The following is an 86,705-nucleotide window of genomic DNA, read 5'->3' as shown; positions in this document are numbered from 1 at the left end:
CGGCGGGGGGCGCCTTCCCCCGAGGAGGGCGCCCGCCGGCTGCGCGCCCACGCTCCGGCCCCGCTGCTCGCACCGCGCGGCCGGTACTTTCATCGCCCCGCCTATTGCTGCCGCCCGGCTTCGCGGTTCAGATGAGGGCCGCGACCCCGTCACGCGCAATCAAAGCGACCCCAAGGAGGACCGATGGCATTCTCGTACCAGTTCAACCCGACCTCGCTGCGCGAATATGATATCCGCGGGATCGTCGGCAAAACCCTGGGCCCGGCGGATGGCTTCGCGATCGGCCGCACCTTCGGCAGCATCATCGCCCGCCAGGGCGGCTCGATCGTCGCGGTCGGCTATGACGGGCGCACCCATTCCCCGCAACTGGAGCGCGCGCTCGTCGATGGGCTGAAAGCCTCCGGCATCAATGTGCTGCGGGTCGGCCTCGGCCCGACGCCGATGCTCTACTTCGCAGCCTTCACCCGCGGCACCGATGGCGCGGTGATGGTGACGGGCAGCCACAACCCGCCCGACTACAACGGCTTCAAGATGATGGTCGGCAAGAAGCCCTTCTTCGGCAAGGATATCCAGGAACTCGGCCGGCTCGCCGCCGCGGGCGATGTGGTCGCCGAAGGCGCGGGCCATGAAGAGACGGTCGATCTCTCCGACGATTACGTCGCCCGCCTGGCGCGGGATTGGGATGGCGGAGACCAGAAGCTCAAGATCGTCTGGGATAACGGCAACGGCGCGGCGGGCGAGGTTCTGCGGAAGCTCGTCCACCACATCCCGGGTGAGCACACCATCCTGTTCGGCGATATCGACGGGCACTTCCCGAACCATCACCCCGATCCCACGGTGCCGAAGAACCTCGAAGCCCTGATCGCCGCCGTGAAGGGCTCGGGCGCCGATCTCGGTATCGCCTTCGATGGCGATGCCGACCGTATCGGCGCGGTGGATGGCCGCGGCAATATCTTCTTCGGCGATCAGCTCCTCGTGGTCCTGGCGCGGGACGTGCTGCGCGCCCTGCCGGGCTCGATCATCATCTCCGACGTCAAGGCAAGCCAGGTGCTGTTCGACGAGATCGCCGCCGCCGGTGGCCAGCCGCTGATGTGGAAGACCGGCCATAGCCTGATCAAGGCCAAGATGGCGGAGACCGGCTCCCCGCTCGCCGCCGAAATGTCCGGCCATGTCTTCTTCGCCCATAAGTGGTACGGCTTCGACGACGCGCTCTACGCCGCCGTGCGGCTGATCGGCATCGCCGCCCGCTCGCCGCTCAGCCTGGCCGAGATGCATGATGCGCTGCCGCGCGTGATCAACACGCCGGAACTCCGCTTCGAATGCGATGATGTGCGGAAATTCGCCGTCATCACCGAGGTTGCGGCACGGCTGAAGGAAAGCGGGGCCGAGGTTTCGGAGATCGACGGCGTGCGCGTCAAAACCGCCGACGGCTGGTGGCTGCTGCGCGCCTCCAACACGCAATCCGTGCTGGTCGCGCGCGCCGAGGCGAAATCGGCCGAAGGGCTGGAGCGGCTGAAGGCCGATCTCGTGGCGCAGCTGGAAGCCTCGGGCATCGCCGCGCCCGATTTCGACGCCGCCGCCTCCGGCCATTGATGCGGGGCGGGTGCTGATCTTCCTCTACGGTTCGCTGCGCGATCCGGCCCTCCTCGGCCAGATCGCGGGCGAGCCGGGGTTGGGCCGAAGCCTGCGCCCGGCGGCGCTGCCGGGCTTCACCCGCGTGCACATCGGCGCCTGGAACGGCCGCTACGCCTCCCTCGCCCGGCACCCCGGGCGCCGGGTGGAAGGCTGCGTCACGCGCGTCTCAGCCCAGGCGCGCATGCGGCTGATCGCCTATGAAGGCACCGCCTACCGCTTCACCCGGCTGCGCGCGGTGGTGGATGGCCGTCCGCGCATGGTGGGCGTCTGGGTCGCTCATGCGCTCACCCGCCGCGCCTTCGCCGAGCCCGAGGATCCGCGCCGCGTCAGGCTGGAACGGACGACCACGCGCCATGCTTAGAGCCAGCTGAGACGGCTAGGCTGACCGGGCCGGGCAGCGCCCGCACTCAGCCCTCGCCCTGGGCCTTGGTATAGCCGTCGCGGCCGTCGAAGCGCTGAAGCTTCTCGAGATGCATCCAGTGATGGCGCGCACCGATCGCCGCGACAAGAGCCGCGATCTCCGGCTCGGCCGCCTCGCGCGGCTCGGCCAGCATGAAGCGGCAGCGGTAGAGATCGACGAGGAAGGGCCTGCCGCTCAGCGCCGGCCAGACCTGTACGCCGCGGTTCTCGATCATCTTGAGCGCGAAAGCCGAGCCGGCGGCCGCGGCCTGCAAGCTGGCGGCCAGCTCGCCCGGCGCCGAGCCGCTTTCGATAAAGACATCGAGGCCGGTGAGCAGCCGCTCCCGCGCGGGATGGTGCCAGACCGCATCCGGCCAGGCAGGCAGCGTCAGCGGCCGGTAGGCGCGGGAGGGGAAGCGGCTCGTCCGACCGAGATTAGCGATCACCTGATCGGTGAAGGCGGTGGTGCCGACGCCCTGGCCACGCGGCGCGATATCGCCGGTGAGGTTGCGGCCTTCATCGAGCGTCACCAGAAGCGCCTGCTCCACCTGTTCCGCCGCGGCGAAATCCCCGACATGGCGGAGCAGCATGACGGCGGAGAGCAAAAGCGCCGTCGGGTTGGCGAGATCCTTCCCGGCGATCTGCGGGGCGGAGCCATGGACCGCCTCGAACATCGCCGCATGATCGCCGATATTGGAAGAGGGCGCGACGCCGAGGCCGCCGACCAGCCCGGCCGCAAGGTCGCTGATGATGTCGCCGTTCATGTTGCTCGCCACGACGACATCGAACTGCTCGGGCGCGATCACCATCTGGTGGGCGCAATTGTCGATGATCATGTGGGCGGGTTCGAGGTCCGGATACTCCGGCATGATGCGCTCGAAAACGCGCTTCATCATGCCTTCGGTGAACTTCATGATATTCGCCTTGGTGGCGCAGGTCACGCGCCGCCGCCCCTCGGCCCGCGCAAGGGCGGCGGTGAGCCGCAGGATGCGTTCGGACCCGACCTCGGTAATGAGCTTGAGGCACTGGGCGGCGCCCGCCGTCTCCATATGCTCGATGCCGGTATAGAGATCCTCCACATTCTCGCGCACGATCACCATGTCGATCGCCCGCCCCGAGAAGGGGGTGCGGATCCCCGGCAGTTCCCGCACAGGGCGGATATTGCCGTAAAGCTCGAAGAATTTGCGAAGCGTGACGTTGGCGGATTTCTCGCCGTAGCCGACCGGCGTTTCCAGCGGGCCCTTAAGCACGACGCCGGTGCGGGCGATGGAATCGAGCGTCTCCTGCGGGGCGCCGGAGGCGATGCCGCGCTTGAAGACCGCAGCCCCGGCCTCCGCCTCCTCCCAGGCGATGCGCGCACCGGCTGCAGCCAGGATGCGCTGCACCGCGCGCACGACCTCCGGCCCGATGCCATCCCCCGGGATCACCGTCACCGGGATCGGGGCTGCGGGGTTCACGGAGATGTCGGGGGAAATCTGCGCGGCCATGGCATTCCTCGCCTAGAGCGGCATCCGGCTGGCACCTGCCGTAACCGGATGAAGATGCTCGTCAAAACAATCGGGTAGAGCGTTCCGGCGGCGCCGGGGCGGGGCGGAAGCGGCTCTGTCGCGAAGCGGCTGGAATTTGCGCGCGCCGGCCGCTTGCTGCAAAGGAGGAAGGCGCCGATTCACCTATGCAGGTTTATCATGCACCGCAGCATGGCGGCCGGCTTGTTTCGTCTTGGTAGCGGGGGCCGGGCCCCCTTCATGGGAGACTTGTTTTGGGCGACTCCACTAGCCAGGCCCCGGCCAGCGACTACCCCGACCTCCTCAACCCCGACCTTCTCTTCCGCATTCCGCTGGACGCCGATCACGTCCTCGATGTCGGCTGCCACAAGGGCATGCTGGGGGCTGCCTATCGCAACCTCAATCCCCGCGCCCGCGTCTATGGGGTGGACAACAACCTCGATGCGGTCCGTGTGGCGGCGGAGCGGCTGCACGAGGTCGCCTGCCTCGATATCGAGCGCGATCCGCTGCCCTTCGAAGTTCCCGGTGGCTATGACTGCATCATCTACGGCGATGTGCTGGAGCATCTGCGCGATCCCTGGCGGGTGATGCGCGAGCATGCGCAGCGTCTCAGCCCGCGCGGCGTCATGCTCATCTGCGTGCCCAATATCGCCTATTGGTCGGTCGCGCTGCGGCTCATGAGCGGCAGCTTCGACTATGAGGAACAGGGCGTGCTGGACCGGACGCATCTGCGCTGGTTCACCCTCGGCACCATGGAGAAGGCGCTGGCGGAGACCGGCCTCGCCATCTGCGACGTGACCCCCCGCGTCTTCGACCGCCCGCAGGCGGAGGCGGCGGCCGATCTCCTGAAACCGGCGCTCGACGCGCTCGGCGTCTCGCGCGAGCACTACCTCGCCCGCTGCGCGCCGATGCAGTTCGTCTGGCGCGCGCGGCGCACCCCGGCGACGCCCATCGCCATCCGCTCGACCATGCTCAAGCCCTTCGGCGCGGTGAGCGATGTGCGGGTGATCTACCCGATGCGCGCCGTGATGACGGACCCCTCCGTGAGCGTGCAGATCGGCGACATCGCGAGCTTCCCGACCCCGAGCGAGCACCAACCCGCCATCTGCGTGCTGCACCGCCCGCTGCTCCTCGGCCAGGAAGGCATCCAGTATTTCCGCCTACTGCTGCAGCGGGGCTTCCTCGTCGTCACCGAATTCGACGATTTCCCGAACTTCATGCCGGAACTGCAGGACGAGACGCTGATGAATTTCCGCGCCGCCCATGCCGTGCAAACCTCGACCGACGTGCTGGCCGAAACCCTGCGTGCCCAGAACCCCGAGGTCGCGGTGTTCCGCAACGGCATCGCCGAGTTGCAGCCGCCCGCCAATTTCGCGACACCCGAGCAGCTCACCTTCTTCTTCGGTGCCATCAACCGCACCGCCGACTGGGAGCCCTTTATGCCGGCGATCAACGCCGCCGCCTCCGTGCTCGGTGGGCGGCTGCGCTTCCAGGTCGTGCATGACGACGCCTTCTTCGAGGCGCTCGACACGCCGCATAAGAGCTTCACCCCACTTTGCGACCATCAAACCTATCTCGGCCTCCTCGCCCAGGCCGAGATCAGCTTCATGCCGCTGCGCGACACCCCCTTCAACCGCGCCAAGTCCGACCTCAAATTCATCGAGGCGGCCGCCGCCCGCGCCGTCGCCCTCGCGAGCCCGACGGTTTACGAGCAGTCGATCGAAGATGGGGTGACCGGGCTCATCTTCCGCAGCGAAGCCGATCTCTACGAGAAGCTGATCCGGCTCGTGACCAATCCCGCCCTCGGGGTGGAGATCGGCAATGCGGCCCGCCAGATGGTCGCGCAGGAGCGCATGGTCGCCTATGGCGTGGCGGAGCGCATCCGCTGGTATCGCAGCCTGCTCGACCGCCGCGCGGAACTGACGGAAGCGCTCTACCGCCGCGTGCCCGAACTCGCGCCCTGAGGCGCGCCATCGAAAGGGACCCAGCCGATGGCCGGCCTCATCCTCCGCGAGATCAGCATCTACCCCGTCAAGTCGCTCGGCGGCCTGCGGCGGGAAGCGGCGCGCGTCGAGCCCTGGGGGCTGACCGACGATAGACGCTGGATGGTGGTCTCCCCCGCCGGGCGCTTTCTCTCCCAGCGCGAACTGCCGAGGATGGCGCGGATCCGGGCCGAGCCTTCGGCCACCGGCCTCACCCTCGCCGCCCCGGGGCGAGATGGCATGACGCTCCGTTTCCCCGATGCGCAGAGCGCCCCCTGCCGGGTGGTGACGGTCTGGAGCGACGCGATCCCCGCCCTCGATGCCGGGGAGGCTGCGGCGGCCTGGATTTCCACCGCCCTCGGCCAGCCCTGCCGGCTGGTCTATCTCGATGATATCGGCGCCCGGCCGGTGGATAGCGCCTTCGGCACGGCGGAGGATCGCGTCGCCCTCGCCGATGGCTTTCCGCTGCTTCTCACCCTCGATGCCTCGCTCGCGGCGCTCAACGCCATCCTGCCGGCGCCCGTGCCGATGACCCGCTTCCGCCCCAACCTCGTCATCGAGGGGGGGACAGCCTGGGAGGAAGATCGCTGGCGGCGCATCCGCGTCGGCGCCGTCACGTTCCGCGTGGCCAAGCCCTGTGCCCGCTGCGCGATCACGACCGTCGATCAGGAAAGCGGCGCGCGGCCCGATAAGTCTGAGCCGCTCCGCACGCTGGGGCGCGTCCGCCGCACCAAGGAGGGCGTCATCTTCGGCCAGAACCTCATCCCCGACGGTCCGGGGGAAATTGCCGCGGGCGATGAAGTCGAAATCCTCGAAGAGGGCGGGAGTAGCGTCGTGCTGCTCCCGTCCGCAGCTCAGGGCTGAAGCGCCTCAGCCTTCAGCGGCGGCGCCGATACCGGGGCGCTGCAGCATGTCCAGCAATTCCTTGCGCGTCGCCGGATCGGTGCGGAAGACGCCGAGCATCCGGCTCGTCACCAGGCTGGTGCCGGGGCGATGGACGCCGCGCGTCGTCATGCATTGATGCGTCGCCTCGATGATCACCGCAACGCCAAGCGGCTGCAGCACCTCATCCAGCGTATTGGCGATCTGCGCCGTCATCTTCTCCTGGATCTGCAACCGCCGCGCATAGGCATCGACCACGCGGGCGAGCTTGCTGATGCCGACGACGCGATGCCGCGGCAGATAGGCAACATGAGCGCGGCCGATGATCGGCGCCATGTGGTGTTCGCAGACGCTTTCGAAGCGGATGTCGCGCAGCAGCACGATCTCGTCGTAGCCTTCCGTTTCGGCGAAGGTCCGATTGAGCAGCGCTACCGGATCGATCGTATAACCCGCGAAATATTCCTCATAGGCGCGGGTGACGCGGCCGGGCGTATCGAGCAGCCCCTCCCGCGCCGGGTCGTCCCCCGCCCAGCGGAGCAGCACGCGCACCGCTTCCTCGGCCTCTTCGCGGCTCGGGCGGTCTGGACTGGTCGGGTGGCAGATCTTCGGGGAATTCAAGGCAATCTCCATCTTTCACCCGGGACGGGCACGTCCCGCTTGCGTGCTCGATAACGTTCGGCGAAGCGCGGCGGATGTGCGCCGTGATCAATGCTGTTGCGCAACGGGCAATCCCTTGAAGCCTTGCGCGCTGAAAACCGAGAGGGTCAGCAGCGGATAGCCCGCGAAGCGCAGCGCGATCGGGGGTTCCGGCGTGATGTGCGTGAAAAGCGGGGCGAAGCGCGCGAGAAGGGCCGGCTCCGGGCCGCCGCGCACCAGGATGAGCATCGGGTGGCCGATGAACCGGTTGGCCGGCGCGATAATGCCGAATTCCCGGCTATCGGCTGCCAGCACCACCACCGGATAGCGGCCGTGGAGCGCGTAGGCGACCTTGCCGGCCTCGCTCCACCCTGCCACCGCCACCACGAGGCCGGGACGTTGCAGGAGGCCGCGCGCGGCGAGGCTCGGCTCAAGCCCCGTCCAATCCACCCCGCCCGCGATATCGGAGCCATGCTTGAAGAGATGCGGGCCGAAGAGCGCGGTCAGCCAGTTGAGGCGCATTTCGCTGCCCGCGAGCACAAGGCCCAGCAGCACGAAGGCGATGGTGGCATGGATGGCCCGCCGCAGCCGCCGGGCCCCAGCGGGTGCCGCGCTCTGGGCTGAAAGCCGCCGCGCCACTTCCGCGCCGAGCAGGGGGAAGAGCATCAGCGTTCCGGGCGCGGACCAGTGATAGAGGATATGGCGCGAGGACCAGATGGAGACCAGGGCGAAGAGCAGGATCGGCGTTGCCGCCAGCAGGGCGAGCAGCCAGCCGATGGGCTCGGCCGGGCCACGGCGCAGCGCGCGCAGCCAGAGCAGGATCAGCGGCACCCAGATCCAGGGCAGCACGAAAAGCGCCTCTCCCGCCCATACCACGAAGGGCTGCCAGGGCTGGAAGCGCAGGCCCCCCGCGCGATCCCCCTGGAAGGCGAAGGAGGCCCAGTGGTGCTCGGCATTCCAGAGAATGACCGGCAGGAAGACCAGGAGGGAGAGCAGGCCGGCGAGCCAGGGCTCGGGGCGGGCGAGCCAGCGCCTGCCGTCGCGGCTCGTCGCGAGATAAATCGGCAGGCCGAGCAGCACCAGCGCGCCATTGTATTTGGACAGCATGGCGAGCCCGGCGCAGAGCCCGGCGAGGAACCAGTCAGCCGAGGGGCGGCGGCTCGGCAACAGCCCGACCGCCCGCAGCGAGAACCACAGGAAGCCCATCAGCGCGCAATCGAGGGGCCCGTCCGGCAAGACCCAGCCGCCCGTCGTCACGCCATAGACCGGCGAGAGATTGAGGATGAGCGCCGCCCAGAAGCCCGCGCGCTCACTCTGGAAGAGTGCCGCCGTCACCCGCGCCATCATCCAGGTGGTGAGCGCGAAGAGCAGGATGAAGGGCAGCCGCACGACGACCGGCGCATCCGAGCCGGTCAGCGCCATCGCCGCATGCGTCAGCCACCAGGAGATCGGCGGATGGTCGAAATAGGAGAGGGCGAGGTGGTGGCTCGCCGCGACCATATAGGTCTCGTCGATGCCGAGGCCCAAGGCCCAAGCCATGACGAGGCGGGCCAGCGTGGTCGCGATGATGAGCCAGAAGAGAGGAGACACGGCGCGCGGGGGCCCTTTGCGAAAGGCGCGAGAGCCAAGGCGAGCCTAGCTCACGATGACGGTCGCAGGCTTATACCAGCCCGCCCCATCGACAATAGAGAGGGAGGTGCCGCCGCGCATCCGGCCCCCGCCGCCGCCCGCGCGGGCCTGGCCCGCAGACGCGCGGCATCAGGGCCTCGGCCGATCAGTGGTTGTTGCGCGACTCGCCACGCAGTTCGAGCACGTTGAGGTACTGGGTCGCCGGCTCCAGGCAGGCGCCCGTGCCCATCTGCCCCACCATGGAGCGGTAGATCTCCTCCCAGGGCGTCTTGTTCTCAAGCTTCGGCGGCGTATAGGCGGCGCGGCGCGCGGCCAGCTCCTCGTCCGAGATCAGCACGTCCACCCGCCGCTCATTGAGGTCGATGCGGATGCCATCGCCGGTCCGCAACAGCGCCAGATTGCCGCCGACCGCCGCTTCTGGCGAGATATTGAGGATCGAGGGGCTGCCCGAGGTGCCGGACTGCCGCCCGTCGCCCATCGTCGGCAAGGCGTTGACACCGCGCTTGAGCAACACCGCTGGCGGCTGCATGTTCACCACTTCCGCGCTTCCCGGATAGCCCACCGGCCCGACATTGCGGATGATGAGCACGCTATCCTCGGTCACTCCGAGATCGGGTTCCTCGATCCGCGCATGGTAATCCTCCGGCCCCTCGAAGATGACGGCGCGGCCGATGAAGACGTTGGGATGCGCGGGGTCGCTCAGGAAGCGGCTGCGGAATTCGGCATCGATCACGCTCGTCTTCATCACCGCGCTCTCGAAGATATTGCCGGTCAGCACCACGTAGCCGGCGTTTTCCTTGAGCGGGCTCTCATAGGCGCGGATGACCTCGCGGTCCCCGTCCGGCACGGCGGCGAGGTTCTCGGCGAGCGTGCGGCCGGTGACGGTCATCACCGAACCGTCGATCTTGCCGGCCTTCAACAGCTCCTTCATCACCGCCGGCACGCCGCCCGCGCGGTGAAAGCTTTCGCCGAGGAAGCGGCCGGCCGGCTGCATATCGACGAGCAGGGGGATCTCCGGGCCCAGGCGCTGCCAATCTTCGAGATTATGCTCGACACCCATGTGCCGCGCGATCGCGACCATATGGATCGGGCAGTTGGAGGAGGCGCCGAGCGCCGCGGCGGCGACCACCGCATTCTCGAAGGCGGCCTTGGTCATGATGTCCGACGGGCGGAGGTTTTCATGCACCATCTCGACGATCCGCCGCCCCGTCAGATAGGCGATCTGCCCACGCTCACGATAGGGAGCGGGGATCGCGGCACAGCCCGGCAGCGACATGCCGAGCGCCTCGGCCAGGCCGTTCATCGAACTCGCCGTGCCCATGGTGTTGCAATGACCGATGGAGGGGGCGGAAGCCGAGACCATCTCCATGAATTCCTCGTAGGCGATCTCGCCCTCGGCATAGAGCTTGCGCGCATGCCAGACGACGGTGCCCGAGCCTGCGAGCTTGCCCTTGAACCACCCGTCAAGCATCGGGCCGCCGGACAGCACGATCGCCGGAATATTGACGGTCGCAGCCCCCATCAGCAGCGCCGGCGTCGTCTTGTCGCAGCCTGCCGTCAGCACCACGCCGTCCAGCGGATAGCCGTGCAGCACCTCGACGAGGGAGAGATAGGCGAGGTTGCGGTCAAGCGCCGCGGTCGGCCGCTTGCCGGTTTCCTGAATGGGGTGGCAAGGAAATTCGAGCGGCACGCCGCCCATTTCGCGGATGCCGTCGCGCACGCGGTGCGCGAGATCGATGTGGTGGCGATTGCAGGGCGAAAGATCCGAGCCGGTCTGGGCGATGCCGATGATCGGGCGGCCGGATTGCAGCTCGGCCCGGGTGAGGCCGAAATTCATGTAGCGTTCGAGGTAGAGCGCGGTCATGCCCGGATCGGCAGGGTTGTCGAACCAGCGGCGGCTGCGCAGACGCTTGGCGCCGTTCTCGTCGTTATCGCTCGTCATCCACTCTCGTCCTCATCTCGCCCTGGCGTGCCGGCTCGGGCTGTGCCGCATGGCTTTGCGCCATTTATCCGATCTTCGCCGGCGGGGCGAGGCTGCCTCTCCCTGGCCGGGCGTGTCAACCGAAGCGGGCATGGTAGAAGGTCTTCGAGGATCACAGCCCGAGAAGGATCAGCCCATGGATGCCGAAACCCTGACCTGCCTGATCTTGGAGCGCGAAGAAGGCTACGCCATCATCCGCCTCAACCGGCCGCAGGCGCTCAACGCGCTCAACGGCCAGATGATGGACGAGATGAGCGCGGTGATCCCGGCGCTCGACGCGGACCCCGCCGTGCGCGCCATCATCCTCACCGGATCGGAGAAGGCTTTCGCCGCCGGCGCGGATATCAAGGAAATGGCGGGAAAGACCTTCGCCGAGGCGACGACCGAGGATTTCATCACCCGCAACTGGGAGGCGGTCGCCCGCTGCCGCACGCCCGTCATCGCCGCCGTCGCCGGCTATGCGCTGGGCGGCGGCTGCGAGCTGGCGATGATGTGCGACATCATCCTTGCCGCCGACACCGCCCGCTTCGGCCAGCCGGAGATCACCCTCGGCATTCCGCCCGGGGCGGGCGGCACCCAGCGCCTGCCGCGCGCCATCGGCAAGGCGAAAGCCATGGAGATGATCCTCACCGGGCGGATGATGGATGCGGCCGAGGCGGAGCGCGCCGGGCTCGTCAGCCGCGTCGTCCCCGCCGACAAGCTGATGGAGGAGGCCCGCGCGGTTGCCGCCAAGCTCGCCGCGCTTTCGCCGCTGACCACGGCACTCGCCAAGGAATTGGTCAACACGGCTTATGAGACGCCGCTCGCACAAGGGATTCGGCAGGAGCGGCGGATCTTCCACGCGGCCTTCGGCACCGAAGATCAGAAGGAAGGCATGGCGGCCTTCGTCGAGAAGCGCAAAGCGCGCTTCACCGGCCGGTGATGAGGGCGATGAGCGCCTCCGCCGCCCGGCTGCGATAGCGCTCATTGCGGCAGAGCAGGGAGAAGGGCCGGTCCGGCAGGCGCAGATCCACCGCCTGCAGGAGGCCGGCCTCGATGCTCGGCGCGGCGACGGAGGCGGAAAGCGCCGTCGCCCCGAGCCCCGCCTCCACCGCGCCACGCACCGCCTCGTTGGAGGGTAGTTCGAGCAGGATGGGCAGCGCCCTCGGATCGAGCCCGAAGCCGATCAGCGCCGCCTCGAACACCGATCGCGTGCCAGAGCCCGGCTCCCGCAGCACCCAGTCTCCCGTCATCAGCCGGGCCGGCGCGAAGGGGGCGATCCCCGCCCAGGGGTGATCGGGCGCGACGACGACGACGAGTTGATCCCGCGCGACCGGCTCGGAGACCAGCGCCTCATCCTCGATCGCGCCTTCGATGAAGCCGAGTTCCGCCGCGCCGTCGCGCACCGCCGCCGCCACCTGGGCGGTATTGCCGATGGTGAGACGGATCTCGACGCCGGGATGCGCGCGGCGAAAAGCGGCGAGGTGGCGCGGCAGCCAATAGCTCGCGATCGTCTGGCTCGCCTGCAGGCTGAGGACGCCGCGGCGGAGCGCGCCGAGATCGAAGAGCACCTGCTCCGCCGCCGCTGCCCGCCCGAGCACGGCCTGCGCCTCGCCGAGAAAGACGCGCCCCGCCTCGGTCAGCGCGATGCCGCGGCCGACGCGATGGAAGAGCTTGGTGCCGTATTGCGTCTCGAGCGCGGCGATGGCGGCGCTGACCGCCGATTGAGCGAGGCCGAGCGCTTCAGCCGCGCGCGTCATATGCTCGCGTTCCGCGACGGCGGCGAAGATGCGCAGCTGGTCGAGCGTAAGGGCAGGGCGCACCGGCCGCTATCCCGCTCAGACGCGGGCGTAGGCGAGGCCGCGGGCGAGCCAGCAGCCCAAGGTGGCGCCGACCACCCGGCCGGCGGCATCGCGGCGGATCCGGAACGTCCAATCCCCGGGCGCGCTGTAGTCGAGCGCGCGGGGGCAGGGGATGAGCCAGATATCCTGGGCGAAGGGCAGCAGCGGCTGCATCTCCCCCTGGCCGAGGAAGCCCTGAAAGGCCGCGTGCAGCACGCCGCCTGCCATCATGCAGCGAAGCTCCGCCCCCAACTCGTCCGAGCGATAGAGCCCCTCTATGTCCGCCACCGCTCCGCCTGCCGCGGGCGCCGCCGCCACCGGTTGCAGCAGGCTGCGCAGATTTTCCTGGGGTTTCTCGAGGGTGAGGCCGTCCGGCCCCGCCATCAGCCGGGTGCCGGCGGCCGAGCGATAGCCACCCTCTGCGGCGGGCGCCAGCCGATCCGGCCCATGACCATAGCCGAGGCGAAGCTTGCCCTCGCCCTCGGGCGCGATCTCGACCGCGAGGCCGCTCTCCGGCTCGATATAACGGCCGGCGAAGGCCGCCGGATCGGCCCCCGTCGCCGGCTCCGGCCGTGGCTCGCCCCCCAGCAGCAGGGCCAGGATATCCTCGGCCGGGCCGCGCGGATTGGCCATGTGGTTGAAGAGGGTGACGACGGAGAGACGCGCCTTGGGCAGATAGACGCGAAAGCTGCGGAAGCCGCGCAAGCCGCCCTCGTGGCAGGTGGCGGCATGGCCGTGAAAGCTTGCCCGGGCGAGGCCGAAGCCATAGGCCGCGGGCGCACCGCCCCGAAAGGTCACGGGCGCGGCGAGCCGGCTGTAGAGCGCGGCCGGATCGTCCCGCGTCGCGTCGATCCAGCGCTCCCAGGCGATCATATCCTCAAGCGAGGCGGCGATACCGGCATCGCCGGTCCAGACGATGCGGTTGACGGCCGGGCGGAAGCCCGCGGCGAGGCTGCCCTCGTAGCCCAAGGTGCCGCCCGGCACCGCCGCGGTATCCGCGTTCAGCGCCGCCTGCGGCATGCCCACCCGATCGAAGAGGCGGCGGCGCAGCAGATCGCCGAAGCGCTCGCCCGTCCGCCCCTCGATCAGCTCCGACAGCAGGCGGAAATTCTGGTTGCAGTAGGAATAGCGCGTGCCGGGCGCGAAATGCAGGCTCGACGTCCTGCTGACGATACGCTCGGCATCGGCATCGGTGAACCGCCCTTCGACCGGCGCGCCATGCAGCATCGCGACCGCCCAGTAATCCCGCAGCCCCGACTGATTGTGCATAAGATCGCGAATGCCGGGCTTTTCCCCCTGGAGAAGCGGCAGGCGGCGATCGAGATCGGGTTGCAGCTCCGCCGGATCGGCAAAGAGATCGAGCAGCAGGGCGCAGGTGAACTGCTTGGAGATGGAGCAGATGAGGCTCATCGTCGCCGGGGTGAAGGGAATGCGCCGGGCGGTATCGGCAAACCCCCAGGCGTGGCGGGCGAGGACGGTCCCTTCCCGGAGCACCGCGATCGCCCCGCCCGGCCCGGGATAGCGGCGCGGCAGATCGGCGATGAGCCTGTCGAGATCAGGGTTCGGCATGCGGGTCTCCGGGGGCAGCTGGCGGGTGGCGGATGGCTCGGCGCGATCGGCGAACACTGCACCCGTGCGGCGCCGCTTGGGAAGCGGGCTCCCGCCAGCCGCGGGCTCGCGCTAGGCTCGTCTCCGGGCCGCGCCCGTGCTTCGCGCCCCGGCGCCGGCGCATGCTTGGCAGGATCGGGCGATACTCCTAGAACGGGGCAACAGGTCAGGCCACACCCGTTGAGGTGGATTGCCGCGGCAGGCGCGGCGGGGCGAGAGATCTTGAGGGGGGAAAGATGCGACTGAGCGGCAAACGGGCCTTCATCACCGCGGCGGGCCAGGGCATCGGCCGCGCCACGGCAGAGCTTTTCGCCCGCGAAGGGGCAACCGTCATCGCGACCGATGTCAATGCCGATGCTCTGGCAACGCTCTCGGGATGCACGACCCGCGTTCTCGATGTTCTGTCCACCGAAGCGGTGATGAACGCAGCACGCGAGACCGGAACCGTCGATATCCTGTTCAACTGCGCCGGCACCGTCCAGAATGGCAGCCTGCTCGATTGCGACGAAAAGGCCTGGGCCTTCTCCTTCGATCTCAACGTTACCGCGATGTATCGCACCATTCGCGCCTTCCTGCCCGGCATGCTGGAACAGGGGCGAGGCTCGATCGTCAACATGGCCTCGATCGCCTCCTCCTTGAAGGGCGTGCCCAATCGTGCCGCCTATGGCGCCTCTAAAGCCGCGGTGATTGGCCTGACCAAATCGGTCGCCGCCGATTACGTGACGCGCGGCATCCGCTGCAACTGCATCTGCCCGGGCACCGTGCAATCTCCTTCGCTCGACGAGCGTATCCGCGCGCTCGCCGCGACGAACGGCATCAGCGAGGCGGAGGCGCGGGCCAGCTTCGTCGGACGCCAGCCGATGGGTCGGCTCGGGACGGCGGAGGAGATCGCGGCCCTGGCCCTCTACCTCGCCTCGGACGAGAGCAGCTACACCACCGGCACCGCCCAGGTGATCGACGGCGGCTGGTCCGTCTGAACCGACGCAATAAGAAGCGGGAGCGCGTGCGATGAAAGCCATTCTTTGCGAGGCGCCGGGCGCGCTGCGGCTGATCGAGCGGCCGGAGCCCGCGGCGGGGCCCGGCGAGGCGCTGCTGCGGATCCGCCGTGTCGGCCTCTGCGGCACCGACTATCATATCCTCGCCGGCCGGCAGCCCTATTTCGCCTATCCGCGCATCATCGGCCATGAACTGTCGGGCGAGATCGTCTCCGCGCCGGCCGGATCGGGGCTTACCCCCGGCCAGGCAGCGGTGGTGATGCCTTATCTCAGCTGCGGCAGCTGCCGCGCCTGCCGCCGCGGGCTGACCAATTGCTGCCAGCGGATCAGCGTGCTCGGTGTGCATCAGGACGGCGGCATGGCGGAGTATCTGGCGGTGCCGGTGGGCAATCTCTTCCCCGCCGAGGGGCTTTCGCTCGACGCGGCGGCAATGGTGGAATTCCTCGCGATCGGCGCCCATGGCATCCGCCGCGCGCAGGTAGCGGCGGAAGACCGCGTGCTGGTGGTGGGCGGCGGGCCGATCGGCATTGCCGCCGCGCTCTTCGCCCATCTGCGTGGCGCCGAGGTCACGATGATCGACCTGCGGGCGGATCGGCTGGCTTTCGCCGAGGCGCATCTCGGCGTGACACGCACGCTCGTCGCCGCACCCGAGACGGCCGAGACCCTCGCGCGGCTGACGGGGGGCGATTTCTTCGACGTGGTGGTGGATGCAACCGGGCACGCCCCCTCGATGAATGGCGGGCTCGGCTATGTCGGCCATGGTGGGCGGTACGTCCTGCTCAGCATCGTGCAGGCCGATATCGCCTTCCCCGACCCCGAATTCCATAAGCGGGAGACGACGCTGCTCGCCAGCCGCAACGCGACGGCGGAGGATTTCCACGCTGTGATGGCAGCGATGCGGGCGGGCGCGGTGCCGCTCGCGGCGCTTGCCTCGCATCGCGCGCCGCTGGCCGAAGGGCCGGCCGCTATTCCCGGCTGGGCCCGGCCCGAAGCCGGGGTGATCAAGGCCTTGCTGGAGGTCTGAAGCTGGCCGCCGCCGAAGGGATCAGCCTTCGGCCTCGGGCTTCGGCCGCATCAGCGTCGCGCGATGCGTTACGATACGGTCCATCCCACGCGCGAAAGTCTCGAACCAGCCCTCGGCTTGCAAAAACTGGCGCGCCGCCTGGTTGATGCCGCCCTGCGTCTCATACTCCTCCGGCGGCAGCGGGTCGCCGCGCTGATCCATGTGCCGCCCGAGATCGGAGAGGCCGGCATACAGCGCGCGGACATAGCGGGCCGCGGTGGGCCGCGCGACCCCGCGCTCCTCCATCCAGCCGATGGCCCGGTTCTGCTGCGCGAAATAGGCGGACATCAGGCCCGTGGCGGCGCCGAGAATTTCCATCTCGGCCTCATCGGCCGGCACCACGATATCACCAACCGACCCAAAAATAGTTTGCGCCAGCTGGTTGCCGGGGAGCATGAGGATGGCGCCGCTGCCGATTTCGATACAAGGCAACGGGAGCATGCGGACTACATCTTGCGCTGGATGCACAGCGGAGCCGATTAAGCTTAACGGCACTCCGGCGAGGAAGCTCACCACAGTCTGCTCCGCCCGAAAGGGTAATCCTTTCAGATCGGCAACTTGTTTGGGCAGCAGGCCGAGGCAGAGGATCTCGGCGTGCTTGATAACTTCCTCATTACTGTCGAGCCGGGTGACATTGCCAAATTCGGCCGCGAGCGCGCGGGAGCGCGCCTCGGAGCGCGGCGAGAGGAAAATCTCGTGCGCGCTGGCCGCGCCGCTTCGCTGCAAGCCGCGGATTACCGCTTCCGCCAGGGTGCCGGTGCCGAGGAAACCGAGCTTCGCCATTTTAAACCCACTCCATCCTGCGTTGCGGCCTCTGCGGCGCACTCGCTCGAGGCTCGCGCCTTCGTCTCTGCCCACGCCGCCGCCCTGAGCCATGCGGCCCAGGGGATGACAAGAGCGGGCGCGGGCCATGTTGGTCAAGGTCGCAAGCCGGCCAGCAAGCCTTGCGCCAAACAGACAAGCAAAAAACAAAAAAGCTGCCTTTGCGGCGGAAGCGCGCCCCTCGCAAATATCGAATAGACAGCGACCAAATTACCTATTGCTCAATGGGCGCGATGATTGGGCCAGCACAAGTCTCTGTCGCCTGCCTGGAACTACCTCCAAATGCTGATTAGGCTCCCGACTTAGACCTTGCATCTTGGCGAAGAATTTACAGACAAGGGATGTTGTCTGCCACAGGATAACAAGGCTACAGAAGAGATAGCGGCAGCTTGCACCGGTCTGTCTTGTCATGGTCGCCGGGCTTCGCTGAAATAAAGCTGCATATTTGCGCGCCGAGTACGCCGAAGGCGCCTCGCATGCGAGAGGAGTAGGGCTGGTTGCTCGATAAACTTGAACCGCCGACGGACCTCCGCGCCAACGCCTTCACGACAGAGCTTGACGATGCGCTCGATCGTTTCATCCTCGGCTGCAATTTCTCGGCAGAGACGGCGCATCTTCGCTTCCCGCCTGTGATCGAGCTTTCGCTCCTCAAGCGGAACAACTATTTTGTGGGCTTCCCGCATCTCGCCGGCTGCATCCACAGCTTCGCGGGCTCGGCGGAGGATCATCAATCCCTGCTCTACAACCTGCTCTGCGACGAGCCAATCGACAGCTTCCTGGGGAGCACCGGTCTCGCGCTGACACCGGCCGCCTGCTATCCGGTCTATCCGGCCGTGGCACAGCAGGGGCCGCTACCGGCTGGGGGCCGGGTGATCTCGGTCCATTCCTGGTGCTTCCGGCATGAACCTTCGCGCGATCCGGCGCGCCGGCGGGCCTTCCGCATGCGGGAATTCATCTATCTCGGCAGCGCCGAGGGCGCGCAGGGGTTTCGCGACGACTGGATGAAGCAGGCGAGCCGCATGACCGAGCAGCTTGGCTTGGACGGGCGGCTCGACGCCGCGAACGATCCTTTTTTCGGCGGTGAGGCGACCCCGCTGACCGCCCATCAGCGCGAGCGCAGCCTGAAATTCGAAATGCTGCTGCCGATCACCTCGCGCGATAAGCCGAATGCCTGCATGAGCTTCAACTATCATGAGACGCATTTCGCCGGAACCTGGGATATCCGCCAGGCGGATGGCGCGGTCGCGCATACGGCCTGCGTCGGTTTCGGTATCGAGCGGGTCGTGCTCGCTCTCATTGCCGCTCACGGTGCCGACCGCGCCGGGTGGCCCGTGAAGGTGAAGGACGTGCTATGGCCAGCCTCGTGAACGACGCGTCGCCCGAGAGCGACCGCCACGCCGCGATTTTCGCCACCGTGCAGGCGGTTATGAGCAAGGCGCTCGGCCTGCCTCCGGCGCGAATTACCGAAAGCCTCACCCCCGCAGAGGTCGGCCGCTGGGATTCGCTTGCCATGGTGACGGTCATGATCGGGCTCGAACGGCGGCTCGGCCGCAAGATCCCGCTGGAAATCGGCCTTGCGGCGACCTCCGTTGGCGCGCTCGTCGCGAGCATCGCGGCGCTTAATTGACGGCGATGTCGCAAGCCGCGCACGCAGCCGCGCCTGAGGCGATCGCCGAGGAGGCTCCGGGGGTTGCGGTGGGCGCGGAGGGGTTCCTCTTCCATCGGAGCGAGAACGCGTTCGAGCAGATTTGCGGCGGCACCCTCCCGTCCGACCGGCAGCTCGCGCGCTGGCAGAGCCTCTTCGAAACCCGCTACGCCTGGTGCCAGCAGAGGGACATCGTCTATGCGACGCTGGTGGTCCCGGAACGCCATGTGATCTATGGGGACCGGCTGCCGCCAGGCTACGAGGTCTCGCCCGATCGGGCGATCATGCGCCTCAGCCGCGCAATGGGGGATTTCGCCCCGCTCTGCCTGCTCTATCCGGAAGCCGTGCTCCGCGAAGGCAGAGAGGGCGGCGATGTGTTCTTCCAGACCGATGAGCACATCAACCCGCGCGGCGCCTATCTCTGCTATCGCACGCTCTTCGCTCATGTTCAGGGGGCGCTGCCGCTCCGCCCGCTCGCCGCGGACGCTTATAGCGTCAGCACCTATGATTATACCGGTAATCTCGGCATGCAGCTCGATTCCGAGCCGAGCGAGGAAGCGCAGCTCTGGCTGGTGCCCGAGATGGGCGGCGCCGCTCGCGTGTTCGACAGCGGGCCCGGCCGCGGCCGGGTGGAGGTTTTCCAGCATGCCCGGCCGGATCTCCCCACCGCCATCTTCCTGGGCGATTCCAATCTCTTCTCGCTCTGGCACTTCCTGGTGCCGCATTTCTCCCGGCTGATCTTTCTGCACGATAATGACCGGATGTTCCACGATCTCATCCGGCGGGAGCAGCCGGATCTTGTCGTACACGTCCTTTCCGAAAGCCGCCTCGGCAACAGCACCGAGCCCGGCCTCGCCTATGTGCCGGTCGATACCGATATCATCGACTTCGAAGATGTCTGCCCGACGCCGCTGCCCAAGCGCACGGAATGGCCGCTCCTGCTGCTCGATTTCGGGATGCCGGAATCAGGCGCGGGCTATCTGTTGCAGGGCTGGGCCGACCCGGAACCGGGCCATTGCTGGATGACCGGGCAGGAAAGCCACATCGTCTGCCCACCCCTGACGCTGCCCGAGGGCAAGACCCATCTGCGTATTGAGCTGCAGGTGACGCCGCATCTCCACCCCGAGCACGCATCGCGGCAGCGGCTCGATCTCTTCTGCATCATCCGTGGCGAGCGGCTTCACCTCGGCGGCGTGGCGGTGGAAGAAAGTGGCAGCCTCAGCTGGGACATCGAGGCTTCCGGCCTTATCCACACCGCCTCGCTGGGGCGCTACCTCGTCCTCGGCTTCGAGCATCCGGACGCCTTCGCCCCCAGTGCCGCCGGTTCCAGTGCCGATGATCGCATGCTCTCCTGCTCGGTGCAGCGGCTAGCGATCTGGGCAATCGAGAGCCCGTCGGACTGATACGGAAGCCTTCGCAGTGATGGCGATTCAGGCGGGTTCTGACGCAATCTAGAGACCGCGCCCCGTCAGGCGGAGGTAATCCTCCTCGCAGAGCGGGATGATCGAGGGCGGCTCGGGCCAGTCGGCAACCGCCTCCTCCGCCGCGTCGAGCAGATCGAAAGACAGATCCTTGAGCAGCATGATCTCGGCCGGAGAGTTGAGGTGGAGGGGCAAAGGCAGCTGCGCCTGGGGCACGCGGAGGCGCGCGAGATCCTTGCCGGCGCGGATGAGAAACCCGCCGGTCTCCGAAGCCCGCGCCTCGATCACGCAGTCAAGCCCAGCCATTGCCTGGACCTCCGCCGCAATCGCCGCCGGATCCCCGAGCGGCACAACCCCTGCCACGGCCGCCAGTGAAGCCAGATCGGCCTCCGGCCCCGCCGCCATCAGCGCCGCATGCCAGGCGCAATCCGCAGCGACCCGGGCATTGCCGGGCATCAGGAGGGCGGCGCCTCGCCGCGGCTCTGCCTTCAGCATGGCGTGAAAGCTTGCGCGATCCACCGCCAGCGGCGGGGGCGCTTTGACGGTCGCCGGCGCAGGCGGCTTTTGCAGTACGGCATCATAGCGGAAGCGCGTCATCTCCACCTGGCTCTGCCCCGGCTTCAGCCAGCACGCCACCGCGCCGCCCCGAGCATGGGCGAAGGCTTCGAAGAAGTCCGGATCGACGACGAGTTCCGACTGCGCGGCGAGCCGCCGGGCGATCGCCTCGCGCAACGCCCCGGCCGTCATACCCTCGGGCGCCCTGGCCCGCTCGATCGCGGTGACGAAGACGGGCAGAAGATTCTTCCAGCGCACATCGCCGATGAAGAGGTGGCCGCCCGGTCGCAGAACGTCCCAGGCGGCCTGCAGAACACGGGTGAGATAGGCGCCATCGGGGAAATACTGGATGACGGAATTCAGGATGACGAGATCGACCTGCTCGGCATCGGATCCTGCCGGCCCGGTCGCCAGATGGGCGGGTGCGTGCCGTAGCGCCGTATGGCTGAGCCCGGGCTGAGTTGCGACCCAGCCGGAGAGCCGGCTGACCGCAACCTGCGAGAGATCGCTCGCCCGGTAGCTCCGGCAGTGCGCCGCCACCGCTTGCAGGATGAGGCCGGTGCCGCAGCCGATCTCCATCACATCCTCATGCGGCAAGCTCAGGATGCGGTCGGCGGTCTCGGCAAGCCAAGCCTGCATCTCGGCAATTGGGATCGGCTTGCGGCTGAAACTATCCGTCCAGACGTCGAAATTGGGCCCCTCCTGCGTGGCGGAGCGATCGTAGGAGAGATCGTAGAGTGCCTCCCAGCCGCGCAACACGTCTTCGCTCGCGGCGGCCGCCTGTTCCCGCAGCGCATCGCCCAGCCATGCGCGGTCCGGCAGCACCAGGATGAAGGGCGGCCGATCCACCCCGGCATCCATCACCGCCAGATCGGCGACCTTCGGATGCGCACGAAGCCGCGGGAGCAGCTCGGCCAAGCCTGGAGCCGGAGGATGCATGAGCGGCCCTTACGCGTGCGACGGGGAGGGGGGTTCAGGCGAGGTGGCCGCTGCGGATGCCGCCTTGGCCTTCTGGCGCCTCTGCTCCCAGGCATCCATCAATTGGATGATGGTCGCGGCCGTTTCCTCGATCGAACGCCGGGAAACATCGATCACCGGCCAGCCGCGGCTCGCGCAGAGCCGCTTCGCCCAGAGCAATTCCGCCGTGACCGCCTCGAGATCGGTATAGTCGCCGCGATCGGTATGCGCGCCGGTGCCGGTTCCGAGCATACGCAGGCGATGGCGCCGGATATCGATCAGCGACGTCGGATCCAGGGTGAGGCCAACCACCGGGCAATGCGGATGATCGAGCGCCGCCGGCATGTCGATCCCCGGCACCAGCGGGATGTTGGCCGCCTTGATGCCGCGGTTGGCAAGATAGAAGGAGGTCGGCGTCTTGGATGAGCGGGAGACACCGACGAGGATGACATCGGCTTCCGCAACCCCCGCCTGGGCCTGCCCGTCGTCATGGGCGAGGACGAAGTGGATGGCGTCGATCCGGCGGAAGTAATCGGCATCGAGCGTATATTGCCGGCCAGGCCGGGCGGAAGCTTTCTCGCCCAGATGGTCCTGCAGCATCGTCATCACCTGATCGAGCACATGGACGATCGGCACGCCGAGGCGGGCGCACGCCATATCCAGATCATTCCGCAGCGCCTTTTCGAGCAGGGTGGAAAGCACCGGCCCGGGCTCGGCCTCGATCCCGTCCAGCACGCGGTGGAGCTGGAAGCGAGTGCGGATGAGGCTCCAGCGATGCGGCACGATGTGCAGATGCTCGAACTGCACCGTCGTCGCGCGGACGATCGAATTGAGGGTTTCGCCAGTCGCGTCGGAGACGAGGTGGAGGTTCAGCCGGTGTGGGGACATCTTGTGATCATAACGGGGATAACGGGGAAAAGGCGAGGCGCGCGGGGTCGGCCGTCGGCTCAGGGCGGATAACCGGTCAGACGGGCCGTGCTGTGCAGATGTGTACGGCTCTCTTGCCGATTCGCTGAGGCTTCACGAAGTCTTTAGAAAAAACAGCCATCTATCCGGCTCGGAGGCTGTGGAAAACCTTGGGGACAAAAATTGGGCGGACCGGGTACCCCGACTCTCTCACCCCCATCTCCTACCCCAACCCACTTAAGTTCTTTATCTCTTAGAGGAGCAGATAGCGCTTGTTTGGGGAAAACCGTGAAACGACTTCTGACCGCAGCCCAGGGTGAAATTGCCTGGCCTCCCCCGATCTGGCTCATGCGCCAGGCCGGACGCTATCTCCCGGAATATCGCGCTCTTCGCGCTCAAGTTCCTGATTTTGTTGAGTTTTGTCTCTCGCCCGCGCTTGCTTCGGAAGCGACGCTGCAGCCGATCCGCCGCTTCGGCATGGATGGGGCGATCCTCTTCAGCGATATTCTGATCCTGCCCTGGGCACTCGGCCGCGGTCTGACCTTCAGTGAAGGCCAAGGGCCAAGGCTGCCGCCCATCACCTCTGTGGATGAAGTTCGCGCGCTGGACCATCTCGGCTTCCTCGCCAAGACCGCGCCGGTGCTGGAAACGATCTGGAAAACCCGCGCGGCACTCGCCGAGGCGCATCCCGAGACGGCGTTGATCGGCTTCGTCGGCGCCCCCTTCACGGTCGCCTGCTACATGGTGGAAGGCGGCGGGTCGAAGGAGTTCGCGGCGACGCGGCGGATGGCGGCGGGAATGCCGGAGACCTTCTCGCTGCTGATCGATATCCTCACCGAATGCAGCATCACCTACCTGTCGGCGCAGATCGAGGCAGGGGCCGAGGCGGTGATGCTGTTCGACAGCTGGGCCGGCCTGCTTTCACCGAGCGCCTTCGCCCGCCATGTGATCGCGCCGACGCGGCGGATCGCCGGCGCTTTGCGCGAGCGTCATCCTGGCGTGCCGATCATCGGCTTCCCCCGCCTCGCCGGCACCATGATCGGCGCCTATGCGGCGGAGACGGGGGTGCATACGATTGGGATGGATACTGCCACCGATCCCGCTATCCTGCGCCGCATGGTGGGGGAGGATCGAGGCTTGCAGGGCAATCTCGATCCTTTCGCGCTGGTCGCCGGCGGGGATGCGATGCTGCGGGAAGCCGATGCGATCCTCTCCGCCATGCAAAACCGCCCCTTCATCTTCAACCTCGGCCATGGCGTTCTGCCGCAGACGCCGCCCGAGCATGTGGCGGATCTCGTTCAACGCGTGCGAAAGGGCTGAGGGAATGGACCAGGGCGTTCGGCTGGCAGAGGCGGGAGGCCGCAAGGTCGCCATCGTTCTCTTCAACCTCGGCGGGCCGGACAACCAGGAGGCGGTGCGGCCCTTCCTTCTCAACCTCTTCACCGATCCTGCGATCCTGCGGGTACCTCCCTTCATCCGCCCCTTCCTCGCGCGGCTCATCGCCCATCGGCGGGTGCCGGCGGCGAAGGAGAACTACCGGCTGATGGGCGGCGGCTCGCCGCTGCTGCCGCTGACGACCGCGCAAGCTCAGGCGCTCGAAGCAGCGCTCGGTGGGGAGATGCAGGCCAAATGCTTCATCGCCATGCGCTACTGGCACCCTTTCAGCGATGCGGCGGCCCGCGCGGTGAAAGCCTGGGGGCCGGATGCGGTTCTCCTGCTGCCGCTCTATCCGCACTTCTCGACGACGACGACCGGCAGTTCCCTGAGCGCCTGGCGCGAGGCGGCAGCCCGAGCGGGGCTCGCCGCGCCGACGACGACGCTCTGCTGCTATTTCGATGACGGTGCCCTGGCCGCCAATGCCGCGGCGCTGACCCAGGCCAAGATCGACGAGGCGCGGGCGGCTCTGCCGCCCGATGTTCCGATCCGGGTGCTCTTTTCGGCCCATGGCCTGCCCGAGGTGATCATCGAACGGGGCGACCCCTATCAGTTCCAGATCGAGCGTTATGCCGCGGCCATCCAGAGCCGGCTGCGGGAGCCCGAGATCGACAGTATCGTCTGCTACCAGTCTCGTGCGACGCCGCAAAAATGGCTCGGGCCGAGCACGGACGAGGCGGTGATGCAGGCCGGACGAGACGGCACGGCGGTGGTGGTGGTGCCGGTCGCCTTCGTCTCGGACCATTCGGAAACCCTGGTCGAACTCGATATCGAGTATCGCGAACTGGCCGAGAAGCACGGGGTGCCCGGCTATTTCCGCGTGCCGGTGCAGAATGACGATCCGGGATTCATCGCAGCCCTCGCCGACCTCGCGCGGCGGGCGCTGGCGCGCGGGCCGGGGCTTTGCAGCGCGGCGGGGGGGCCAGCCTGCCCGGCCGCGCATGGCGATTGCCCCTTCGTGCGCGCGGGCAGCACGTCCGCCGGCAGCGGGGCGGCTGGCCAAGCTGCGGTGAAGGGCCTAGAAGCCCCGGCATGCTGACAGCTTCGGATCTTCTTGCCCGGCGGGTGGCGCCGGTCGAACTCGTCATCTTCGATTGCGACGGTGTGCTGATCGACAGTGAGCGGCTGGCGAGCGTCGTGCTCTCTCGCTTCCTGCACGGCCTCGGATGGCAGATCAGCGCGGAGGAATGCGAGGTGCTATTCCTCGGCACCTCCTTGCGGGACATCATCCGCCGCACCGAAGCCGCGACCGGCCGGCCGGTGCCGGAGGATTTCGGCGCCCGCTTCTCAAGCGCGATGGTGGCGGCGCTGGCCGAGGAGGTTGAGGCGATCCCTGGCGCGCCGGAGACGCTCCGTCGGCTGACGGCGGCGGGAATGGCCTGGCGCGTCGCCTCCAATTCCAGCCATGCCGAGATGGCGGTGAAGTTCGGCCGCACGGGTCTGACCGACCTCGTCCACGGGCGCTTGCACAGCGCGGAGGACATGCTGGCGATTGGCCTCAACGGCAAGCCCGATCCGCATCTCTTCCTGGCGGCGGCTGAGGCCGGTGGGGTGCCGCCCGCCCGCTGCCTGGTGATCGAGGATTCGATCCCCGGCACCCAGGCGGCGCGCCTGGCAGGGATGAGTTGCCTCGGCTATAGCCCGCATGCCGATGGCCATGAACTGGCGGCCGAAGGTGCGGGCATCTTCCGGGACATGGCCCTGCTGCCCGGCCTCCTTGGTTTTCGCTGAACGGCGCGGAGAAACGGACGATGCTCGTCACGCTCTATCCCTGGACCTTGGCGCTCCACATCATCAGCCTGATCGCCTGGATGGCAGGGATGTTCTACCTGCCGCGCCTCTACGTCTATCACTGCCAGGTGGCCCCGGGATCGACCGAGAGCGAGCGGTTCAAGATCATGGAACGGCGGCTCTTCAAGCAGATCATCAACCCGGCGATGATCGCAACCTGGGTGTTCGGCATCCTGCTGGTGCTAACCCCTGGCGTCGTGCTCTGGAGCCAGGGCTGGTGGTATGTGAAGCTCCTCTCGGTTCTGCTGCTGAGCGGCTTTCACGGCGCGCTCTCGAAATGGCGGAAGGACTTTCTGAACGACCGCAATCGTCGGCCGGAGCGCTTCTATCGCTTCGCCAATGAAGTGCCGACGGTGCTGATGATCATCATCGTCATCATGGTCGTCGTGAAACCTTTCTGATAGGCCAAGGGGCGATGACGCGCGCGTTATTTTGCCGCGCGGCCTTCGCCCCTTCTGCCGGGGGGTTGACTTCCCCCGCCGGACACGCCAATTCATAGGAAAATCTGGGTGAGTGGATTCCTATATTCGCTCCATGGCGCGCCCTTTCTGGGACTGAGCCAAGCAGATCTCCAGCCCGTGCCGTTTTCCCCCTCCACCCTTTTCCCGTGAATCGATCGTCCGGCCTCTTATAGGCGGGACCAGAGACCACCCCAAAGGCGCACCCATGCACCTCGCCGAACTCAAAGCAAAAAGCCCGACGGATCTGCTCAGCCTCGCCGAGTCGCTCCAGATCGAGAACGCCTCATCGCTGCGCAAGCAGGAGATGATGTTCGCAATTTTGAAGAGCCTGGCGGAAAATGATCAGGCAATTCACGGCGAAGGGACGCTCGAAATCCTGCCCGACGGTTTCGGCTTTCTGCGCAGCCCGCAATCGAACTACCTGCCGGGGCCGGATGATATCTATGTGAGTCCGCATCAGGTGCGGCGCTACGGCCTGCGCACGGGCGATTCCGTGGAAGGCCAGATCCGCGCGCCGAAGGACGGCGAACGCTACTTCGCCATGTACAAGATCAACACGATCAACTACGAGGCGCCGGAAGCGGTTCGCCATCGCACCAATTTCGACAATCTGACCCCGCTCTATCCGAACGAGCGGCTGAAGATGGAAGTCGAGATTCCTCCTCCGGCGATCAAGGGTGCGCAGAAGGACTATACGCCCCGCGTGATCGACCTCATCGCCCCCATCGGCAAGGGCCAGCGCGCGCTGATCGTAGCACCTCCCCGCACCGGCAAGACGGTGATGCTGCAAAGCATCGCGAGTTCCATTTCCGCCAACCACCCCGAGGTCTTTCTCATCGTTCTGCTGATCGACGAGCGGCCCGAGGAAGTGACCGACATGGCGCGCAGCGTGAAGGGCGAGGTCATCAGCTCGACCTTCGACGAGCCGGCCGCCCGCCACGTGCAGGTGACGGAGATGGTCATCGAGAAGGCCAAGCGGCTGGTGGAGCATAAGCGCGACGTCGTCATTCTGCTCGATAGCATCACCCGCCTTGCCCGCGCCTATAACGCCGTGGTGCCGAGCTCCGGCAAGGTGTTGACCGGTGGTGTGGACAGCAACGCGCTGCAGCGCCCGAAGCGCTTCTTCGGTGCTGCGCGCAATATCGAGGAAGGCGGCAGCCTCACCATTATCGCGACCGCGCTGATCGATACCGGCAGCCGCATGGATGAAGTGATCTTCGAAGAGTTCAAGGGCACCGGCAATTCGGAGCTCATCCTCGACCGTAAGATCTCCGACAAGCGGACCTTCCCGGCGATTGACATCACCAAGTCCGGCACCCGTAAGGAAGAGCTTCTGGTGGAGCGCGCGACCCTCTCGAAAATGTGGGTGCTGCGACGCATCCTCAACCCGATGGGCTCGACCGACGGGATGGAATTCCTGCTCGACAAGCTGAAATACAGCAAGACGAACCAGGATTTCTTCGACGCGATGAATACCTGAGAGAGACCGATCGTGCTCTCACCCGCGGGTGCTCCACCCGCGGGCGTGGCGCCTCCGCAGCTCCCACGCCGCCCCCCGCCTCAGGCGGCCGATTCGTCCAGGCTCGTCGCGCGGGCCAGCCGCTCGGCCGCCGCGAAATCGACCTTGCCGGAGCCGAGCAGCGGGATTGAGGCGACGCGCCGGATCTCGGCCGGGATCATCAGATCAGAGGCGCCTTGCGCGCGAGCGAAGAGGATGAAGGCAGCCCTGCTCGCCGCCTCGCTCTCGGTCAGCAGCACGATGCGCTCACCTTTCCGCAGATCAGGCAGATGGGTCGCGACCGAGAGCGCGTCCGGCCAGAGATCGGCGGCCAGCCGGTCGATCGCGGCAAGGGAGACCATCTCCCCGCCGAGCTTGGCGAAGCGCTTGGCGCGGCCGAGGATGCTGAGGAAGCCATCGCCGTCGATCCGCACGATATCGCCCGTATCATGCCAGCCTTCAGGCGGCGGGTGGATCGCGCCGGGCTGCTCCCCCATCAGATAGCCGAGCATGATGTTCGGCCCGCGCACCGAAAGCCGCCCGCCCTCGGCAATCCCGGCCACCGCCTCCAAGCGCGCCTCGATCCCCGGCAGCAGACGCCCGACGCTGCCGAAGCGATTGGCGCGCGGCGTATTCAGGGCGAGCACCGGCCCGGTTTCCGAGACGCCGTAGCCCTCCAGAATCCGCACCCCGAACTTCTCAGTGTAGAGCCGCTGCGTCGCGGATTTCACCGGCTCCGCTCCGGCGACGCAGAAGCGCAGGGTGCGGAAATCCGTGGGCTCGGCATTGCGGGCATAGCCCATGAGGAAGGTATCGGTGCCGAAGAGCACGGTCGCCCCGGTTTTGCGCACGAGTTCCGGAATTGTCTTGTAGTGCAGTGGGGAGGGATAGCTGAAGATCGGCACCCCATGGGCGAGGGGGAGCAGGAACCCCGCGGTAAGGCCGAAGGAATGGAAGAGCGGCAGGACGTTGAAAATCCGGTCCGCCCGGCCGTATTCGATCACCGCCGCAACCTGGGCGATATTGGCCAGCATCGCGCCCTGGCTGATGACGACGCCCTTGGGCCGCCCTTCCGAGCCGGAGGTGAAGACGATCGCGGCCCGGTCGCCAGCGCCGCCACCGCTGAGCAACGGCCGGGTGCCTTGGGCGAGGCCGCGCAGCTTGGCGGTGAGGCCGATCTCCTTCCGCAGATCCTCGAGATAGACGAAGCGCGGCCGTTCGGCCGGGGGCGCCGCCTCGATCCCCTCGATGAGGGCTTCGAGCCCCGCCTTGGCGATAAAGGCGCGCGAGGTAAGGATGGTGCGGATCTGGGCGGCATGGCAGGCATGCAGGGTATTGGCGACGCCGGCCGTGAAGTTCAGCAAGGTCGGCACGCGGCGGGCAGAGGAGAGGCCGAGCAGCAGCGCGAAGGTCGCATTCGCACTCGGCATCAGCACGCCGACCGCCTCGCCCGCCTCGGTGAAAGGCAGGATCGCGCGGCCGAGGACAGCGGCACCGGTGAAGAGGCGGCGATAGGTCAGCTTGCCCGAGAGCGGATCCTCGCAGGCGGTGCGGCTGAGGCCGTGGCGATGGGCAGCCGTGGCGATGGCGGCGAAGAGCGTGCCATCCCGCGGGGCTGCCTGCCACTCCGCCTCGATCATCCGGCGATGCAGGGCCGCGACCGCTGCGGCGCGGAGCGGCCTGCCGCTCAGCCCTTGCGGTAACGCAAGAGGCTCGGCGGCCAGGGCGGTGATGCGCAGCTTCGGGAAGAGCCGGCGGCGAACCTGATGCTGCGGCACGCGGGAGAGGAGCGAGTGCTCCGCCCCGTCGAGATGGAGCGCGAGGACGGGCGCCCCGCTCCGCGCCGCGATGAGCGCGGCCGCTTCGTCCACCTTCATATGCGCGCCGGCGATGCCGAGGCGGCCTTCCGGGAAGATCACGAGGCTACGGCCTTCTCGCAGTGCGCGCAGCAGCCGGCGGGTGGCCATTATTGGCTGGTCGGTGCCGATCCAGATGGTCTCAGCGAAGGGCTGCCCGAAGCGGCGGAGGAAGCGCATCCAGGGCCGGCGGAGGAAGGACCGCTCGACCACGAAGACCGGCGGCGTTTCGAGGATGGCGAGGGTGACCAGCGCATCGAGCCAGCTCGTATGAGCGACCGCGATGATGGCGCCCGCAGCCTGCGGCCGGAGGTGCTCGGCGCCCCGGATCTCCACCCGATGGAGAAGCCGGAGGAGCAGCCAGAGCAGGTCTGGCAGCCGGCGGAGCGGCACCGTGACGAGCATGGCCGCGGCGACGGCCAAGGAGCCGAGGCCGAGCAGGCCGAAGATGAGCGGCACGCCGAGGCCCAAGCCGAGCAGCACGGCGGCGCCGAGGGCGCCGATCGCCATGCCGGCGGCCGAGACGACATTGGCCCCTGCCACCGCGCGGGCGCGATGGTCAGGCCGCGCCCAGGCCTGGATGGCGGCGAAGCTCGGTACCGCGAGCAGCCCGCCGGCGGCCGAGACAAGCACGAGATCGAGGAAGACATGGCGGGTGAGATCGGCCCGGCCATGGGCGCCCGCCGTCGTCAGCCAGAGATCGCAGAGAAAGGCGCCCACCAGGGCGGTGCCGAGCACTGCCGGCAGCAGGCTCACCCGGCGGCCGATGAGCTGCGCGGTCAGCAGCGAGCCGGCGGCGATGCCGACGCAGAAGAGCAGCAGGGCGAAGGTCGCCGTTTCCCGGCTGCCGCCGAGAGACTGCTTGATGAGACCCGGCATCAGGCCGAGCGCGATGGCGCCGACGAGCCAGAACCAGGCATTGGCGAGTGCCGCCCAGAAGATGCGCCGATCGCCACGCAACTCCCCCACCAGCCCGAAGGTGGAGGCGAGGATATTGCGGCGGATGCGGAGATCGGGCGCCGCCTCCCCGGTTTTCGGGATGCGGCGGGCGGCGAGCCAGCTCAGCACCGCGCAGAGCAGCACGGCACTTGCCAGCACGAGCGGGCCGAAGGGCAGGGTGGAGGCGAGGCCGCCCGCCGCCGTGCCGCCGATGATGGCGAGGAAGGTCGCGCCCTCCACCAGCGCATTGGCCGCCGTCAGCGCCTCGCGCGGCAGATGGTCCGGCAGGATCGCGTATTTGACGGGGCCGAAGAGCGCGGAGAGCACCCCGAAGGCAAAGAGGGCGAGGAAGAGAAGCGGGATGCTCTGAAGCAGGAAACCCACGACCGCGAGAATGGCGACGGCCATTTCGACGAGCTTGATACCCTGGGCGAGCCGCGCCTTGTCGTAGCGATCCGCCATCTCGCCGCCGAGGGCGGAGAGCAGGAAGAAGGGTAGGATAAAGACCGCCCCAGCGAGGGTGATCAGCGCATTGGCCGTGTGCGGCGGCTCGCCCGCGCCCACACCTCCCCCGAGCTTGCCCCAGAGGATGAGAAACAGCAGCGCATTCTTCAGGAAATTGTCATTGAAGGCGGCGAAAAATTGACACCAGAACAGCGGCGCGAAGCGGCGCTGCGTCAGCAGCCAGCGGATCATCCTGCTTTCCCATTCTGCTCCGGCGCTCATCTCACCCCAAACGCCCTGTTGTTCCTACGGCCTGCGTCGGCCGACGGAGCCGGCCCGGCACCTGCCATGCGGAATATGGTTTCCCAGAGACCGCCGCCTCGGCTAGATCGGCTGCAAGGATTGAACGGAACCGAGAGCCATGCCCGATACTGCCATCACCTCCCCCGCGGAAGATTTCAAGGTACGTGATTTCAGCCTCGCCGATTGGGGGCGGAAGGAAATCTCGATGGCCGAGGACGAGATGCCCGGCCTGATGGCGCTACGCGCCGAATACGGCGCGACGAAGCCGCTCGCCGGCGCGCGCATCGCCGGCTGCCTGCATATGACGATCCAGACGGCCGTGCTGATCGAAACGCTGGTGGCGCTCGGCGCCACCGTCCGCTGGTCATCCTGCAATATCTTCTCGACCCAGGATCATGCCGCCGCTGGCATCGCCGCTGCGGGCATCCCGGTCTTCGCCTGGAAGGGGATGAATGAGGAGGAATTCTGGTGGTGCATCGAGCAGACGGTGCGCGGGCCGGACGGCTGGACGCCGAACATGATCCTCGACGACGGCGGCGACCTCACCGTTCTCATGCACCAGAAATACCCCGAGATGCTGGCCGATGTGCGCGGCATCTCGGAAGAGACGACGACCGGCGTGCATCGCCTGTGGGAGATGGCGAAGGAGGGCAAGCTCCTGGTGCCGGCCATCAACGTCAACGACAGCGTGACCAAGTCGAAGTTCGACAACCTCTACGGCTGCCGCGAAAGCCTGGTGGACGCCATCCGCCGTGGAACGGACGTGATGCTCGCCGGCAAGGTCGCCGTCGTCGCGGGCTTCGGCGATGTCGGCAAGGGGTCCGCCGCATCCTTGCGCAACGGCGGCTGCCGCGTACTGGTGACGGAAGCCGATCCCATCTGCGCCCTGCAGGCGGCGATGGAAGGCTATGAGGTGGTGACGATGGAAGACGCAGCGCCGCGCGGCGATATCTTCGTGACCGCGACCGGCAATATCGACGTGATCACCATCGAGCATATGCGGGCGATGAAGAACCGCGCCATCGTCTGCAACATCGGCCATTTCGACAGCGAGATCCAGATCGAGGCGCTGCGCAACTACCGGTGGGACAATGTGAAGCCGCAGGTGGATGAGGTGATCTTCCCGGACGGCAAGCGCCTGATTGTGCTGAGCGAGGGGCGGCTGGTGAACCTCGGCAATGCGACCGGGCATCCGAGCTTCGTGATGTCCGCCTCCTTCACCAACCAGGTGCTGGCGCAGATCGAACTCTGGACGGCGAAGCCCGGCACCTATGAGAAGCGCGTCTATACCCTGCCGAAGGTGCTGGACGAGAAGGTGGCGGCGCTGCATCTCGCGAAAGTCGGCGCGGCCTTGACCAAGCTGACGCCGAAGCAGGCCGAGTATATCGGCGCCGCCGGCGTCAACGGCCCCTTCAAGCACGATCTCTATCGCTACTGAGGGAGGGACGACCTCCCTTGGGAGGCCGGCCCGCGGAACAGCGCCGCGGGCCGGTCCCTCAAAGGTTCGGCCGAAGGAAGGCCGCGCGCGGCCGCCCGCCCGGGGCCCACGCGGCCGGGCGGCGAGCCTATCGACCCGATCGGCTCAGCCCACTGGCTGCCCGCTGCCGCAAACCCCCAGGAGCTGCGCCGTCTCGTGCAGAGGCAGGCCGACCACGGCGGAATAGCTGCCGCCGAGATAGCGGATGAAGCGCGCAGCCCGCCCCTGAATGGCATAGCCGCCGGCTTTGCCCCGCCATTCCCCGCTCGCGAGATAGGCGGCGATTTCACGCTCGCTGAGCCGCGCGAAGGTGACGACCGAGGAAACGAGCTTGCGCCTGAGCGGCGGCTGTGGGCGACCATCCGCTAGGCTTGGCAGCGCGAGCACGACGGCGGTATGCACCTGATGGCGCCGGCCGGAGAGGAGGGTCAGGCAGGCGCGGGCCGTGGCCTCATCCTCCGCCTTAGGCAGGATGCGGCGACCTGCGGCGACCACGGTATCGGCGGCGAGGATCGGGCGATCGGGTAGGCGGCTCGCGATGGCCAGCGCCTTGTCGGCGGCGATGCGCTGCGCATAGGGGCGCGGTAGCTCGCGCGGGCGCGGCGTCTCATCGACATCCGGCGCGAGGATCAGCTCCGGCGTCAGTCCGATTTGCGCGAGAAGCTCAAGGCGGCGGGGGCTGGCGGAGGCCAGAACCAGGCCGCGGGGCGGGCGGTCGCTGATTATTTGTACCGGAAGGTGATGCGGCCCTTGGTCAGGTCATAGGGCGTCATCTCGACGTTCACGCGGTCCCCCGCGAGGACACGAATCCGGTTCTTGCGCATCTTGCCGCTGGTATGGGCAAGGATCACATGGTCATTATCGAGTTTGACGCGGAACATGGCGTTGGGCAGAAGCTCCGAAACCATGCCGCTAAACTCGATCATGTCTTCTTTTGACATTGATCGGTCATTATCCTCTGGATGATGGAACGTAGCAGTAAATGGCGCGGCCCACCGCCAGGGTCAAGCATTACGTCGGCTGCGAGGCGAGGCGGCCGCTCAGGGCTGTCACTCTCCCCAAGCAGAGCCCGCCTGCCCCGGCTGAGCCGGAACGCTCCGAAAGCCGCCGCCAAAACGATGGGCGTGAGGGGGCTCAGCGCGGGCTGAGCACCATCACCATCTGGCGGTTTTCCATCTTCGGCATCTGCTCGACCTTGGTCTGCTGATCCATATCCGCGCGGATCCGCTCAAGCACGCGCACGCCGATATCCTGATGCGCCATCTCGCGCCCGCGGAAGCGCAGCGTGACCTTCACCTTGTCGCCCTCCTCGATGAAGGACTTCATGGCGCGCAGCTTCACCTGGTAATCGTTCTCGTCGATATTCGGGCGGACCTTGATTTCCTTGATCTCGATAACCCGTTGGCGCTTGCGCGCTTCGTTCTTCTTCTTTTGCTGCTCGTATTTGAACTTGCCGTAATCGAGGATCTTGACGACGGGCGGTTCGGCGTTCGGGCTGATTTCCAGCAGATCGAGGCCGACCGAGAAGGCGCGCTGCAGCGCATCGCGGGCGGTCATCACGCCGAGCATCTCGCCATCCTGATCGATCAGGCGAACCTGAGGCGAGCGGATTTCCTCGTTGACGCGGGGGCCGTCGCCGCGCGGGGGTGTCGTCGGGGCTTGGGGTGGCCTAGGGATGGAGCTCTCCTGTCATTGTTGAGGCGGTCGGTCCGGATGGTTGGCGGAAGGGTGGCTTTATCGCCACTCTCAACCGAAATCCTTAAAAACCCGAACCTATATCGGGGATCATGCCCCTCATCCGCAAGAGGGACATGATCAAGCCTGCCTTGCCACCCGCTGGGTGGCGGCTTTTTTTTACCCGCGCCGCAGATCGGGCGCGGTCGCTTCCGCGCAGAGCCGCGTTACCACCTCGTCCAGCCCGAGCACCTCCTGCCCTTCCGTGCCGAGGCGGCGGAGGCTGACCTCGCGCCGCTCGGCCTCCCGCCGGCCGACCACCGCGATGACCGGCACGAGCGCGAGGCTATGCTCCCGCACCTTGGCGTTGATCTTCTCGTTGCGCAGATCGGTTGCCACCTGAAGGCCGGCGGCGCGGAGCGATGCGGCCACCTCTTCGGCATAGTCGTTCGCATCCGAGACGATGGGCGCGACGACGACCTGCGTCGGTGCGAGCCACAGCGGGAAGCGGCCGGCATATTGCTCGATCAGGATGCCCAGGAAACGCTCGAAGCTGCCGAGGATGGCGCGGTGGAGCATGACGGGGCGATGGCGGGCGCCGTCCTCGCCGATATAGTCGGCGTCGAGCCGCTCCGGCAGCACGAAATCCACCTGCAGCGTGCCGCACTGCCAATCCCGCCCGATCGCGTCGCGCAGGACGAATTCGAGCTTCGGGCCATAGAAGGCGCCTTCGCCGGGGTTGAGCTCGTACTCCACCCCGGCCTCGGCGCAGGCGCGTTTGAGCGCCGCCTCGGCCTGATCCCAGACCGCATCCGTGCCCGCCCGCATCTCCGGCCGGTCGGAGAATTTCACCCGGAAATCCGCGAAGCCGAGATCCTGGTAGATCGAGGAGAGCAGGGCGACGAAGCGCACCGTCTCGGGCGTGATTTGATCTTCGGTGCAGAAGATATGCGCGTCGTCCTGGGTGAAGGCGCGCACCCGCATGATGCCGTGCAGCGCGCCTGAGGGCTCGTAGCGATGGCAGGAGCCGAATTCCGCCATGCGCCAGGGGAGCTCCCGGTAGGAGCGGAGCCCCTGGTTGAAGATCTGTACATGGCAGGGGCAGTTCATCGGCTTCAGCGCGAGGGTGATGTCCGGCTCCTCCGCCACCGTGGCGATGAACATATTCTGGCGGAACTTCTCCCAATGGCCCGACGCCTCCCAGAGCGCGCGGTCCACGAGCTGCGGCGTCTTCACCTCGTCATAGCCCGCGCCTTCGAGGCGGCGGCGCATGTAGCTTTCGAGGGTGCGGTAGAGGCGCCAGCCCTTCGGGTGCCAGAAGATCGAGCCTTGCGCCTCCGCCTGCATATGAAAGAGATCCATCGCCTTGGCGATGCGCCGATGGTCCCGCCGCTCGGCCTCTTCCAGCATCTGCAGATAGGCGTCCAACTCCTTCTGGTCGCGCCAGGCGGTGCCGTAGATGCGGCTGAGCATGGCGTTGCGGTGATCGCCCCGCCAATAGGCGCCGGCGACCTTCATGAGCTTGAAGGCGGTGCCGACATCGCCGGTATCGCGCATATGCGGGCCCCGGCAGAGGTCGATCCACTCCCCCTGGCGATAGAGGGTGATCGTCTCCGTCACCGGCAGATCCTGGATCAGCTCGGCCTTGTAGCGCTCCCCGCGCTCGCGGAAGAAGGCGATCGCCGCATCCCGCTCCCAAACCTCGCGGGTGAAGGGCCGGCGGGCGGCGACGATCTCGCGCATCTTGGCTTCGATCTTCGGCAGATCTTCGAGGGTGAAGGGCTCGTTGCGGGCAAAGTCGTAGTAAAAGCCGTTCTCGATCGCGGGGCCGATCGTTACCTCCGTGCCGGGGTAGAGCGCCTGCACGGCCTCGGCCAGGACATGGGCGCTGTCATGGCGGATAAGCTCCAGCGCCTCGGGGTCCTTGCGCGTGACGAAGGTGACGGCGGCATCGCTTTCGATGCTGCGGGAGAGATCGACGAGCTTGCCGTCCACCCGCATGGCCAGCGCCGCGCGGGCGAGGCCGGGGCCGATATCGGCCGCCACCGTGGTGCCGGTGACGGGGCCCGCGAAGTGTCGCACGGAGCCGTCAGGCAGGGTGATGGCGGGCATGGCAAATCTCTCGGTTGAAGCCGCGAAGGACGGAAGGGCGCCTATCTAGGGGGCGGGCCGCCCTCGCCGCAAGCCTCAGCCGCTCACCCCTGCCGCTCACCGTCGCGGCCCCCCCCCGGCGCCGCGAGCGCTTTCTCTCAGGCCTGCGGCTCCATCGCGGCTGAGGCGGGCGAAGGGGCGTGCAGCCGTTACGCGATGCCGGAAGCGGCCTCCGCTTCCGGTGCCGTCTTCGTTGTGGCGAGCGGCCCGAGGGCGGCCGCGATGGCGAAGGGCCCGGGCAGCGCATCCCGCGGGAACAGCCGGTTGACATGGCCCATCTTGCGGCCGGGCCGCGCCTCCGCCTTGCCGTAGTGATGCGGGATGAGGCCGGGGGTCGCGAGGATCGCGGGCCAGAGCGCCATCTCCTCCGGCCCCACGAGGTTTTTCATCACCGCATCCGAATGCCGCAGCGCGGGCGGCAGCGGCAGGCCGGCGACCGCGCGGATATGCAGCTCAAACTGGCTCGCGGGGCAGGCATCGAGCGTCCAATGTCCGGAATTATGCGGCCGTGGCGCGATTTCGTTCACCCGCAGCCCGCCCTCCCGATCGACGAACATCTCGACCGCGAGGAGCCCGACGAGATCGAGCGCTTCCGCGACCCGGCGGCCGAGCGCCTGGGCGGCCTCGGCGAGGTCTTGCGGGATGCGGGCCGGGGCGAAGGTGAGATCGAGGATGCCGTCCCGATGCTGGTTCTCGACCGTATCGAAAGCGACGAGCGCGCCATCCGCCCCGCGCGCGACGATGACGCTCACCTCGCAGGCGAAATCGACGAAGCCTTCGAGGATGAGGGGCTTGGGGGCGAGGGCGTGGAAGGCGGCCAGCGCTTGTTCAGGCGAGCTGACCCGCGCCTGGCCGCGCCCATCATAGCCGAGGCGGCTGGTCTTGAGGATGCCGGGCAGGCCGACCGCGGCGATGGCGGTGGCGAGGGAGGCTTCGTCCCGCACCTCGGCCCAGGGTGCGGTCGGCACGCCGGCGGCGGCCAGGAAGGATTTCTCGGCCACCCGATCCTGGCTGATGCCGAGGATGCGCGCCGAGGGACGCACCGGCTTGCGGTCTTCGAGAAGGGCGAGGCCGGCCGCGCTGACATTCTCGAATTCGAAGGTGATAACATCGACGGCATCGGCGAAGCGCCGGAGAGCGGCCTCGTCCTCATAGGCGCCGAGGGTGACGCCGGAGGCGACCTGCGCGGCAGGCCCGGCGGCTTCCTCGGTCAGCACGTGGCTGCGAAAGCCGAGGCGGGCGGCGGCGATCGCCGACATGCGGCCGAGCTGGCCGCCGCCCACGATGCCGATGGTCTGGCCCGGCTCCAGCCTCACGCCGCCGGCTCCTCGGCCGGTTCCTCGGCGACCGCCTCGGTCTGCGCGGCGCGCCAAGTCTCCAGCCGCTCGGCGAGCATCGGATCGGTGAGGGCAAGGATGGCTGCCGCCGTCAGCGCCGCGTTGATGGCGCCGGCGCGGCCGATGGCGAAAGTCGGCACCGGCACGCCGCCCGGCATCTGGACGATCGAGAGCAGGCTATCCAGCCCCTTCAGCGCATGGGTTTCGACCGGCACGCCAAGCACGGGCAGGATGGTCCAGGAGGCGCACATGCCGGGGAGATGCGCAGCACCCCCAGCCCCCGCGATGACGACGCGCAGCCCCCGCCCGCGCGCCGCCTTGGCATAGGCGGAGAGGCGATCCGGCGTGCGATGGGCGGAGACGATGCGGGTCTCGTACGGAATATGCAGGGCGGCCAGGGTTTCGGCCGCGTGCCGCATGGTCGCCCAGTCCGATTGGCTGCCCATGATGACGCCAACCAGGGGCAGGGCGGGTTTTTCACTGGTCATGGCGGTCCGTCAGGCGATGTTGTCAGGGATGAGCCGGCTTTCGAGCTTGGCGATCTCGTCCTTCAGCACGAGCTTGCGCTTCTTGAGCCGCTGCACGCTGAGCTGATCATGGGCGCCAAGCTCGCTCATCCGGATGATGACCGTGTCGAGATCCCGGTGTTCGCTGCGCAGGTCATGCAGTCGTCGCAAAAGCGTATCGCGGTCAGAGAGCATTGCACGGCCTTATCATGGGCGTCGCTTCGCTCATACCCTTCGCATCTGCACCCATGCAATCGCCTTGAGGGGTCGCATTTCCGGTGGAATGTGACAGTCCGGTGGCAGTAGCATCCCCTGCCGGCCGGGCCTCCGAAGGGCGGCCGGCATCGTCAGCACGCTTGTGAGAAGGGAGTTGCCATGAATCTGCAGGCCCGTCTGGAAACGCTGAAAGACCGCCATGCGAGCATTGAGGCGCGCCTCGCCTCCGAGGATCGCCGACCTGCCCCGGACAGCGACACCATCACCTCCCTCAAGCGCGAAAAACTCCGGCTCAAGGAAGAAATGAGCCGGCTTGCCGACGGCACCGGGCATTAAGCGAGAGCCGGGCCGGTAGCCGCGGCGTCAGCCGGACCGGAAAAGAAGAAGGGCAGGCCGTGTGCCTGCCCTTTCGCTTGCGCAAGGCCCTGTTTCATGCGGCTGATCGGGCGCGGCCGATCACTCGGCCCTGGCCGAGCCTTGAACCTCGGGCGGGGAGGCGGCCGGGCCGCGCTCCGTCAGGCGGCGTCGTTTTCCGGCATCGGCGGCGGCGGCACCTGCTTGCCCTCGCGGATCAGCCGGTCATTCGCCTGGGCAACCGCTTCATTGAGGTCACTCTGCTTGCAGAGGCCGAGGATCACCGGGTCGCGCGGCTTGATATTGGCGCTGTTCCAATGGCTCCGCTCCCGCACTTTCTGGATCGTCTCCTTCGTCGTGCCGAGCAGCTTGGAGAGCTGCTGCTCGGACAGCTGCGGGAAGTTGCGCAGCAGGAAGGCGATGGCATCGGGCCGGTCGTTCCGCTTGGCGACGGGGGTGTAGCGGCCACCCTTGGTCTTCTTGGTGCTCGGCACAGCGGAGGCGAGGATGCGCAGCCGCGCGCCCGGATCCTGCTCGCAGCGGGCGATATCCTCGGCCGCGACCTGGTTGTTGGCTACCGGATCGTAGCCGATGATGCCCTGTGCCACTTCGCCATCGGCGATCGCCTGCACTTCCAGCGGATGCATGCCGCAGAAATCAGCGATCTGCTCGAAGGTCAGGCCGGTCTTGTCGATCAGCCATACGGCGGTTGCCTTGGGCATCAGAGGAAGGGTCATTGTCGAAACACCTGAAATCACCCGCGTGGACGCGGATGTGAGGTAAGCGGTTCATGTCCGGATCGGAACCGGATATGGACGCCGCTCCCCGATCCGGTCAAGTCGCGTAAGCCTGTTATGATGGCGGGGCAGGGAATACGGGCGGCGGCAGACCGGGCGGCCGGTGGCTGACGAAGACCTGCATGCGAAAGCCGTCCCGCTCGAAGGCGCTGGCGGGCTCCTCGCTCATGCCGATGCTGGTGAGCAGCATGAGGGAGGCGGCGTTGTTCCCCCGCGCGACCGCGATGATGCGGGTGAGGCCGCGCCGTTCATGCCCGAAATGCAAGGCGGCGATCGCCGCTTCCCGCGCAAGGCCGTGGCCGCGCGCTTCCGGCCAGAAGGCGAAGCGGAGCGCCATGCCCCGCCCATCCGCCCGCGGCACGATGCCGGCGACGCCGTAGAAGGCCTCCGTCTTGCGATCACGCGCGGCCCAGAGGCCGATGCCGAGCGCCCCCCAGGCGCGCACTTCATCCGCCAGTTCCGCCGCTGCCTGCCAGGGCGCGCGCACCCCGCCAAGCATCATGGCATAGGCCCGCGGGTCCGCCTTCAGGGCCATCAGATCGGCGGCATCGGTGCCGGAAACCGGCCGCATGACGAGACGACCAGTGCGCACCACCCAGGCGGGGTTCCACCCGCCCTCATGCGCCGCATGCGGGTTGCTGGCATTCACGGCGTCGCCTCCTTGGCCGAGCGGGAAAGGGCGGGGAGCGGAGGAAAGGCGGCCCCGCCGCCTCAGCGCGCCAGCGGGCGATACTTGATGCGATGCGGCTCGGTCGCCTGGGGGCCGAGGCGACGGCGCTTATCCTCTTCGTAATCCTGGAAATTGCCCTCGAACCATTCGACGTGGCTATCCCCCTCGAAAGCGAGGATGTGGGTCGCCAGACGATCGAGGAACCAGCGATCATGGGAGATGATGACGGCGCAGCCGGGGAACTCGGCCAGCGCCTCTTCCAGAGCCCGCAGCGTATCGACATCGAGGTCGTTGGTCGGCTCGTCGAGCAGGATGACGTTCGCTTCCTTCTGCAGCATCTTGGCGAGATGCACGCGGTTGCGCTCACCGCCCGAGAGGATGCCGACCTTCTTCTGCTGGTCCGAGCCCTTGAAGTTGAAGGCGCCCACATACGCGCGAGAGGCCACCGTCCGCTTGCCGAGATGGATCACGTCCGTCCCGCCCGAAATCTCTTCCCAGACGTTCTTGTTGGGGTCGAGGCTGTCGCGGGACTGGTCGACATAGCCGAGCTTCACCGTCTCGCCGATCTTGAGGCTGCCGCCATCCGGCGTTTCCTGGCCCATGATCATGCGGAAGAGGGTGGATTTGCCGGCGCCATTCGGCCCGATGACGCCGACGATGCCGCCCGGCGGCAGCTTGAAGTTCAGCCCGTCGATGAGCAGCCGATCGCCGAAGCCCTTCTGAAGCTCGACCGCCTCGATCACCAGCCCGCCGAGGCGGGGGCCGGGCGGAATGACGATTTCGGCGACGCCGCCGGCGCGCTCCTGGCTCGCCTGCAACATCTCCTCGTAGCGCTTGATGCGCGCCTGGCTTTTGGTCTGGCGCGCGCGGGGCGAGGAGGAAATCCACTCGGCTTCGGCGGCGAGCGCCCGCTGGCGGGCAGTCTCTTCCTTCTCTTCCTGGGCCAGGCGCTTGCGCTTCTGATCCAGCCAGGAGGAGTAATTGCCTTCGAAGGGGTAGCCGCGGCCGCGCTCGATTTCCAGGATCCAATTGGTCACATTGTCCAGGAAGTAGCGGTCATGGGTGATGACCATGACGGTGCCCTGATACTCCCGCAGGGTGTGTTCGAGCCAGGAGACGCTTTCGGCGTCCAGATGGTTGGTCGGCTCGTCGAGCAGCAGCAGATCGGGCTTTTCCAGAAGCAGCCGGCAGAGGGCGACGCGGCGGCGCTCCCCGCCCGAAAGCTTGTCGATCACGCTATCGGCGGGCGGGCAGCGCAGCGCGTCGAGCGCGATCTCAATGCGGCGGTCCATCTCCCAGCCGTCACCGGCGTCGATCTTCTCCTGCAGGCTCGCCTGCTCGGCGAGGAGGGCGTTCATCTCCTCCTCTTCCATCGGCTCCATGAAGCGCTCGGAGATCGCATTGAAGCGGGCGAGCGCCGCCTTTACCTCGGCGAAGGCCTCGGCCACGTTCTCGCCCACCGTCTTGGTCGGGTCGAGCTGCGGCTCCTGCTCCAGATAGCCAACGCGCACGCCATCCGCCGCCCATGCTTCGCCGCCGTATTCCTTGTCGATCCCAGCCATGATCTTGAGCAGCGTCGATTTACCGGCGCCGTTGACGCCGAGCACACCGATCTTGACGCCCGGCAGGAAGGAGAGGGTGATGCCCTTGAAGACCTCGCGCCCACCGGGATAGGCCTTGGTCAGATCCTTCATCACATAGACATATTGATAGGCGGCCATGGCGTTGCTCCGTATGCGCGCGGTTGCCGTGCTCTAGGGATTATCGGGGTGCGGGGCAACCGCCGCGAGCTTCGGGAACGGGGACTGCGCCCGGCAGGACTCGAACCCGCAACCAAGCCGTTATGAGCGGCCCGCTCTAACCATTGAGCTACAGGCGCAGACTGCGGGGTATCCCAGAGGCCGGGGGCTTTTGGCAAGCGCTCCCGTGCAAGGCTTCCCTCTTTCGCGATACTCCGCTTTCAGGCAACTTTCGGTCGGGAAACTTCGAGAAGCCGTGCCATGTCTTACGCTACCTCGCGCAGCAGCCGAACTGCCGCCGCCGCCCCGCCGCCCACGGGGCGCATCATCCTTGCCAGCCTCGTCGGCACCACGGTCGAATTCTACGACTTCTATATCTATGGCACGGCGGCCGCGCTGGTGCTGGGGCCGGTCTTCTTCCCCTCGCATGTGCCGCAGATCGAGACGCTGGCGGCCTTCCTCACCTTCGGCATCGCCTTCCTGGCGCGGCCGGTGGGGGCTTTCCTCTTCGGCCATTTCGGTGATCGCTTCGGGCGGAAATCGACCCTCGTCGCCTCCATGCTCGTCATGGGCATCTCGACGACGCTGATCGGCCTGCTGCCGAGCTACGCGACAGCGGGGCTGCTCGCGCCGATCCTGCTCTGCCTTATGCGGCTCGGCCAGGGGATCGGCCTCGGCGGCGAATGGGGCGGGGCGGCGCTGATCGCGACCGAGAGCGCCCCGCCCGGGCGCCGCGCGCTTTACGGCATGTTCCCGCAGCTCGGCCCCTCGATCGGCTTCCTGATCTCCAACGGCGTCTTCCTGCTGCTCTTCACGGTGCTCTCGACGGCGCAGTTCCTCGCCTGGGGCTGGCGCATCCCCTTCCTGCTCAGCGCCGTGCTGGTCGGGATCGGGCTTTACGTGCGCGGCAGGCTGCCGGAAACCGCGGCCTTCCAGAAGGCGGTGGCGCGGCACGAGCGGGTGCGCCTGCCGGTGCGCGAGGTGATCCTGCGCCAGGGGCTGCCGTTGCTCCAGGGCGCCTTCGCCATCGTCGTCTGCTACGCGCTCTTCTATATCTCGACGGTCTTTGCCCTCGGCTACGGCACCCATGCCGGGCATATCCCGCGCAGCACCTTCATCGGGCTGCTTTGCATCGGCATTCTTGCTATGGCCGCCGCCACGCCGATTGCCGCCGCGATGGCCGATCGGTTCGGCCGCCGCCCGGTCCTGCTCGGCGCGGCGCTGGCGGCCGGGCTTTCCGGCTTCCTCATCGCCCCGCTGCTCGGCTCGGGCAGCGTGCCGCTGGTGCTGGTCTTCCTGATCCTCGAACTCGGGCTGATGGGCTTCACCTTCGCCCCCCTCGGCGCCTTCCTGCCGGAGCTTTTCCCGACCAACCTGCGCTATTCCGGCGCCTCCGCGGCCTATGCGCTCGGCGGCATTCTCGGCGGCTCGCTCGCCCCTTATATCGCGCAGCGGCTGGTGGCAGCCGGCGGCCTGCGCTGGGTGGGCTACTACATCACCGCCGCGGCGGCGGTGAGTTTCATCGCGGTCCTGACCACGGCCGAGACCAAGGGGCGGGACATGACCCGGCTTTAGCCGGCCGCATCCTGGCTTTCGGCTTGGCAAACCGGGCCGAATGGACGAGGGTGCGCGCCGCCTTGCGCGTTTCGCAAAATTTTCGGAAAGCCCGGAGACCATCATGGATGTGACCAAGATTCCGACCGGCAAAGCCCCGCCGGAGGATGTCAATGTGGTGATCGAGATCCCGCAGGGATCCGCCGTCAAATACGAGGTGGACAAGGAGAGCGGCGCGGTCTTCGTCGATCGCTTCCTGTTCACGCCGATGGCCTATCCGGCCGCCTACGGCTTCATTCCCAATACCCTCTCCGAGGATGGCGATCCGGCGGATGCGCTGGTGCTGGTTCCTGCCCAGGTGGTGCCGGGCGCGGTGATCCGGGCGCGGCCGATCGGCGTGCTGCTGATGGAGGACGAGAGCGGCAAGGACGAAAAGATCGTCTGCGTGCCGCATGACAAGGTGCACCCGCAGTTCAAGGGCCAGAACGAGCTTTCGAGCCTGCCCGAGATCACCCGCCAGGCGATCGAGCATTTCTTCACCCGCTACAAGGATCTCGAACCCGGCAAATGGGTGAAGGTGACCGGCTGGGGCGATAGCGCGGCCGCCAAGGCGGCCATCAGCGCCGCCGTGAAGGCCTATGAGGCAGCGAAGAAGGGCTGAAACCGCCGCCTTCGTCGCCTATATGGAAAGGGTGGCCGCGGCCACCCTTTTTCATTGGGCGGAGCTATCGCTTGAGGAGCATGCGGCCATCGGCGAGCTGATCCTCACCCTCGACGCGGCGCAGGCGGAAGCGGCCGTCGCGGATGGCGCCCGGCGCTACTTCGCGGCCGCTCATGCGCGGGTGACGCCTTTCGTCGATGCCCACTTCTCGCTCTCCGGCACGCTCGCGCTGCACCAGGCGGCGGTCGGCCTCGATATCCTGCGGGCGCCTGCGAACCTGACGCTCGCGGCGCCGCAACTCGCCTTGCAACTCGGTAGCCGGATCGCGGGCCGGCTTGGCGCGCCACGCGTGGCCCGCGCGCTCAATCGCTCCATCCTCATCGAGACCGCGCTTTCGCGCGAGATCGAATGGCTGATCCATACCGAACTGCTCGATCTGCCGATCCGCCAGAAGGCGCGGGAAAGCAGGCGGGATGGGCTGGCCCGCGCCATCCTGGAAAGCCCCACGGTTGCCATGACGCTCGAATCCATGCTGCTCGCGATCGGGCGACAGGGGGGCGACCCGGCCTTTCGCGAGCGGCTGCGCGCGGCGATGGCGGAATATGGCCTCTCGCGCAATGCCGCGGCCGAGATCACCACCGGGCTCATCAACCTCGCTGCCGGCGCCCTCGCTTTGCAGAAGGTGACGCCCGGCGCCGCGACCCTCGGGCCGGCGCTGGCCAGCGCCCTCTCGCAGCAGATGGCGATCGGCAGCTTTCCCTTCGGCTCCTGGCTCGGCACCGCCTGGTACGCGCTCTTCCCCACGGCTCCCGCGGCGGGGCTGGTGATGACGACGACAGGCGGGGTGATGCTCGCTTCCGCCGCGCTCGCCGCCTTTGCGGGCGTCATCGCCGATCCCATCCAGCGCGCTACCGGCCTGCATGCGCGGCGGCTGCATGCGATGATCGACAAGCTGGAGGATGGGTTCTTCGATCCCCTCGCCCCCGGCTTCGCCGTGCATGCCCATTACGTCGCCCGGCTGCTCGATCTCTTCGACCTTCTGGCGGCCACCGCCCGACTCGTGCGATAGCGGCCGGCGAGAGCGAGACGGGGCCACCTGCCTTCGCCAGATGTCATGCGCCCGTGATCGACGCTGGCGGCGGGCTTTGGCAAGCGTGGCGGGTTCGGCGGCTCGCCCTCGCCACCAGCCCTAACAAGGAACGCCGATGGAATACGGTCGCCGCTTCAAATTTCTGATCTGTGTACCCTTCTTCAGCGAAGCGGACCTCGAGGGCGCGCGGCTCGCCCAGATCATCGGCGAGGTGGAGCAGGACGGCTACACCGTGCTGCGCGCCCGGCGGGAGGAGGATGCCGAACTCGTCATCCGGACGGACGCCGCCATCGGCTGCGTGGTGATCGACTGGGGCAAGAAGGGGATGGATGGCAAGACCTCCGCCCTCATCACCCTCATCCGCAAGCGCGGCCTCGACGTGCCGATCATCCTGCTCGTGCGGCGGCAGACGCTGGAGCAGATCCCGGTCGAGGTGCTGGACAATGTGGACGGCTTCATCTTCCTGGCCGAGGAGACGCCGGATTTCATCGCCAAGAACCTCGTCGCACGGCTGCGCCAATATGCCGACAGCCTCAAGACGCCCTTTTTCGGTACGCTGGTCGATTATGCCGAGCAAGGCAACATGCTCTGGACCTGCCCCGGCCATAACGGCGGCGCCTTCTATCGCCGCAGCCCGATCGGCCGCATCTTCGTGGAACACCTGGGCGAGGCGATCTTCCGCGACGATCTCGACAATTCCGTGCTGCAGCTGGGCGACCTGCTGACCCATGAAGGCCCTGCGCTGCGCGCCGAGCAGGAGGCGGCCAAGATCTTCGGCGCCGAGCGCACCTATTTCGTGCTGAACGGCACCTCGACCTCCAACAAGGTGGCGCTCAACGCCATCCTTGCCGAGGGCGACCTCGTGCTCTTCGATCGCAACAACCATAAGGCGGCGCATCACGGGGCGCTGATCCTTGCCGGTGCGACGCCGATCTATATCGAAACCAGCCGCAACCCGCATGGCATGATCGGGCCGCTTCGCCTCGAGGTGCTGGAGGAGGAGCGCCTGCGCGCCGCGATCCGCGCCAATCCGCATGTGCGAGACCCAGAGGCCTGGCGCCGCCCGCGGCCTTTCCGCGCCGTCGTCGTCGAACAATGCACCTATGACGGGACGATCATCTCGGCCGATGAGATCGTGCGCCGCATCGGCCATCTCTGCGACTATATCCTGTTCGACGAGGCCTGGGCCGGCTTCATGAAGTTCCATCCGCTCTTCCGCGGCCGCTATGGCATGGGGCTCGACAAGCTCGGCCCCGAGAGCCCCGGCATCATCGTGACGCAGAGCACGCATAAGCAGCTCGCGAGCTTCAGCCAGGCCAGCCAGATCCACGTGAAGGATGCGCATCTTGCCGGCCAGCGGCGGCAGATCTCCTCGCAGCGCTTCAACGAGATGTTCCTGCTGCACGCCTCGACCAGCCCCTTCTACCCGCTCTTCGCCTCGCTCGATGTCGGCGCGCAGATGATGAAGGGCCGCTCGGGCGAGGTGATGTGGGACGATACCGTCCGCCTCGGCATCGAGGTGCGGAAGAAGATCCGCCTCGCGGCCCGGGAGTATGGCGAAAGCGAGCCCAACCCGGCGCGCCGCTGGTTCTTCGAGCCCTTCGTGCCCCGCTTCGTGCAGCCGTCGCCGGCGGCGCGGGGCCTTGAGGGGACACGCTGGGAGGATGCCGAGACCGAGCTTCTGGCGAGCGACCCGGCGCAGTGGGAATTGCTGCCCGATGATCTGTGGCACGGCTTTCCCAATGTCGCCCGCGGCTGGGCGATGACCGACCCCAACAAGCTGACGATCCTGACCCCCGGCTTCTCGGACACGACGGCCGACCGCTACGACAGCTTCGGCATCCCGGCGCCGGTGGTGGCCGAATATTTGCGCGAAAACCGCATCGTGCCGGAGAAGAACGACCTCAACTCGCTGCTCTTCCTGCTCACCCCCGGGGTGGAGAGCAGCAAGGCGGGCACGCTGCTCTCCCATCTCGTGACCTTCAAGAAGCTGCATGACGAGAACCGGCCGCTGGAAGATGTCATCCCCGGCTTCGTGCAGCGCCGGCCCTGGCGCTACGCCGGTCTCGGCCTGCGCGATCTCTGTGCCGAGATGCACAGCTTCTATCGGGAGCGCGGCACGAGCGCGCTGCAGGCGGCCCAGTTCCGCGCCGAGCATCTGCCCGAGATGGCGATGCACCCGCATGAGGCGACGCGGGAGCTGGTGCGCAACAATGTCGATTACCTGCCGCTGGACGAGACCGCTGGGCGCATCGCGGCGACCCTGTGGCTCGTCTATCCGCCGGGTATCGCGACCGTGGTGCCGGGTGAGCGCGTCGGCGGGCGGGCGCAGCCGATGATCGACTACCTCAAGGTGTTCGAGGCGGCGGCCAACCGCTTCCCGGGCTTCGAATCCGAGGTCCAGGGCCTCTACCGCGAGACCAAGGACGGGGTTATGCGTTTCTATACCTATGTGATCCGGGAGACAGCGGCTTCGTGACGACGACAAGCGCGGCGCTGGTGCTCTTCTCCGGCGGGCAGGATTCCACGACCTGCCTTGCCTGGGCGCTGGCGCGCTTCGATCATGTGGAGACGCTCGGCTTCGACTACCGCCAGCGGCATCGGGTGGAGCTTGATGTGCGCCCGGCGATTTTGGCGAAGCTGCGCCAAGACTTCCCCGCCTGGGCGGGAAAGCTCGGGGAAGATCACCTGCTCGATGCCGGCATCATCGGAAGCGTGAGCGAAACCGCGCTGACGCGGGAAACCGAGATCGCCATGCAGGAGGACGGCCTGCCCAATACCTTCGTGCCAGGCCGGAACCTGCTCTTCCTCACGCTTGCCGCGGCCCTCGCCTATCGCCGCGGCCTGCGCCACATCGTCACCGGCGTCTGCGAGACGGATTATTCCGGCTATCCCGATTGCCGGGACGATACGATCAAGGCGCTGCAGGTGGCGCTCAACCTTGGCATGGAGCGGCGCTTCGTGCTGCATACGCCGCTCATGTGGATCGACAAGGCAGAGACCTGGGCAATGGCGGAAAGCCTCGGCGGGGCGGCGCTGGTTTCCCTGATCAACCGTGAAACCCATAGCTGCTATCTCGGAGACCGCAGCACCCTGCACGACTGGGGCTATGGCTGCGGCCATTGCCCGGCCTGTGACCTACGCGCCGAGGGCTGGGCAAAATATAAGAAGTGACTAGTTCTTTTCTGAAGAGAAAGAACCAAAAAGACGTCCATTCCAAACACAGCCTGGGATGAAAGTTCTTTGGTTCTTTCTTCCAAGAAAGAACGATCTTTCTTACGGCAAGCGGCTGCGCTCGCTCGCCTGACGCTCGGCTTCCTGCGCCGCCTTCAGCATCGCCTTGGTGTACATCAGGGCGTGCGTGGCGAGGTCCATGCTGTCCTCCCAGAGATTGCGCCAGATGCCGAGGATGCCCTCCAGTGGCTGGCCGACGACGCGGGAGGAGAAGGATTCGAAGGTGATCGGCCCCTGGTAGCCGCTGCGCACCAGCGCGCGGAACACTTCGGTGAGGTTGATCGATCCCGATCCCATATAGCCGCGATGCGAATCGCCGGTGTGGAAATAGCCGATGTATTCGCCCGTATCGATGATCGCGGCCGAGACGTCCGATTCCTCGATATTCATGTGATAGACGTCGAGATGCGCGCGGACATTCGGCAGCCCGATCCGTTTGCACATCTCCACCGCCTGGGCTGCCGTGTTGAGTACATTCGTCTCATAGCGGTTGACGACTTCCAGGCCGAGAACGATCTCGCTCTTCGCCGCGATCTCACCGACATGGCGCAGCACCTCGACGGAGCGGGCGACGCCCTCGCGCGTGGTAGGCAGCGTATATTTCTGAAACGCCGAATGCAGGATGCCGCAGAGATGCGTGGCCCCGAGATCGCGGCAGAGATGGATATATTCGATCAGGCGCTCTTGCCCGCGCTTCGTTTTCTCAGGATCGTTGCTGGAAATATCGGTCGAGGCATCAAGCCCGAAGGACATGGTGCCGCCGATTTTCGCCCGCTCCAGCTCGCGGCGCGTATGCTCGACATCGACGACCTTCGGGTCCATGACCGACATTTCGATGAGGTCGAAGCCGACCTCCGCCGTGCGCGCGATGGCGCGGCTCGCTTCCTCGCGGCTCCAGCCCTTTTCCCAAACGAAAGCATGCACACCAAGCTTGTTCATGAGACGATCTCCTCCTGTCAGGCTGCGCCGACGATATGGGCGACGACGGCATTCATGTTGGTATCGGCAATCGCGTCATCCGCCATCACCTGGCCCTGCCGCAAGGCGACGATCCTGTCGCAGACGGCGAAGACATCCGTGAGCCGATGGCTGATGAGAATGACGGCGATGCCCTGCCGCTTCATCTGGCGCACGAGATCGAGCACATGCTCGACCTCCCGCACCGCGAGGGCCGCCGTCGGCTCGTCCATGATGACGAGCTTCGGCGCGAAGGTGAGCGCGCGGGCGATGGCGACCGATTGCTGCTGGCCGCCGGACAGCTGCCCCACGAGGTAATCGACCGAAGGCAGCCGCGCGCCGAGGCGCTGGATCATCGCCGCCGCCTCGTGCTCGATCTTCGCGCGATCAATCACCGGGATGCCGAAAAGCCGCTTCGTCGGCTCCCGGCCGAGGAAGATGTTGGAGGCCACGTCCTGCTGCTTCGCAAGAGCGAGATCCTGGTAGATCATCTCGATTCCGAGTGCGCGGATCTCTCCCGGGCTACGGCTCGCGAGATCCTCGCCCGCGAAGCGGATGGTACCGCCGCTCGGGCGATGAATGCCGGTGATGGTCTTCATCAAGGTCGATTTGCCGGCGCCGTTATCGCCCAGCAGCGCGACCGCCTCACCGGGCGAGACGGAGAAGGTCACGCCGCGCAATGCCTCGACCGCGCCGAAGCTTTTGCGAACGTCGTTGAGTTCCAGCAGGCTCATGACCGCCCCCTGCCACGGTTGATCTGGTCGAGCCAGACGGCGAGCACCAGCACCGCCCCGATCGCCATCTGCTGGTAGAAGGAGGAAACGGCGAGAAGGTTGAGGCCGTTCTGCAGCACGCCCATGATGAGCGCGCCGATGAGCGTGCCGATGACGCTCGCGCGCCCGCCGAAGAGATTGGTGCCGCCGAGGATGGCGGCGGTGATGGCGGTCAGCTCGTAGCTCGTCCCGGCCGTCGGGTCTCCGGAATTGACGCGGGCGGCGAAGAGCAGGCCCGCGAGGCCGGCGAGCAGCCCCGAGAGGGTATAGAGCGCGATGCGGTGCCGCTCGACCCGGATGCCCATGGCGCGGGCGGCGGTCTCGTTATCGCCGATCACCAGCGTGTATTTGCCGAAGCGCATGCGCGACAGGATGAAATGCGTGACCGCGGCGACAAGCAGGAAGATGATCGCCGGCACTGGCACGCCGAGCGGCCGGCCCTGGCCGAGCCAGACGATCGGCGCCGGCAGGCCATAGACCGGCTGGCCATTCGTCAGCACCAGCGCCGCCCCGCGCGCGACGCCGAGCATCCCGAGTGTCACGATGAAAGCCGGGATGCGCGCCCGGGCGACGAGCGAGCCATTGATCGCGCCGCAAAGCGCGCCGGCCGCGAGCGAGAAGAGGATGGCGAAAGGCCAGGGCAGGCCGAGCGCGTTGACCGAGAGCGCGCCGGCGACGGCGGCGAAGCCGAGCACCGAGCCGATCGAGAGATCGATCCCCGCGGCCGCGATGACGAAAGTGGAGGCGAAGCCGAGGATGCCAATCACCGAGGTGGCGAGCAGGATGTTGAAGGCGTTCGAGAGGCTCAGGAAATAGGGCGAGGCGATCGAAAGACCGATGACCAGGACAAGCAAAACAGCAAGGCTTTCCAGCCGGATCGCACCGCCCAGGCTGCGTAAGGAGAAGGGCCGGCGCTCGGCCGTCGCGGCGCTCATAATGGCCTCAGGGCAGGAAGCAGTTCTTTTTTGCAAAAAAGAACCAAAAAACTTTCGTTCATGGGGTGGTTCATTGGTGCTGCTTCAATAATTAAAGTCTTTTTGCTTCTTTTTCTACAGAAAAAGAAGTTCTTACTTGAGACGCGCGGCGCATGCACCGCGCGTCTCGCTTGTCACTTCACGTATTTCAGATCCGGCTCCGTGCCGGCGGCCAGCACCTCTTTCGTCAGCACCAGCGTCGGCACATGGATCGTCTCCGGCACGCTTTGGCCCGCCAGCACCTTCTTGACGTTCGCCACCGCCTCGATCCCTTCGAGATAGGGAAGCTGCGCGACAGTTGCGGTCAGCCGCCCGGCCTTGATCGACTTCACGCCATCGACCGTGCCATCCACACCGACGACCGCCACCTTCCCGCCCTTGCCGGCCGCGAAGACGGACTCGACGGCGCCGAGCGCCATGGTGTCGTTACAGGCGAAGATCGCGACGAGATCGGGGTTACGCTGTAGGATGTCGTTCGTGATGTTGGCGGCCTTGTTGCCGTCCCAATCGCCGGGCAGGGAGGCGACGACGTGCAGGCCGGGCGCGACCTTTGCAAGCTCATCCTTGAAGCCTTGCGCACGCATCTCCCCGGTGACATTGCCCGGCAGACCTTCGATGACGAGCACCGGCCCCTTGGCCTGCTTGCCAAGATGCTCGGCCATGAAATCCGCCGCCTGGGCGCCGGCATGGACATTGTCCGAGCCGATGCGGAAGGCGATCTTCACACCTGCCTTGGCGGTGATGGCAGGATCGAGATTGGCGTCGAGATCGACGACCGGAATGCCCGCGTCATTGGCGGTCTTCATGCAGGGCAGCAGGTTGGAGGAGTTGATCGCCGCCGCGATCAGCGCGCGGGGCTTGCGCTCCAGCATCGTGTTGCAGAGGTTGAGCTGGGTTTCGGCATCCTGATCGGATTGCGCCGCCTGCTGGAAGATGGTGACACCGGCCTGCTGGCCGCCTGCGGCGATCCCCTTGGCCATCGCCCCCCAGAAGGGATTGGAGAGCGTCTTGAGCAGCACGCCGTAGACGGGCTTGTCCTGCGCATGGGCGATGGGGCTGAAGGCGAGGCCCAGGGCAAGCGCCGGGGCGAGGGCGAGAAGCTTGGCTTTCATGGTTCGTCTTTCCTCCGCTTTGTTTTTACTTATTGCGAGGCGAGGGCCGGGGGCGTTGCCCCGGCTGCTCCAACTCTGGGCCGCTGCGTCGATTCGCGGATGGCGAGGCTGCAGCGGAGCGCCAGATGGGTACGCGGGCCGCGCGCTTCGGCGCGGCGCGCGCCCAAAAGCTGCCAGGCGGCATCCGCCATGGCGGAAACCGGCTGGGCGATGGCGCTGAGATAGGGGCGCAGCACCGTCATCCAGTCCGTCTCGTCGAAGGCGAGCAGGGAGACGGCGCCCGGGCAATCGAGCCCGCTGGCGCGGACCGCCTTCATGGCGCCCAAGGTCGCCACGTAATTGGCGGCGAAGATGGCGGTCGGCCGTTCCGCCCGCAGCAATTCCTGTTCCACCCGGGCGCGGCAGGTATCGATATCGAAACCGCCCGCCAGCACCCGCGCATGCGCGCCGAGGCCGGCTTCGGCGAGTGCCGCCTGGTAGCCGGCGATGCGCTCCTGCATATTACGGAGCTCGGCCGAGGTGATGACGAGGGCGATATCCCGATGGCCGAGGGCGATGAGATGCCGGCAGCCGGTGCGCGCGGCCTCGGCATTGTCGGCGGTCACGCTGTCGAATGCCGGGTGGCCGGCGCCACGGTCCATCAGGACGGTGGGGGGCAGGCGGCCGGCATGGGCGTGCAGGGCCGCCATGTCGTCCCGCGCCGGGGCGATGATCAGCCCATCCACCTGGCGGGAGAGCAGGGTCGCGAGGCGCATGCCTTCGCGCGCCTCATCCTCATGCGAGCCGACGAGGATGATCTCGTAGCCATCCTCGGCCGCGCGATCTTCCAGCCGATGCACGAGGGCCGCGAAGAAGGGGTTGGTGAGATCGGGCACCATCACGCCGATGGTATGGCTGCGAGCGCGCCGCAGGCTGGAGGCGAGCTGGTTCGGCCGGTAGCCGGTCTCCTCGATCGCGGCGAAAACCCGCGCGCGCAGCTCTGCCCCTACCGGACGACGACCGGAGAGGACATTGGAGACGGTGGCGGGTGCGACGCCCGCGCGTTCTGCCACATCCCGCATGGTGGGGATCGCGGTTCCTGAAAAACGATTTTCTTCTGCGCGCGACATCGGCTCAGGAGAGGCTGACGGGTTTGGAGCGAAGCCGGGCCGCAACCCCAGGATCTGCCCGCCGGCAGAGCTGCGGCGGCAGGCCGCGCAGGATCAGCGCGCAATCGGCGACGGTCATGCGGCCGATGGCATAAAAGGCATCCCGCGTGCCACCGGTGCGATGGGCCGAGAGCAGCAGGCCCGGGATATGTCGCAGCGGATCATCGGCCGCGACCGGCTCTTCGGGAAAGACATCCGTCGCCGCCCGGATATGGCCGGAGCGCACGGCATCGAGAAAGGCTGGAAAATCCACCACCCCGGCGCGGCTCATGAGCAGCACGGCCGCGCCGGGCCGCATCAGGGCGAATTCCCGCGCGCCGAGAAAGCCGTTATTCTCGGTGGTGACGGCGGCGAAGATCGCGATGACCTTGGCGCGGCCGAGCAGATCGTCGAGTGCTGCCGGCTCGGCCGCATGGCGGCGGATCAGCTCGTCCGGCAGCCAGGGATCATGCACCAGCACCTCATTGTCGAAGGGCGTGATGAGGCGGCGGAATTCGCGGCCGAGATCACCGAAGCCGATGATGCCGACCGTGCATCCGGCGAAGCGGAAGGTCTCGCGATTGGCTTCCAGCCCGTAGGCTTCGCGGCCGTCGCGGAAGGCGCGGTCGGCCTCGGTGATGCCGCGGGCGAGATCGATCGCCATGCCGAGGGCCGCCTCGGCCACCGGGGCGGCGAAGGCGGATGCGGGGGTGAGCACCCAGATGCCGCGCGCTTGGGCCGCCGCATAGTCAATATTGGGCAGGAAGTTGGTCTCGACGTTGATGATGGCGCGCAGATGCGGCGCGCGGTCCAGCCGCTCGCGCGGCATGGCTGTCTGGCCGATGACGAGCACGGTTTCCGGCAGCAGACGGTCCACCATCTCATCCGGCATCGGCCGGTCTTCGGAGATGACGAGTTCTCCGAGCGCGCCGAGGCGCGCCCGCGTTTCGGCATCGCAGATCAGATCGAGCGTCCGCGGCAGCGGATCGACGAGGATGATGCCTCCCAAGGCGGCGCTCCTGTTTTGCGCGCATTATGCTTGCGACGAAGGATGCTCTTAAATCGATTTTTCGGCAAGAAGTTTCGCGACGTCTCCCGAGCCCAGCCTCCGCCGGCACCCTGCGCGCCGGGATGCTCTCGGGCCGGCCGCGCTGCCTCTCGCGGTTTGCCTTGCCGCGCATTTCCGCCCTTATTGTCACCTAAAGCCAGCCCGCCAGACGGGCTGCGAGAAGGGGGGATGATGACCGAGCCGAGCCACCGCGAGAGCGATCCAGCCGCTGCGCCCGATACGCTGAGCCTCGCCACCACGCGCCAGGTGCCGCTGCAAGGGGTGGAGACCCGGCTGGAGCATGATCTGCTGGGCGAGGTTGCCATTCCGGCGGCGGCCTATTGGGGGGTGCATTCCTTCCGCGCGGTCGAGAATTTCGCCATCACCGGCGTGCCGATCGGCCATTTCCCGGACCTTGTCCGCGCGCTCGCCATGGTCAAGCTCGCGGCCGCGCGGGCTAATCTCATCCTCGGCGATCTTGCCCCCGAAAAGGCGGCGATGATCGAGACCGCCTGCGCCGCCCTTCTGGCCGATACCACCTATCACGGCCAGTTCGTCGTGGATGCGGTGCAAGGCGGCGCCGGCACTTCGACCAACATGAACGCCAACGAGGTCATCGCCAATCTTGGCCTCGTCCTCGCGGGGCACGAGCGCGGGCAATACGCCGTGCTGCATCCGAACGACGATGTGAACATGGCGCAATCGACCAACGACGCTTACCCGACGGCGCTCCGCGTCGCCGTGCTCGAAGGCGTCAAGCCGCTAGAGCGGGCGCTCAAGGAACTATCCCTCGCGCTCAAGGAGAAGGGTGCCGAATTCGCCGATGTCCTGAAGATGGGCCGCACCCAGCTGCAGGATGCGGTGCCGATGACGCTAGGGCAGGAGTTCGACGGCTTCCACGTCACCGTGAAGGAGGATGTGCAGCGCCTTGGCGAGGCGGCGGCGCTGTTCCGCGAGGTCAATCTCGGCGCGACCGCGATTGGCACCGGCATCAACGCCGATCCGCGCTATGCGGCGCTCGCGGTCGAAGAACTGGCGGCGATCAGCGGCCATCCACTCTCCCTGGCCCCCAACCTTATCGAGGCGACCTCGGATATGGGCGCCTTCGTGCTTTTCTCGGGCGTGCTGAAGCGCGTCGCGGTCAAGCTCTCGAAGATCTGCAACGACCTCCGCCTGCTGTCGAGCGGGCCGCGCACCGGCTTCGGCGAGATCAACCTGCCGCCGCGCCAGGCGGGTTCCTCGATCATGCCGGGCAAGGTCAACCCCGTGATACCGGAAGTGGTGAGCCAGGTGGCTTTCCTCGTTATTGGGCATGATTTGACGGTGACGATGTGTGCCGAGGGCGGCCAATTGCAGCTCAACGCCTTCGAGCCGACCATCGCCTATTGCGTGATGACCTCGCTCCGTATGCTGACGGCGGCGATCGACACGCTGACCAACCGCTGCATCCGTGGCATCACCGCCAACCGCGCGCATTGCCTCGATCTCGTCAACCACTCGATCGGGCTCGTCACCGCCCTTGGCCCGACGCTCGGCTATGAGGCGGCCTCGCGCGTGGCGCGGCGGGCGCTGGCCGAAGGGCGCGGGGTGCGCGAGATCGTGCTCGAGGAGCGGCTGCTGGACGAGGCGACGCTCGACACGCTGCTGCGGATCGAGACGATGACGACCCCCTCGCGCAAGGCGGCGCTCCGCACCGTGACGCAAGCCGGCGTATGAGCGGAACGGCCGCCCCAGGCGGCGCCGGCGCGGCCGCGCGGCGCCGGGCCCGGGCTTGGCCCTTCGATGGGCGGATGAGCGAGTGGGCGATGGGCGCGGCTCTCATTCTGCTCGCCCTCCTCACCCGCGCGCCCTCCTTCGTGCTGAGCGTGGTCGATTGGGACGAGAGCCTCTATTTCATCATGGCCGAGCAATGGCGGGCCGGCCATCTGCCCTATACGGCGGTGTGGGATAATAAGCCGATCGGTATCTACGCCATCTTCGCCCTGTTCCAGGCGGTCTTCGGCGATCGGGTATTCTCGATGCGCCTCGCCGCGCTGCTCGCGGTCACCGTGACCGCCCTGCTGATATGGCGCACCGCGCGCCACCTGTTGCGCCGGCATCCGCCGCTGCAGGCCGAGCTTTGCGCCGGGGCAGCGGGCGCGCTCTTCATTATCGTGACGATCGCGATCGACGGGATCGCCGCGAATACCGAACTCTTCATGGAAGGCTTCACCTGCCTCGGCATGCTCTGGGCCATCGCCCGCCCGCCGCAGGGGCCGATCTCCGCCCGCCGCGCGGTCGCGATCGGCCTGATGCTCGGCATCGCCTTCATGATCAAATACGTCGCGGTGTTCGACATGCTGGCGGTCTTCGCGGCGATGACCCTGCTGCCCGCCCGCCTGCCGCCCAGGCGGCCCGCGCTCGCCGGCGTGCTGCGCCAGGGCGCGCTCTTCAGCATCGGTGCGCTACTGCCCTTTCTGGCGGTGGCGATGCTTTATGCCGCGGCCGGCGCCTTTCCGGTGTTTCTGGAAGCGAGCCTGCTCTCCAACCTGCGCCGGGTCGCGGTGCCGGTGTCTGGCGGCGGCTTCATCGCCGCCTATGCGGCGCAGATCGCCCTCTGCCCGCTGCTCTATGCCGCGCTGCTATGGCTGATCCTCTCGGCTGTCAGGCGGGGCGCTGAGGGCGCGGGCGAGCGGCGCCTGCTGCTCGGCTGGGTGGTGGCGAGCATGATCGGCGTCGCCGCAGGCGGCCTCTATTTCGACCACTACTTCGTGCAGCTTCTGGCCCCGCTCGCCATCGCCGCAGCCCTGCTGCTGGCCGCCGTGGCGCGGCTCAGCGCCGCTGCCTGGCGGCGGGGTCTGCTTCTTCTCGCGGCGGTGAGCCTTCTACCGACGGCCTGGGCGGCGGCGCCTATTCTCGGCAGGATGATCGCGATTGCTGAGCGACCGGCTCAGGGCTTCGGCCTGCTGCGGGACACACCGGCAGAGCTTGCCGCCGATCTCGCGCCGATCCTTGCCCGTCATCCGGGCCAGACGATCTATGTCTTCGACGGCGAGCCGATCCTCTACGCGCTGCTGCATGCGGCGCTGCCGACCCGCTACATCTTTCCCTCCTTCCTGCAATCCCGCCTGCTCTCGCATATGATCGGCATCGATCCGCTGGCCGAACTGGCGCGGATCATGGCCCGCCGGCCGCTCTTCGTGATCCGCCGGACCAATCCGGACGACCGCTCGGCCGCGACCCGCAATCTCGCGGTCTATCGGCAGATGCAGGCCGATCTCGCCGCGGGCTACACGCTCTGGAAGCGCTACGACACCATGGTGGTGTGGCGGCGCAAGCCCTGAGCAGACGCCGGCGCAAGCGGGGCGGCGGCTTCAGCCGGGGGCCGGCCTCCCGTCCGCCAATTCCTCGATGATCGGGCAGCCGGGCCGGTTGCTCGTCGCGCATTCATGCGCGAGGTGGCGGAGCGCCTGGCTCATCTCGGCGATCGCCCGTGCCTTGGCTTCGAGATCCGCGGCATGGCTGAGGGCGAGCTTCTGCACCTCGGCCTTGGAGCGGCTATCATCCCGCCAGAGGGCCAGCAGATCCCGCATCTGGGCGACCGAGAAGCCGAGGCTGCGGGCGCGGCGGAGGAAGCGCAGCGTATGGATGTCGGTCTCCGCATAGCGGCGATAGCCGGCCGCGCTGCGGAGAGCCGGGGCGAGGAGCGCCACGCTCTCGTAATAGCGGATCATTTTGGCCGAGACGCCGGAGGCCGCCGCCGCCTCGCCGATATTCATCGCTTTCCCGCCCATGCCGAGCCCCCCGGTCAGCCAATCTCGCGCCGCTTGGCAGCGCCCTCTTATCGCGCCCCGGTGCTTCCATAAAGCGTGGCCATGCCGGACCAGGCCCGATCAGAATTGCATCGACATCGAGGCGAGCAGGTTATTGCCAGTGAGCGGGCTGCCGAGACCATAGGCGAGCGCCTGATCGGCGAGGGTGGCGGTAATGTGCAGATGAGAGCGTTCGAGCAGGCGGTAGTGGAGCGAGAGGCTGAGCGAGTAATCGCCCGGGCGGCTGGCCGGCGGCGGCGGCAGCGCCGGGTCGTCGCTGACGGTGATCGGCAGGCCGGCGGTCTCCGTCTTGCAGCCGATCAACCCATGTTCGACCGTCAGGCCGTTGCCCGCCATGACGCTGGTATTGAGGCCGAACCCGGCGCGCAGGCAAAGGGCGGGCGGCAAATCGGCCGAAGGGGTAGCCGCTGCAATGGGCGCGGGGGCCGCGGCCGGTGCCGAAGGTGCGGTGGCACCCGCCTCGGGCATCAGAAAAGGCACGCCGGCTTCGGCCGAGAGGGCGGCAAGCAGAGCGCGCATCCTCTCCGCCCCGGCGCTCCGCCCATGGCCTGCCGGCGGCCGCATCGGCGCCCGAAGTGCGGCCTGGATTTGGACCTGAGCGGCAGGAGGCGTTTGCGCCGCGGCGGCAGGGACAGCGCCGAGCAGGAGAGCGAGCCCGAGAAGGACGCGGAGGGCTGCATGACGAGAATAGGGCGACATCATGGTAAGCGGGAACACATTTTAGCCGTAATTGGCCTTGCGCTCTTCCCGCGAAGCCGTGCAGGTGGCAAGCCCCCCGCGCGTCCAGCTTCAGGCAATGCTGCGGGATATGCTTGCAAGCAGCTGAAATATAATGCTTAATCCAGGTTCAAGTTTTGTTGCGGCGCGTCATGGCCGCGATGCACGCGCGGCGCATGGGAACCAAGGGGCAGGGGCGGCATGATGACACTGGACGAACGGCTCCTCGCGGCGCGCGCCGCCGCCAGCCCTTGCGCGGTTGAGGCCGAGGCGCTCCCCACCACCGAGGCGGAGGCCTATGCCGCGCAGCATGCGGTGAGCCGCCGGCTCGGCCCGATCGGCGGCTGGAAGGTGGGCGCGGCCGGCCCAGAAGCGCCGCCTTCGGCAGCCCCTTTGCCGCTTTCCGTGCTCTTTCCCTCCGGCATCTCGCTCGGCCGAGACTTCTCGGACCGGCTGATCGAATCCGAGATCGCCTTTCGCCTGGCGGCGGACCTGCCGCCCCGCCCGGGCGGCTACAAGCGCGCCGAGATCCTGGCCGCGATCGGCCCCTGCCTACCAGTGATCGAAGTGGTGCAATGGCGCATCCTGGCGGGGGGCGCCGCGCCGCCCCTGCTCAAGCTCGCCGATCATCTCGGCCACGGCGCCCTTATCCTCGGTGAGGCGCGGCAGGACTGGCGGGAGATGGACTTTGCCACCCTCTCCGTCCGCCAGGAAATCGCCGGCAGCGCGCCGCTGGTTCGCACCGGCAATCCGGCAGGAGACATGATCCGCCTCATCCACTGGCTCGCCGAGGAGGGGGCGGTCTGGGCCGGCGGCCTCAAGGCGGGCCAGATCGTTACCTGCGGCTCCTGGACCGGGGCGCTGCCAGCACCGGCGGGCGCGGCGGTGCGGGCGGAATTCGCCGGCTTCGCCGCCGTCAGCCTGCATTTCGACGCAGGCTGACCTTAACGGCGGCGCTTGCCATCCCCACCTGCCTCCCTGATCCAAAACAGGGAGAGCGAGCGATGACGGCATCCAATGCCCGCGCGGCAGGCCAGTTCAGCATCGGCGGTGACATGCCGGTGACGCGCCTCGGATTCGGCGCCATGCGCATCACCGGCAGCGGCATCTGGGGAGAGCCGGACGACCCGGCGGAAGCGCGCCGTACCCTCGCCCTGGCACCGGAACTCGGTATCGATTTCATCGACACCGCCGATAGCTACGGCCCCTTCGTCAGCGAAGATCTCATCCGCAGCGTCCTGCATCCCTATGCCGGGCTCGTCATCGCCACCAAGGGCGGGCTTACCCGGCATGGGCCGAATATCTGGAAGCCGGTCGGCCGGCCGGAATATCTCCGCCAATGCGTGCTGATGAGTCTCCGCCGGCTCGGCGTGGAGCGGATCGATCTGTGGCAGTTGCACCGGATCGACCCCAAGGTGCCCGCGGAAGAACAGTTCGGCGAGATCGCCGCCATGCAGAAGGAGGGGCTGATCCGCCATGTCGGCCTCTCGGAAGTGACCGTGCCGGACATCACCATGGCGGAAGGCTTCTTCCCGGTGGCAACCGTGCAGAATCGCTACAACCTCGTGGACCGTAAGAGCGAGGACGTGCTCAACTATTGCGAGAAGCACCGCATCGGCTTCATTCCCTGGGCGCCGCTCGCCGCGGGCAACCTCGCCCGCTCCGGCACGGTGCTGACGGAGATTGCCGAGAAGCTCGGCACGGGGCCGAGCCAGGTGGCACTCGCCTGGATGCTCAAACGCTCCCCCGTCATGCTGCCGATCCCGGGGACCGGCAGTGCCGCGCATCTGAAGGAGAACGTGGCGGGGGCGGGGATCGCGCTCGGCGACGCCGATTTCAAGGCGCTTGACGAGCAGGGCCGCGCGGAAGCGGAAAAGGCGGCCTAACACCCTGCCGTTTGCTGCCAGCGTGGCTTGCCTTTGATGGCAGGATCGCGCGTGGCGGGGCTGGACAGGCCCGCCGCGCGGGGTCCAACTCATGCCCCGCCGGAGCAATCTTGAGCGGGGAAAGAGGCATGATCGTCCACGAGGTTCGGGTTCATCCGGAGGCCGACCGCCTCCCCCGCGGCGACCAGCTCGCCTGGAAGATCGCCGAAGTCGCGGCCGATCCGGTGCCGGTGGAGCCGGCGGTTGCCGAGATGATCATCAACCGGGTGATCGACAATGCCGCCGTCGCCATCGCCGCCATCAACCGCCGACCGGTGGTCTCAGCGCGGGACCAGGCGCTCGCCCATGCGCGGCCGGGAGGTGCGACGGTGTTCGGCCATGGCCCGGATCTGCGGGTGCATGCCGAATGGGCGGCCTGGGCCAACGGCACCGCGGTGCGGGAGCTCGATTACCACGACACGTTCCTCGCCGCCGATTACAGCCATCCGGGCGACAATATCCCGCCCATCCTCGCGGTCGCCCAGCAATGCGGCAAGGATGGCGAGGCGCTGCTCCGCGGTATCGCGACCGGCTACGAAATCCAGGTTAATCTCGTCCGCGCCATCTGCCTGCACAAGCACAAGATCGACCATGTGGCGCATCTCGGCCCTTCAGCCGCTGCCGGCATCGGCACGTTGCTCGGCCTGCCGGCGGAGGTGATCTTTCAATCCGTCCAGCAGGCGCTGCATGTGACGACGGCGACCCGCCAGAGCCGCAAGGGCGAGATCAGCAGCTGGAAGGCCTATGCGCCCTCGCATGCCGGCAAGCTCGCGGTGGAAGCGGTCGATCGCGCGATGCGCGGCGAAGGCGCGCCGAGCCCGATTTACGAGGGCGAGGATAGCGTGATCGCCTGGATGCTGGATGGGCCGAAGGCGCGCTACGGTGTGCCGCTGCCGGGCCGAGGGGAGCCGAAGCGCGCGATCCTCGACACCTATACCAAGGAGCATTCGGCCGAGTATCAGAGCCAGGCGCTGATCGACCTCGCCTTCCGCATGGGCCGGCGCATCGCCAATTGGGAGGATGTGCAGAGCATCCTCATCCGCACCAGTCACCACACCCATTACGTTATCGGAACAGGATCGAACGACCCGCAGAAGTTCGACCCCACCGCCAGCCGTGAAACGCTCGACCACTCGATCATGTATATCGTCGCGGTCGCCCTGCAGGATGGCGAATGGCATCATGTGCGATCCTACGCGCCAGAGCGCGCGCAGCGGCCGGATACCGTCGCGCTGTGGCGCAAGATCAGCACGGTGGAGGAGCCGGAATGGACCCGCCGCTACCACGCCGACGATCCGGCGGTGAAAGCCTTCGGCGGGCGTATCGAGATCACGCTGAAGGATGGCAGCGTCATCGCCGACGAACTGGCCGTCGCCAATGCCCATTCGCTCGGCGCGACACCTTGGACGCGGCCGGACTATCTCCGCAAGTTCCGCACGCTGACGGAGGGTATTCTTGATCCGGCGGAGGTTGCGCGCTTCCTGCAGGTGGCGGAAAATATCGCGAGCCTGAAGGCGCGGGATCTGCCGGAACTGACGATCGCGCTGCCCGCAGGCGCGCTGGCCGCCGGTCAGGAACGGGGCATCTTCGCGGCTGCCCAGTGACTGGCCCATAAGGGAGGGGTTCGACCAGGATGAGCGAGACAGCACAGCGGCCGAAAAAATCCGTGGCGCTTTCGGGCGTCGTCGCCGGCAATACCGCGCTCTGCACGGTGGGTCGTACCGGCAACGATCTCCACTATCGCGGCTATGACATCCTCGAGATCGCGCCGCGCTGCGTCTTCGAGGAGATTGCCTATCTGCTCATCCACGGAACCTTGCCGACGGAAGCCGAGCTCCGCGGCTATCGCGCCAAGCTCCGCAGCCTGCGCGGCTTGCCGGCGGCGCTCCGCCAGGTGCTGGAAGCGATTCCGCCCGCCGCCCATCCGATGGATGTGCTGCGCACCGGCGTCTCCGCCCTTGGCACGCTGATGCCGGAAGCGCCGAGCCATGAGGCCGAAGGCGCACGCGATATCGCGGATCGGCTGGTGGCCTCCTTGGGCTCCATGCTGCTCTATTGGCACCACTTCGCGCGCAACGGCCGCCGGATCGAGGTGGAAAGCGACGAGGAGGGCATCGCCGGCCATTTCCTGCATCTGCTGCATGGCCATACGCCCCCGGAAAGCTGGGTGCGGGCGATGGATACCTCGCTCAACCTCTATGCCGAGCATGAATTCAACGCCTCGACCTTCACCGCAAGGATCGTCGCCGGCACGGGGTCGGACATGTATAGTGCGATCGCCGGCGGCATCGGCGCTCTGCGCGGGCCAAAGCATGGCGGGGCAAACGAGGTCGCCTTCGACATCCAGAAGCGCTACGCGACCCCTGATGAGGCGGAGGCGGATATCCGCCGGCGCCTCGCGGCACGCGAGGTCATCATCGGCTTCGGCCATCCGGTCTATACCGTCTCCGACCCGCGCAACGTGGTGATCAAGAAGGTCGCGCGCGATCTGGCGGAGGAGGCACGCGCGCGCAAGATGTATGACATCGCCGAACGGATCGAGAGCGTGATGATGGCCGAGAAGCGCATGTTCCCGAACCTCGATTGGTTTTCAGCCGTGAGCTATCATCTCATGGGCGTGCCGACGGCGATGTTCACCCCGCTCTTCGTGATCGCCCGCACCGCCGGTTGGGCCGCGCATGTCATCGAGCAGCGGCAGGATGGGCGGATCATCCGCCCCTCGGCCAATTACACCGGGCCCGAGGATCTGCCCTTCGTGCCGCTCGCCGAACGGGGAGCCTGAAGGCCATGACCTATCTCATCGGCGCCGATCTGCCGGAGGTGCCGGCCGGCCGGCGGTTCCGCGATCTGCTCGCGCGGGGGGAGATTCTGCGTCTGCCCGGCGCGCATAATGGCATGGCGGCGCTGCAGGCCAGGGCGGCGGGCTTCGCGGCGCTCTATCTTTCGGGCGCGGCGATGACGGCCTCCATGGGCCTGCCCGATCTCGGCATGATCACCGTGGATGAAGTTTCATTCTTCATCCGCCAGATTGTCCGCGCAAGCCAGTTGCCGCTGCTGGTGGATGGCGATACCGGCTATGGCGAGGCGCTCAATGTCATGCACATGGTGCGCTGCTTCGAGGAAGCGGGGGCGGCGGCGGTACACCTCGAAGATCAATTGCTGCCCAAGAAATGCGGCCATCTCAACGACAAGAAGCTCGCCGATCCGCGCGACATGGCGGCCAAGGTCGCGGCAGCCGCTCGGGCGCGCCGGCACCTCTTCCTGATCGCCCGCACCGATGCCGCCGCCGCCGAGGGCATCGCGGGTGCGGTCTCCCGCGCCAAGCGCTACATGGATGCCGGGGCGGATGCCATCTTCCCCGAAGCGCTGACGACACGGGCGATGTTCGAGGAATTCGCCCGCGCGATGACGGGCGTGCCACTGCTCGCGAACATGACCGAATTTGGCCGCACGCCCTTCTTCACCGCCGATGAATTCGCCGCCATGGGCTACCGCATGGTGATCTGGCCGGTGAGCAGCCTGCGCGTCGCCAACCGCGCGCAGGCGGAGCTTTACGAGACGATCGCGCGGGACGGCAGCACCGAGGCCATGCTTCCGCGCATGCAGACGCGGGCGGAGCTTTACGAGACCATCGGCCTTGCCGCGTATGAGGCGCTGGATGCCTCGATCGTGCAGACGGTGCTGCCGAAGCTCGGGTCAGAAGGCTGAGAGCGCATGCGCGCGGGGCTCGCGCTCGCGCTCCTGCTCTCCCTTGGGCTGGCCACGGCCCGCGCCGGCGGCCTGAGCGAGCGGCCGCTCAAGGCCGATCATCTCATCGGCCTCTATGTCCGGCCTGAGGATACCGCATCGCCGCGGCCTGGCATGCTCCTCCTGGGCGGCTCCGAAGGTGGGCTGAGCCCGGTGGTGCGGGCCGAGGCGCGTGCCTTGGCGGCACAAGGCTACGCGGTGCTGCAACTCGCCTATTTCGGGCTCAACGGCCTGCCCGAAAGCGTGCAGCTCATTCCGGTTGAATATTTCGAGCGTGCAATCTCCTGGCTGCGGCATCAGCCCGGCGTCGATCCCCGGCGGATCGGCATCATGGGCACCTCGGTCGGTGGGGAGGCGGCGCTGCTTGTCGCCTCACACGATCCGCGCATCCGCGCGGTGGTGGCGGCCGTGCCTTCGGGCATCGTCTGGCAAGGGATCGGCGGCTGGGGCGCGCGCGACCCGGCATCGAGCTTCACCCTCGGCGCCAAGGCTTTGCCGGGGCTGCCGCATCTCTTCTCGGCGAACGAATCCGTCTTCGCCGGCTATCGCCAGGGCTTGGCGACCTTGCCGGAGCATCCAGCGGCGCGCATGCCGCTCCGCGCGATCAATGGGCCGGTGATGCTCATCTGCGGCGGGAAGGATGATGTCTGGCCATCCTGCCCGCTGGCCGAGGATGCGGCGGCGGATCTTCGCCGCGGCGGCTTTGCCTATCCCGTCCTCCTGCTCGCTTATCCGAATGCCGGCCACGCCGTCTTCGGGCCGCCGATCGCGCCGGCCGACCCCTTCTATGCCGATCTCGGTGCCCTCGGCGGCACGGCCGCCGCCAATGATGCGGCGCGGGCGGATGCCTGGCCCCGCGCGCTCGGCTTTCTCCGCGCGGCCTTTTCCAGGCAGGATTCGGATCGGCGGGCGCGCGATCAGGCGAGCGCGGCGAGGGCTTCCGCGAAGAAATCCGGCCCGCCGAAATTGCCGGATTTGAGGGCGATGCGCAGCCCCGGGTGATGCGCGCCGATCACCTGCAAGGCGGGAACGCCGGGCGCGATCTCCGCGCCGATCCGAAAGGCCGCGAGCCCGAGCTGGTTGACGACCGCGCCCGAGGTTTCGCCCCCGGCGACGACGAGGCGGCCGACGCCTGCTGCCACAAGGCCCTCGGCGATAGCCGCGAGCGCCGCCTCGATCCGCTCGCCGAGGCCGCGGCCACCAAGCCGGCTTTGCAGATCGGCGACCTCCGCCGGGCTTCGGCTGCTGGCGATGAGCAGAGGCCCGGCAGCGAGCTTGGGCTTCGCCCAATCAAGCGCGGCGGCGATCTCAGCCGCCGGGGCCCTAGCCACCTGCTCGATATCGAGATGCCGGACGGGGACCGCGCGTCTCTCAGCCTCAGCGATCTGCTCGAGCGTCGCCTTGGAGCAGCTGCCGGCGAGGATCGCGGCAAAGGCGCGCCCCTCCGGTGGCGCATCCCAGGCCATGGCCGCTGCCGCCGCGCCATGGCCGCGGCGGCGGAGCGCGCGGGCGAGGCCGATGCCAAGGCCGGAAGCCCCGGTGGAGATCGGCTGATCGAGTGCCGCTTCGCCGAGCGTCTCGAACTGCGCGTCATTCACAGCATCGACGATCGCCGCACCCATCCCTTGCGCTGCGAGCCGTGCGAGCGCCGCGCGAACCGCTGGTGCGCCTTGCTCCACCATCTGCAGCGGCACAAGGCCGACAGTGGCGGCCGATTGCCGCGCCAGCACGCGCACCAGATTCGCATCATGCATCGGGTTGAGCGGATGGTCCTTCAGCGGGCTCTCGCTGAGCAGTTGATCATGCACGAAGAGATGACCCTGAAAAACCCGCCGCCCGGTGCCCGGAAAACCCGGATTGACAAGCGTGATGCTGCCGCCAGTGGCGCCGCGGAGGGCATCGCTCACCGGGCCGATATTGCCCTCGTCAGTGGAATCGAAGGTCGAGCAGACCTTGAATAGTGTGTGCTGCGCGCCGCGTTCGGCAAGCCAGCGATGCGCGCCGAGCGAGAGGCGCACGGCATCCCCTGCCGGGATCGACCGGCTTTTGAGCGCGACGACGACCGCATCCACCTCCGGCAGCGCAAGCGTCTCCGCCGGCACGCCGATCGTCTGCACAACGCGAAGCCCGTTGCTCGCCAGCGCATTGGCGAGATCGGAGGCGCCGGTGTAATCATCCGCAATGCAGCCGAGGACGAGGCTCATGCGGCGTCTCCTGGCAGGCTCAGCCCTGCGAGGCGCGCGTAGAGCCGGGCAACCGAGGCATCGTCTTCCCGCCCCATGCCGGCCGCCGCGGTCATCAGGAACATCTGCAGCGCACTGGAGGCGATCGGGACGGGAAAATCGTCGCCGCGCGCCATGTCGAGCACGATGCCAAGATCCTTGGTGAAGATGCTGACCGCGCTCTTCGGGCTGTAATCGCCCGCCAGGACATGCTGCATGCGGTTCTCAAACATCCAGGAATTTCCGGCCGATTTGGTGATGACCTCATAGACGCGTGTGAGATCGAGGCCTTGCCGCGCGGCGAATGCCATGGCCTCGCATGCGGCGGCGATATGCACCCCGGCGAGGAGTTGGTTGACCATCTTGAAGGCTGCGCCCTGGCCGGGCGCATCGCCGAGTTCGTAAAGCCTCTCCGTCATCGCGGCGAGCGCTGGGCGGGCGGCGGCAAAAGCGGCCGGGGAGCCGGAGGCAAGCATGGTGAGCTTGCCCTCCGCAGCACGCGCCGCGCCACCGCTCATCGGCGCGTCGAGATAATGCACGCCGGCCGCTTCGAGCCGGGCTGCGAGGCTGCGCACGACCGCAGGCGCCATGGTGGCCGAGGCTACGAAGACAGAGCCGGGCTGCATGGCGCCGGCGCACCCACTTTCGCCGAAGAGGATCGCTTCCGTCTGCGCGGCATTGACCACGACGGAGACGACGATGGCGGCCCCGGCAGCGGCTTCCGCCGGTGTCGTGGCGGCGATCCCGCCTTGGGCGACGAAGCGGCCGACCGCCTCGGCCGATACGTCGAAGCCACGCACGGCGAAGCCCGCGCGCAGCAGCGAGCAGGCCATGCCCAACCCCATCGATCCGAGACCGATGACGGCGAGGACGCCGGCTGCTCGGCCCGCCGGCTTCCCCTCCACGCCTGCTTGCTCGGCACTCATCCCATCATACTCCTGCCAGACATGAACTTCAGACTCGACAATCGGCGGTGAAACTGGCACGCCCGGGCGCACCGGAAACGAACGGGAAAGATCCATGAGCGACGCCAAGCTTCGAGAAAAACTCTGCCTCTTTGCCCGCTCTCTGTTTGAACGCGGGCTGACACCGGGTTCCTCCGGCAACATCAGCCTGCGGCTGGACGACGGTAGCTATCTGACGACACCGACCAACGCTTCCCTCGGCTTTCTCGACCCGGCGCGGCTTTCCCATATCGATGCCGAGGGGAACCTGCTTTCCGGTGATAAGCCAACCAAGGAGATTCCTCTGCACACGGCGCTCTATGAGACGCGGGGCGGCTGCCAGGCGATCGTCCATCTCCACTCTACCCATTCGGTGGCGCTCTCGATGCTGCCGGAGGTTGACCCGGCATCCGTTCTGCCGCCGATGACCGCCTATTATGTGATGAAGCTCGGCGCGACCGCGCTCATTCCCTATTACCGGCCCGGGGACGAGGCGGTGGCGGGCGCCATCCGCGGCTTGGCCGGGCGCTATTCCTCCGTCCTGCTCGCCAATCACGGCCCCGTAGTGGCGGGGGAGAGCCTGGAGGCGGCGGTCTATGCCACGGAAGAGCTGGAAGAGACGGCGCGGCTCTATCTCATGCTGCGCGGCCTCAATCCCCGCATCCTGACGCCTGCCCAGGTTGATGATCTCGTTCGCCACTTCAAGCTATCCCCGCCCGAACACGATCATACCGGGCATCATCCCGCGCATGGGTAAGTAAAGCAAGGCGATGGGCGGCAATCCCCGCCCATCGCGCCCGCATCACGCGGCCTTCGGCCGGGCGAGGCTCGCCATGATCTCGGCCACCCGCTCCATGCCGAGGCGCGGGCTCGTCAACACCGGAACCGGCACCTTGTCGCCGAGACTATCGGCGACCCGGCCCATCGAAACCTGTGCCAGCACGATGAGATCGACGCTGGCCGCGAGGTCCAGAAGGTTCTCTGCCACAATCGCGTCATGCCGCGCGCCGTCTCCGGCCAGGAGCGCATCGAAGGCGCCGGCGCAGAGCTTGCGCTCCACGCTCACCTCTCTGCGGCGCTCGCGCGCCGTCGCCTCGATAAGCCGCGCCGTGGGGTCGAGCGTGGTCTGTACGGTCGCCGCGACACCGATGCGGGTTGCCGAGGCCACCGCATGTTCGGCCATCGCCGTGTCGATCTTCGTGACCGGCACGGAGACGAGCTTCGCGCCGATATCGGCTGCTTCCCGCACCGAGGAGCAGGCGTTGAGGATGAGATCGGCGCCCATATCCTCAGCGATCGCCATATACTGCGCGAGGCGGCGGCTGACGGAGGGCGTCACATGCCCTGCGGCCATCGTATCCTTGAGCAGGCTGTCGTCCACGAGGTTGACGACGCGCACGCCGGGCAGAAGATCGGGTGCCAGCGCATTGAGTGGCTGCACCGTTACCGGGCCGGTATGGATGATGACGAGGGTCTGCTGTGTCATCGAAGATCCCCTCACTTCGCGCCGGGGACGTATTTGCGCCAATTGTGCTCTTCCTCGAAGCCGAGCACATCGCGGATCTTCTTGTTGGAGAGCAGGCCTTCGAACTCGCCGAGCGAGCCGCGCACGGGCACGGAAGGGTAGTAGCGGCGGAGCAGTTCGGCGGTCGGCAGGTCGGACGAGGTGTGGTCGTTGGCGGCGTTAAAGATCTGGAAGCCGAGGCCGTCGGTCTCGATCCCACGGCGGACGATCTGGCCGAGATCCCGCGCGTCGATATAGCTCCAGGCGATCTTCTTGCGGAACTCGGGCTTGGCGAACCAGCCGGGGAACAGCGCGTATTCATGCGGCTCGATGACGTTGCCGATACGCAGTGCATAGATATCGCTGCCACTTCGGCGCGCGAAGGCCTGCGCAGTCTTTTCGTTAACGATTTTCGAAAGCGCGTAGCTATCCATCGGATCGACCGGGTATTCCTCGTCGAGCGGGAAGTATTCCGGCTCGCGCGGCTCGTTGGCGAAGACGATCCCATAGGTCGTCTCGCTGGAAGCAATGATGATCTTCGGGATGCCGAGCTTCACCGCCGCATCGATGACGTTGTAGGTGCCCATCACGTTGATGCGGTAGACCTCGTTGTCGGTCGTGATCATGATGCGCGGAATGGCCGCGAAATGGACGACCGCATCGATCTTCTCGGGCCGCAGGTCGGGGTCGAACTCGTGCAGGCCGGTATAGCTCGAAAGAGCGTTGAAGACCTGGCCGGCATCGGTGATGTCGGTGATCAGCGTGCGCACGGCCGGGTTGTCCAGCGGCTTGGTGTCGAGGTTGAGGACGCGGTAGCCGTGATCGACGAGGTATTGCACGACATGGCGGCCGGCCTTGCCGCTGCCCCCGGTGAACATGATGCGTTTCATGACTGCTCCTTGCTACAGATCCGCCGCGTCGTTGCATAAGAAAGGCGGCTTCGCCCCGCGGGGCGAAGCCTGAAGGCGGATCAGAATTGATACTGGTCGATGTTCTGCGCGTTGAAAACCAGCGGCTCGCTGAAGATGATGACGCCGTTCTTCGCGGTGAAGCTGCCGAGATCGCCCGCCGTGAAGGTGCTGTTCTTGGTGATCGCGTTGTTATAGGCAAGGCGCGCGACATACATCACCAATTCGCCCTCCTTCACCTCATCCCACAAGGGGCTTTCCTTGATGATGCCGGCCTTGACGTATTGACGGATCGAATCCGGGTCGGAGCAACCGGTGACGAAGACCTTGCCGGTGAGGCCGAGCTTCTGCACTGCCGCCGCCGCGCCCACTTCCGCCGCGCCGTCGGGCGCGATGATGCCAGTGACGCCCGGGTTAGCCTGCAGAATGTTGAGGCCGGCGGTGAGCGATTGCGAGGGGCTCGACTGGCCGTATTGCGTCGTAACGATCGTCATCTTCGGATAGGCGGTCTTCATATAGTCTTTGAGCGCGCCGATCCAGGCGTTCTGGATCGTTGCATCCGGAGTGGAGGAGAGGATGGCGATCTTGGCGTCAGGCCCGGTGTATTTGGCAACCGCATCGACGAGCGCCTTGCCCATCGCCGGATAGGCGGTGTTCTGGATGAAGAAATCCCGCGCATCGGGCGCGACATCGCTATCGTAGGAGACGACCTTGATGCCCATCTTCATCGCGCGCTTCAGCGCGGGCGCGAGTTCGGTCGGGTTATTCGCGGTCGTCGTGATCACGTTGAAGCGGCGGGCGATGAGGCTGTTGAAGACATCAACCTGGCCCTGCGCCGAGGCGGTGACAGGCCCGGTATAGAGGAAGTTGATATTGAGCTTCTTGGCCGCGGCTTCAGCGCCCTTCTCATTGGCCTTGAAAACCGAGAGGCCGACGAGCTTGGGCACCATGGCGACATGGATGCGCTTCGCTGTGTCGATGGTTTGGGCATGCGCCGCAGCCAGCGAGGCGCCGAGCATGGCGGTGGCGAGAAGCGCTGCCTTCCTGGAGAGTTTCATTTTAATTCCCTGATGGTTTCTGAGTTCAGCCAATCGGCCTGGTGAAGGTGAGCCTTCATCATGCCGCTTCGTTTACCTTGCCGCCGCGGCTGCGGAGGCGGAGGAAGAGAAGAGCGAGCCCGGTGCCGCGCCCCGAGAGGAGATTGCGGATGGCGATGGCTATGAGCAGGATTGCGCCGGTCAGCATCGTCGTCACCATGTCGGAGAAGCCGCCGATCAGCATGCCTTGCCGGAGAAAACCGAGCAGCAGAACGGCGAGCACGACGCCGGCCATGCTGCCTTCACCGCCGAAGATGCTGACGCCGCCGAGAACGACCATCGTGATGGTGGTGAGCAGCAGGATATCGCCCATATCCGGCCGCACGGCGCTGTAATAGGAGGCGAGCACGATGCCGGCCAGCGCCGCCATGGCGCCGCTGATGATATAGGCGCTGGCGATGATGCGGTTGACACGCACGCCGGCGTAGCGCGCGGCATCGCCATTATAGCCGACCATGACCACCTTGCGCCCATAGGCGCTGCGCGACATGAGCAGCGCGAAGAAAATGGCCAGCACTACAAAGAGCAGAAGCTGATAGGGCAGGATGCCGCCGATGAGCCCTTGGCCGAGCGCGTTGAAGCTATCGGGGAAGCCGGAGGGTGGCGCGGCACCGGCAAGGGCGGTGCCGATGCTGCCGAAGATGAAGCTGGTGGCGAGCGTCGCGATCAGCGGTTCCGTCCGGAACCGGGTGATGATCATGCCGTTGATCCAGCCGAGCAGCGCGCCGAGCAGAATGCCCAAGAGGGCGGCGATCCAGATCGACAGGTGCAGCCCCTGCCAGAATTCCGCCATGACGATGGCCGAAAGCCCGGCGATGGCGCCGACCGATAGATCGATCCCGCCCGTCAGGATGACGACGGCGAGGCCAAGGGCAACGATGCCGAAAGGCAGGAAGTTCTGGGTGAGGCCGAGCAGCGAGCCGAGCCCATCGTAGAAGCCCGGGATGCCGAAGCAAAAGCCCAGGACTTCGAGGATGAAGAGGGCGACGAGCGCGCGCTCCCAACCGGCGAGCGGAAAGCGCGAGCCGGTGCGCCGCGCGGTGACGGTATTGGCGAGATCCTTCATCGCGAAGCCCTCCCGGCGCCGGCTTGGCGCATGCCGAGCGTGACGGTGAGCAGGATCATCGCGCCCTCGCCGGCCGAGTACCAGATCGGCGGCACGTGCAGAAAGACCAGGGCGGTCAGGATCACGCTGAGAAAGAGGCCGCCGAGCACGGTGCCGATCATGTTGCCGCGTCCTCCGGCGATCGCCGTGCCGCCGATGAGCGCCACCGCGATCGATTGCAGTTCGACATGATCGCCGGTGCCGGTGGTCACGGTCGCCGAGCCCGTGTAGGCGACGAAGACGAGCCCGGCGAAAGCCGCGAGCACGCCGGAGATCATGTAGACCCGCACTTGGGTGGAGGTGACGGAAACGCCGGCATTGTAGGCGGCAGCGGCATTGTTGCCGATGGCGAGGACGGCGCGGCCGAAGAGCGTCTGCCCGAGCGTGAACCAGCAGAGAAGCAGCGCGGCCGCGAGCGCGAGAACCGGGATCGGCACCGGCAGCCAGGGCGCCAGCAGGCCGTTGCCGAAGGTCGCATAGGCCGGCGGCACTGCCGTCACCTGAGTGCCGTTCGAATAGATGAACATCAGGCCGCTATAAATACTGTAGGTGCCGAGCGTGACGATGATCGGCGGAATGGTGATGCGTGCGACGAGAAGGCCGTTGATGGTGCCGAGGACGAGGCCGATGACGAGGGCGACGCCGAAGGCGGCCGCCAGCGGCAGGCCGGAATTCTGCGCGAGCAGGCCGGTGACCACGGCGGTGAGCCCCATGATCGGGGCGACCGAAAGATCGATCCCGCGCGTCGCGATCACCCAGGTTTGCCCGAGTGCCACGAGCGACAGCACGACCGAGTTCAGCACCATGAAGCGGATGTTTTCGAGCGAGACGAAGCGATGATTGATGGCGCCGACTGCAACCAGCGTCACCACCGTCGCGACGATGAGGGTGATCTCGCGCATTTCGCCGCGGCTCTGCGCCTTCCTGCGGGTGCGGCCGCCAGCCGGAGGATGGGCGGCGACACTTTGCTCTTCGATCATCATCGCTTTCATCGGCCGGAGGCCTCGGCACTGCTGAGATAGGAGGAGGAGACGCGCTCCTGGGTGATGTCATCGCCCGCAAGCTCGGCGACGATCCGCCCGTCATAGACCGAGAGGATGCGGTCACAGAGGCGGACAAGCTCCTCAAGTTCGGAGGAGATGACGATGAGCCCCATGCCCTCGCGGGCGAGCCCGTCGATCAACTCGTAGATCTCGTCCTTGGCGCCGACATCGACGCCGCGCGTCGGCTCGTCAAGAATAGCGACCTTGGGCCCGGTACCCATCCATTTGCCGAACACCACCTTCTGCTGGTTGCCGCCAGAGAGCTGGCGCAGCTTCTGATCGATGCCCGCGCAACGCACGCGATAGCGCAGCACCGTCTCGCTGCCGATCCGGTCCTCGTCCTTTTGGCTGAGCAACCCCATGCGCGAGCGCACCCGTTCCAGAAGGCCCGAGGTCAGGTTCTCGGTAATCGTCATCGGCAGAATGGCGCCGTGCTTGGCCCGGTCTTCCGGCGCATAGACAAGGCCGCGGCGGATGATCTCATGCGTACTGCACGCGGCGATATCCGCGCCGTCGAGCAGCACGCTGCCGCGATCCTTGCGCCGCACGCCGAAGATGGCCTCGGCGATTTCCGTCCGCCCGGCGCCGACGAGGCCGGCGAGGCCGAGGATCTCGCCCTTGTGGAGGGTGAAGCCGACATCGCGGAAGCGCGGCTCGCTCGCGAGGTTCTGCACGGTGAGCACGGGCTCGGCGGTCGCATGGCTGATCTGGCGGCGCGGGATCACCCGCATCTCCCGCCCGACCATCAGGGACATCAGCCGCACGCGATCGAAATCCTGCCGCGCCGCGCTGCCGACGAGCGCGCCATCGCGAAGCACGCTGATATCATCGGAAATGTCGAGCACTTCGTCCATGCGGTGGCTGATGAAACCGAGGGTATAACCCTCGGATCGCATGCGGCGCATGGTAGCGAAGAGGCGTTCCACCTCATGCGTCGTCAAAGGCGAGGTAGGCTCATCGAACAGGATCACGCGGCAGCCGCGCAAGAGGGCTTTCGCGCATTCGAGTTGTTGCTGCTGGGCGATGCTGAGATGCCGCGCCGGCTGGTCCGGGTCGATATCGAGCTTGAGGGTTGCGAGCGCCTCGACCGCACGCTTGCGCGCGGATTTCCAATCGACCCGGCGGGGAAGGCGCCCGACCGTCGGCAATTGTCCGACGAACATGGTCTCGGTGACGGAGAGTTCCGCCATCACCGCGGGCTCCTGCGGCACGAGATAGATGCCGGCATGATGCGCGGCCGAGGGCGAGGGGAGAGAGAGTTCCTGGCCGTCGAGAGAAAGGTGGCCGCCGGTCGGCCGCACGAGGCCGGAGAGGATCTTGAACGCGGTCGATTTGCCGGCGCCGTTCTCTCCCATGATGGTATGCACGCGGCCCGGGCGCATGGTGATGCTGACATCCCGCAGGACGACGACATTGCCGTAGCGCTTCATGAGATTGCGTGCCGCATATTCGCCGGAAGACGGCGCAGCAACGCGGCTTTGCGCGGTAACGGCCACTGGATTTCCTCCCGAACGGCTCTTCCCGGAACGGCGGCCGCCTGCCCATCGTCTCTAGCCGCTCTCAAATGGTAGCGCAACCAATTTATCTTCACATGGCGGAGATTTTGGCGATGGGCTAGGATCGCCGCATGAACGAGATGAGTAGCCGCGCCGCAAGACGGACCGTTCGGCCGCATACCGTCACCCTGAAGCATGTGGCGGAGCGCGCGGGTGTCTCCCCCATCACCGTCTCCCGCGTCGTCAATACGCCGGATGCCGTCTCGGAAGGCCTGCGGACCAAGGTGGAGGAGGCGATCCGCGCCCTCGGCTATGTGCCGAACCGGGTGGCAGGCGCGCTCGCCTCGGCGGAAAGCCGGGTCGTGCTCGTCATCGTGCCTTCACTGTCGAACGCCGTGTTCATCGAGGTCATCCAGGGTATCCAGACGGTTCTGGAAGTGGCGGGCTACCAGATGCTGCTCGGCAATACCCAATACGATCTGGAGCGGGAGCAGGATCTCGCGGCGGCGCTGCTCGGCTGGTCTCCCGCCGGCATCATCATCGCCGGGCTCAAGCATACCGAGGGCACACGCAGCCTGCTCAAGGGGTGGCAGCGGCCGGTGATGGAGATCATGGAGCATGGCACCCGGCCGATCGACATGAATGTCGGCCTCTCGCACTACAAGGCCGGCGATGCCATGGGGGAGCATCTGGTGGCCCGCGGCTATCGCGAGATCGGCTTCATCGGCGGGCGGATGAAGGCTGATTATCGGGCGATGCAGCGCTACAAGGGGCTCGACCGCTGCCTCAACCGCCATGGGCTGACCCGGCGGCCGCCCTTCACCCATGATTGCAAATCGAGCGCGGAGATCGGCGGCGATGCCTTCATGCGCGCGCTGGAGGCAGCACCCGAACTCGACGCTTTGTTCTTCGCCAATGACGATCTGGCGGTCGGCGCCATCCTGCGGGCGCAGCGCGAGGGCATTGCCGTGCCGAAGCGGGTGGCGATCGCCGGCTTCAACGGCTTTTCCATCGGCAATCTGGTGCAGCCCCCGCTCACCACCATCGTATCTCCCCGCCAGCGGATGGGGGAGCTTGCGGCAAGCAAGCTCATCGCCCGCATCCGCGGCCAGGATGCGGGGCCAGCAAGCGTCGATATCGGCTTCTCACTCCGCCTCGGCGAGAGCACCTGAGGCCGGCAGGGCGCGGAGAGCCGGGATCGTCACCCCGATCATGTCGGCTTCATCGACCAGGGCGGCAAGCGCCTCCGCACTCCAGCCCTCGGTGCCGGCGGGGCGGCATGGCAGAACCATCCAGCGGTAATCGGCCGTGCTATCCACCACCCGGATGCCGCATTCTTCCGGCAACTCGGTGCCCCATTCCGCCAGCACGCCGCGCGGATCGCGCACCGCACGGGCGCGATAGCCGGTCGATTTGAACCAGAAGGGCGGGTAGCCGAGCACAGCGCGGGGGTAGCAGCTGCAGAGCGTGCAGACCACGAGATGGTGCAGCTGCGGCGTATCTTCGAGCACGCCGAGCGGCGGCAGGCCCCGCATCGGGATGCCCATGGCTTCCGCCGCCCGCGTGCCGTCGCTCAGCATCAGCGCGCGGAAGGCGGGATCGGTCCAGGCGCGGGCGACCATCGCGGCGCCGAGGGCGGGGGAGGCGGTATCGGTGATGCGGATCCGCTCGGCGATTTCGGCCGCGCTCGCGATGCCTTTCTCGGCCAGGATCTGCCGCAGCGCGGCGAGCAGGGTGGCGGGGGCGATCTCGGACAGCGTCATGGCGCGACCTCCAGCCAGGATTCGTAGAGTTCGACGAGGATCTCCGCCTCCGGCCGGCCATCGCGCCACAGTCTCCGGCCATCGAAGGCGACGTGATAGAGGGCGAGGGGTTCGGCCGGGCGGCCGAAGGCGCCATCCTCCGGATTGGGGAAATGGCCGAGATGCCGCACCACCTCGCCTTCCGCGCCGCGCAGGAAATGCGGTGTGCGGATATGGCAGGGGCCGCGCGTCTCCGGCCAGTCATCGCGCACGCGCACCTTCGTGCCGGGCGGGATCATGGCGCGGCCCCGGCCAGCGCCGCCCGCAGCTCTGCCTCCCCCACCACCTGCTTTTCCAGCAGGATGGCGGTGATGGAGCAGAGCCAGCGCTCGTAATAGCCGAGGCGGAGGTAGTCGGCCTCCGGCAGCGCCTCGATCCCGCGGCGCAACTCATCGACCGACATGACCTGCTTGCCGCCGAGGATCTGGCGGATCGCATCGACCTCGCGGTCGAAATCGCTCAGCGCATGCGGCGAGGTGTCGATAGGCTCGCAGAGATAGCGGGAGACGCCGCCGAGGTCATGCATCGCCCGGGGCACCGGCAGGTCGGTCGTGTCGGTCATCGTGTCAGTCCTCGCGCGGGGATCGGCCAGGTCGCCTCCACCAAGCCGCGACGGCCGACCGCCACTGCGTCATGCAGGTTGGTGACGACGCAGACATGGTTGGGAATGATCCGCAGCTTTTGGCCGAGCACCGGCTTCGCGGCGCAGCGGCTGAGATCGACCATCGCATGCTCCTCGCTCAGCCGCTCGATCGCCGCCTCCGGGTAATCAGGGAGGTAGCCGTAGCCGGCCTCCCGGCCGCCCGCGCGCAGATCGCTGGATAGCGTCTTGGAGCCGCAATCGAGCACGGCGCGATGCTCCTCCGGCCGGCTGATGACCGTCGCCTGCACTACGAGCGCGCAATCTTCGAGGCTGGCCGCGCCGGCATCGACCATCATCATGTCGTTATAGATATAGGTGCCGACGCGCAGCTCGGTGACGCCGGCGGCCTCATGCGCGCGGTCGTAGCCCGGCGTGCCGCCGGCCGAGACGACCGGCGGCTCCACACCCGCTTCCTTGATGGCGCGGACGAAGCCCGCCGTGCCCGCACCAAGCGGATAGGTCATCAGCCCGTCGAAGCGCAGCAGCGGCGCCGCCTGGATCGCGGCGTGCAGGCTGAGCGCGGCATCGACGCTCATGACCCCGGTGCGCTTCATGCCGCTGTCGAACTCCACCATCACGCCGATCGGCACGGCGGCTTCCGCGGCTGCCTGGGCGACCGTTTCGAGCGCCAGCGGATTGTCGATGGCGACCCGCATGGCCGCCCGCCGCGCGAGGGCGGCAAGGCGGCGGGCCTTCTCCGCCCCGATGAGCGGGTAGGAAAGGAAGATATCGGTCAGCCCGGCATCGGCCATCACCTCGGCTTCGCCGAGCTTCTGGCAGGTGATGCCGACGGCGCCGAGCGCTACCTGCCGTTGCGCGAAAGCCGGCAGCTTGTGGGTTTTGATATGCGGCCGGAGGCTGAGGCCATGCTGGTCGGCATAAGCCTGCATGCGTTCGAGGTTACGCTCCACGATATCGAGGTCGATCACCGGCATCGGTGTATCGAGCGTGCCGACCGGCTGCCCCCCGCTCATGCCGAGAGGACCGCGATGCAATCGACCTCGACCAGAATGCCGTTCAGCTGGCAGCCGATGGTGGTGCGGGCCGGCGGGGCGGCGGGGAAGAATTCGGCATAGACCGCGTTCCATTCGCGAAAGCGGGTGACATCGCTGAGATAGGCGTTGATCTTCACGACATCGTCGAGGCTGCTGCCCGCGCCTTCCAGGATCGTGCGGAGATTGGCGAGCGTCTGACGCACCTGGCCGGCGAAGTCATCCGGCATACGCCCGGTGGCAGGGTCGGTCGGGCCCTGGCCGGAGACGAAGACGAAGCCGTTCGCCACCACCGCGTGGGAGTAATGGCCGCCGGCGGGTGCCGCGCCCTCGATCATCAAAGCCTGTCGCATGCCGCCTTCCTCTCATTCCCGCGCCAAGAGCCTGCCCGGCAGCCGCCCGGTGACGGCGCCGCCGGAAACCACCGCTTCCCCCGCCACCCAGACATCGCTGATGCCCGTCGGCAATTGCACCGGATCGGCGAAGGTCGCGCGATCCGTCACCGCATCTTCGAACAGAACGAGATCGGCCGCCATCCCTGGGCGGATCAGCCCGCGGCCGCCGAGGCCGAAGCGCTGGGCCGGGGCCGCCGTCATCCGCCGCACGGCATCTTCAAGGGTGAACCACCCCCGCTCCCGCCGGAGTGGCCCGAGCATGCGCGGGAAGGTGCCAAAGGCTCTGGGATGCGGCCGGGTGCCGGGCCGGGGCAGCCCGTCCGAGCCGACCATGTGCAGCCGGTGGCAGCAGGCGGCTTGCAGATCGGCCTCGTCGAGCTGGAACATCACGATCGCCGTCTGCCCGCCATCCTCTTCGACGAGACGGGCGAGCAGATCGAAAGGCGCGAGGCCGAGGCTCGCCGCCGCGGCGTCCATCCGCTGGCCCTCGAGGCTCTTGAGCGCAGCCGCGCCGATGCCCGAGAGGAGCACATTGCCCCAGCCGATGAGCGCGATCTTGGATTGGGCGTGGGGATCTTCGCTCCCCTCTTCCACCCAGCGGCGCAGGCGGGCGCGCTCCGCCGGGTCGTGCAGCCGGGCGAGGAGGGCGGCAAGCCCGCCTTCCTGCGCGGCGGGGGGCAGAAGCTGGAGCAGGGTGCTGCTGCCGGCGGGGTAGGGATACATGTCGAAGCTGATGTCGATCCCCGCCGCGCGGGCCGCCTCCAGCCTGGCGAGGGCAAGGGGGATCTGCCCCCAATGCGGCTTGCCCGCCGATTGCAGGTGGGAGAGCAGGCCCGGCGCTCCGCTGGCGGCCAAAATGGCGATGAATTCCTCGATCGAGGGCAGCAGCCCGGCCTCGTAGCTCCGCACATGGGCGGCGAGGATGCCGCCCTCCTCCCGCACCGTGGTGGCCAGCGCCACCAGCTCGCCCATCTCCGCGAAGGCGCTCGGCGGATAGACGAGGCCGAGCGAGAGGCCGCCGGCGCCGGCGCGCAGCGCAGGACGCAGCAGATCCTGCATAGCGCGGATCTCGGCCTCGGTCGCGGACCGCCGCTCATAGCCCATGACAGCCAGCCGCAGCGCGGCATGGCCGACAAGGGAGACGAGGTTGAGCGCGATGCCCGGGTCTTCCAGCGCCGCGCGATAGGCGGGGAGATCGGCGAAGACCTCCTCGCGCCCGGTCTCTCCCAGGAGAGCACCGAAATGGCCGCGCAGCAGGTCTTTCGCATGCTCGGGCGCAGGATAGAGCGAGAAGCTGCAATTGCCGACGACGATGGAGGTGACGCCCTGGAGCGCCTTCTCGGGCCGCGTCCGCTCCCGCAGGAAGGCGAGATCGTCATGGCAATGGGCGTCGATGAAGCCGGGAGCGAGGAAGCGGCCGGCGGCTGCGAGCACCGCCGCACCTGTCTGATCGAGCCCCGGGCCGACGGCCGCGATCCGGCCGCCGGAAAGCCGCACATCGCCGCGAAACCAGGGCGCGCCGGTGCCATCGATGATGCGGGCGTTTGATATCACAAGATCCGGGTGCATGGGCCGAGGGCCTCCTCTCGGCGGCCAGCCTATACGCCCGCGGCGAGTTCGGCCATGCTGCGGCAGGCATGAGGAGGAGATCCCGGATGGCCAGCATTCCTGCTCGGGCGGCGCGATGAGCACGGCGCGCGCCTGGGCCTTCGTCACTGGCGGCGGCGGCGATATCGGCGGCGCCATCGCCGATGTGCTGTCCACCCGCGGCTGGGGGGTGATCGTCGCTGATATCGACGGCACGCGGGCCGAGGCGGTGGCAGCGCGGCTGCGGGCGGCGGGGGGCGTCGCGGAGGCGATGGCGGTGGATGTCACCGACGAGGCGGCGGTGGCGGAGGCGGCGCGCCGGGCCTTGGGTCTCGGCGATGTGCGGGCGCTGGTCAACAATGCCGGCCGCGCCTTGGGGCCCAGCATGCGCGGGATGGATTATGCGACCTGGCGGCGTGATATCACGCTCAACCTCGACAGCGCCTTCCTCTGCATCCAGGCCTTCCGCGCGCATCTGCTCGCGCATGGCGGCGGCATCGTCAACATAGGATCGGTCAACGGCCTCGGGATGTTCGGCCATCCGGCCTATAGTGCTGCCAAGGCCGGGTTGATGCATCTCACCCGCTGCCTTGCGGTTGAATTCGGCCCGCAGGGAGTGCGCGTCAATGCGGTCGCGCCGGGCACGGTGCGCACGCGCGCATGGGATGAGCGTTTGGCGGCCAACCCGGCGGTCTTCGATGAAGTGACCAGCTGGTATCCCTTGGGGAAGGTCGCGACGCCGCAGGACGTGGCGCAGGCGGTGGGTTTCCTGCTATGCGACGAGGCTTCCCATATCACCGGCATCGTGCTGCCGGTGGATGGCGGCATTTCGGCTGGCTTGCCGCAGCTGCATCGCGCGATCACGCAGGAGCGCTAGACCGATCGGGCCGATGCGCGCGAGCGGTCGCGACTGCTGCGCCAGGTGTTTGTCTTGTCTGACGTCTTTACCAGGTGGCCGCAGCCTGTCAGGGTGGGATCCGCTTCCGGCGGCGGATTGCGGAGCGTCCCGGCGATGCTGCGTTGTCGAGGCAACAAGGACGCGCTGGCCTCGCAGGCGCAGGAGTTTTTCCGCACCGCGGCACAAAAGATCCTGGCCCCCCGGCTATACAAGTCGGCCTTGCCTTGCTTAGAGTTCAAACCTGCATTGCTCGCAACACGAAAGAAGGGTTCTTATGCGCATCGCCCGACGTTCCCTTGCCGCCGCCGGAGCTTCCGCGGCCCTTGCCCTCACCATGGGCTTTCTGGCGGCGCCGGCAGCGCGCGCCGATACCGTGCTGACGCTGGTGGCGGCCGATTACGGCACCGGCCCCGCCGACAGCAGCCAGATCTATTGGCAGAAGATCGCCGACGCCTTCCACGCGGCCAATCCCTCGATCACCGTGAAGGTGCAGACCGTCAACTGGAACGACTTCGACACCAAGATCCAGACGATGGTGCAGAACCGCCAGTATCCGGACATCACCGAAGGCGATTACTTCTCGAACTATGCGCAGGAAGGCCTGCTCTACAAGGCGAGCGACGTGCTGAGCGACCCGGGCAACCTCATGCCCGCTTTCAAGACGCTCGGCAGCTACCAGGGCGTGCAATACGGCATGCCGTTCACCACCAGTTCGCGCGCCATGTTCTATAATAAGAAGCTCTTCGTCCAGGCGCATATCGCTGGGCCGCCCGGCACCTGGGCCGAGCTGAAGGCGGATGCCGGCAAGATCGCGGCCCTCGGCAAGATCGGCTATGGCATGCCGCTTGGGCCGGAAGAGGCGCAGGCCGAAACCCTGCTGTGGCTGCTCGGCAATGGTGGTGGCTATCAGAAGGACGGCAAGTGGGTCATCAATAGCCCGCAGAACGTCCAGACGCTGAAATTCATGACCTCGCTGGTCAAGGCAGGGGATACCGAGCCGAACCCCGGCACCAAGAACCGCGCCGTCATCCTCGAACAATTCGCCCAGGGCCAGGTTGGCATGCTGAACGGCCTCACCGCACTCCTGCCGATCATCAAGCAGGCCGGCGTGCTGACGGATGCCGATTGGGGCACGGCGCCGATCGCCGGCAAGAAGGGCCCGCTCGATACCACCCTCGGCGTTTGCGATTTCATCGCCGCCTTCAAGACCGACGGGAAGAAGGAAGCCGCGATCAAGAAATTCCTCGATTTCGCGATGCAGGACCAATACCAGGTCGCCTTTGCGCAGGAATACAATCTCCTGCCCGGCACCACTTCGGGCGCTGCCGCCTTCGTCAAGGTCGATCCGGCGCTTGCCTCCTTCGTCAATGCCCTGCCCAAGGCGGTGCAGTATCCGAACGCCCCGGTCTGGGCGCAGGTGAAGACGCAGATCCAGCAGCTTATCGGCACGGCGATCGGCCCGCATCCGAAGGCGGTCCTGGACAACATCCAGCAAACCGCGCTCAAGGGCAGCTGAGGCTCACTTTGGATCGGCGTTCATGAGCCTTTCGACGGTCGATGAGGGGGTGCGGGCAGGGAGCCGCCGCGCCCCCTCCCGCTTCTTCGCGCGGCTGAGCCCACTGCTCTGGGTCGGCCCCGCTGTCCTGCTGATCGCGGGCGTCGTCGTCTGGCCCGTCTTCATCATGATCGAGACCGCCTTCCAGAACATCAGTCCGGACGGTTTCATCCGCGGCTGGGCCGGGTGGCGGAACTTCGTCTTCCTCTGGCAGGAGCCGGAACTCTTCGGCATCCTCGCTCGCACGCTGATCTGGGTGATTTCGGTGGTAGCGATCACCATGCTGATCAGCCTGGCGCTTGCCCAACTCTTCAACCAGAAATTTCCCGGCCGGCGGGTGGCGCGCTGGGCGCTGATCGCCCCCTGGGCCGCCTCGGTGATGATGACGGCGATCGTCTTCCGCTGGGCGCTCGATCCCAATAACGGGGTGATCAACGTCTTTCTGCACCAGATCGGCTTCCTCGCCCGCTTCAACAGCGACGCGGCGGACTGGCTCGGCTCCCCCGGCACCGCCTTCCCCTGGATGATCGTGGTCGCGATCTTCGTCTCGGTGCCTTTCGCGACCTATGCGCTGCTCGCCGGCCTGCAGGGCATTCCGTCCGATGTTTACGAGGCGGCGCGCGTCGATGGCGCCGGACGCTGGCGCACCTATCTCTCGATCACCCTGCCGCTCCTGAAACCCGCCTTCGTGGTCGCGCTGCTCATCAATGTCATGAACGTCTTCAACTCCTTCCCCATCATCTGGGAGATGACGCGCGGCGGCCCCGGCCATGAGACGAGCACGACGACAACCTTCATGTATCAGCTGAAGGAGAGCTACATCGGGGAATCGGCCGCCATGTCGGTGATCAATTTCGGCCTCGTGCTGCTCATCGTCGCACTCTATCTGCGGGTCACGGTGTGGAAGAAGGAGGGTGCCTGAGATGGAGGCAGCGCTTCCCCGCCGCCCGGCCGGCAACTGGCCCTGGCAGAGCCTCGTCTATGCCGGCATCGCCTATATCGTGGCGGTGATCTTCCTGCTCCCTTATGTCGAGATGATCATCGCGGCACTGCGGCCGGCCAACCAGATGCTGGCGCAGGACTATCTGCCGAGCCATTTCGATTTCGCCGCCTTCTTCAATATCTGGAAGACCGGCTTCGGCACCAATCTCAGGATCAGCCTCGAAGTCGCCGGCGGCTCTACCATCCTCGTGCTGCTGGTAGCGATCCCGGCCGCCTACTATACCGCCCGCCAGCGGTTTCGCGGCCGCGGCGCCTTCATGCTGCTGGTGCTGGTGACGCAGATGTTCCAGCCGACCGCCATGCTGGTCGGGCTTTACCGCGAATTTCTCGATCTCGGCATGCTTGATAGCGTCCTCGCGCTGATCCTGGTCAATGCCGGCTTCAACATGGCCTTCGCGGTCTGGATCATGAACGCCTATGTCTCGGCGATCCCGGCTGAACTCGAGGAGGCCGCCTTCATCGACGGGTCGAGCCGTATCGGCGCGCTCTTCCGTGTCACCCTGCCGCTGGCGCTGCCTGGCATCGTGACGGCGCTCATCTTCACCTTCATCAGCGCCTGGAACGAGTTCATCGTGGCGCTGACCTTGACCACCTCGCAGGCGACGGAGCCGCTCACCGTCGCCCTCAACGCCTATATCGGCCAGTATCAGGTGGATTGGAGCCATCTTTTCGCGGGATCGGTGATCGCGACGATCCCGGTCATCATCCTCTTCGCGCTGATCGAAGGGAAGGTGGTGGGCGGGCTCACGGCTGGGTCGATCAAGTGAGCGATGCAGGCATGCCGGCCTATCGCCGGCCGCCGCAGATCGAAATCTGCGTCGACGATCTGGCCGGCGCCCTGGCGGCGGAGGCCGAGGGGGCGGACCGCATTGAACTCTGTAGCGCCATGTCTGAGGGCGGGCTGACGCCGAGCTTTGGCCTCGTGCAGGCGGTTCTGAGCCGTGTGCGGCGTATCGGCGTGCGGGTAATGATCCGCCCGCGCGGCGGCAATTACGTATTCTCGCCGGAGGAGATCGAGGTGATGCTGGCCGATATCGCGGCCATCCGCGCGCTGCCTAAGGCCGCCGGCGTCACCATCGGCTTCGTCTGCGGCGCTTTGACCGCGGGCGGGGTGATCGATGCCCGCGCCATCACCCGGCTCAAGACGGCTTGCGGGGGCGCGCCCGTCACCTTCCATAAGGCCTTCGACGTAACGCGAGATCTGACCGCCGCGCTCGATACCCTGCTCGGCTTGGGGATCCGCTCGGTGCTCACCTCCGGCGGCAAGCCGACCGCGGAGAGCGGCGCGGAAGGGCTGGCTGCCCTGGTGGCGCAGGCGCGCGGGCGGGTGGCGATCATCGCCGGGGGCAGCGTGCGAGCGGGGAATGTGCGGGCTTTGCTCGACCGGACCGGCGTGCCGGAAGTGCATCTGCGCGCCATGCGGCCGGATGCCCATGGCCGGCTGGTGACCTCGACGGAGGAGATCGCGGCCTTCATTCGGGCTGCGCGCGGGGCCTGATGCGCCTGCCGGTTGCGCTCGCGGTCGATGTCGGCGGCACCAGCTTCAAGGCGGCGCTCGTGGATGGAGACGGGGCGTTTCTGCGTCAGGGCCGGGAGCCGACGGCGGGCGATCGGGGGGAGGCGGCCTATCAGCGGCTGGAAGCTTTCGTCGCCGAGATGCTTGGGCGGCCGGAGGGGCGGCCGGAGGTGATCGGCCTCATCAGCCCCGGGATGGAGGAGGCGAGCGGCCGGGTGCTCTTCGCCGCCAATCTCGGCTGGCGGGATTTCCCGCTGGCGGCGCGGCTCGCCGAGCGTTTCGGCCTGCCGGTTGCCGGCGGGCATGACGTGCGCACGGCCGGTCTTGCCGAATTTCTGCTCGGCGCGGCGCGCGGGGAGCGGGATGCGGCGCTGGTGATGGTCGGCACCGGCATCGCCGCGGCCTTTCTCTCCTCCGGCCAGCTGATCGCCGGGGGGGGGCGCATGGCTGGCGAAATCGGCCATATCCCGATCTATCCGGATGGTGAGCCCTGCGCCTGCGGCCAGTTCGGCTGCCTCGAAACCTATGCTTCGGCGGCGGCGGTGGCACGGCGGTACCGCGCGCGGGGCGGGGCTTCGGCGCTCGGCGCGGCCGAGATCGCCGCCCGTCTGGCTGAGGATGGCCTGGCCGCGGCGGTCTGGGGTGAAGCGGTGGCCGCCCTCGCGCTCGGTCTCGCGACCGTCACGCTGATGCTCGACCCGGCGGTGATCGTGCTGAGCGGCGGCTTAGCGGACGCGGGGGAGCGGCTTTTGCCGCCGCTCAGGGCCGGCTTGCAGGGGCGGCTCGCCTGGCGCCAGGCGCCGCCGCTGACGGTTTCGAGCCTCGGCGGCCGCGGCGCGCTGCTTGGCGCCGCAATCCTCGGCTGGCAGCGACTGGGCGCGCGGATGGGGGATCTGCCGCCCGCGCTGCCGGCCGCTCCGGAATTCCCCTGAAGCTTGCAGGATCTTCGCTAAAGCTCTGATCGAGCGGGGTTAACGGGTGGCAGGGTGGCTGATGCCCGCCCGCAACCGGCAGCCCTTGTCCAGAGACAATTTGCGCGTGGCTACCCCGCATCGATGACGCTGCGATGACGTTGCGGGGGTGTTGACGGCCCCGCCTGGTGCGCTTAGAAGGCGGGTCACCGGCGGATGGCTGGGGTTGAGGTTAGCGGGTTGATCTGCTAGAAGCTTCGGCTCTC

At 67.2% G+C, this 86,705-nt stretch carries 80 protein-coding genes and 1 tRNA gene; 38 read left to right on the top strand and 43 right to left on the bottom strand.

Annotated elements, in window-relative coordinates:
• Positions 1-183: 183 nt before the first annotated feature.
• Both pgmG and ACYQ7X_RS02670 read left to right on the top strand, forming a co-directional pair.
• Positions 184-1,593, top strand: a complete 1,410-nt coding sequence (gene pgmG / locus ACYQ7X_RS02675; RefSeq protein ID WP_459695287.1) for a phosphoglucomutase/phosphomannomutase PgmG — start codon at positions 184-186, stop codon at positions 1,591-1,593.
• 10 nt (positions 1,594-1,603) lie between these two features.
• Positions 1,604-1,996 carry a gamma-glutamylcyclotransferase family protein gene (locus ACYQ7X_RS02670; protein ID WP_459695286.1) on the top strand — a complete coding sequence of 131 codons (393 nt, stop codon included), beginning with the start codon at positions 1,604-1,606 and terminating at the stop codon, positions 1,994-1,996.
• A 46-nt stretch (positions 1,997-2,042) separates the two neighbouring features.
• Here ACYQ7X_RS02670 and ACYQ7X_RS02665 read toward each other — a convergent pair whose 3' ends face one another.
• Positions 2,043-3,521, bottom strand: coding sequence for an NADP-dependent isocitrate dehydrogenase (locus ACYQ7X_RS02665; RefSeq protein WP_459695285.1), 1,479 nt, complete (start codon positions 3,519-3,521; stop codon positions 2,043-2,045).
• 272 nt (positions 3,522-3,793) lie between these two features.
• Here ACYQ7X_RS02665 and ACYQ7X_RS02660 point away from each other — a divergent pair, with 272 nt between their 5' ends.
• Together ACYQ7X_RS02660 and ACYQ7X_RS02655 are read left to right on the top strand one after the other, a co-directional pair.
• Entirely contained in the window at positions 3,794-5,503 is a 1,710-nt protein-coding gene (locus ACYQ7X_RS02660; protein ID WP_459695284.1) for a methyltransferase, read from the top strand.
• 27 nt (positions 5,504-5,530) lie between these two features.
• The gene (locus tag ACYQ7X_RS02655; RefSeq protein WP_459695283.1) at positions 5,531-6,385 is read left to right on the top strand and encodes an MOSC domain-containing protein; all 855 of its coding nucleotides are present in this window, start codon (positions 5,531-5,533) and stop codon (positions 6,383-6,385) included.
• A 6-nt stretch (positions 6,386-6,391) separates the two neighbouring features.
• Here ACYQ7X_RS02655 and folE read toward each other — a convergent pair whose 3' ends face one another.
• The 3 genes from folE to ACYQ7X_RS02640 form a co-directional block, all read right to left on the bottom strand.
• The gene (gene folE, locus ACYQ7X_RS02650; RefSeq protein ID WP_459695282.1) at positions 6,392-7,021 is read right to left on the bottom strand and encodes a GTP cyclohydrolase I FolE; all 630 of its coding nucleotides are present in this window, start codon (positions 7,019-7,021) and stop codon (positions 6,392-6,394) included.
• Between the two features lie 87 nt (positions 7,022-7,108).
• Positions 7,109-8,629 carry a glycosyltransferase family 39 protein gene (locus ACYQ7X_RS02645; RefSeq protein WP_459695281.1) on the bottom strand — a complete coding sequence of 507 codons (1,521 nt, stop codon included), beginning with the start codon at positions 8,627-8,629 and terminating at the stop codon, positions 7,109-7,111.
• A 184-nt stretch (positions 8,630-8,813) separates the two neighbouring features.
• The gene (locus ACYQ7X_RS02640) at positions 8,814-10,610 is read right to left on the bottom strand and encodes an IlvD/Edd family dehydratase (RefSeq protein ID WP_459695280.1); all 1,797 of its coding nucleotides are present in this window, start codon (positions 10,608-10,610) and stop codon (positions 8,814-8,816) included.
• 175 nt (positions 10,611-10,785) lie between these two features.
• On the opposite strand from ACYQ7X_RS02640, the gene ACYQ7X_RS02635 reads away from it, so the two are divergent.
• A complete protein-coding gene (locus ACYQ7X_RS02635) occupies positions 10,786-11,571 on the top strand; it encodes an enoyl-CoA hydratase (protein ID WP_459695279.1) in 786 nt (261 codons plus the stop codon).
• Here the strand turns inward: ACYQ7X_RS02635 and ACYQ7X_RS02630 are convergent.
• Together ACYQ7X_RS02630 and ACYQ7X_RS02625 are read right to left on the bottom strand one after the other, a co-directional pair.
• Positions 11,558-12,451, bottom strand: a complete 894-nt coding sequence (locus ACYQ7X_RS02630) for a LysR substrate-binding domain-containing protein (protein WP_459695278.1) — start codon at positions 12,449-12,451, stop codon at positions 11,558-11,560. The genes ACYQ7X_RS02635 and ACYQ7X_RS02630 overlap by 14 nt on opposite strands.
• Positions 12,452-12,466: 15 nt before the next feature.
• Positions 12,467-14,038: a D-aminopeptidase gene (locus ACYQ7X_RS02625; protein WP_459695277.1), complete on the bottom strand. Its 1,572-nt coding sequence runs from the start codon at positions 14,036-14,038 to the stop codon at positions 12,467-12,469.
• Positions 14,039-14,313: 275 nt separating this feature from the next.
• Here ACYQ7X_RS02625 and ACYQ7X_RS02620 point away from each other — a divergent pair, with 275 nt between their 5' ends.
• Together ACYQ7X_RS02620 and ACYQ7X_RS02615 are read left to right on the top strand one after the other, a co-directional pair.
• Positions 14,314-15,054 carry an SDR family oxidoreductase gene (locus tag ACYQ7X_RS02620; protein ID WP_459695276.1) on the top strand — a complete coding sequence of 247 codons (741 nt, stop codon included), beginning with the start codon at positions 14,314-14,316 and terminating at the stop codon, positions 15,052-15,054.
• Between the two features lie 31 nt (positions 15,055-15,085).
• Entirely contained in the window at positions 15,086-16,096 is a 1,011-nt protein-coding gene (locus ACYQ7X_RS02615) for a zinc-binding alcohol dehydrogenase family protein (protein WP_459695275.1), read from the top strand.
• A 21-nt stretch (positions 16,097-16,117) separates the two neighbouring features.
• On the opposite strand, the gene ACYQ7X_RS02610 is transcribed toward ACYQ7X_RS02615, so the two are convergent.
• Positions 16,118-17,047: an NAD(P)-binding domain-containing protein gene (locus tag ACYQ7X_RS02610; RefSeq protein WP_459695614.1), complete on the bottom strand. Its 930-nt coding sequence runs from the start codon at positions 17,045-17,047 to the stop codon at positions 16,118-16,120.
• A gap of 407 nt (positions 17,048-17,454) precedes the next feature.
• On the opposite strand from ACYQ7X_RS02610, the gene ACYQ7X_RS02605 reads away from it, so the two are divergent.
• The 3 genes from ACYQ7X_RS02605 to ACYQ7X_RS02595 are packed head-to-tail and all read left to right on the top strand — an operon-like array spanning position 17,455 to position 20,005.
• Positions 17,455-18,324, top strand: coding sequence for a class-II aminoacyl-tRNA synthetase family protein (locus ACYQ7X_RS02605; protein ID WP_459695274.1), 870 nt, complete (start codon positions 17,455-17,457; stop codon positions 18,322-18,324).
• A complete protein-coding gene (locus ACYQ7X_RS02600; protein WP_459695273.1) occupies positions 18,309-18,584 on the top strand; it encodes an acyl carrier protein in 276 nt (91 codons plus the stop codon). Before ACYQ7X_RS02605 ends, ACYQ7X_RS02600 begins: the two co-directional genes overlap by 16 nt.
• A 5-nt stretch (positions 18,585-18,589) precedes the next feature.
• Entirely contained in the window at positions 18,590-20,005 is a 1,416-nt protein-coding gene (locus ACYQ7X_RS02595; protein WP_459695272.1) for an alginate O-acetyltransferase AlgX-related protein, read from the top strand.
• A 48-nt stretch (positions 20,006-20,053) separates the two neighbouring features.
• Here ACYQ7X_RS02595 and ACYQ7X_RS02590 read toward each other — a convergent pair whose 3' ends face one another.
• Positions 20,054-21,496: a class I SAM-dependent methyltransferase gene (locus ACYQ7X_RS02590; RefSeq protein ID WP_459695271.1), complete on the bottom strand. Its 1,443-nt coding sequence runs from the start codon at positions 21,494-21,496 to the stop codon at positions 20,054-20,056.
• Positions 21,497-21,526: 30 nt separating this feature from the next.
• A complete protein-coding gene (locus ACYQ7X_RS02585; protein WP_459695270.1) occupies positions 21,527-22,423 on the bottom strand; it encodes a pyruvate, water dikinase regulatory protein in 897 nt (298 codons plus the stop codon).
• A 306-nt stretch (positions 22,424-22,729) separates the two neighbouring features.
• Here ACYQ7X_RS02585 and hemE point away from each other — a divergent pair, with 306 nt between their 5' ends.
• The 5 genes from hemE to rho all read left to right on the top strand — a co-directional run bounded on the left by hemE (position 22,730) and on the right by rho (position 27,607).
• Positions 22,730-23,761, top strand: a complete 1,032-nt coding sequence (gene hemE, locus ACYQ7X_RS02580; RefSeq protein ID WP_459695269.1) for a uroporphyrinogen decarboxylase — start codon at positions 22,730-22,732, stop codon at positions 23,759-23,761.
• 4 nt (positions 23,762-23,765) lie between these two features.
• Positions 23,766-24,914 carry a ferrochelatase gene (hemH, locus tag ACYQ7X_RS02575; protein ID WP_459695268.1) on the top strand — a complete coding sequence of 383 codons (1,149 nt, stop codon included), beginning with the start codon at positions 23,766-23,768 and terminating at the stop codon, positions 24,912-24,914.
• Positions 24,908-25,606 carry an HAD family hydrolase gene (locus ACYQ7X_RS02570; RefSeq protein WP_459695267.1) on the top strand — a complete coding sequence of 233 codons (699 nt, stop codon included), beginning with the start codon at positions 24,908-24,910 and terminating at the stop codon, positions 25,604-25,606. Before hemH ends, ACYQ7X_RS02570 begins: the two co-directional genes overlap by 7 nt.
• 20 nt (positions 25,607-25,626) lie before the next feature.
• On the top strand, positions 25,627-26,067 hold the full coding sequence (gene hemJ / locus ACYQ7X_RS02565) for a protoporphyrinogen oxidase HemJ (RefSeq protein WP_459695266.1): 441 nt from the start codon (positions 25,627-25,629) through the stop codon (positions 26,065-26,067).
• Positions 26,068-26,332: 265 nt separating this feature from the next.
• Complete coding sequence (rho, locus tag ACYQ7X_RS02560; protein ID WP_459695265.1) at positions 26,333-27,607, top strand: transcription termination factor Rho; 1,275 nt, start codon at positions 26,333-26,335, stop codon at positions 27,605-27,607.
• An 80-nt stretch (positions 27,608-27,687) separates the two neighbouring features.
• Here the strand turns inward: rho and ACYQ7X_RS02555 are convergent, their stop codons facing one another.
• Positions 27,688-31,146, bottom strand: coding sequence for an acyl-[ACP]--phospholipid O-acyltransferase (locus tag ACYQ7X_RS02555; RefSeq protein WP_459695264.1), 3,459 nt, complete (start codon positions 31,144-31,146; stop codon positions 27,688-27,690).
• A 139-nt stretch (positions 31,147-31,285) separates the two neighbouring features.
• Here ACYQ7X_RS02555 and ahcY point away from each other — a divergent pair, with 139 nt between their 5' ends.
• The gene (gene ahcY / locus ACYQ7X_RS02550; protein ID WP_459695263.1) at positions 31,286-32,605 is read left to right on the top strand and encodes an adenosylhomocysteinase; all 1,320 of its coding nucleotides are present in this window, start codon (positions 31,286-31,288) and stop codon (positions 32,603-32,605) included.
• Between the two features lie 144 nt (positions 32,606-32,749).
• On the opposite strand, the gene ACYQ7X_RS02545 is transcribed toward ahcY, so the two are convergent.
• From ACYQ7X_RS02545 to ACYQ7X_RS02515, 7 genes are all read right to left on the bottom strand, one after another.
• Positions 32,750-33,370 carry a Maf family protein gene (locus ACYQ7X_RS02545; RefSeq protein WP_459695613.1) on the bottom strand — a complete coding sequence of 207 codons (621 nt, stop codon included), beginning with the start codon at positions 33,368-33,370 and terminating at the stop codon, positions 32,750-32,752.
• On the bottom strand, positions 33,367-33,585 hold the full coding sequence (infA, locus tag ACYQ7X_RS02540) for a translation initiation factor IF-1 (RefSeq protein WP_459695262.1): 219 nt from the start codon (positions 33,583-33,585) through the stop codon (positions 33,367-33,369). Before infA ends, ACYQ7X_RS02545 begins: the two co-directional genes overlap by 4 nt.
• 193 nt (positions 33,586-33,778) lie before the next feature.
• Positions 33,779-34,321: a translation initiation factor IF-3 gene (gene infC, locus ACYQ7X_RS02535; RefSeq protein WP_459695612.1), complete on the bottom strand. Its 543-nt coding sequence runs from the start codon at positions 34,319-34,321 to the stop codon at positions 33,779-33,781.
• Positions 34,322-34,498: 177 nt separating this feature from the next.
• Positions 34,499-36,430, bottom strand: a complete 1,932-nt coding sequence (gene thrS / locus ACYQ7X_RS02530) for a threonine--tRNA ligase (RefSeq protein WP_459695261.1) — start codon at positions 36,428-36,430, stop codon at positions 34,499-34,501.
• A 188-nt stretch (positions 36,431-36,618) separates the two neighbouring features.
• Positions 36,619-37,785, bottom strand: a complete 1,167-nt coding sequence (locus ACYQ7X_RS02525; RefSeq protein ID WP_459695260.1) for a 5-(carboxyamino)imidazole ribonucleotide synthase — start codon at positions 37,783-37,785, stop codon at positions 36,619-36,621.
• A complete protein-coding gene (gene purE / locus ACYQ7X_RS02520; RefSeq protein ID WP_459695259.1) occupies positions 37,782-38,294 on the bottom strand; it encodes a 5-(carboxyamino)imidazole ribonucleotide mutase in 513 nt (170 codons plus the stop codon). The genes ACYQ7X_RS02525 and purE overlap by 4 nt, the downstream gene beginning before the upstream one ends.
• A 9-nt stretch (positions 38,295-38,303) precedes the next feature.
• On the bottom strand, positions 38,304-38,507 hold the full coding sequence (locus tag ACYQ7X_RS02515) for a YdcH family protein (protein WP_459695258.1): 204 nt from the start codon (positions 38,505-38,507) through the stop codon (positions 38,304-38,306).
• 180 nt (positions 38,508-38,687) lie between these two features.
• Between ACYQ7X_RS02515 and ACYQ7X_RS02510 the strand changes: the two genes are divergently transcribed.
• Entirely contained in the window at positions 38,688-38,864 is a 177-nt protein-coding gene (locus ACYQ7X_RS02510) for a YdcH family protein (protein ID WP_459695257.1), read from the top strand.
• Positions 38,865-39,043: 179 nt separating this feature from the next.
• On the opposite strand, the gene ACYQ7X_RS02505 is transcribed toward ACYQ7X_RS02510, so the two are convergent.
• The 4 genes from ACYQ7X_RS02505 to ACYQ7X_RS02490 form a co-directional block, all read right to left on the bottom strand.
• Positions 39,044-39,619 carry a DUF1013 domain-containing protein gene (locus tag ACYQ7X_RS02505; RefSeq protein ID WP_459695256.1) on the bottom strand — a complete coding sequence of 192 codons (576 nt, stop codon included), beginning with the start codon at positions 39,617-39,619 and terminating at the stop codon, positions 39,044-39,046.
• 115 nt (positions 39,620-39,734) lie between these two features.
• Entirely contained in the window at positions 39,735-40,328 is a 594-nt protein-coding gene (locus ACYQ7X_RS02500) for a GNAT family N-acetyltransferase (protein WP_459695255.1), read from the bottom strand.
• A gap of 62 nt (positions 40,329-40,390) precedes the next feature.
• The gene (ettA, locus tag ACYQ7X_RS02495) at positions 40,391-42,070 is read right to left on the bottom strand and encodes an energy-dependent translational throttle protein EttA (protein WP_459695254.1); all 1,680 of its coding nucleotides are present in this window, start codon (positions 42,068-42,070) and stop codon (positions 40,391-40,393) included.
• 85 nt (positions 42,071-42,155) lie between these two features.
• Positions 42,156-42,228 (bottom strand) — tRNA-Ile (locus tag ACYQ7X_RS02490).
• Between the two features lie 121 nt (positions 42,229-42,349).
• On the opposite strand from ACYQ7X_RS02490, the gene ACYQ7X_RS02485 reads away from it, so the two are divergent.
• The 5 genes from ACYQ7X_RS02485 to queC all read left to right on the top strand — a co-directional run bounded on the left by ACYQ7X_RS02485 (position 42,350) and on the right by queC (position 48,567).
• Entirely contained in the window at positions 42,350-43,663 is a 1,314-nt protein-coding gene (locus tag ACYQ7X_RS02485; protein ID WP_459695253.1) for an MFS transporter, read from the top strand.
• Positions 43,664-43,766: 103 nt separating this feature from the next.
• Positions 43,767-44,303 carry an inorganic diphosphatase gene (gene ppa, locus ACYQ7X_RS02480; protein WP_459695252.1) on the top strand — a complete coding sequence of 179 codons (537 nt, stop codon included), beginning with the start codon at positions 43,767-43,769 and terminating at the stop codon, positions 44,301-44,303.
• Positions 44,281-45,372: a DUF6635 family protein gene (locus tag ACYQ7X_RS02475; protein WP_459695251.1), complete on the top strand. Its 1,092-nt coding sequence runs from the start codon at positions 44,281-44,283 to the stop codon at positions 45,370-45,372. Before ppa ends, ACYQ7X_RS02475 begins: the two co-directional genes overlap by 23 nt.
• Positions 45,373-45,508: 136 nt before the next feature.
• Positions 45,509-47,872, top strand: coding sequence for an Orn/Lys/Arg family decarboxylase (locus ACYQ7X_RS02470; protein WP_459695250.1), 2,364 nt, complete (start codon positions 45,509-45,511; stop codon positions 47,870-47,872).
• Positions 47,869-48,567: a 7-cyano-7-deazaguanine synthase QueC gene (queC, locus tag ACYQ7X_RS02465; protein ID WP_459695249.1), complete on the top strand. Its 699-nt coding sequence runs from the start codon at positions 47,869-47,871 to the stop codon at positions 48,565-48,567. Before ACYQ7X_RS02470 ends, queC begins: the two co-directional genes overlap by 4 nt.
• A 102-nt stretch (positions 48,568-48,669) precedes the next feature.
• Here the strand turns inward: queC and ACYQ7X_RS02460 are convergent, their stop codons facing one another.
• The 6 genes from ACYQ7X_RS02460 to ACYQ7X_RS02435 form a co-directional block, all read right to left on the bottom strand.
• On the bottom strand, positions 48,670-49,566 hold the full coding sequence (locus tag ACYQ7X_RS02460; protein ID WP_459695248.1) for a sugar phosphate isomerase/epimerase family protein: 897 nt from the start codon (positions 49,564-49,566) through the stop codon (positions 48,670-48,672).
• A gap of 17 nt (positions 49,567-49,583) precedes the next feature.
• The gene (locus ACYQ7X_RS02455) at positions 49,584-50,318 is read right to left on the bottom strand and encodes an ATP-binding cassette domain-containing protein (RefSeq protein WP_459695247.1); all 735 of its coding nucleotides are present in this window, start codon (positions 50,316-50,318) and stop codon (positions 49,584-49,586) included.
• Positions 50,315-51,292 (bottom strand): ABC transporter permease, encoded by a 978-nt coding sequence (locus ACYQ7X_RS02450; RefSeq protein ID WP_459695246.1) that lies wholly within the window; start codon positions 51,290-51,292, stop codon positions 50,315-50,317. Before ACYQ7X_RS02450 ends, ACYQ7X_RS02455 begins: the two co-directional genes overlap by 4 nt.
• A gap of 173 nt (positions 51,293-51,465) precedes the next feature.
• Positions 51,466-52,443: a sugar ABC transporter substrate-binding protein gene (locus tag ACYQ7X_RS02445; protein ID WP_459695245.1), complete on the bottom strand. Its 978-nt coding sequence runs from the start codon at positions 52,441-52,443 to the stop codon at positions 51,466-51,468.
• A 29-nt stretch (positions 52,444-52,472) separates the two neighbouring features.
• Positions 52,473-53,504, bottom strand: a complete 1,032-nt coding sequence (locus ACYQ7X_RS02440; RefSeq protein ID WP_459695244.1) for a LacI family DNA-binding transcriptional regulator — start codon at positions 53,502-53,504, stop codon at positions 52,473-52,475.
• Positions 53,505-53,556: 52 nt separating this feature from the next.
• Positions 53,557-54,579 carry a hydroxyacid dehydrogenase gene (locus ACYQ7X_RS02435; protein ID WP_459695243.1) on the bottom strand — a complete coding sequence of 341 codons (1,023 nt, stop codon included), beginning with the start codon at positions 54,577-54,579 and terminating at the stop codon, positions 53,557-53,559.
• A gap of 228 nt (positions 54,580-54,807) precedes the next feature.
• Between ACYQ7X_RS02435 and ACYQ7X_RS02430 the strand changes: the two genes are divergently transcribed.
• The gene (locus ACYQ7X_RS02430) at positions 54,808-56,334 is read left to right on the top strand and encodes an aspartate ammonia-lyase (RefSeq protein ID WP_459695242.1); all 1,527 of its coding nucleotides are present in this window, start codon (positions 54,808-54,810) and stop codon (positions 56,332-56,334) included.
• Between the two features lie 74 nt (positions 56,335-56,408).
• Complete coding sequence (locus tag ACYQ7X_RS02425; RefSeq protein ID WP_459695241.1) at positions 56,409-57,941, top strand: ArnT family glycosyltransferase; 1,533 nt, start codon at positions 56,409-56,411, stop codon at positions 57,939-57,941.
• A gap of 30 nt (positions 57,942-57,971) precedes the next feature.
• On the opposite strand, the gene ACYQ7X_RS02420 is transcribed toward ACYQ7X_RS02425, so the two are convergent.
• Positions 57,972-58,391 carry a MerR family DNA-binding protein gene (locus tag ACYQ7X_RS02420; protein WP_459695240.1) on the bottom strand — a complete coding sequence of 140 codons (420 nt, stop codon included), beginning with the start codon at positions 58,389-58,391 and terminating at the stop codon, positions 57,972-57,974.
• A gap of 99 nt (positions 58,392-58,490) precedes the next feature.
• The gene (locus ACYQ7X_RS02415; protein ID WP_459695239.1) at positions 58,491-58,949 is read right to left on the bottom strand and encodes a hypothetical protein; all 459 of its coding nucleotides are present in this window, start codon (positions 58,947-58,949) and stop codon (positions 58,491-58,493) included.
• 399 nt (positions 58,950-59,348) lie between these two features.
• Between ACYQ7X_RS02415 and ACYQ7X_RS02410 the strand changes: the two genes are divergently transcribed.
• The 6 genes from ACYQ7X_RS02410 (at position 59,349) to ACYQ7X_RS02385 (ending at position 65,821) form a co-directional block, all read left to right on the top strand.
• Entirely contained in the window at positions 59,349-60,089 is a 741-nt protein-coding gene (locus tag ACYQ7X_RS02410) for a 2-keto-4-pentenoate hydratase (RefSeq protein ID WP_459695238.1), read from the top strand.
• A 62-nt stretch (positions 60,090-60,151) separates the two neighbouring features.
• The gene (locus ACYQ7X_RS02405; protein ID WP_459695237.1) at positions 60,152-61,033 is read left to right on the top strand and encodes an aldo/keto reductase; all 882 of its coding nucleotides are present in this window, start codon (positions 60,152-60,154) and stop codon (positions 61,031-61,033) included.
• 128 nt (positions 61,034-61,161) lie between these two features.
• Positions 61,162-62,676 carry an MmgE/PrpD family protein gene (locus ACYQ7X_RS02400; RefSeq protein WP_459695611.1) on the top strand — a complete coding sequence of 505 codons (1,515 nt, stop codon included), beginning with the start codon at positions 61,162-61,164 and terminating at the stop codon, positions 62,674-62,676.
• A 29-nt stretch (positions 62,677-62,705) separates the two neighbouring features.
• The gene (gene prpC, locus ACYQ7X_RS02395) at positions 62,706-63,854 is read left to right on the top strand and encodes a bifunctional 2-methylcitrate synthase/citrate synthase (RefSeq protein ID WP_459695236.1); all 1,149 of its coding nucleotides are present in this window, start codon (positions 62,706-62,708) and stop codon (positions 63,852-63,854) included.
• 5 nt (positions 63,855-63,859) lie between these two features.
• A complete protein-coding gene (gene prpB / locus ACYQ7X_RS02390; RefSeq protein WP_459695235.1) occupies positions 63,860-64,780 on the top strand; it encodes a methylisocitrate lyase in 921 nt (306 codons plus the stop codon).
• A 6-nt stretch (positions 64,781-64,786) separates the two neighbouring features.
• Entirely contained in the window at positions 64,787-65,821 is a 1,035-nt protein-coding gene (locus ACYQ7X_RS02385; protein WP_459695234.1) for an acyl-CoA thioester hydrolase/BAAT C-terminal domain-containing protein, read from the top strand.
• Here ACYQ7X_RS02385 and otnK read toward each other — a convergent pair.
• Both otnK and ltnD read right to left on the bottom strand, forming a co-directional pair.
• Positions 65,737-67,023 carry a 3-oxo-tetronate kinase gene (otnK, locus tag ACYQ7X_RS02380; RefSeq protein ID WP_459695233.1) on the bottom strand — a complete coding sequence of 429 codons (1,287 nt, stop codon included), beginning with the start codon at positions 67,021-67,023 and terminating at the stop codon, positions 65,737-65,739. The two genes, ACYQ7X_RS02385 and otnK, sit on opposite strands and share 85 nt — an antisense overlap.
• Entirely contained in the window at positions 67,020-67,967 is a 948-nt protein-coding gene (gene ltnD, locus ACYQ7X_RS02375; RefSeq protein WP_459695232.1) for an L-threonate dehydrogenase, read from the bottom strand. The genes otnK and ltnD overlap by 4 nt, the downstream gene beginning before the upstream one ends.
• A 94-nt stretch (positions 67,968-68,061) precedes the next feature.
• Between ltnD and otnC the strand changes: the two genes are divergently transcribed.
• Positions 68,062-68,742, top strand: a complete 681-nt coding sequence (otnC, locus tag ACYQ7X_RS02370) for a 3-oxo-tetronate 4-phosphate decarboxylase (RefSeq protein ID WP_459695231.1) — start codon at positions 68,062-68,064, stop codon at positions 68,740-68,742.
• A gap of 45 nt (positions 68,743-68,787) precedes the next feature.
• Here the strand turns inward: otnC and ACYQ7X_RS02365 are convergent, their stop codons facing one another.
• From ACYQ7X_RS02365 to ACYQ7X_RS02340, 6 genes are all read right to left on the bottom strand, one after another.
• The gene (locus tag ACYQ7X_RS02365; RefSeq protein ID WP_459695230.1) at positions 68,788-69,471 is read right to left on the bottom strand and encodes an aspartate/glutamate racemase family protein; all 684 of its coding nucleotides are present in this window, start codon (positions 69,469-69,471) and stop codon (positions 68,788-68,790) included.
• 11 nt (positions 69,472-69,482) lie between these two features.
• Entirely contained in the window at positions 69,483-70,379 is an 897-nt protein-coding gene (locus ACYQ7X_RS02360) for an NAD-dependent epimerase/dehydratase family protein (RefSeq protein ID WP_459695229.1), read from the bottom strand.
• Positions 70,380-70,459: 80 nt separating this feature from the next.
• Positions 70,460-71,455: an autoinducer 2 ABC transporter substrate-binding protein gene (locus ACYQ7X_RS02355; protein ID WP_459695228.1), complete on the bottom strand. Its 996-nt coding sequence runs from the start codon at positions 71,453-71,455 to the stop codon at positions 70,460-70,462.
• Between the two features lie 58 nt (positions 71,456-71,513).
• Positions 71,514-72,560: an ABC transporter permease gene (locus ACYQ7X_RS02350; RefSeq protein ID WP_459695227.1), complete on the bottom strand. Its 1,047-nt coding sequence runs from the start codon at positions 72,558-72,560 to the stop codon at positions 71,514-71,516.
• The gene (locus ACYQ7X_RS02345; protein WP_459695226.1) at positions 72,557-73,579 is read right to left on the bottom strand and encodes an ABC transporter permease; all 1,023 of its coding nucleotides are present in this window, start codon (positions 73,577-73,579) and stop codon (positions 72,557-72,559) included. The genes ACYQ7X_RS02350 and ACYQ7X_RS02345 overlap by 4 nt, the downstream gene beginning before the upstream one ends.
• A gap of 8 nt (positions 73,580-73,587) precedes the next feature.
• Positions 73,588-75,138 (bottom strand): sugar ABC transporter ATP-binding protein, encoded by a 1,551-nt coding sequence (locus ACYQ7X_RS02340; RefSeq protein ID WP_459695225.1) that lies wholly within the window; start codon positions 75,136-75,138, stop codon positions 73,588-73,590.
• A gap of 131 nt (positions 75,139-75,269) precedes the next feature.
• Here ACYQ7X_RS02340 and ACYQ7X_RS02335 point away from each other — a divergent pair, with 131 nt between their 5' ends.
• Positions 75,270-76,310, top strand: coding sequence for a LacI family DNA-binding transcriptional regulator (locus ACYQ7X_RS02335; protein WP_459695224.1), 1,041 nt, complete (start codon positions 75,270-75,272; stop codon positions 76,308-76,310).
• On the opposite strand, the gene ACYQ7X_RS02330 is transcribed toward ACYQ7X_RS02335, so the two are convergent.
• From ACYQ7X_RS02330 to ACYQ7X_RS02305, 6 genes are read right to left on the bottom strand one after another with little or no spacing between them, the layout of a single operon-like run.
• Positions 76,284-76,901 (bottom strand): nitrile hydratase subunit alpha, encoded by a 618-nt coding sequence (locus ACYQ7X_RS02330; protein WP_459695223.1) that lies wholly within the window; start codon positions 76,899-76,901, stop codon positions 76,284-76,286. The two genes, ACYQ7X_RS02335 and ACYQ7X_RS02330, sit on opposite strands and share 27 nt — an antisense overlap.
• Positions 76,898-77,179: an SH3-like domain-containing protein gene (locus ACYQ7X_RS02325; RefSeq protein ID WP_459695222.1), complete on the bottom strand. Its 282-nt coding sequence runs from the start codon at positions 77,177-77,179 to the stop codon at positions 76,898-76,900. Before ACYQ7X_RS02325 ends, ACYQ7X_RS02330 begins: the two co-directional genes overlap by 4 nt.
• Positions 77,176-77,502, bottom strand: a complete 327-nt coding sequence (locus ACYQ7X_RS02320) for a nitrile hydratase (RefSeq protein ID WP_459695221.1) — start codon at positions 77,500-77,502, stop codon at positions 77,176-77,178. Before ACYQ7X_RS02320 ends, ACYQ7X_RS02325 begins: the two co-directional genes overlap by 4 nt.
• Positions 77,499-78,557, bottom strand: a complete 1,059-nt coding sequence (locus ACYQ7X_RS02315; protein ID WP_459695220.1) for an alanine racemase — start codon at positions 78,555-78,557, stop codon at positions 77,499-77,501. Before ACYQ7X_RS02315 ends, ACYQ7X_RS02320 begins: the two co-directional genes overlap by 4 nt.
• The gene (locus ACYQ7X_RS02310) at positions 78,554-78,928 is read right to left on the bottom strand and encodes a RidA family protein (RefSeq protein WP_459695219.1); all 375 of its coding nucleotides are present in this window, start codon (positions 78,926-78,928) and stop codon (positions 78,554-78,556) included. The genes ACYQ7X_RS02315 and ACYQ7X_RS02310 overlap by 4 nt, the downstream gene beginning before the upstream one ends.
• Positions 78,929-78,940: 12 nt before the next feature.
• The gene (locus tag ACYQ7X_RS02305; protein ID WP_459695218.1) at positions 78,941-80,539 is read right to left on the bottom strand and encodes an N-acyl-D-amino-acid deacylase family protein; all 1,599 of its coding nucleotides are present in this window, start codon (positions 80,537-80,539) and stop codon (positions 78,941-78,943) included.
• A 115-nt stretch (positions 80,540-80,654) separates the two neighbouring features.
• On the opposite strand from ACYQ7X_RS02305, the gene ACYQ7X_RS02300 reads away from it, so the two are divergent.
• The 6 genes from ACYQ7X_RS02300 (at position 80,655) to ACYQ7X_RS02275 (ending at position 86,460) form a co-directional block, all read left to right on the top strand.
• Entirely contained in the window at positions 80,655-81,434 is a 780-nt protein-coding gene (locus ACYQ7X_RS02300) for an SDR family oxidoreductase (protein WP_459695217.1), read from the top strand.
• Positions 81,435-81,729: 295 nt separating this feature from the next.
• On the top strand, positions 81,730-82,971 hold the full coding sequence (locus tag ACYQ7X_RS02295) for an extracellular solute-binding protein (protein ID WP_459695216.1): 1,242 nt from the start codon (positions 81,730-81,732) through the stop codon (positions 82,969-82,971).
• Between the two features lie 22 nt (positions 82,972-82,993).
• Positions 82,994-83,932, top strand: a complete 939-nt coding sequence (locus ACYQ7X_RS02290; RefSeq protein ID WP_459695215.1) for a carbohydrate ABC transporter permease — start codon at positions 82,994-82,996, stop codon at positions 83,930-83,932.
• Between the two features lies 1 nt (position 83,933).
• On the top strand, positions 83,934-84,779 hold the full coding sequence (locus ACYQ7X_RS02285) for a carbohydrate ABC transporter permease (RefSeq protein WP_459695214.1): 846 nt from the start codon (positions 83,934-83,936) through the stop codon (positions 84,777-84,779).
• An 11-nt stretch (positions 84,780-84,790) separates the two neighbouring features.
• Positions 84,791-85,510 carry a copper homeostasis protein CutC gene (locus ACYQ7X_RS02280; protein ID WP_459695213.1) on the top strand — a complete coding sequence of 240 codons (720 nt, stop codon included), beginning with the start codon at positions 84,791-84,793 and terminating at the stop codon, positions 85,508-85,510.
• Positions 85,510-86,460 carry an ROK family protein gene (locus tag ACYQ7X_RS02275; RefSeq protein ID WP_459695212.1) on the top strand — a complete coding sequence of 317 codons (951 nt, stop codon included), beginning with the start codon at positions 85,510-85,512 and terminating at the stop codon, positions 86,458-86,460. The genes ACYQ7X_RS02280 and ACYQ7X_RS02275 overlap by 1 nt, the downstream gene beginning before the upstream one ends.
• Positions 86,461-86,705 lie beyond the last annotated feature (245 nt).

The organism is Acidisoma sp. C75 (assembly GCF_054665095.1).
This window is presented reverse-complemented; position numbering and strand designations above follow the sequence as displayed.

Excerpts from the sequence above, each read along its gene's own strand:
- pgmG (WP_459695287.1), top strand. The coding sequence starts at position 184 with ATGGCATTCTCGTACCAGTTCAACCCGACCTCGCTGCGCGAATATGAT.
- ACYQ7X_RS02665 (WP_459695285.1), bottom strand. The coding sequence starts at position 3,521 with ATGGCCGCGCAGATTTCCCCCGACATCTCCGTGAACCCCGCAGCCCCG.
- ACYQ7X_RS02655 (WP_459695283.1), top strand. The coding sequence starts at position 5,531 with ATGGCCGGCCTCATCCTCCGCGAGATCAGCATCTACCCCGTCAAGTCG.
- ACYQ7X_RS02640 (WP_459695280.1), bottom strand. The coding sequence starts at position 10,610 with ATGACGAGCGATAACGACGAGAACGGCGCCAAGCGTCTGCGCAGCCGC.
- ACYQ7X_RS02635 (WP_459695279.1), top strand. The coding sequence starts at position 10,786 with ATGGATGCCGAAACCCTGACCTGCCTGATCTTGGAGCGCGAAGAAGGC.
- ACYQ7X_RS02625 (WP_459695277.1), bottom strand. The coding sequence starts at position 14,038 with ATGCCGAACCCTGATCTCGACAGGCTCATCGCCGATCTGCCGCGCCGC.
- ACYQ7X_RS02620 (WP_459695276.1), top strand. The coding sequence starts at position 14,314 with ATGCGACTGAGCGGCAAACGGGCCTTCATCACCGCGGCGGGCCAGGGC.
- ACYQ7X_RS02615 (WP_459695275.1), top strand. The coding sequence starts at position 15,086 with ATGAAAGCCATTCTTTGCGAGGCGCCGGGCGCGCTGCGGCTGATCGAG.
- ACYQ7X_RS02610 (WP_459695614.1), bottom strand. The coding sequence starts at position 17,047 with ATGGCCCGCGCCCGCTCTTGTCATCCCCTGGGCCGCATGGCTCAGGGC.
- ACYQ7X_RS02600 (WP_459695273.1), top strand. The coding sequence starts at position 18,309 with ATGGCCAGCCTCGTGAACGACGCGTCGCCCGAGAGCGACCGCCACGCC.
- ACYQ7X_RS02595 (WP_459695272.1), top strand. The coding sequence starts at position 18,590 with ATGTCGCAAGCCGCGCACGCAGCCGCGCCTGAGGCGATCGCCGAGGAG.
- ACYQ7X_RS02585 (WP_459695270.1), bottom strand. The coding sequence starts at position 22,423 with ATGTCCCCACACCGGCTGAACCTCCACCTCGTCTCCGACGCGACTGGC.
- hemH (WP_459695268.1), top strand. The coding sequence starts at position 23,766 with ATGGACCAGGGCGTTCGGCTGGCAGAGGCGGGAGGCCGCAAGGTCGCC.
- ACYQ7X_RS02570 (WP_459695267.1), top strand. The coding sequence starts at position 24,908 with ATGCTGACAGCTTCGGATCTTCTTGCCCGGCGGGTGGCGCCGGTCGAA.
- hemJ (WP_459695266.1), top strand. The coding sequence starts at position 25,627 with ATGCTCGTCACGCTCTATCCCTGGACCTTGGCGCTCCACATCATCAGC.
- rho (WP_459695265.1), top strand. The coding sequence starts at position 26,333 with ATGCACCTCGCCGAACTCAAAGCAAAAAGCCCGACGGATCTGCTCAGC.
- ACYQ7X_RS02555 (WP_459695264.1), bottom strand. The coding sequence starts at position 31,146 with ATGAGCGCCGGAGCAGAATGGGAAAGCAGGATGATCCGCTGGCTGCTG.
- ahcY (WP_459695263.1), top strand. The coding sequence starts at position 31,286 with ATGCCCGATACTGCCATCACCTCCCCCGCGGAAGATTTCAAGGTACGT.
- infA (WP_459695262.1), bottom strand. The coding sequence starts at position 33,585 with ATGTCAAAAGAAGACATGATCGAGTTTAGCGGCATGGTTTCGGAGCTT.
- thrS (WP_459695261.1), bottom strand. The coding sequence starts at position 36,430 with ATGCCCGCCATCACCCTGCCTGACGGCTCCGTGCGACACTTCGCGGGC.
- purE (WP_459695259.1), bottom strand. The coding sequence starts at position 38,294 with ATGACCAGTGAAAAACCCGCCCTGCCCCTGGTTGGCGTCATCATGGGC.
- ACYQ7X_RS02515 (WP_459695258.1), bottom strand. The coding sequence starts at position 38,507 with ATGCTCTCTGACCGCGATACGCTTTTGCGACGACTGCATGACCTGCGC.
- ACYQ7X_RS02510 (WP_459695257.1), top strand. The coding sequence starts at position 38,688 with ATGAATCTGCAGGCCCGTCTGGAAACGCTGAAAGACCGCCATGCGAGC.
- ACYQ7X_RS02505 (WP_459695256.1), bottom strand. The coding sequence starts at position 39,619 with ATGACCCTTCCTCTGATGCCCAAGGCAACCGCCGTATGGCTGATCGAC.
- ettA (WP_459695254.1), bottom strand. The coding sequence starts at position 42,070 with ATGGCCGCCTATCAATATGTCTATGTGATGAAGGATCTGACCAAGGCC.
- ACYQ7X_RS02485 (WP_459695253.1), top strand. The coding sequence starts at position 42,350 with ATGTCTTACGCTACCTCGCGCAGCAGCCGAACTGCCGCCGCCGCCCCG.
- ppa (WP_459695252.1), top strand. The coding sequence starts at position 43,767 with ATGGATGTGACCAAGATTCCGACCGGCAAAGCCCCGCCGGAGGATGTC.
- ACYQ7X_RS02475 (WP_459695251.1), top strand. The coding sequence starts at position 44,281 with ATGAGGCAGCGAAGAAGGGCTGAAACCGCCGCCTTCGTCGCCTATATG.
- ACYQ7X_RS02470 (WP_459695250.1), top strand. The coding sequence starts at position 45,509 with ATGGAATACGGTCGCCGCTTCAAATTTCTGATCTGTGTACCCTTCTTC.
- ACYQ7X_RS02460 (WP_459695248.1), bottom strand. The coding sequence starts at position 49,566 with ATGAACAAGCTTGGTGTGCATGCTTTCGTTTGGGAAAAGGGCTGGAGC.
- ACYQ7X_RS02455 (WP_459695247.1), bottom strand. The coding sequence starts at position 50,318 with ATGAGCCTGCTGGAACTCAACGACGTTCGCAAAAGCTTCGGCGCGGTC.
- ACYQ7X_RS02450 (WP_459695246.1), bottom strand. The coding sequence starts at position 51,292 with ATGAGCGCCGCGACGGCCGAGCGCCGGCCCTTCTCCTTACGCAGCCTG.
- ACYQ7X_RS02445 (WP_459695245.1), bottom strand. The coding sequence starts at position 52,443 with ATGAAAGCCAAGCTTCTCGCCCTCGCCCCGGCGCTTGCCCTGGGCCTC.
- ACYQ7X_RS02440 (WP_459695244.1), bottom strand. The coding sequence starts at position 53,504 with ATGCGGGATGTGGCAGAACGCGCGGGCGTCGCACCCGCCACCGTCTCC.
- ACYQ7X_RS02430 (WP_459695242.1), top strand. The coding sequence starts at position 54,808 with ATGATGACCGAGCCGAGCCACCGCGAGAGCGATCCAGCCGCTGCGCCC.
- ACYQ7X_RS02425 (WP_459695241.1), top strand. The coding sequence starts at position 56,409 with ATGAGCGAGTGGGCGATGGGCGCGGCTCTCATTCTGCTCGCCCTCCTC.
- ACYQ7X_RS02420 (WP_459695240.1), bottom strand. The coding sequence starts at position 58,391 with ATGGGCGGGAAAGCGATGAATATCGGCGAGGCGGCGGCGGCCTCCGGC.
- ACYQ7X_RS02415 (WP_459695239.1), bottom strand. The coding sequence starts at position 58,949 with ATGCGCGCTCTGCTTGCCGCCCTCTCGGCCGAAGCCGGCGTGCCTTTT.
- ACYQ7X_RS02410 (WP_459695238.1), top strand. The coding sequence starts at position 59,349 with ATGATGACACTGGACGAACGGCTCCTCGCGGCGCGCGCCGCCGCCAGC.
- ACYQ7X_RS02405 (WP_459695237.1), top strand. The coding sequence starts at position 60,152 with ATGACGGCATCCAATGCCCGCGCGGCAGGCCAGTTCAGCATCGGCGGT.
- ACYQ7X_RS02400 (WP_459695611.1), top strand. The coding sequence starts at position 61,162 with ATGATCGTCCACGAGGTTCGGGTTCATCCGGAGGCCGACCGCCTCCCC.
- prpC (WP_459695236.1), top strand. The coding sequence starts at position 62,706 with ATGAGCGAGACAGCACAGCGGCCGAAAAAATCCGTGGCGCTTTCGGGC.
- prpB (WP_459695235.1), top strand. The coding sequence starts at position 63,860 with ATGACCTATCTCATCGGCGCCGATCTGCCGGAGGTGCCGGCCGGCCGG.
- ACYQ7X_RS02385 (WP_459695234.1), top strand. The coding sequence starts at position 64,787 with ATGCGCGCGGGGCTCGCGCTCGCGCTCCTGCTCTCCCTTGGGCTGGCC.
- otnK (WP_459695233.1), bottom strand. The coding sequence starts at position 67,023 with ATGAGCCTCGTCCTCGGCTGCATTGCGGATGATTACACCGGCGCCTCC.
- ltnD (WP_459695232.1), bottom strand. The coding sequence starts at position 67,967 with ATGAGTGCCGAGCAAGCAGGCGTGGAGGGGAAGCCGGCGGGCCGAGCA.
- otnC (WP_459695231.1), top strand. The coding sequence starts at position 68,062 with ATGAGCGACGCCAAGCTTCGAGAAAAACTCTGCCTCTTTGCCCGCTCT.
- ACYQ7X_RS02365 (WP_459695230.1), bottom strand. The coding sequence starts at position 69,471 with ATGACACAGCAGACCCTCGTCATCATCCATACCGGCCCGGTAACGGTG.
- ACYQ7X_RS02360 (WP_459695229.1), bottom strand. The coding sequence starts at position 70,379 with ATGAAACGCATCATGTTCACCGGGGGCAGCGGCAAGGCCGGCCGCCAT.
- ACYQ7X_RS02355 (WP_459695228.1), bottom strand. The coding sequence starts at position 71,455 with ATGAAACTCTCCAGGAAGGCAGCGCTTCTCGCCACCGCCATGCTCGGC.
- ACYQ7X_RS02350 (WP_459695227.1), bottom strand. The coding sequence starts at position 72,560 with ATGAAGGATCTCGCCAATACCGTCACCGCGCGGCGCACCGGCTCGCGC.
- ACYQ7X_RS02345 (WP_459695226.1), bottom strand. The coding sequence starts at position 73,579 with ATGATCGAAGAGCAAAGTGTCGCCGCCCATCCTCCGGCTGGCGGCCGC.
- ACYQ7X_RS02335 (WP_459695224.1), top strand. The coding sequence starts at position 75,270 with ATGAACGAGATGAGTAGCCGCGCCGCAAGACGGACCGTTCGGCCGCAT.
- ACYQ7X_RS02330 (WP_459695223.1), bottom strand. The coding sequence starts at position 76,901 with ATGACGCTGTCCGAGATCGCCCCCGCCACCCTGCTCGCCGCGCTGCGG.
- ACYQ7X_RS02325 (WP_459695222.1), bottom strand. The coding sequence starts at position 77,179 with ATGATCCCGCCCGGCACGAAGGTGCGCGTGCGCGATGACTGGCCGGAG.
- ACYQ7X_RS02320 (WP_459695221.1), bottom strand. The coding sequence starts at position 77,502 with ATGACCGACACGACCGACCTGCCGGTGCCCCGGGCGATGCATGACCTC.
- ACYQ7X_RS02315 (WP_459695220.1), bottom strand. The coding sequence starts at position 78,557 with ATGAGCGGGGGGCAGCCGGTCGGCACGCTCGATACACCGATGCCGGTG.
- ACYQ7X_RS02310 (WP_459695219.1), bottom strand. The coding sequence starts at position 78,928 with ATGCGACAGGCTTTGATGATCGAGGGCGCGGCACCCGCCGGCGGCCAT.
- ACYQ7X_RS02305 (WP_459695218.1), bottom strand. The coding sequence starts at position 80,539 with ATGCACCCGGATCTTGTGATATCAAACGCCCGCATCATCGATGGCACC.
- ACYQ7X_RS02300 (WP_459695217.1), top strand. The coding sequence starts at position 80,655 with ATGAGCACGGCGCGCGCCTGGGCCTTCGTCACTGGCGGCGGCGGCGAT.
- ACYQ7X_RS02295 (WP_459695216.1), top strand. The coding sequence starts at position 81,730 with ATGCGCATCGCCCGACGTTCCCTTGCCGCCGCCGGAGCTTCCGCGGCC.
- ACYQ7X_RS02290 (WP_459695215.1), top strand. The coding sequence starts at position 82,994 with ATGAGCCTTTCGACGGTCGATGAGGGGGTGCGGGCAGGGAGCCGCCGC.
- ACYQ7X_RS02285 (WP_459695214.1), top strand. The coding sequence starts at position 83,934 with ATGGAGGCAGCGCTTCCCCGCCGCCCGGCCGGCAACTGGCCCTGGCAG.
- ACYQ7X_RS02280 (WP_459695213.1), top strand. The coding sequence starts at position 84,791 with ATGCCGGCCTATCGCCGGCCGCCGCAGATCGAAATCTGCGTCGACGAT.
- ACYQ7X_RS02275 (WP_459695212.1), top strand. The coding sequence starts at position 85,510 with ATGCGCCTGCCGGTTGCGCTCGCGGTCGATGTCGGCGGCACCAGCTTC.